This window comes from Streptomyces sp. NBC_01224, from assembly GCF_036002945.1.
Classification (GTDB): Bacteria; Actinomycetota; Actinomycetes; order Streptomycetales; family Streptomycetaceae; genus Streptomyces.
This window is the reverse complement of the sequence record NZ_CP108529.1, coordinates 2,877,751-2,991,479: the sequence shown is the minus strand read 5'-3', so window position 1 is coordinate 2,991,479 and position 113,729 is coordinate 2,877,751. Positions and strand designations below refer to the sequence as shown.

Below are 113,729 nucleotides of genomic sequence, written 5' to 3'. Positions count from 1 at the left end.
GATGTCGCCCCAGGAGTTGGAGACGATGTCCGCGAGCCGGTGGTCGACGACCTTGTTCAGCGAGTCCAGCAGATCGGCGTCGTAGCAGGAGGCGCCACCCACGTACACGATGTCGGCGGCGGGCGCGACCGCGTGCACGGCCTCGACGTCGAGGGTCTCCTCGCCGTACCAGCCGGAGGCCCCGCACTCCTCGGTCTTCGTGTAGTCGGCCGGCAGCACCTGGCTGAGCTGCCCGCGACGGTACGGGGCGTCGCCGTTGCGCTTGGCGTACTCGGCGGCGTCCTTCGCGATGGTCGGCGAGGCGTACGCGTCGGTGATCGCGACGGTGACGCCCTTGCCGGTCCAGTCGCCCGCACCGTATGCGGCACGCAGCTGCTTGCCGGTGTAGCCCTTGACCGCATACGGCACCTTGGACCCGTAGGCGCTCGGCAGCGTCGACGCGGTCTTCGAACCGTAGTACGAGGAGAAGGGGCCGGAGTTGCGGAACACCGCGTCCGGCGGTGGCAGCGTCTCGTCGTGGCTCGACTTGTGCGGCGCGTTGTCCAGGCCGGAGACGGCGAGAACGGCATCGCTCAGCCCGGCGGGCACGGAGGCGGTGGAGGCCGGGGCCCGGTAGGTCCGGCCGCCCTTGCGGTAGTTGCGCAGCTGGGTGCCGAACGCCTTCTCGGCGGCGGCCACATCACCGGTGGCCGAGACATAGTGCCGGTTGGCGCCGGTGACGGTCAGCCCGTTCGACTTCAGCCACTGGCCGACCTGGTCGATCTGCTGCTGAGTGGCCCCGAACCGGGCCTGTGCCTGCTCGGCGCTCAGGTACTTCCCGTACGAAGCGGACTGCGGGTCGGACACGGCAGCGGCGTAGGCGGCCAGCCCCTTGGCGTCCCGTCCGGCCAGATGGACCCGGACGCCGACCTTGTTGCTGTCGGGCGTGGCCCCCTGGTCGGCCTTGGCGGTCGCCCAGACAGGCTTGGTGCCCTGCAGCGCGTCCCGCCCGCTCGGCGCGGAGTCCGCGCTGGCGGTCGGTATCCCGAGGGCGAGCGCACCGGCAAGCAGCGGCAGTGTCGCTGCCATGCTCAGCGCGGCGCGACTTCTCGCGCGGCTGGTTCTCATGTAACCCCCTGCGATGTGGTTCTTCGCGTGTGGAGCATGTGCCGGATGATGTGCACATGTAATGCGCCACTCTGGCGAGGAACGCCTCATGCAGGGGGCATGTATTCACCAAGAATCGACCAAGTGGCCGTGGTGATGGGGTAGTTCACGGAGAATCTGCGGAAATGGGCCCTCAGGTGTTCGAAACCGAGTCCCTCGGGCCGGTGCCGAGCGAGGTCGAACTGGTCACATACGTGCAGCCGGTGTACCGATACCCGGGCTGGATCCTCGAACCGTCCGCATAGCTCGTGACACTCGTGCTGGACGAGCCCCCTCGGTGCTTGTACAGGAAGTGGTACTCACCCGCGGGCAGCCACAGCGTCGCATGCGGATAGCTCTTGCCTTTGGCCTTGCAGGCCGACAGGGACCCGCTCACCCAGGAGTACGACCTGCAACTGCCGCACCCCCCGATGCTGACCTTCCCTGTCACCGGCCCGGTGTAGAGGATCTCGACCCCGTCGGGGGCGTCATTGCTGATGACGAGTTGCATCCGGGCCCCGCCCGGCCGGCCCGAGGGCGGCAGGTGCTTGCCGGCCGCCGGCCGTGTGTCGGCGATCTCGGCGGCGACGGCGATGTCCCGGGCCCGCGCCCTGCGCTTGTCCTTCTTGTACGTGGCGGCGAACTCCGTCAGCGTCTGCCGCGCCTCGCCGAACCGCTTGTCCTTGAACTGCGCGAGTCCGCAGGCGTAGATGCCGTTCTCGATGGCGCCGTCGGCATTCCTGGCCAGCGCCGAGACCGACTTGTCCGGCAGTGCGAGAGCCGTCGCGCGGAGCCGGCGCAGTGTCTCCGTGGCCGCGCAGGGATTGCTCCCGCGTACGGCCCCGCTCTGCTCCGAGATCTTCCCGGAGACCGCCGGACCCACCTTCTCGGCCTGCGCCGAGCCGGGGAACGTACGCAGCAGTTCGTCCAGGTCACGGCTTTCCGTACCGGCTGCCGGGTTACCCAGCTTGGACACCCCGCACTCGTACAGCGAGGTGGCCAGCGGAACGTCGGGGTAGCCGACGAGATCGCCGAGCAGCTTCGGGTCGATCTCCTTGGGCACGGTCCGCAGATAGGTCAGCGGCTCGATGGCCTCGCAGTGCTTCTTCTGCCGGTACGGCGCCGAGACCGACCGGTAGTACGCGTCGAGCCGCTTCGGTACGAGCTCCCCGGCCCTGGACCCTGCGTGCTTCTCGCCGAGCTCGCGGTAGACGGCGAGCGCCGACCGGTAGTCGCCCCGGGCGGCGCCGAAGGTCTTGGCCGAAGCCGCTTCGACGGTCCTGTCACCCTTGTCGAGCCGGTCGAGCAGCATCTGCTCGACGGCCTCGTCCTGCGTGGAGCCGTAGAACACCACGCCCCCCGCAGGCACCGCCAGCAGCACCAGGCCGACCACGGCCGCCACCATCGGCCGCCACGACCCGCCGACAGTGCGACGCCGGGCGATCCGCGCCCCGTCCACGGCCGCCAGGACCAGCACGACGAGATACGCGACGACGAGCCCGCCGGCCACCCCGTCGGGATCGGCCGGCAGCGCGACGAGCAGCAGCGCACCGGTCGCCGCCCAGCACAGAACCGTCCTGAACCAGCACCGCATCAGCGCATAGCCGAGCCCGAACCCACTCAGATTGAGCAGCCCCACGGCCAAGGAGCGCAGAACACTCCCCGGCGGCGGCGGCCCGACCGTGGGCGGCCGGCCAGGAGGCGGGGGAGGTGGGGGATGCGGCGGGGAAGCGGGTGGCGGCGAAGGCGTATTCCCTGCCCCGAAACGAAGCTGATCGTCCCAACTCACGTCGGCCCCCCAACCGTTGAGCTATCGGGCCTGGAACCGCACCCGGTTGGATTACCATCCACGACGCCCCGAACAGTGTCAATCCGGACGCCTGTAGGTCCGTCCGCCGCCCGACGACTCGCGACTGGCACCGAACCGGTATCGAGGCGGCCCGGCCCCGCTGGTCGGCCACAACGGCCGCATGTCGTGCCTCCAGTGAGGCGAGGCGGCGGGACTTGTGGGACCACTCGCCCTTGGAGCGGTAGCCGCCTGCGGCCCGCTTCGTTCCTTGCTCACCGATGGGGAGGGACAGGCGGTGCCGAAGCGTCCTGATCCCGGCTTCCAGCGTCTGGATGTGCGCCGCAGGTGCTGCTACGCCGCCTCGCGCCCGACAGATCCGATGGCTCGTTCTTCGACGGTCTGAGCCGACGTTGAGGAGAGCGCTCCCGGATTCACTCGTTCTTGCGGCCGGAGGACGACAGAGGACAGGGCGGTGACGGCGATGAACAGCGCCAGGGGCCCGAGCGGCATCACGATGTCCGGCCTGTCACTGAGCTGATCGATGTAATGGCCGACGGTGACGAACCAGCCGATGGTGCCGACGGCCACGGTCAGATACACGCGACGCTCCCGCAACAGCCGCATCCCCGCCCACAGCACGGCGGGCATTACCAGCAGGGTGTTGACGATCGCCGCCGAGAACGCGGTGTCCCCGGAACCACCGAGATCACCACCCACATTCGTCGCCGCCTGCTGCCACTGGGACAGTGACAGGCCATCGGACAGTAAGAGATGGGACAGGGCGGCGGCGATCACGGTCACGACCAGCGCCTTACCGATCCGTCGAGCCGCAGATTGCATATGCATGGCGTCACGATAGGTCGCGTACGAATCCGGGCCGGAGCGGGGCCCAAGATGTCTGCCCCCAGGCCCCAGGCCCCCGGCTTCACCGGCCGGCCGAGCCGCCGAGGCCCGCCATCCGGCTCGCGAGCACGGACATCACGCCGCGGCTGACACCCTGGGCCTGCGCAGCGCCAGACAGAGGGCCAGAACCCAGCCCAGGAGAGTCGCGCCGAAGACAACATTGACGACCAGGACCAACCACCGGTCCCCGCTGCTCCGGTTGAAGGCGATCAGCGACGGCAGCAGGTAGAACACTGCGTCGATCACAACGACTATCACGGTCGACACTCAGTCCACGAGGGTCCTTTGGCCGAAGTGCCGGGGCCGGTCACCGTACATGGCCAAGATGCCCCGCAGTCGCGTCCCCCCTACTGGAGCACGCTCGGCCGCCCCTTGCGGTTCCCCGGTCCGACCCCGGACCGGCGGAGGCACGAAAGCGCGAAAGACCGACCGACCACAGGCCGCACGGCTCCCCGCCTATGCTCGCTGGATGGAGCAGAGTGAAGTGGTGAAGCGTGTCGTGGGAATCCTCACGGAGGCGGGCGAGATCCGCCGGCTCCTCGAAGAGAACGTGGACCGCGAAGATGTGGAAACCGATCCGAGCGTGGTGACCGCGCTCCTGAACGAGACGATGCCCCGGATCACGATCCCCGAGGACGCCTCGATCGAAGAGGTAGCGGTCCTTGTCGGCCGGGAGGTCGGCGGCGCGGTGGAGCAACTGGTCGGCGCGTTCACCCTGGCCTTCGCGATGCTGGCCCAGGTGCACGACTCCGGGCAGACGGACGTGACCTCCGCCGACGTACTGCAGGACCTGGCACTGCGAGCAGAACAGATCGGCTCCGGCGGTTCGGAGGACATGGACCCGTAGACCGCACGGCCCGAGCCGACCCGCAGCCGCTCGTCCGTCGCATCGGACCGAGGTATTCCGTCCTCCGTGCCCACAGGTGTTCGTGCGGCCGGCGGGGTCACAGGCCGTGCTGGTCGAGGAGCCGCATGAGATTCCGCTTGCGCCTCTGGGCGGCTCGCAGGGCAGCGGCGTACGACATGAACTCGTCCTCGGTGCCCAGGCGGCGGTGGCAGTCGCGGATGCTCAAGAGCAGGCTGGTCAGCTGCTCGTAGATCGTGTTGCCGGTCTGCTTCGTGAGAGGTTCGGTCAGGCGCAGGTAGACGCGGAGCGCGTCGGAGGGACGAGAGGCGCGTGCCTGGTCGGCGAGGGCGAGCCACTGCCGGTCGTGGGCGCCGGTCTCGGTCGCGGCCTGCCAGGCGGCGGCGATGTCTTCGTCGTCGAGCAGGGCGTCGATCAGGACAGGCCCGCCGTACCAGGACCGCTGCCGCTGTTGCGCATCGGCCCGCAGCAGCGCGAGAGCTCGCTCACGTTCTGCCTGCCAACGGTCAGCCGCCTGCGCCGCCGTACGCAGCTGCTGGTACGCGGTCAGGGAACGGCGGGCTGCGAGGGTGTCGCGGCGCAGGGCGACGACGTCGGAGAGCCGATCCGCGCGGGTGTACCGGTCGCAGAGGTAATCCACCAAGGCGATGTCGGGGGTAACGGGGCCAGACGCTTCCTCAACGCCGCGCTCCGCCCACCGGAGGGACTCGTCGGGACGGCCCGCGGTGTCCAGTTCGCGGGCGATGACCAGGTGGGTGCTGCCGTCGGGCGCCAGGTCTGCAGCGTGAACGGCGACCACGGTGTCCACATCATCGCCCGCCCTGGCCAGCCGCTCCATCAGATACTTCTCCGCCCACCCGGTACGGTTGCCGCGCCACGCCTCGACAGCCAGCTGCCGTACGGTGACCATGCCTTGCTCTCCGAGGACATCCGTGTAGTCGAGCGGGTCGACGCCGGTCAGGTCGTCCAGGTCACTGAGCACATGCCGGACCAGCCACCGCCCGGTCTCGTCCGGGTCCGGACGAGCCGTACGGCATGCGTTGAGATGGGCTTCGGAGAGAGCGGCCCCGACCTCGCCCAGCTGCCCGTCGGAGTCGTCGATGCCGTCCTGCCCCTCGCTCAGCAGCCGCATCGCCTCCCGCGACAGGTGGATCGCGTCCTCGGCCCGCCCGGTGGAGGTCAGCGCGGTGATCGAGGACACCGCCTGCGCGGCTTGTTCGCCATACGCGCGGGCATCGGCGTACTCGACGTATCCGTACCGGGCGAAGGGAGTGATATCGAGGAGTTCACGGATCCGGGTACGGACCTCGGCCAGGTCCCCGCGGGCGCTCGCCGCCCGCAGTTCCAGGCGGCGGCGTACCTGCCGGTCCTCGGCGATCTGTTCCCGGACAAGGGCGAGGAGTTCGTCCCTGGACAGTCCGGCCAGCCACACGTCCAGCTTCTGCGCACGACTCCGGGCTCGGCTGCGCTGCTGCGGCAGCGCAGCCGCCTCGGCGAGCGCGGTCAGGCCGAGTGCGACCAGGTGCTTGCAGAAGTTGCCTTCCATGCCGTAGGGGCAGTCGCACTCCCCACCCAGCCTGCCGGGTCCGCCGAGGGACAGCTCCACCGCGTACGCGTCCGTCCCATGAACCGTGGCCGTGATCCAGCTGTCGCCCACTTCCACGGCGGTCACCGCATCCACGTATCCCTGGCCCCGCTCGAAGGAGCGCGGACCGGCCAGCGCACGCAGGTCGTTCTCGTTGAATCCTGTCTTCCGTGACACAAGGTCATTCAACCGGAGGGGGGAGCATCGCTCTGCGGCATTCAGGAATCCCGCTGGTATTGCCGAGACGAAGAGTTGCTGCGTGAATACGAGTGGTCACGTGCATCCGACGTTGGCCCCCAGCCTGCATGGGCGGGGGGCTTCGTCGTGTTTCAGCCGCGCGTCATCGGCCGTTGGCTTTCCGTATGAGCTCACCGAGTGGGGAAGGTGAGCCGCAGAACGATCTCGCCGTCGTCGATCTCCCCGGTGGGCTCGAACCCGAACTTCTGATAGAAGGGCCACGGTTCGCCGTCGCCGGGCTCGTAGCTGGTCAGCAGCTCGGTGGCGCCGTCCGCGCGAACCAGGGCGGTGATCTGCGTGAGCGCCTCTCGGCCGATCCCTCGCCCCTGGTACCGCTTGTCGACGAGGAGGCGCCAGATGAAGTGCCGCCCTTGGTAAGGACCAGCCGGCGGTTTCCACGACAGCATCACGAAGCCGACCGGCTCGTCGTCGCGGTACAGGGCGCGGTACCAGGGATTGGCCTCTGGTTTCTTCGTCGCCTCCTTGAGCGACTTGGACACGGAGGCGACGAACTGCTTCTGGCCACGCCGGACGCGGAGGGCACGAACAGCATCCCGGTTGTCGTCGGTGATCTCCCGCAGCTGCACGCCTGGGGACCTCATGCCACACCCCTTCCTGCACTCGGCAGCCGCGCCATCCGGGCCGACGTGAAGAGCCGCCGCCGCGCGGTAGTCCGTTGTGTGTACGCAATATCAAGGACGTCAGGTTGGACGTCTTCGCAGCGTATTCGACGCAGCGGATCTGGAGCGGGACTGGCACGCCGGGCGGTGCCCGCGTCCGAGGCAGCTGCTTCGACCTGGGCAGACACTCCAAGATCCTGTCCACGAACAGCGCTGCACATGCCTGTGCATACGCCAAGACCCCGGCCTCAGCGTTTCCGCTGGTGACGGGGTCTTCGGGCACTTCGATCGAAGTGCCCCCGGCAGGATTCGAACCTGCGCACACGGCTCCGGAGGCCGATGCTCTATCCCCTGAGCTACGGGGGCGTATCGCTGCGTTACGCGGCGACGGGAGAAACACTACCAGCTTCCGCAGGGTGTCCGTGAACAGGTATTTCCGTGCTGTCGGAGGCGGCGGTACAGGCCGCGCAGAGGGGGAGTAGGGGCGGTCCTGGGTGTATCCGGCCACCCCCTGCGCCACTCGTCCGGGGTCGGAAATAGGCAAAACCCGGACGCAGCCCCTACACCCCGCCTACTCTCGGAGTGTGTCAGGGGCGTGTGGCCGCGTGCTTGTTGTCGACGACAACAAGGTCATCCGGCAGTTGATCAGGGTCAATCTTGAGCTTGAGGGCTTCGAGGTCGTGACCGCGGCCGATGGTGTCGAGTGTCTGGATCTGGTGCATCGGGTCTGTCCCGATGTGATCACGCTCGATGTCGTCATGCCCCGGCTGGACGGTCTGCAGACCGCCACCAGATTGCGCTCCGATCCGCGGACCAGACATCTGCCCGTGGCGGTCATCAGTGCGTGTACGCCTTACGAGGTGGACAGCGGGGTCGCCGCAGGCGTCGATGCGTTCCTGGCGAAGCCCTTCGAGCCGAGCGAGCTGGTGCGGCTCGTACGGCAGTTGATGGACAGGGAGGACCCGTCGTCGGTCGACGGCAGACACGGCGCCGGGAGGGCGGAGAGCGCCGCAGGGTGACCGCATGGCGAAACCGGGTCGCGGGGCGCCCCCCTTCCTCCCATACGCTTGTCCTGTGACCCCCGCCGATCTCTCCAGGACCGTGCTGCACGCCGTGCGCCGCGCGGTCGACGAGGACGCCTTGCGCGCGCCCGTGCCCGCGCGCGTGCGGGTGGAGCGGACACGACCGGGCGGGCGTGGGGACTACGCCACTGCCGTCGCCCTCCAGTTGGCCAAACCCGCCGCGCTGCCGGCCAGGGATGTGGCCGAGATTCTTCGGGAGCGGGTGCAGGGGGCGCCGGGGATCAGTGGTGTCGAGGTCACCGGGCCCGGGTTCCTGAACTTCACCCTGGACGGTGACGACGGCCTGGCCGCCCTTGTCGGCGCCATTGGGGCGAGCGGTACCGAGTACGGGCACGGGGACGCCCTCGCCGGTGTATCCGCCTCGTTCGTACTCGTCGAGGAGGTGCGCGCCCGTGTCGTCACCGAGACCGTCGAGCGGCTGCTCCGGTCTCAGGGGGCGGAAGTCGGGGCGCGGGCGGCCAGCGGGGAGACGCTGCATGTGGTGCCCGTGCCCGCCGCGGACCGCGATCTCTTCGCGCGGCTCGGGAGCGACGCCGCGCGCTGGGCACTGCTGCGGGCCGCCCCGCACGACCGGGCCCGGTGCACAGGGAGCGATGAGCTCCTCGTGCAGCAGGAAAGCAATCCGTTGTTCCGGGTGCGGTACGCGTACGCCCGGACCCGGGCCTTGAGCCGGAACGCTCAGCAGCTCGGGTTCTGTGGCGCCTACGAGGAGAGTGTGGACGCGCCCGTGCTCGGCGCACTCCTCGCCGACCATCCCGGTGTGCTCGCCGCCGCCGCCCGCCACCGTGAGCCCGACCGGCTCGCCCGGCAGCTGGAAGCGGTCGCGCAGGCCTTCTTCGACTTCCACGACGGCGCCGCCCCGCTCCCCGTCGGTGACGAGAAACCCTCGGCCGCCCACCGCTCCCGGCTCGCCCTCGCCGAAGCAGCCGGGACGGTGCTGGCAGGCGGCCTGTCCCTGCTCGGCATCAGCGCACCCGAAGTCCTCTGAGAGACCCGAGAGAGCAGAGCAACACGATGAGCCGATCCGCACACCCCGCCGGGCCCCGTCACGCCGATGTCATGACGGAGGGGCACTACACGGCCCCGCCCGCCGATCTCAACGTCCTGGACGAGAAGGTCTGGGCCCGTACCGTCGCCCGTGACGAGGACGGTGCGGTCACCGTCGGCGGGATCGAAGTGACGCGACTGGCCGAGGAGTTCGGCACCCCCGCGTACTTCCTCGACGAGAGCGACTTCCGGGCCCGCTGCCGGGCCTGGGCCGATGCCTTCGGGCGGGACGCCGATGTGTTCTACGCCGGGAAGGCGTTCCTGTCGCGGGCGATCGTGCGCTGGCTCAAGGAAGAGGGGCTCAACCTCGACGTCTGCTCCGGGGGAGAGCTGACCTGCGCACTGGACGCCGGGATGCCCGCCGAGCGCATCGCCTTCCACGGCAACAACAAGACCGTCGCGGAGATCGAGCGGGCGGTAACCGTCGGCGTCGGGCGGATCGTGCTCGACTCCTTCCAGGAGATCGCCCGGGTCGCGCACATCGCGCAGCGGCTCGGCAAGCGGCAGCGCGTACAGATCCGGGTGACGGTCGGCGTCGAGGCGCACACCCACGAATTCATCGCCACCGCCCACGAGGACCAGAAGTTCGGCATCGCGCTGGCCGGGGGACAGGCCGCCGAGGCGGTGCGCCGGGCGCTCGCCCTCGACGGGCTCGAGCTCATCGGCATCCACTCGCACATCGGCTCGCAGATCTTCGACATGGCCGGCTTCGAGGTCTCGGCCCGGCGTGTGGTGCAACTGCTTGCCGAGGTGCGCGACGAGCACGGCATCGAGCTGCCCGAGATCGACCTGGGCGGCGGGCTGGGCATCGCCTACACCTCCGAGGACGACCCGCGCGAGCCGCACGAGATCGCCAAGGCGCTCGGTGACATCGTCACCCGCGAGTGCGAGGCGGCCGGGCTCGCCACCCCGCGGATCTCCGTCGAGCCGGGGCGCGCCATCGTCGGCCCCACCGCGTTCACGCTGTACGAGGTCGGCACCATCAAGCCCCTGGAGGGGCTGCGTACGTACGTCAGCGTCGACGGCGGCATGTCGGACAACATCCGCACCGCGCTCTACGACGCCGAGTACAGCGTCGCGCTCGCCTCGCGCACCTCGGACGCCGAGCCGATGCTCGTGCGCGTCGTCGGCAAGCACTGCGAGAGCGGCGACATCGTGGTCAAGGACGCGTTCCTGCCGTCCGACCTGGCGCCCGGCGATCTGATCGCCGTGCCCGCCACCGGCGCGTACTGCCGCTCCATGGCGAGCAACTACAACCATGCCCTGCGCCCGCCGGTCGTCGCCGTGTGCGACGGGGAGGCGCGAGTGATCGTCCGGCGCGAGACGGAGGAAGATCTCCTGCGTCTCGATGTCGGCTGATGAAATAGATGTCTCAGGATCCGGACGAGTGACAGAAACTCCCGTCCGGTGAGTGAGACTGGTCCACACATCAGATGTAAAGGAAACGAGGTCGGATGATGCGTACGCGTCCGCTGAAGGTGGCGCTGCTGGGCTGTGGAGTGGTCGGCTCAGAGGTGGCGCGCATCATGACGACGCACGCCGACGACCTCGCCGCGCGCATCGGCGCGCCCATCGAGCTCGCCGGTGTCGCCGTGCGCCGGCCCTCCAGGGTGCGGGAGGGGATCGACCCCGCACTGATCACGACCGATGCGACAGCCCTGGTCAAACGGGGCGACATCGACGTCGTCATCGAGGTCATCGGCGGCATCGAGCCCGCCCGTACCCTCGTCACCACCGCCTTCGAGCACGGCGCGAGCGTCGTCTCCGCCAACAAGGCGCTGCTTGCCGAGGACGGCGCCGCGCTGCATGCCGCCGCCGAGCAGTACGGCCGGGACCTCTACTACGAGGCCGCCGTGGCCGGCGCCATCCCTCTCGTACGGCCGCTGCGCGAGTCTCTCGCCGGTGACAAGGTCAACCGGGTCCTCGGCATCGTGAACGGCACCACCAACTTCATCCTCGACCGGATGGACACGAGCGGGGCCGGATACTCCGAGGCGCTCGACGAGGCCACCGCCCTCGGATACGCCGAGGCCGACCCGACCGCCGACGTCGAGGGCTTCGACGCCGCCGCCAAGGCCGCGATCCTCGCCGGTATCGCCTTCCACACCCGGGTCAGGATCGGTGATGTGCACCGCGAGGGCATCACCGAGGTCACCGCCGCCGACATCGCCTCGGCCCGCCGCATGGGCTGCACCGTCAAGCTCCTCGCCATCTGCGAGCGTGCCGCCGACGGCCAGTCCGTCACCGCGCGTGTGCATCCGGCGATGATCCCGCTGAGCCACCCGCTGGCCTCTGTCCGTGAGGCGTACAACGCGGTCTTCGTCGAGGCCGAGGCGGCCGGACAGCTCATGTTCTACGGTCCCGGCGCCGGTGGCTCGCCGACCGCCTCCGCGGTCCTCGGCGACCTCGTCGCGGTCTGCCGCAACAAACTCAACGAGGCCACAGGTCCCGGCGAGTCCGCGTACACGCGCCTGCCGGTCAGCCCCATGGGCGACGTCGTCACGCGGTACCACATCAGCCTCGACGTGGCCGACAAGCCCGGCGTACTCGCCCAGGTCGCGACGGTCTTCGCCGAACAGGGCGTATCCATCGATACGGTACGCCAGCAAGGCCGGAATTCAGGCAGCGGTGACGAAGTCGCCATCGAGCAGGGTGGCGGCGGGCGACGGGCGGGCGGTGGTGGCGAGGCATCCCTCGTCGTCGTCACCCACCGCGCGCCCGACGCCGCCCTCTCGGCGACCGTCGAAGCGCTGCGCAAGCTCGACACCGTGCGCGGTGTCGCCAGCATCATGCGTGTTGAAGGGGAGTAAGGACCCATGACCAGCAAGGGCACCCACCAGTGGCGCGGCATCATCGAGGAGTACCGGGACCGCCTTCCGGTCACGAGCGCGACGCCGGTCGTCACGCTTCGTGAGGGCGGTACACCGCTCGTCCCCGCTCAGGTCCTCTCCGAGCGCACGGGCTGCGAGGTGCACCTCAAGGTCGAGGGCGCCAACCCCACCGGCTCCTTCAAGGACCGCGGTATGACGATGGCGATCACCCGGGCCAAGGAGGAGGGCGCACAGGCTGTCATCTGTGCCTCCACCGGCAATACCTCCGCCTCCGCCGCCGCGTACGCGGTGCGGGCCGGCATGGTCTGCGCCGTCCTCGTGCCGCAGGGCAAGATCGCGCTCGGCAAGATGGGCCAGGCGCTCGTGCACGGAGCCAAGATCCTCCAGGTCGACGGCAATTTCGACGACTGCCTGACGCTGGCCCGCTCGCTCTCGGACAACTACCCGGTGGCGCTGGTCAATTCGGTCAACCCGGTCCGTATCGAGGGTCAGAAGACCGCCGCGTTCGAGATTGTCGACGCACTCGGCGACGCCCCGGACATCCATGTCCTCCCGGTCGGCAATGCGGGCAACATCACCGCGTACTGGAAGGGCTACAAGGAGTACGCGGGCGACAGCATGTCCACGCACACCCCGCGCATGTGGGGCTTCCAGGCCTCCGGCTCCGCGCCGATCGTCCGCGGCGAGATCGTCAAGGACCCGTCGACCATCGCCACCGCGATCCGGATCGGCAACCCGGCCTCCTGGCAGTACGCGCTGGACGCCCGGGACGAATCGGGCGGTTTCATCGACGAGGTGACAGACCGCCAGATCCTGGCCGCCTACCGGCTGTTGGCCGCCCAGGAGGGTGTCTTCGTCGAGCCCGCCTCGGCCGCATCCGTCGCCGGTCTGCTGAAGGCCGCCGAAGAGGGCAAGGTCGACCCGGGTCAGAAGATCGTCTGCACGGTCACCGGCAACGGGCTCAAGGACCCCGACTGGGCCGTCGCGGGCGCTCCGCAGCCGGTCACGGTCCCGGTCGACGCGGCCACCGCCGCCGAGAAGCTGGGCCTCGCGTAGGCCCTGGGGCCGGTCGGCAGGAGCCGGGCTGGTCGGCTGTCGGTGAGAGTCCGGCACCCCTGTGCGGGAGCCCGGCCCGCCGTCGGCAGGAGCCCCGTTCACCTGTCGGTAAGAACCCAGCTCAACCGCCCCTTTCCGGGGCGGAGAGCGCATAGGAGGCGGGCGACACGCCTCGTGCGCCTCCTGTGCGCCCTATGTCGCGACAGAACCTTCCTTCGATAAGCTGTACCCAACCCGCCCCGCCGCATCTGCCGCGGTGCAAGGGCCGTTGTGGCCGTCGGGTTCCCCGGAATTCCACTCCCCGCCGCCACGACCTCCCGCCAGCATCGAGAAAACGCTTCACCACCCCCGCTGTCTCACAAGGAGAGTCGTCTAAGCGATGGCCGGTCCCGCCTTCCGAGCCGCCGCCGTCCGGGTGCGCGTCCCTGCGACCAGCGCCAACCTGGGCCCGGGTTTCGACGCCTTCGGCCTGTCGCTGGGGCTGTACGACGACGTCGTCGTCCGCGTGGCGGACTCCGGACTGCACATCGACATCGCGGGTGAGGGCGCGGACACGCTGCCCCGCGACGAGAGCCACCTCCTCGTACGCTCCATGCGCACGGCCTTCGACCTGCTCGGCGGACAGCCCCGCGGCCTGGAGATCGTCTGCGCCAACCGCATCCCGCACGGGCGCGGCCTCGGCTCCTCCTCCGCCGCCATCTGCGCCGGCATCGTCGCCGCGCGCGCCGTGACGACCGGCGGTGACGCCCGGCTCGACGACGCCGCACTGCTGGAACTCGCCACCGAGATCGAGGGCCACCCCGACAATGTCGCGGCCTGCCTGCTCGGTGGGTTCACACTTGCCTGGATGGACGGCGGATCGGCCCGCGCCATCAGGATGGATCCCGCAGATTCCATCGTTCCGGTGGTTTTCGTCCCGAGCAAGCCGGTCCTGACCGAGACCGCCCGCGGACTGCTGCCGCGCACGGTGCCGCATGTCGACGCCGCCTTCAACGCAGGCCGTTCCGCGCTCCTCGTCGAGGCCCTGACCCGACACCCCGAGCTGCTGCTCACCGCCACCGAGGACCGGCTGCACCAGGAGTACCGCGCCCCGGCGATGCCGCAGAGCGTGGAACTCGTGAACCGACTGCGCGCCGACGGCGTCCCCGCAGTCATCTCCGGTGCCGGGCCGACGGTGCTCGCACTGGCCGAGGACGGTGCGGCCGACAAGGTCGCACAGCTGGCGGGCGAGGGATGGGCGGCCGATCGGCTCACTCTCGACGCCCCGGGTGCGAGTGTGCTGCCGCTCGCCCCGTAGCCGAGAAGTGATTGCCGGTGAGTGAGAGGGGGAATGTTTGTTGGAGCCGGTAGTGTTAACCTCAAGTCTGCAACCGACGTCTATGTGGCGCGTTGCTTCGTGTCCCTTTCCGGGACCACCAATTCTTCCGGGAGCCTCCCCAACTGCCTGAGCAGCCTGCCTGAGCAGTTTCGTGCACGCTCCGGAACCGGCACGACACCCCTCGCTTGTCCAGGAGTGGGCCGAGCAGGGGGATGCTCGCGCCGGACCCTTGCACACCTTCATCTCTCCGCCGTACCCGGCGGACCACCGCCCCGGCACGGTCCGCGATCCGCAAGATCACAGACCGCAGTCGGACAGCACAACCGGTCGCCGAGCCAGAAGGCCGACGTCCGCTCCAGGGAAGGACCCTTCGTGAGCGACACCACCGATCTGATGGGCGTGACTGCCGACAAGAGCGTCGACAGCGCCGCGCCCGCCGAAGGTGCTGCCACTGGCACCACCGCACGGCGCCGCCGCTCCGGCACCGGCCTTGACGGCATGGTCCTGGCCGAGCTGCAGCAGGTCGCGTCCGGCCTCGGCATCAAGGGCACTGCGCGTATGCGCAAGGGCCAGCTGATCGAGGTCATCAAGGAGGCGCAGGCCGGTAGCTCCGCCGCGCCCAAGGCCGCCGCGCCCGCCGCGGATGCCGAGACGAAGCCGAAGCGCCGTGCCACCTCCAAGGCGCGCACCGGGGACGAGTCCGCGGCCGCCGCGCCCGCCGAGAAGGCTGCCGCGCAGCAGCAGATCGACATCCCCGGCCAGCCGGCCAGTGACGACCAGCCCACGGGTGAGCGTCGTCGGCGCCGTGCGACCGCTCAGGCGGGCAGCCCGGAGAGCAAGGCGGAGGGCAAGCCGGCCGCCGAGGTCAAGGCGGAGACACAGGCCGAGCCGAAGAGCGACGACCGCGCCGACGCCAAGGCCGAAGCCGCCGCCGACACGGCCGAGGGCCGTCGGGGCGACCGCCAGGACCGCGGCCAGCGGGGCGACCGTCAGGAGCGCGGGGAGCGCCGCGACCGTCAGCGTGATCGCCGCGGCAAGGGCGACGAGCAGGGCGGTGGCCAGGGCCAGCAGGGCGGCCAGCGCCAGCAGCGCCAGGGCCAGGGCCAGCAGGGCGGCGGCCCGCAGGACGACGGTTACGACGACGAGGCAGGCGGTCGTCGCGGTCGTCGCGGCCGCTACCGCGACCGCCGTGGCCGCCGTGGCCGCGAGGACTTCGCCAGCGAGGTCCCCGTCTCCGACGACGACGTCCTGATCCCCGTCGCGGGCATCCTGGACATCCTCGACAACTACGCGTTCATCCGGACCTCCGGCTACCTGCCGGGCCCGAACGACGTATACGTCTCGCTCGCCCAGGTCCGCAAGAACGGCCTGCGCAAGGGTGACCACGTCACCGGTGCGGTGCGCCAGCCCAAGGACGGCGAGCGCCGCGAGAAGTTCAACGCGCTGGTCCGCCTCGACTCGGTCAACGGCATGGCGCCCGAAACCGGTCGCGGACGCCCGGAGTTCCAGAAGCTGACCCCGCTCTACCCGCAGGACCGGCTCCGTCTGGAGACCGACTCCAACGTCCTGACGACGCGGATCATCGACCTGGTCGCACCGATCGGCAAGGGCCAGCGAGGCCTGATCGTGGCCCCGCCGAAGACCGGCAAGACCATGATCCTGCAGGCGATCGCCAACGCGATCACCGTCAACAGCCCCGAGTGCCACCTGATGGTCGTCCTGGTCGACGAGCGTCCGGAAGAGGTCACCGACATGCAGCGGTCGGTGAAGGGCGAGGTCATCTCCTCGACCTTCGACCGTCCCGCCGAGGACCACACCACCGTCGCCGAGCTGGCCATCGAGCGCGCCAAGCGTCTCGTCGAGCTGGGTCACGACGTGGTCGTCCTGCTGGACTCGATCACCCGCCTCGGCCGTGCGTACAACCTCGCCGCCCCGGCATCCGGCCGCATCCTGTCCGGTGGTGTCGACTCGACCGCGCTGTACCCGCCGAAGCGCTTCTTCGGTGCCGCGCGCAACATCGAGGACGGCGGTTCGCTGACCATCCTGGCCACCGCGCTCGTCGAGACCGGCTCGCGCATGGACGAGGTGATCTTCGAGGAGTTCAAGGGCACCGGCAACATGGAGCTCAAGCTCGACCGGAAGCTCTCGGACAAGCGCATCTTCCCGGCGGTGGACGTCGACGCGTCCAGCACCCGTAAGGAAGAAATCCTGCTCGGCAGCGACGAGTTGGCCATTGTCTGGAAGCTGCGCCGGGTGCTGCACGCGCTCGACCAGCAGCAGGCGATCGAGCTCCTCCTGGACCGGATGAAGAAGACCCAGTCCAACGCGGAGTTCCTGCTCCAGATCCAGAAGACGACGCCGGCTCCGGGCAACGGCAACGACTGACGTCGTACCCGGATCGGCTGAATCACAGGGCCGCCCTCGTCACTCCGGTGACGGGGGCGGCCCTGCGTCGTAGGGCCCGCGAATGTGACGCAGTCGATTCGACCCTTTCGACCGATCCGAGACCTTCGCCACACAACCGCCACGACGACAGAGGTCACCACGATGTCTGTACCTGGCAAGAAACCGCAGGTGAGCGCGGGATCACCAGCTGTTCATCAAGGTCACGCGTCCCTTTTGTCCTCACGTGGGCGTGACAGGTCGCTGTGCAACCCTTCTTCGTGCCGCGACGTCGTACGAAGTGGCGACAAGTCGCCAAAGCCGACAGAAGCAGTGCCCGAACACCGCTGCAGGGGCCAGGGCCTGTCCGGCGGATCGGGGCCGGACAGGCCCTGGCCGGGAGAAGCTGAGACAGAAGGAGACGGATGACCGAGCAGAGCGGGAGCGGCGGCCGAATACGCCCCACCGGCAAACGCCGGAAGAGGCCTTCCCGTCGCCGCAGGGCGACGTTGATCGCCGTCTGGACCCTGGCCGGTGCCGTGGTCGTCGGTGGCGGCGGGCTCGGATACGCCTACTTCAAGCTCAACGGCAATCTCAAGGCCGTCGACATCAACGCGGCGCTCGGAAAGAACCGCCCCGACAACATCGACAACGGCTCCGAGGACATCCTCGTACTCGGCTCGGACTCCCGCTCCGGCGCGAACTCGAAGTACGGCGCCGACGAGGGCACGGCCCGTTCCGACACCGCGATGGTCGTGCACATCAACAAGGGCCACAAGAGCGCCTCCGTCGTCTCCGTCCCGCGCGACACCCTCATCACCCGCCCCGACTGCACCAGTGACACCACGGGGCAGAGCGTCGCGGGCGAGCAGCGCGCGATGTTCAACACGGCGTACGAGGTCGGCGGACCGGCCTGCGCGGTCAAGACCGTCGAGTCCATGTCCGGCATCCGCATGGACCACTACCTCGAAGTCGACTTCACCGGCTTCAAGAAGCTCATAGACGAGCTGGGCGGCGTGAAGATCACCACCACCAAGGCGATCAACGACTCCAAGAGCCATCTGAATCTCGAACCCGGCACCCACACGCTCGACGGCGAGCAGTCGCTGGGCCTCGTCCGCACCCGCAAGAGCGTCGGCGACGGCAGCGACCTCGGCCGCATCCAGCTCCAGCAGGCGTTCATCAAGGCGCTGATGGAACAGGCCAAGAGCGTCGGGGTGTTCTCGAACCCGAAGACTCTCTTCGACCTCGCGGACACGGCGACAAAGGCCATCACCACCGACTCCGACCTGGGTTCGGTCACGCAGCTCACCGGCTTCGCGAACGGCCTCAAGGGGCTCGGCTCGAAGAACGTCCACATGGTCACCCTGCCCGTGCAGTACGACCCGGCCGACCCGAACCGCGTCGTACCGCTGGAGGAGTCCGCCCAGCAGGTGTGGACGGCGCTCAAGCACGACAAGGCCATCCCCGCCTCCGCCACCGAGAAGTCGGCGGGCGACAAGGGCGTCGCGGGCGGCATCGTCCAGTGACACGGCGGGCCGGGAATAGTTGCGGCCCGCCCCCGGTTTTGGGAGATACGGCCAGTCCTGGCAGACTGGTACGTCGGCCCCGGTTCACGGACGCGCAATCCGCGCGTACGACCCGGCGCCCTCCCGAACCTAGGAGAAACCCTTGAAGCGCGACATTCACCCCGAGTACGTCGAGACGCAGGTCAGCTGCACCTGTGGCGCGTCGTTCACGACCCGGAGCACCATCGACGGCGGCACCATCCGCGCCGACGTCTGCTCCGAGTGCCACCCGTTCTACACGGGCAAGCAGAAGATCCTCGACACCGGTGGCCGTGTGGCCCGCTTCGAGGCCCGCTTCGGCAAGGCTGCCGGCTCCGCCAGCAAGTAGCGAGCCACTGCGCCGGTTTTCGGCGCCCTCTTCCCGGGGGCGCCGAGACCGGCGTTTTTTTCCGGCCCGTGGTACGGGCCGTCCCCGTACCCGGGCCCGGACAGCATCACGCCGTCCAGCAGGCACGTTTGAGTGAAGAAACCAGGAGCCCGAAGATGTTCGAGGCGGTCGAGGAACTGATCGGTGAACAGGCCGATCTTGAGAAGAAGCTCGCGGACCCGGCGGTCCACGCCGACCAGGCCAACGCGCGCAGGCTCAACAAGCGCTACGCCGAGCTGACCCCGATCGTCGGCACGTACCGCTCCTGGAAGCAGACAGGGGACGACATCGGGACGGCGCGCGAGCTCGCCGCCGACGACCCCGACTTCGCGGCCGAGGTCAAGGACCTGGAGAAGCAGCGCGAAGAGCTCACCGAGAAGCTCCGCCTCCTCCTGGTCCCGCGCGACCCCAGCGACGACAAGGACGTGCTCCTGGAGATCAAGGCGGGCGCGGGCGGCGACGAGTCCGCCCTGTTCGCCGGCGATCTGCTGCGGATGTATCTGCGCTACGCCGAGCGCGTCGGCTGGAAGACCGAGATCATCGACTCCACCGAGTCCGAGCTCGGCGGCTACAAGGACGTCCAGGTCGCCGTGAAGACCAAGGGCGGCAACGGCGCCACCGAGCCCGGCCAGGGCGTGTGGGCCCGGCTGAAGTACGAGGGCGGGGTGCACCGCGTGCAGCGGGTGCCGTCCACCGAGTCCCAGGGCCGTATCCACACCTCGGCCGCCGGTGTGCTCGTCACACCCGAGGCCGAGGAGGTCGACGTCGAGATCCACGCCAACGATCTCCGTATCGACGTCTACCGCTCCTCGGGCCCCGGTGGCCAGTCCGTCAACACCACGGACTCGGCGGTCCGCATCACACACCTGCCGACCGGTGTCGTCGCCTCCTGCCAGAACGAGAAGAGCCAGCTCCAGAACAAGGAGCAGGCCATGCGTATCCTGCGTTCGCGACTGCTCGCGGCCGCCCAGGAAGCCGCCGAGCAGGAGGCTTCGGACGTACGACGCAGCCAGGTGCGTACGGTCGACCGTTCCGAGAAGATCCGTACGTACAACTTCCCGGAAAACCGGATCTCGGACCACCGCGTCGGCTTCAAGGCGTACAACTTGGACCAGGTGCTCGACGGCGACCTGGATTCCGTGATCCAGGCCTGTGTCGACGCCGACTCCGCCGCCAAGCTCGCCGCCGCATAAGACCGAGTCCGCCCCGCCCGTAACCCCGTACGGAGAACCGCGATGAACCTGCTGCTCGCCGAGGTGGCCCAGGCCACCCAGCGGCTGGCCGACGCCGGTGTCCCTTCACCGCGATTCGACGCGGAGGAGCTCGCCGCGTTCGTGCACGGCGTCAAGCGGGGCGAGCTGCACCATGTGCCGGACGCCGACTTCGACGCCCGCTACTGGGAGGCCATCGCCCGCCGCGAGGCCCGCGAACCGCTGCAGCACATCACCGGACGCGCCTTCTTCCGCTACCTGGAGCTCCAGGTCGGACCCGGTGTCTTCGTCCCCCGCCCGGAGACCGAATCGGTCGTCGGCTGGGCGATAGACGCCGTCCGCGCGATGGATGTCGTCGAGCCGCTCATCGTCGACCTCTGCAGCGGATCGGGCGCCATCGCCCTGGCCATGGCGCAGGAGGTTCCCCGCTCGCGCGTGCACGCCGTCGAGCTCTCCGACGACGCCGTGAAGTGGACCAGGAAGAACGCCGAGGGGTCGCGGGTCACCGTCCATCACGGAGACGCGCTCACGGCCCTTCCCGAACTCGACGGCCAGGTCGACCTGGTCATCTCCAACCCGCCGTACATCCCGCTCACCGAATGGGAGTACGTGGCGCCCGAGGCCCGTGACCACGACCCGGAGATGGCCCTCTTCTCCGGCGAGGACGGCCTCGACACCATCCGCGGCATCGAACGCACCGCACACCGCCTGCTGCGCCCCGGCGGCCTGGTCGTCATCGAGCACGCCGACACCCAGGGCGGCCAGGTGCCGTGGATCTTCACCGAGGAACGCGGCTGGGCCGATGCGGCCGACCATCCCGACCTGAACAACCGGCCGCGGTTCGCCACGGCCCGCAAGGCCATGCCGTGACCGGCGGCCACCACCCGCACGACCCGTACCCGCCATACCCGTACATGCTTGAGGAGGCCGGCTGATGGCACGGCGATACGACTGCAACGACGCGACCGACCGTACGACGGGTCTGCGTGAGGCCGCGTCGGCCGTCCGCCGCGGCGAACTGGTCGTGCTGCCCACCGACACCGTGTACGGGATCGGTGCGGACGCCTTCAGTTCCGAGGGCGTCGCCGACCTGCTGGACGCCAAGGGCCGCGGCCGCAACATGCCGACGCCCGTCCTGATCGGCTCCCCGAACACCCTGCACGGACTGGTCACCGACTTCTCCGAGCAGGCCTGGGAGCTCGTCGACGCCTTCTGGCCCGGCGCCCTCACGCTCGTCGCCAAGCACCAGCCGTCGCTGCAGTGGGACCTCGGGGACACCCGCGGCACCGTCGCGATCCGGATGCCGCTGCACCCGGTCGCCATCGAGCTGCTCACCGAGGTCGGCCCGATGGCCGTCTCCAGCGCCAACCTCACCGGACACCCGGCCCCCGAGGACTGCGACGCCGCCCAGGAGATGCTCGGCGACTCCGTCTCCGTCTACCTCGACGGCGGCGCGACGCCCGGCATCGTGCCCTCGTCGATCGTCGATGTGACCGGCAAGGTCCCCGTACTGCTGCGCGCCGGTGCGCTCTCCGTCGAGGAACTCCGCAAGGTGGTACCCGACCTCGAGGTGGCCAATTGACCGCCCCTGAGGGGCGTGGCATAGCGGGGCAGGCCGACACTTTCCGCATCCTCCACGTCAGCACCGGCAATGTCTGCCGCTCACCGATCACCGAGCGGCTGACCCGGCACGCCCTGGTGGACCGCCTCGGCGATCCACTCAGCGGCGGACTGATCGTGGAGAGTGCGGGCACCTGGGGCCACGAAGGCGCCCCCATGGAGGCCAACGCCGAGATCGTCCTCGCCGACTTCGGCGCCGACACCACCGGCTTCGTCGGCCGGGAACTGCTCGACGAGCACGTGATCCGTGCCGACCTGGTGCTCACCGCCACCCGCGACCACCGGGCACAAGTGATCTCGATGGGGCACTCGGCCGGCCTGCGGACCTTCACCCTCAAGGAATTCACCCGGCTGGTCCGGGCCATAGACCACGCCACGCTGCCCGACCCGCGCGACGAGGGTGTGGTCGAGCGCGCCCGCGCACTGGTCCGTGCCGCGGCCGCGCTGCGCGGCTGGCTGCTGGCCCCCACCGCCGAGGCCGACGAGGTGTACGACCCGTACGGCGCCCCGATCACGTTCTTCCGGTCCATCGGCGACGAGATCAACCAGGCCCTCGACCCGGTCGTCACCGCACTGACCGGCGTACCCGCCCCGCACTGAACCTCGCGCCGGCGCCACTCTGACGGCCGTACACACGGGCCGGGTACCAGGGGGCCCAACGGGTGTACGGTGTCGCCGCACAGCAGGCAGGGGGCCCGTCACGGGCCTACATTGGTGGTGAGTCAACGCACCCCTCCCCAGGCCCGGAGCCGTCAGATGCCGGTCACCACTCCTGCCGCACCCACCCTCGCCGCCCAGGCCGCCCTGCCGCAGGATTTCGGCGCCCTGCTCCGGGAGGACCCGGAGATCGCCGCCGTGCTGCTGGAGGAGCTGCACCGGCAGTCGAGCACCCTGCAGCTGATCGCCGCCGAGAACTTCACCTCGCCCGCGGTCCTCGCCGCCCTCGGCTCACCGCTCGCCAACAAGTACGCCGAGGGCTACCCCGGCGCCCGCTACCACGGCGGCTGCGAGCAGGCCGACGCCGCCGAACGCATCGCCTGCCGGCGGGCCACCTCGCTCTTCGGCGCCGAACACGCCAACGTCCAGGCGCACTCCGGCTCCTCCGCCGTCCTCGCCGCGTACGCGGCACTGCTGCGCCCCGGCGACACGGTGCTCGCGATGGGACTCCCGTACGGCGGGCATCTCACCCATGGCTCGCCCGCCAACTTCTCCGGCCGCTGGTTCGAGTTCGTCGGCTACGGGGTGGACTCCGAGAGCGGCCTGATCGACTACGAGCAGGTGCGCACCCTGGCCCGTGCGCACCGCCCCAAGGCGATCGTCAGCGGCTCGATCTCGTACCCCCGCCATCCCGACTACGAACTGTTCCGGGAGATCGCCGACGAGGTGGGCGCCTATCTCATCGCCGACGCCGCGCATCCGATGGGGCTGATCGCCGGGGGAGCGGCGCCGAGCCCCGTCCCGTACGCCGACGTGGTCTGCGCGACCACGCACAAGGTGCTGCGCGGTCCGCGCGGCGGGATGATCCTGTGCGGTGCGGAGCTGGCCGAGCGGATCGACCGGGCGGTCTTCCCGTTCACCCAGGGCGGCGCGCAGATGCATACGGTGGCCGCGAAGGCCGTCGCGTTCGGGGAGGCGGCCACTGAGGCGTTCGCCGCGTACACCCATCGGGTGGTGGCCCATGCCCGGGTGCTGGCCGCAGGTCTGGAGGCCGAGGGCTTCGAGGTCACCACGGGCGGCACGGACACCCACCTGATCGTCGCGGACCCGGCTCCGATGGGCGTCGACGGACCCACTGCCCGCACCCGGCTGGCAGGGGCGGGCCTGGTGCTGGACACCTGTGCGCTTCCGTACGGGGACGCCCGGGGCATCAGACTCGGAACCGCGGCCGTCACCACCCAGGGCATGGACGACGCCGACATGGCACGGCTGGCGGTGCTCGTCGGAGCGGCGGTACGTGAGGAGGGCGACATCCGCGCGGAGGTTCAGGAACTGGCCCGGAAATATCCGCCCTATCCGGGGTAGACGTGCTCCGTGCAACCATCGGCCCGGCCTCCGTGTCCTCGACCATGAGCCCGACGTAGTTAAAGTGTGGGCTGAGATGGCCGGCGAAATCTATGGGGCAGCCCGTGCGTGATTACCTGCTGACGCTCTGTGTCACGGCCGCGGTTACCTATCTGCTGACCGGCCCGGTGCGCAAGTTCGCCATCGCGGTCGGGGCGATGCCCGCGATCCGTGCGCGTGACGTCCACCGAGAACCGACACCGAGGCTCGGTGGCATCGCCATGTTCGGCGGACTGTGCGCCGGACTGATCGTCGCGGACCATCTGTACAACCTCGACAGCGTCTTCCAGCTCTCCAACGAACCGCAGGCGCTGCTCTCCGGGGCCGCGCTGATCTGGCTGATCGGTGTTCTGGACGACAAGTTCGAGATCGACGCACTGATCAAGCTCGGCGGGCAGATGATCGCCGCCGCGGTCATGGTCATCCAGGGCCTGACGATTCTGTGGCTGCCGATCCCCGGCGTCGGCACCGTCGCGCTCACCCAGTGGCAGGGAACGCTGCTCACGGTCGCCCTCGTCGTCATCACCATCAACGCGGTCAACTTCGTCGATGGCCTGGACGGTCTCGCGGCGGGCATGGTGTGCATCGCCTCCGCCGCGTTCTTCCTGTACACGTACCGGCTCTGGTACGGGCACATGATCGAGGCGGCAGCCCCCGCGACGCTCTTCACGGCGATTCTGATGGGCATGTGCCTGGGCTTTCTGCCGCACAACATGCATCCGGCCCGCATCTTCATGGGCGACTCGGGTTCTATGCTGATCGGCCTGGTGCTCGCGGCCGGTGCGATTTCGGTCACCGGACAGGTCGACCCGGACACGATGAAGCTCTTCGCCGGCAGTGAGCGCGAGGCCACCCACGCGATGCTGCCGGTCTTCATCCCGCTGCTGCTGCCGCTGACCATCATCGCGATCCCGGCCGCCGACCTGGTGCTGGCGATCGTGCGGCGCACGTGGAACGGCCAGTCGCCGTTCGCGGCGGACCGCGGCCATCTGCACCACCGGCTGCTGGAGATCGGCCATTCGCACAGCAGGTCCGTGCTGATCATGTACTTCTGGTCGGCCCTGATCGCCTTCGGCGCGGTCGGCTACTCCGTGCACTCGGCGTCCCTGTGGATCGTGCTGGTGATCATGGGGCTGAGCGCGCTGGGCCTCGTACTGCTGCTGATGCCCCGCTTCACCCCGCGGGCGCCGTACTGGGCGGAACGCTTCGTACCGCCCCGCTACCGCCGACGCCGCAGCGAGGGCGAGGTGCCCGAGGCGGAACCCTCATCTGCGCACGAGGCCCAACAGGGGCCGCTGGAAGCGCAGATGGGGCAGGAGGGGAGCGAGCTCCGGGAGCGGGCCCCGATCGTCGTGGGAGTCTCCGGCGTCAACGGGGCGACTGCCATCGGCCCCCGTTCGCGTTTTTCGGACAGAGATAAGGCCGATTCCCCGCACTGACGATTCGGTCATCGAGGGGCAATACCAGACAATTTTTCGAGTTGCCTTGCTCACACGCGCAGATTCACTCTCATGTGTGACAGCAAGCACACTTTCTTGGTAAAGACCTCATCAAATAGTTTGTGATACCGTTCACGAAGCCCGGTGACAGAGCCGAAGGACCTGAGTAGCACGGTCCGTCGGCCCGAGGCATCGACTCGGACCGGGCCTACGCTCGTCCATGACGACACACTGCCCACCCCCTGCAAGCGGAGCTGCCGCCATGCCGTCCAACGACGCCCGGAGTCTCCTCCAAACCGCCGTACCCACCGCCGTCGCCGGTGCTGTTGCCGCCGCGATCAGTGGTGGCGTGGCCGGCGGCAAGGGAGCCCTGGGTGCGGTCGTCGCGACGATCGTGGTGATTCTCTTCATGGGGGTCGGACTCGTGGTCCTGCAACGGACCGCCAAGTCCTTCCCGCAGCTGTTCCAGGCGATGGGGCTGATGCTCTACACGGCACAGCTCCTGTTGCTGTTCATCTTCGTCGCGGCCTTCAAGAACACCACGATGTTCAACCCGAAGGCCTTTGCGATCACGTTGGTCGCGACCACGCTCGTGTGGATCGCCGCACAGGCGCGCGCACACATGAAGGCCAAGATCCTTTACGTCGAACCCGAGGCCGACAAGGGTGAAAAGCCCAAGAACACGGGGTCGAAGTCGTGAAGGGTAGGGGCGGGATAAACGCGGGTTCACGACCCTGCTATCGTCCGGTTCCAACTGCGGCACTGCGGGCGCGGGCATGTGAGCTGACGCCTGCTCGATCGCGAGGCTCAATGCCTGACTGCCGCCCACACATCCGATACACCAGTCCAGTGCCGAACCGCGGCTGCGCGCCGCGCCGACACAACGAGGTTGCCGTACCTATGCGCCACGCTGAAGGAGCCCGCGGTGAGTGCTGACCCGACACAGGTGCTCGCCTTCGAGACCGATTGCCACATCTTCTCCGGTTGTGGTTTCCCGGCTCCCGGCCTGCACTCGTTCCTGTTCGAGCCCCTCTGGGGCAACGGGGACAGCAACTTGTACTTCAACAAGACGATGCTGCTGGCGCTGCTCGGCTCGATCATCATCGTCGGCTTCTTCTGGGCGGCTTTCGCCAAGCCGAAGCTGGTTCCGGGCAAGCTGCAGATGGTGGCCGAGGCCGGCTACGACTTCGTACGCAGAGGTGTCGTCTACGAGACGATCGGCAAGCGCGAGGGCGAGAAGTACGTCCCGCTTGTGGTCTCTCTGTTCTTCTTCGTCTGGATGATGAACCTCTGGTCCATCATTCCGGTCGCCCAGTTCCCCGTGACGGCGATCATTGCGTACCCGGCCGCGCTCGCCGCCATCGTGTACGTCCTGTGGGTCAGCCTGACCTTCAAGAAGCACGGTTTCGTCGGAGCCTTCAAGAACTTCACGGGCTACGACAAGAGCCTCGGCGCGGTCCTGCCGCTCTCGATGACCATCGAGCTCTTCTCGAACCTGCTCGTCAGGCCGTTCACGCACGCCGTCCGGCTCTTTGCCAACATGTTCGCGGGCCACACGCTGCTGCTGCTCTTCACGATCGCCAGCTGGTACCTGCTCAACGGCATCGGCTTCGCCTACGCGGGTGTCTCGTTCGTGATGGTCATCGTGATGACCGCCTTCGAGCTCTTCATCCAAGCTGTCCAGGCCTATGTGTTCGTCCTGCTGACCTGCAGCTACATCCAGGGCGCTCTCGCCAAGGGCCACTGAGCACCCCACCTCCTGAAGCACCCGGTGGCCAACCCCCACCGGACCAAGAAAGAGAAGGAAGAACCGGCATGTCTGCTCTCCAGACCCTCGCCGCCACCAGCGTCGAAATCAAGGGCAACCTCGGCTCCATCGGTTACGGCCTCGCCGCGATCGGCCCCGGCGTCGGCGTCGGCATCATCTTCGGTAACGGCACCCAGGCGCTCGCCCGTCAGCCCGAGGCTGCCGGTCTCATCCGCGCCAACCAGATTCTCGGCTTCGCCTTCTGTGAGGCGCTCGCCCTGATCGGTCTGGTCATGCCGTTCGTCTACCCGACCTCCTGACCGGTCGCGAACAGCCCATTCGACGGAAGGCACTGACGTGAACCCTCTGGTTCAGCTCGCGGCAGGGGAGCCGGAAAACCCGCTCTTCCCGCCGATCCCTGAGCTCGTCATTGGCTTCATCGCCTTTGTCATCGTCTTCGGCTTCCTCGCCAAGAAGCTCCTCCCGAACATCAACAAGGTTCTGGAAGAGCGCCGCGAGGCCATCGAAGGCGGTATCGAAAAGGCCGATGCGGCCCAGACCGAGGCCCAGAGCGTGCTTGAGCAGTACAAGGCTCAGCTCGCCGAGGCCCGCCACGAAGCCGCTCGTCTGCGCCAGGAGGCGCAGGAGCAGGGCGCCGTGATCCTGCAGGAGATGCGGGCGGAAGGCCAGCGGCAGCGCGAGGAGATCATCGCTGCCGGCCACGCCCAGATCGAGGCCGACCGCAAGGCCGCGGCTTCCGCGCTGCGCCAGGACGTGGGCAAGCTCGCCACCGACCTGGCCGGCAAGCTCGTCGGCGAGTCCCTCGAGGACCACGCCCGGCAGAGCGGCACCGTCGACCGTTTCCTCGACGAGCTCGAGGCGAAGGCCGAGGCTGTCCGATGAACGGCGCGAGCCGCGAGGCACTGGCTGCCGCACGTGAGCGTCTCGACGCGCTGACCGACAACACGTCGGTCGACGCGGCGAAGCTCGCCGAGGAGCTGGCCGCCGTAACGGCGCTGCTCCAGCGCGAGGTCTCACTGCGGCGGGTCCTGACCGACCCGTCGCAGGCCGGCGAGGCCAAGGCCGAGCTGGCCGGACGGCTGCTGCGCGGTCAGGTGGGCGGCGAGACCGTCGACCTGATCTCCGGCATGGTCCGCTCCCGCTGGTCGCAGTCGCGTGACCTGGTCGACTCGGTCGAGGAACTGGCGAACATCGCAGACCTCACCGCCGCCCAGCGCAGTGGAGACCTCGACGACGTCGAGGACGAGCTGTTCCGGTTCGGCCGGATCGTCGCCTCCGACAAGGAGCTGCGCGCCGCGCTCACCAACCGGTCCGCGTCCACCGTCGCCAAGAGCGAGCTGCTGCGCAGCCTGCTCGGCGGCAAGGCACGGCCCACCACCGAGCGCGTCGTCGTGCGGCTTGTCACCCAGCCGCGTGGACGTAGCCTGGAAGCGGGACTCGAGTCCCTCTCCAAGCTTGCCGCGGAGCGCCGGGACCGCATGGTCGCCGTGGTCACCTCGGCAGTGCCGCTGAGCGATCAGCAGAAGCAGCGTCTCGGCGCCGCACTGGCGAAGATCTACGGACGGCCGATGCACCTGAATCTCGATGTGGACCCCACGGTCCTCGGCGGGATCGCGGTGTGGGTCGGTGACGAGGTCATCAACGGCACCATCGCGGAGCGCCTCGACGAGGCGACCCGTCGCATGGCCGGCTGACGAGCGCAGCGCAGCAACAGAACAGAGCAAGACCAGCGGCCCGGTTGGGCCGTGCAGAAATTGCAGAAGATTCCTGGGGGTCGGCCCCCAGACCCCCTTAAGAAACTTCGGGCCCAACAAGGAGAGCAGGGAACCCAGATGGCGGAGCTCACGATCCGGCCGGAGGAGATCCGGGACGCGCTGGAGAACTTTGTCCAGTCGTACAAGCCGGACGCGGCCTCGCGCGAGGAGGTCGGTACGGTCAGCGTTGCCGGCGACGGCATCGCGAAGGTCGAGGGTCTTCCCTCGGCCATGGCGAACGAGCTGCTGAAGTTCGAGGACGGCACCCTCGGTCTCGCCCTCAACCTCGAGGAGCGCGAGATCGGTGCGATCGTCCTCGGCGAGTTCAGCGGCATCGAAGAGGGCCAGCCGGTGCAGCGCACCGGTGAGGTGCTCTCCGTCGGCGTCGGCGAGGGTTACCTCGGCCGCGTCGTCGACCCGCTCGGCAACCCGATCGACGGTCTCGGCGAGATCGCGACCGACAGCCGCCGCGCCCTCGAGCTGCAGGCCCCTGGCGTCATGGTCCGTAAGTCGGTGCACGAGCCGATGCAGACCGGCTACAAGGCCGTCGACGCCATGGTGCCGATCGGCCGCGGCCAGCGTCAGCTGATCATTGGTGACCGTCAGACGGGTAAGACCGCTCTGGCCGTCGACACGATCATCAACCAGCGCGACAACTGGCGCTCGGGCGACGTGAACAAGCAGGTGCGCTGCATCTACGTCGCCATCGGTCAGAAGGGTTCCACCATCGCCTCCGTGCGTGGTGCCCTGGAAGAGGCCGGCGCGCTCGAGTACACGACCATCGTCGCCGCACCGGCGTCCGACCCGGCCGGCTTCAAGTACCTGGCGCCGTACACCGGTTCGGCCATCGGTCAGCATTGGATGTACCAGGGCAAGCACGTCCTGATCATCTTTGACGACCTCTCGAAGCAGGCCGACGCCTACCGCGCCGTGTCGCTTCTGCTGCGCCGTCCGCCGGGCCGCGAGGCCTACCCGGGCGACGTCTTCTACCTGCACTCGCGTCTGCTGGAGCGCTGCGCGAAGCTCTCCGACGAGATGGGCGCCGGTTCGATGACGGGCCTCCCGATCGTCGAGACCAAGGCGAACGACGTGTCGGCGTTCATCCCGACCAACGTCATCTCCATCACCGACGGCCAGTGCTTCCTTGAGTCCGACCTGTTCAACGCCGGCCAGCGTCCGGCCCTGAACGTCGGTATCTCGGTCTCCCGTGTCGGTGGCTCCGCCCAGCACAAGGCCATGCGCCAGGTCTCCGGCCGACTCCGTGTCGACCTCGCCCAGTACCGCGAGCTGGAGGCGTTCGCCGCCTTCGGTTCCGACCTGGACGCGGCTTCGAAGGCGTCGCTGGAGCGCGGTAAGCGCATGGTCGAGCTGCTGAAGCAGCCGCAGTACCAGCCGTACCCGGTCGAGGAGCAGGTCGTCTCCATCTGGGCCGGCACCAACGGCAAGATGGATGACGTCCCGGTCGAGGACATCCGTCGCTTCGAGAGCGAGCTGCTGGAGTACCTGCGCCGTGAGCGCAAGGACCTCCTGACCAGCATCGCCGAGGGCGCCAAGATGTCCGACGACACGCTGCAGGCGATTGCCGACGCGGTCGCCGCCTTCAAGCAGCAGTTCGAGACCTCGGACGGCAAGCTGCTGGGCGAGGGCTGATCGATGGGCGCTCAGCTTCGCGTTTACAAGCGCCGCATTCGCTCCGTCACCGCCACGAAGAAGATCACCAAGGCGATGGAGATGATCGCCGCAGCGCGCATCGTCAAGGCGCAGCGCCAGGTGGCGGCGTCGACGCCGTACGCGACCGAGCTCACCCGCGCGGTGACCGCGGTGGCGACCGGCTCCACCACCAAGCACCCGCTGACCACCGAGGCAGACGCTCCGGCGCGGGCCGCGGTCCTGCTCGTCACGAGCGACCGCGGTCTGGCCGGCGGTTACTCCTCCAACGCCATCAAGGCCGCGGAGCGACTGACCGAGCGGCTCCGCGGTGAGGGCAAGGAGGTCGTCACGTATGTGATCGGCCGCAAGGGTGTCGCCTACTACGGATTCCGCGAGCGCAAGATCGAGGATTCGTGGACGGGCTTCACCGACAGCCCGACGTACGCGGATGCGAAGCGGGCCGCGGCCCCGCTGATCGAAGCGGTCACCAAGGAGACCGCCGAGGGCGGCGTGGACGAGCTGCACATCGTCTTCACGGAGTTCGTGTCGATGATGACGCAGAACCCGGTGGACAACCGGATGCTGCCGCTCAGCCTCGGCGCCGCGAAGGAGGAGGACGGCAAGGGCGAGATCCTGCCGCTCTTCGACTTCGAGCCGTCGGCGGAGGACGTCCTCGACGCCCTGCTTCCGCGGTACGTCGAGAGCCGGATCTACAACGCGCTGCTGCAGGCCGCTGCTTCCGAGCACGCTGCCCGCCGCCGCGCGATGAAGTCGGCCACCGACAACGCCGGTGAGCTCATCAAGAGCCTCTCCCGGCTTGCCAACGCGGCCCGCCAGGCCGAAATCACCCAGGAAATCAGCGAGATCGTCGGTGGTGCCAGTGCGCTGGCCGACGCGACCGCGGGGAGTGACAAGTAATGACGACCACAGTTGAGACGGCCGTTGCCACGGGCCGCGTCGCCCGGGTCATCGGCCCGGTCGTCGACGTGGAGTTCCCCGTCGACGCGATGCCGGAGATCTACAACGCGCTGACCGTCGAGGTGGCCGACCCGGCCGAGGACGGCAAGCTCAAGAAGCTGACGCTCGAGGTCGCCCAGCACCTCGGTGACGGTGTGATCCGCGCGATCTCGATGCAGCCCACCGACGGTCTGGTCCGCCAGGCCCCGGTGACCGACACGGGCGCCGGTATCACGGTTCCCGTCGGCGACATCACCAAGGGCAAGGTGTTCAACACCCTTGGCGAGATCCTGAACAAGCCCGAGGCCTCGGCCGAGGTCACCGAGCGCTGGCCGATCCACCGCAAGGCGCCCAGCTTCGACCAGCTCGAGTCCAAGACCGAGATGTTCGAGACCGGCGTCAAGGTCATCGACCTTCTCACCCCGTACGTCAAGGGTGGAAAGATCGGCCTGTTCGGTGGTGCCGGTGTCGGCAAGACCGTTCTGATCCAGGAAATGATCTACCGCGTCGCCAACAACCACGACGGTGTGTCGGTGTTCGCGGGCGTCGGTGAGCGTACCCGTGAGGGCAACGACCTCATCGAGGAAATGTCCGACTCGGGCGTCATCGACAAGACGGCGCTTGTCTTCGGTCAGATGGACGAGCCGCCGGGCACGCGTCTTCGTGTGGCGCTGGCCGGTCTGACCATGGCGGAGTACTTCCGTGATGTGCAGAAGCAGGACGTGCTCTTCTTCATCGACAACATCTTCCGGTACACCCAGGCCGGCTCCGAGGTGTCCACCCTGCTCGGCCGTATGCCGTCCGCGGTGGGTTACCAGCCGAACCTGGCCGACGAGATGGGTCTGCTGCAGGAGCGCATCACGTCGACCCGCGGTCACTCGATCACCTCGATGCAGGCGATCTACGTCCCCGCGGACGACCTGACCGACCCGGCCCCGGCCACCACCTTCGCCCACCTCGACGCGACGACGGTTCTCTCCCGTCCGATCTCCGAGAAGGGCATCTACCCGGCCGTGGACCCGCTGGACTCCACGTCCCGGATCCTGGACCCGCGTTACATCGCGCAGGACCACTACGACACCGCCATGCGGGTCAAGGGAATCCTGCAGAAGTACAAGGACCTCCAGGACATCATCGCCATTCTCGGTATGGACGAGCTCGGCGAGGAGGACAAGCTCACGGTCTTCCGCGCCCGTCGCATCGAGCGCTTCCTGTCCCAGAACACCCACGTCGCCAAGCAGTTCACGGGCGTGGACGGTTCGGACGTTCCGCTCGACGAGTCGATCGCCGCGTTCAACGCGATCGCCGACGGTGAGTACGACCACTTCCCGGAGCAGGCGTTCTTCATGTGCGGTGGCATCGAGGACCTCAAGGCCAACGCCAAGGAGCTCGGCGTCTCCTGAGCCCATGGCTCACCGAGGGGGGGCGGGTGCGTCCCGTCCCCCTCACCACGCCCCGTAGAATTGACCCAACACCCGGCATGAACGGCCGGGTGGTGACCCGAGGAGCCACCCTTGGCTGCTGAGCTGCACGTCGAGCTGGTCGCCGCGGACCGCAGTGTCTGGTCCGGCGAGGCCACCCTGGTCGTCGCGCGCACCACGTCCGGCGACATCGGCGTCATGCCCGGTCACCAGCCGCTTCTGGGTGTGCTGGAATCGGGCCCGGTGACGATCCGTACGAGCGACGGCGGGACCGTGGTCGCCGCTGTGCACGGCGGTTTCATCTCGTTCGCGGACGACAAGCTCTCGCTGCTCGCGGAGATCGCGGAGCTGGCGGACGAGATCGATGTCCAGCGCGCCGAGCGTGCGCTGGAGCGTGCGAAGTCGGACACAGACGCCGCCTCCGAGCGGCGCGCCGAAGTGCGACTGCGTGCGGTGGCGGTGCGCTAGCGCACCGCGACACGTAGCTTTACCCTCAGCCGCGGCCCGAGCTGGAGACCACTCCAGACCGTGCCGCGGCTGAGGCGATGCAGGTGCAGTTCTGGTGGTATCCGTTACTCGACGACGCGAGGAGGTCGGTGGAGATGTTCCTCGCGCTGTGGGTGGGCGGGCTGGTCGTCGCGCTGATCGCGGTTGGTCTCTTCGTCTTCGGTCTGCGCCGGCGGCTGATTCAGCGCTCCGGTGGGACCTTCGACTGCAGCCTGCGATGGAATGTGCCGGAGGAACCCGATCTCTCGGGCAAGGGCTGGGTGTACGGGGTCGCCCGGTACAGCGGCGACCGGATCGACTGGTTCCGGGTCTTCTCGTACGCTCCTCGCCCCCGCCGGGTCCTGGAGCGTTCCGCGATCGAGGTGGTCGCCCGTCGACTGCCCGAGGGCGAGGAGGAACTGGCGCTCCTGTCCGATGCCGTGGTGCTCGGCTGTCTCCATGGTGGGACCCGCCTGGAGCTGGCCATGAGCGAGGACGCGCTGACCGGATTCCTTGCCTGGCTGGAGGCGGCTCCGCCCGGCCAGAGGGTGAACGTGGCCTGAGCCCGAGGTCCGTACGACGTGGCCTCAGGCCCGTACGGCAGCCGACGAAAAACCGGGGAGACAGGGGGCGGACCTGTCTCCCCGGCGGCTTTCCGGGGTTGTGCGCGGTACTGAGTGGGGGTTACTTCAGACCGTTGTTGATCGCGCTCACGAGTTCACCGTTGGTGGTGTCACCACTGAACTCCCAGAAGAACGCGCCTCCCAGGCCCTGGCCCTTCGCCCAGGTCATCTTGGACGCGATGGTGGCCGGGGTGTCGTAGCTCCACCAGTTGGTGCCGCAGCGTGCGTACGCCGTACCGGCGATCGTGCCGGTGGCCGGGCAACTGGTCTTCAGGACCTTGTAGTCCTCGATGCCCGCTTCGTACGTACCGGGGGCCGCACCGGTGGCGGTGCCGCCGGGCGCGTCCTGGGTGACGCCGGTCCAGCCGCGGCCGTAGAAACCGATGCCGAGCAGCAGCTTCGAGGCCGGGACGCCCTGGGCCTTCAGCTTGGCGATGGCGTCGGCGGAGTTGAAGCCGGCCTGCGGGATGCCGCTGTAGGAGGTGAGCGGGGAGTGCGGGGCGGTCGGGCCCTTCGCGTCCCAGGCGCCGAAGAAGTCGTACGTCATCACGTTGTACCAGTCCAGGGACTGGGCGGCGCCCGCGTAGTCGGTGGCGTCGATCTTGCCACCGGTGGAGGCGTCGGCGGTGATGGCGGCCGTCACCAGGTTGTTGTTGCCGAACTTGGTGCGCAGCGCCGAGGTGATTCCCTTCAGGGCGGCCGGACCGCTGGTGTCGCAGGTCAGACCACAGGCGTTGGGATACTCCCAGTCGATGTCGATGCCGTCGAAGACATCGGCCCAGCGGGGGTCCTCGACCAGGTTGTAGCAGGACTGGGCGAACGCGGCCGGGTTCTTCGCGGCCTCACCGAAGCCGCCGGACCAGGTCCAGCCGCCGAAGGACCACAGGACCTTGATGTTCGGGTACTTCGCCTTGAGCTTGCGCAGCTGGTTGAAGCTGCCGCGCAGCGGCTGGTCCCAGGTGTCGGCGACGCCGTCGACGGACTTGTCGGCGGTGTACGCCATGTCGTAGTCGGCGTAGGCGTCACCGATTGCGCACTTGCCGCCGGTCACATTCCCGAAGGCGTAGTTGATGTGCGTGATCTTCGCGGCCGAACCCGAGGTGTCCAGGTTCTTGACGTGGTAATTCCGGCCGTAGACACCCCAGTCGGTGAAATAACCGAGGTTGACCTTGCCGCCGGTGCCGGGGTCGGGGTTGCCGCCGCCACCGGTGGTGTGGACCTTGACCGCGCCGCTGACCGGTCCGGTCTGGTCGGCGGTGTCACGGGCCTGCACGGTGTACGAGTAGTCGGTGCCCGCGGTGAGACCGGTGTTGGTGTACGTCGTACCGGTGACCGTGGCGATGACGGCGCCGTCGCGCAGGACGTCGTAGTTCTTGATGCCGTGGTCGTCGGTCGCGGCGGTCCAGCTCAGTTTGGCCGAGGTGTCGGTGATGGAGCTCGCGGTGGGGGTGCCCGGCGCCGAGGGGGCGTTGTCGCCGGGGACGCTGCCGCCGTCGCAGGAGGCGCCGTTCAGCTTGCAGCCGGTGGGGGCGCCGGAGCCGGTGCCGTTGAAGCCGAAGGAGACGCTGGCGCCCGGTGCGACCGAGCCGTTCCAGCCGACGTTCTTGGCGGTCCAGTGGGTTCCGGAGCTGGTGACGGTGGCGTCCCAGGCGGAACTGACCGTGGTGCCCGAGGGGAAGTCCCACTCGATGGTCCAGGAGGAGAGGGCGGTGGTGCCGGTGTTCTTCACCGTCCACTGGCCCTCGAAGCCGCTGCCCCAGTCGGACTTCTTGAGGTACGTGGCGGTTGCCGAGGTGGCGGCTTCGGCGGGGGAGGCCAGGCCGACCATCGCGGCGAGCGGGAGAAGCAGTGCGGTGAGGCCCGCGACCGCTCTGGATCTGGTGGCTCTTCCGTTCCCGAGTCTGAATCGGGCCCGGCGTAGGGGGGTTTCAGTGCTCAACGGTGCTCCTCGGGTGAGGTCCGGACAAACGGGGGTGGTCCGTGGACTGCAAACCCTGCGCCGCCCTGAGCACGCCTTGTCATGGCGCACTCACCGCAGTGTGCTCGGTGAGATTAGGAAGGTCTGGACCAATCGTCAAGAGGTCCAGACCAAAGTTCGCAGCTAAACCTCAGATGCCCAACTCCTGTGCCAGTACCGCCGCCTGGACGCGGCTGCGTAGCTGCAGTTTGCCCAGCACTCTGCTGACGTGCGTCTTCACGGTCGCCTCGGCCATCGAGAGGCGGACCGCGATCTCGGCATTCGACAGCCCCGCGCCGAGACACCCCAGCACCTCCCGCTCCCTCCGGGTGAGTGCATGGAGCACCGCAGGGTCGGGCGCGCTCGCAGGCCGTACGGGGATGGTTCCGGCGAACTCCGCGATCAGGCGGCGCGTCACGGCGGGGGCGATCATCCCCTCGCCGCGCGCCACCGTGCGCACCGCTTCGAGCAGATCGTGTGCATCGGCGTTCTTCAGCAGAAAGCCCGCCGCTCCCGCCCGCAGTGCCCCGAAGACGTATTCGTCCAGATCGAACGTCGTCAGCATCAGCACATCCGTGAGCTGCTCGGCCACCACCTGCCTGGTCGCCGACACCCCGTCGAGGCGCGGCATCTGAATGTCCATCAGCACCAGGTCCGGCCGTAGTTCGCGGGCCAGGCGCACCGCCTCCTCACCGTCCCCGGCCTCGCCGACGACTTCGATGTCCGGCGCACTGCGCAGAATGAGCACCAGCCCCGCACGGACGGCCGACTGGTCCTCGGCGACCACAACCCGGATCGTCATGCCCTCACGGTTCCTTCCTCCACGGGCAGTTCGGCCCGTACCCGCCAGATCTTCGTCCGGTCGCCGGTGCTCACCGGACCCGCCTCGATCTCTCCGCCCAGCAGCGCCACTCTCTCCCGCATCCCCACCAGGCCGGCCCCCGATCCGGGTGCGCGCGGTCCCGGACGGTGGCCGTACACACTGCTGACCTCGACCGTGAACAGCTGCCCGGCCCGCCCGATCCGTACCACGACCGGGCCGGGAGCGGCATGCTTGAGCGCGTTCGTCAGGGACTCCTGGACGATACGGTAGGTGGCCAGCTCGACCGGCGCGGGCAACGGGCCCTGATCGCCGCGGGTGTCCTCGAAGGTGCAGGTCAGTCCGCTCGACGCGGCGTTCGTGCGGGTCTGCTCGACCAGTGCGTCCAGCGAGGCGAGCGTCGGCGAGGCGCTCGGCTCCGGGGTGGCGCCGCCGGCGCGGAGCAGCCCGATCAGCCGGCGCATCTCGGCGAGACCGTCGACGCTGTTCTCCCGGATCACCCCCAGAGCCTCGCGCGAGGTGTCGGGGTCGTCGATGGAGAGGGCGGCGGTGGAGTGGATGGCGATTGCGGAGAGATGGTTCGCCACCATGTCGTGCAGCTCACGGGCCATCCGGGTGCGCTCGGCGGTCACCGCCTGGGTACGGTCCATCTCGGCCAGCAGCGCGGTCTGATCGGCGCGCAGCCTGGCGGTCTCCGCGGCGTCGCGGTGGTTGCGGACGCTGACCCCTGTGATCGCGGGCCCGAACGAGACCACCCCGGTGAGGACGCCGATGAGCAGCGCCTGGGGGTTGCGGAACCACGCCAGGAACCCGATGGTGACCGCGACCGTGATCAGGAAGGTGGTCACCGGGATGCGTCGGGCGGCGGCCGGTGTCCCGTACAGCACGGCCGCGTACATCAGATCCGTGAACATCATGACCGTCGCCAGATTCCCGACCGTGAACTGGTCGGCGACCAGCGCGAGTGTGCCGATGACCAGCGCCGTCTGTGGGGCGGTCCGACGGACCAGTTCGAGCACCGAGACGACGGCGAGCGGCAGCAGGGAGAGCCAGGGGGCGACGAAGGTCCGGTTGCCCTGCATGTGCAGCCCGAGCATCCACAGGAAAAGACCGCCGCAGAGACCGATGGCAGCGATGAGCACGTCGTGGCGGTGCGGGCGGGCGTAGGGGAGCACCCTCCTATCCAACACGGCGGCTTCCCCGCGGACCTCCGTACCGGGGGCGAGGTACGAGTACATCGAAGTATGCAGTCACGGTTCGTCACTGCCGACGACGATCCCGGGCACCTCGGCCGGGAGGCTGGAGGGAACGGGAAGGAGAAGTGCTGTGATCGTCACGCTGATCGTCCTCTGCGAAGTCGCCTTCTGGGTACTGCTGGCCGCGGGGCTCGCACTGCGGTACCCGGCGAAGAAGCCGCGGCTGGGTGCGGCCGTGCTGCTGTGCGAGCCGCTGCTGGAGGTCGTGCTGCTGGTGGTGACGGCCATCGACCTGAAGAACGGGGCCGAGCCCGACTGGAAGCACGGGCTCGCCGCGGTCTACATCGGCTTCACGGTGGGGCTCGGCCACTCCACGATCCGCTGGGTCGACGCCCGGTTCGCCCACCGCTTCGCGGGCGGGCCGCCGCCGGTGAAGCCGCCGAAGTACGGCATGGAGCGCGCGGCGCACGAGTGGAAGGTCGCGGCGCGGTGGACGGTCGCGGCCGTGACGGCGCTTGCGCTGCTGCAGGCGGCGATCTGGTACGTGGGCGGGGACGGGGATGTGACGTCGCTGCAGTCGTGGCAGCAGAAGATGCTGTTCGTGATCGGGATCAACGTGGTCGTCGCGGGGAGCTACACGGTGTTCCCGAAGCGGGAGGGGGCGGGGCGCTGAGAGGTCGGACGGGCTTGATCTTCAAGCCCGTCCGGCGCTTGATGACAACAACCGTTACCGCTCGCCGCCAGGTACCCACAGCACGTCGCCGACCTCCTTGTTCGCCGTCCTCGCGAGGATGAACAGCAGGTCGGAGAGGCGGTTGAGGTACGTCGCCGTCAGCGCGTTCATCACCTCACCGTGCACCTCCAGGGCCGCCCACGTGGACCGCTCCGCACGCCGGACCACCGTGCACGCCTGGTGCAGCAGCGCCGCCCCCGGCGTACCGCCCGGAAGGATGAAGCTGCGCAGCTTCTCCAGTTGCTCCAGGAAGTGGTCGCAGTCCGCCTCCAGCTTGTCGACGTAACTCTGCTCGACCCGCAGTGGTGGATACTTCGGGTCCTCGACGACCGGCGTCGACAGATCCGCGCCCACGTCGAACAGGTCGTTCTGCACGCGGACGAGGACCTTCACGACATCCTCGGAGAGCTGCCCGAGCGCGATCGCCGTACCGATGACGGCATTGGCCTCATTGGTGTCGGCGTACGCGGAGATCCGCAGATCGGTCTTGGCGGTCCGGCTCATGTCGCCCAGGGCGGTGGTGCCCTGATCGCCGGTGCGGGTGTAGATACGTGTCAGATTGACCATGTGGCCAGCCTAGGGTCTTTCGTTTGGATCAGGCCCCGCGAGCCCGGCGTGATCCAAACGAGAGGCCCTGGTTACGCACCGGCCCTGCGGAAGACACGTGTGCCCACCGTCACGGCGAGTGCCGCGAAGCCGAGGGCGACCAGGGCGCCGTACAGCATGGAGGCGGTGGCGTACTGACCGATGTACGCGTCCCGGATCGCGTCCACCGGATAGCGCAGCGGCATGAAATGGGAGAGGACGTCCAGCCAGCCGGGCGCGAGGGCCATCGGCAGCATCAGGCCCGACAGCAGCATCGACGGCATGGAGACCGAATTCACGATCGGGCCGAACTCCTGCGGCCGCTCGACCTTCAGCGCCACCGCGTACGACAGGGAGCCGAGGGAGACGGTCAGCAGGGCGACGAACGCGAACCCGACGAGCACCCCGGCAAGCGGCGCCCGCAGGCCCATGAGCAGCGCGGCGAGAATCAGCAGCACCGCCTGGAAGACGAACAGAGCGGCATCCCGCAGCACCCGGCCCAGCAGCAGCGCGAGACGGCTGACGGGCGAGACGCGCATCCGTTCCACGACCCCGTAGTTCTTCTCGACGATGATCGAGAATCCCGAGAACAGGCCGCCGAACAAGCTGAGTTGAAGCAGCAGCCCGGGCACGAGCACCTGCCAGGAACTGCCGCGCGACCCCAGGGGCAGGTTGGTCAGGAGCGGTCCGAACAGCAGGAGGTGGAGCAGCGGCATCAGCACGCCGAAGAGGATCTGGAATTTGGAGCGCAGGGTCTGGCGGGCGTAGCGCCCGAAGATCAGCGCGGTGTCCTGCAAGAGCATGTCTCTCGACGTCCTATACGGCTACAGGGGTGGAGTCGGCCGGCGCCGGACCGCGGCCGGTGATGGCGAGGAACGTGTCCTGGAGGGTCGCGTCGATCGAGCCGCCGTGCGCCAGCTTCAGCGCGCCCGGCGTGCCCTCGGCCACCACGACGCCCTTGTCGACGATAACGAGCCGGTCGGAGAGCGCGTCCGCCTCGTCGAGGTAGTGCGTGGTCAGGAAGACCGTGGTGCCGTGCTCGTCGCGCAGTCGGCGGACCAGGTCCCAGAGGTCCGCGCGGCTCGCCGGGTCCAGACCTGTCGTCGGCTCGTCGAGGAACAGGACCCTGGGGCGGTGCGTGAGCCCCATGGCGATGTCGAGGCGGCGCCGCTGGCCGCCGGAGAGCGCCGCGGTCCTGCGGTCCAGCAGGTCCACCAGATCCAGGTCGCGTGCCAACTCCTCGGCACGCTCGGTCGCTTGGGGCTTCGGCAGGCGGTAGAGCCGCCCTTGGGTGACCAGTTCCTCCCGCACGGTCACATTCGGATCGACGCCGCCGGACTGTGCCACGTAGCCGACGGCCCGGCGCACTCCGACAGGGTCGGCGGCCAGATCGCAGCCGGCCACGGTGGCCGCGCCGCCGGAGGGCGGCACAACTACGCCGTGCGCGGCGACGGGTGAGTCGTACGGGTCCGTGAGCGCTGCTGCCGGTGTGATGTCCGTCATGTGAGACGTGACGCGCATCTCTTCGTGGTCACAGGGCCCCTCACGGGTACTAATCTCCGCCGGAGAGCATGTGAACAACCGTTAGGACCGGCCGTGCAGGGACCAGCTGCAGAGGCGAACAGAAACCAAGGGGTGCAGACGTGGCCAGGAAGCTCGCCGTCATCGGAGCCGGACTCATGGGATCCGGCATTGCGCAGGTCTCCGCCCAGGCAGGCTGGGACGTCGTGCTGCGTGATGTCACCGACGAGGCCCTGACCCGTGGCCGTGACGGCATCAAGGCCTCGTACGACAGGTTCGTCTCCAAGGGGAAGCTGGAGGCGGCCGACGCCGATGCCGCGCTGGCCCGCATCACCACCACCACCGACCTCGACGCGGTCGCCGACGCGGATGTCGTCGTCGAGGCCGTCTTCGAGAAGCTCGAGGTCAAGCACGAGATCTTCCGGGCCCTCGACAAGATCGTCCGGGGCGACGCCGTCCTCGCCTCCAACACCTCCGCGATCCCGATCACCAAGATCGCGGCCGTGACGGAGCGCCCCGAGCGCGTCGTCGGTGTGCACTTCTTCTCGCCGGTTCCGATGATGCAGCTCTGCGAACTCGTACGCGGCTACAAGACCAGCGACGAAACCCTTGCCACTGCACGGGAGTTCGCCGAGTCCGTCGGCAAGACCTGCATCGTCGTCAACCGTGACGTGGCCGGCTTCGTCACCACCCGGCTGATCTCGGCGCTCGTCGTGGAGGCTGCCAAGCTCTACGAGTCGGGCGTCGCCACGGCAGAGGACATCGACATCGCCTGCAAGCTGGGCTTCGGCCACGCCATGGGCCCCCTGGCCACGGCGGACCTGACCGGGGTCGACATCCTGCTGCACGCCACGAGCAACATCTACACCGAGTCCCAGGACGAGAAGTTCGCCGCACCGGAGCTGATGCGCCGGATGGTGGATGCAGGTGACATCGGCCGCAAGAGCGGGCAGGGCTTCTACACGTACTGATCGTTTTCGGTCCTCCGGTTGCCTGATCTGTCGTCGGTCGGGCCCGGAGGTCCGGGGGGCGTCTGCCGGGATCGGTGGATCCGCGTGGGCCCTCGCCGGGCCTTAGTCACTCCGCGGGGTGAATTCGGTATCGGTTCGCTTACAGACGGCAACTTCCCTGTCGCTGTCGCAGTCAGTTGTGGCAGAGACAGAACAGACACACGAACCTTGCTACGGGGCAATTCCGGGGAGCGCATATGCACATCAGGGGCGACCACGCCGAGCTGGTCGTCGGGGGCCGCCTCGACGTCCGAAGCGCGGCGGACGCCCGTACGGCCCTGCACTCGGCCCTCGACAACGGAGTCGGCGACCTGGTGCTCGACCTGACCGAGCTGGATTCCTGGGACGCCACCGGGCTCGGCGTCATCATGGGCGCACACCGCCGAGCCGGTCGGGCCGGACGACGGCTGGTGCTCCGTGGCGTGCCGCCGCAGATGCAGCGCCTGCTGGTGGCGACCCGGCTGCACCGCATTCTCGCCATCGAGGGCGGAATCGCCGCAGACTCCCTGCCGCGCGTGTAGGGGCTGTCCGGCCCCGACCCGGTGGACGGGTCTTGACCGTGCGGCACGGCCGAAGGTGCACAATCCGCACGAGAAAGTGCGCTTCGGACGGCGCGGCCCCCCGACTGTGCGCGGACACTGTGCGACGGTCTAGGGTTCGGCCGTCCGCCGATTGACGAACCCACCAGGCGGACACCGGACCAGAAGCGACAGCGGGGCGTGCGAGGCCGGGAGGGGGCAATCGTGCGCGACGCGTCTGGGGGCTTTGGCGATGGACCCGACACACCGGGGGCCGGAAGAGTACGGCAGGGACAACGACAGCTTCGGTGAGGGAACCGGCCGGCGACGGCCGTCCAGCGATCCTTCCCCAAGCTCTCAGCTCCGTTCGAGCAGGGGAGACCCCATCCCGAGCTCTCAGCTCCGCTCGAGCAGGGGAGGCCCCATTACTCCGGAATTCGGCCAGCAAACGCCACAACAGGCACGCGTGGTCCGGCTCATATCGGGTGACTACCTCCTCACCATCAACCCGGTCGACGGCAGCGAGGTCGAGCTGTGCCCGCCGGGGGAGCAGCCCGATCCGCCGGTCCGGCGCACCGCGGCCGAGCGTGCCGACCGCGAACGCGCCACCGCACCGCCCGTGCCGCCGGGGCCGCCCGCCCCCCAGCTGCCCCTCCTGGAGCGTGCGCAAGAGCGCGAACGGCTGGCACGCCTGCTGGCCCGCGGCCACTCGGTGCGGCTCACCGGACCGGCCGGATCCGGCCGTACGGCACTGCTGAACGCCGTCGCCGCCGACTGCGCGGACCTCGCACCGGACGGAGTCGTACGGCTCTCCGGCTACAAGCGGACCGTCACCGACCTGCTGTACGGGCTCTTCGAGGCCGTCCATGACGCGCGGCTGCACCGGCCCGACCGCGCCGGTCTCCTCGAAAAGGTCCGGAGCATCGGTGCCGTCGTCGTACTCGACGACCTGGAATTCGGCGAGGCCGCGCTGGAGGAGCTGCTCGACGCCACTCCGGAGTGCGCCTTCCTGTTCGCGACGACTCCGGATGTCGCCGCACCCACCCCGGACTCGCACCTCGAAGAGGTCTTCCTCGCGGGCCTCGGCCGCAGCTCCTCGGTCGACCTGCTGGAGCGGGTCGTGGAGCGTCCGCTCACCGAGGAGGAGGCGAACTGGGCGGGAGACCTCTGGTTCGAGTCCGAGGGGCTGCCGCTGCGCTTCGTCCAGGCGGGCGCCCTGCTGCGCCAGCGCGACATGCTGCGCACCGACCCCGACGCGTACGGCGGCCTCGACGGCAGGTCCCTCGACGCACCCTTCGGGCACGACGTGGACGTCGACGGCGTCCACATACCGCTGCCCAGCCTCGGCGAGGGCGCGGCGCCCGCCGCACTGCTCGCCTCACGGCTGAGCGGGCCCGCCCGCGACACCCTGCGATTCGCGGTCGCGCTCGGCGGCGAGGTGCCGCACCAGGCGCATCTGCCGGCGCTCGTCGGGGACACCCATGCCGACGCCGCGCTCGGTGAACTGGCCGGCTGCGGACTGCTCTCCCCGGCCGGTCCCCGCTACCGGCTGGCCGCCGGAGTCCTCGCCCAGCTGGAGGCCGCCGGATACGGCGAGGACAGCATCGACCGGGCCCGGACGGCGGCCCAGCACTACGCATGGTGGGCCGGGCACCCCTCGGTCACCCCCGCACGGGCGACCGCCGAGGCCGACGCGGTCGTCGCGGCGATGGCGCAGCTCGTCCCCGGCGACGGGGCGGGGCAGACCAGCGTGGCCGTGCTGCTGGCCCGCAGCGCCTCCCCGGCCTTCGCGGCAGGACTGCACTGGGGCGCCTGGGAGAAGGCCCTGCGGATCGGCCAGGAGGCGGCCAGGATCGCCGGAGAGGTCGCCGAAGAGGCGTACTTCCACCATGAGTTGGGCGTCCTCGCACTCTGCACCGGCAATCCGGACCGGGCCAGGGCGGAGCTGGAGACCTCGATCAGCATGCGTGGGGCGCTCGCCGACAAGTCCGGCGCGGTGGCCGGACGACGCGCGCTCGCCCTGGTCGAGGACCGCTCCGGCGGGCCGCTGCCCGGCGGACCTGTCCCGGTGGGCGATGACGCGCCGGCCGCGCGGTACGAGGAGCCGGTGCCGCCGCCCGTCGGTCCGACGGCAGCTGTGACGCAGACGTTGTCACGGCCGTACGGGGACGCCACCGCGGTGATGTCCCGGCAGAGCGCCCCCGCAGCCGCCTCAGGCGCGCGGGGAGGCCGTTTCGGAGCGCTGGGCGGGGCCCGGCGCAATCTGGTCGGGGTGGGCGTGGGCGTCCTCCTGGCCGGTGTGCTCGGCACGGTGGTGGTGCTGGGGATGCCGTCAGGCGACGCCCAGGGGAATCCGGGTGTCACGACCGAGCGGTCGGCGGGCCAGGACGACAGCGGGGACGGAGGCCCGGCCGACAGACCGACGGACGGCTCGACCCCCGGAGACACGGCGTCCAGCGGCAGCGCGGTGAGGCCGGGTCCGTCGGGCAGCCAGGCCACGCCTGGCGTGAGCGGTACGCCGTCCACGGACTCGACGGGGCCGGGCGACACCCCGTCGTCGGAGACACCGTCCAGCGACAAGCCGTCGTCGGGCAAGCCGACCAAGTCGTCCAGCCCGACGAAGTCGTCCACGCCGACGAAGTCGAGCAGCCCGAGCCCGACTCCGACGGAGACCGACTCCCCGGACCCGACGGACTCGGCGACCGAGACCCCGCCGACGTCGCCGAACACCTCGGACTCGGCGAGCGGGCCTTCTTCTTCGTCGTCAGCGGCGGCCAGTGCGGACAGCAGTCCGACCGTGGCCTGAGCCGAGCTCTGCGGACGCCGGACGGGCCATGCACGTCCGGCGTCCGCGGAACGTCAGAACAGGCGCAGCTTGTCGTCCTCGATGCCGCGCAGCGCGTCGTAGTCGAGGACCACACAGTCGATGCCGCGGTCCGTCGCCAGCACTCGCGCCTGCGGCTTGATCTCCTGCGCCGCGAAAATGCCCTTCACGGGGGCGAGGTGGGGATCGCGGTTGAGCAGCTCCAGATAGCGGGTCAGCTGCTCCACGCCGTCGATGTCGCCGCGCCGCTTCAGCTCCACGGCCACGGTCCGGCCGTCGGCGTCCCGGCACAGGATGTCGACCGGTCCGATGGCGGTGAAGTACTCACGGCGGATCAGGGTGTAGCCCTCGCCGAGTGTCTCGATCCGGTCAGCGAGGAGTTCCTGCAGATGTGCTTCGACGCCGTCCTTGATGAGGCCCGGGTCGACACCCAGCTCATGGGACGAGTCATGGAGGATTTCCTCCATCGTGATGATCAGTTTCTCGCCCGCTTTGTTGACCACGGTCCAGACGCCCGCGGTGTCGTCGGCGCCCTCCTTGAGGGTGCAGGGCGGTGACATCCAGTTGAGGGGCTTGTACGCCCTGTCGTCGGCGTGGATCGATACGCTCCCGTCCGCCTTCACCAGGATCAGACGGGGAGCGGAGGGCAGGTGGGCCGTGAGCCGGCCGGCGTAGTCCACGGAGCAGCGGGCGATGACGAGACGCATGGTCGGCAACGCTACTCGACGACGGGGGCTCCACGCGATTCTCCCTCCGCCGCCCGCTCTGCGCCCCGGACCGGGGCCCCAGGGGCTTGCCCCTCTTTGCTCCCCTTCGTTATTGGCCGGTTGTGTTCCCAATCTCCTGGTGCGGCCAGGACTGCACCCTTACGGTGGAAGCAGGAGGTCGCCGTCTGTGCACGCTGCGTCGCCGTCCTCCTTCCCTGCCCGTAAGGCCCCGGCCCGGCGTCGGGGTCGCGAGAGGAGAACCCATGTCGCTCGACGTCTCACCGGCGCTGTTGGAACAGGCCGAGCGAGGCGAGGTCGACGAAGCCGACTTCGTCGACTGCGTCCGGACCTCCCTGCCCTTCGCATGGGAGATGATCAGCTCTCTGGTGGCTCAGCTGAAGGTCGACGGCGGAGAGTTCGCCGACAACCAGACGCCCCCGCCGGACGAGCAGGCACGTGGTCAGCTGCTGCGCGCGCTCGCGAGTGATGCGATACGTGGCGCTCTGCAGCGGCACTTCGGGGTGCGTCTGGCATTCCAGAACTGCCACCGCGTCGCGGTGTTCCCGCTGGACGCCTCGGTCGACGAGCGCCTGGCCCGCTTCACCTCGGTGAGGGGCCAGTTGCTCAATCAGTCGCCCGAACTACGGGACTGCTAAACGCTTCTGCTGCCGTTCCGGGCCGCGGGAGGTGCAACTGGCTCCGGGGCGGCAGCCCCCGTACCTCTTACGACTGTTTATGAGAGCAGCGGCAGTACTTCAGTGCCCAGCCGCGTTACGTTCTCCTCCGTGGCCGCCAGATCTCCCGAACCCTCCACCAGGAGCGCGAAGCGGGTGATGCCTGTCCGCTCGGCGGTGGCGGCGAGCCGGTCGGCCGCGAGCCGGGGCGGGCCCACCGGATGAAGGCCGCACAGCAGCTCCGTATAGGCGACCGGGTCGCGCATCACCCGGTGCCGGCCGTCGACCGTCACATGGGCGTCCAGGCCCTGTCGCAGCCAGCCCGGCATCGCCTTCACGAGCGTCTCCACGGCGTCCTCGGCACGGTCGGCGATCTGGGCCACCCCTGCGGACACATGTCCGGTCTCCCGGACGCTCTCGGGCGAGTGGCCGGCGGCGAGGGCGGCGGAGCGCCACAGGGCGACCATCTCGGCCTTCTCCTCATCGCCGCAGTGCATACCGAGCAGCATCGGCAGACCGTTCTGTGCGGCGAGCTTCACCGTCTTCGGCGAGGTGCACGCGACGATCACCTCGGGACCGCCGGGGCTCTCGCCGCCGGCCACGTCGAGCAGCTCGTCGGCCCGGGGGACCACCGCCACCTCGCGGAAGCCGTACCGCTCCCCGCTCCCCGCCACGCGAGGTTTGCCCAGCCAGTCGAGCAGCAGCTCCAGGGACTCCGGGAAGCCCTTCTCGTACGCCTCCAGGCCCCCTCCGAACACCTCCAGATCCACCCAGGGGCCGCCCCGGCCGACGCCGAGCGTGAATCTGCCGCCGCTGGTGAGATGGAGCAGCGCGGCCTGTTCGCCCAGCGCGACCGGGTGCTGGGTCGGCAGCACGCTCACAGCCGTACCCACCCGGATTCTCCGGGTGCGGCCGAGCAGCAGCGCGGCCAAGGTGACGGCGGACGGGCAGACCCCGTACGGCACGAAATGATGTTCTGCCAGCCAGACCGAGTCGAGCCCGGATTCCTCCGCGACCTCGGTGGACCGGATCGCGCGATGCAGCGCTTCCCCCGGCCCCTGTCCCGGAAACTGGGCTGCCAGTACGAACGTTCCCACACGCATCGCCAATTACCTCCTTGCGGCCGACGCGGCTCTCCCCTACTGGCAACAACGTCTGACACGTGCCAAAGGCACGGTCCGGGGGCAAGTTGTTGCGATTTTCCGGTAACTCACCCCGTCCGGGACGCCGTCCTGTGCGGTGCGGGACACCTCGCTCGGCCAAATGGCCCTACGCTTGACGGGAACTGCCCAGCCTGCCCCGTGAGGTGTCACGTGTCCCCGCGCCGCAACCGCCCCCGAGGCGGCGAGAGTCCCCACGACAGCGCAGCGGAGCCGGGGGCCCGCTACGGCGGCGGCGGGCGCACCGAACTGTGGCATGGCGAGGAGTGGTCGGTCCGCCCGGTGAGCGGCGCGAACGCGGCCGGCAAGCGGTACCGCTGCCCCGGCTGCGACCAGGAGATCCCGTCCGGCGTCCCACACATGGTGGCCTGGTCCGAGTACGGCGGGATCGACGACCGCAGGCACTGGCACAAGGCCTGCTGGAACGCGAAGGACCGCCGCACCACGCAGGTGCAGCGGTCCAGGAACGCGCCTCGCTACTGAGCTCCGGAGGCCGGCGAACGGCGGCCGGTGGCTGGTCAGACGTCGCGCTTCTCCAGCGACGCATAGGCACCGGCCAGGGCCACGGCCGTGACGCCGAGCATGATCCACAGCGGATCCCAGCCGGACGGCCCGGACCCGGTGACCGAGGTGTCGTAGAAAGCGCTGAGCTGGCTGGGGATGGAGTACTCGAAGAACGCCTGCCGCAGGCCGCTGAGCGACTCCGAGAACATGAACATGGCCAGCACGAGCGGCAGCAGCACCACCCCGATCATGATCGTGATCGCACCCGCGGAGTGCCGGATGAGAGCGCCGACTGCGAGCGAGAGCAGGCCCAGCGTCGCGATGTAGAGGCCGACGCCGACAGTGGCGCGCAGCCAGGCGCCACCGGTGGGTGCCTCGCCGTCGAGCATGGCCGTCTGCAACGCGCCGACCAGCGCGGTCGTCACGGTCGTGATGACGAAGGTGAGCAGGAAGAAGACGATCGCCTTCGCGGTCAGTACCCGCACACGGTCGGGGCAGGCCGTCAGCGTCGTACGGATCATGCCGGTGCCGTACTCGGAGGCGGTGGTCATCACGCCGAGCGTGATCACACAGATCGAACCGAGCAGCACTCCGAAGAAGCCGAAGCTGAGCACCGGGGTGTCGCCGATGTTGGCGTCGGAGGTATTGACCGCGATCGCGGCGAGCAGTCCGAGGCCGAGGAGCAACACGATCATGACGCCGAGCGTCCACATGGTGGAGCGCACCGAACGGATCTTGGTCCACTCGGAGGCGAGCGCGTCGCCGAGGGTGGCGCGGCGCACCGGGATCGGTGAGGCGTAGAGCCCGGCCGATGCGTCCTGCCAGTTCTGCTGGGGGACCGGGGCCTGCTGCTGGTACGGCGCCTGCGGGGTCGGCGGTGTGGTCATCGGGCGTCCTCGCTGGTCTCGCGCTTGGTCAGGTCTGCAGGGGCCGCGGCGGGCGCAGCCGGGGTTGCAGGGGCCGCGGCGGCGGGTGCCGCCGGAGCTCCCGCGTACGGGTTCTGTCCGGGCGGCGGCGGGGCGTACCAGCCCTGCTGCGGCATCTCCGGGACCGGCGGCTGCGGCGCCCCGGGCTGCTGTCCGTACCCGCCGTGCACCGGCTGCTGCAGCCCGGCCTTCTGGTCCACCGTCGAGCGGTAGTCCACGGCGCCCTGCGTCATCCGCATGTATGCCTCCTCGAGCGAGGCCTGGTGCGGCGAGAGCTCCCACAGCCGGACGTCCGACTCGTGTGCCAGATCGCTGATCCGCGGCAGCCGCAGACCGGTGATCCGCAGGGCCCCGTCCGGCTCCGACATGACCTGGCCGCCCGCCTCGGTGAGCGAGGCGGTCAGCTTCTCCCGCTGCTCCTGCGCACCGTCCGCGACCCGCACCCGGGCGAAGTCGGCCGAATTGGCGGAGATGAAGTCCTTGACGCTCATGTCGGCGAGCAGCTGCCCGCGACCGATCACGATCAGGTGGTCGGCGGTGAGTGCCATTTCGCTCATCAGATGGCTGGACACGAAGACCGTACGGCCCTCCGACGCCAGCATCTTCATCAGATTGCGGACCCAGAGGATGCCCTCGGGGTCGAGTCCGTTGACGGGCTCGTCGAAGAGCAGCACCTGCGGGTCGCCGAGCAGCGCCGCCGCGATGCCGAGCCGCTGGCCCATACCGAGCGAGAAGCCCCTGGACCGCTTCCGCGCGACGTCGTGGAGACCGACGACACCGAGCACCTCGTCGACCCGGGCGGCCGGGATGCCGGCGAGCTGGGCGAGCGAGAGGAGGTGGTTACGGGCGCTGCGCCCGCCGTGCACCGCCTTCGCGTCCAGCAGCGCACCCACCTGCCGCGGAGCGTTCGGCAGACTGCGGAAGGGGTGGCCGCCGATCGTGACATGGCCGGAAGTCGGTCGGTCCAGGCCCAGCATCATGCGCATGGTGGTGGACTTGCCCGACCCATTGGGACCGAGGAATCCGGTGACGGCCCCCGGCCGCACCTGGAAGGAAAGGTTGTAAACGGCCGTCTTCGCGCCATAGCGCTTGGTCAGGCCGACTGCCTCGATCATGCTCCAGCCCCATCGACTTCGTCTGTCGTCGGGGCCCAGGCCGTCAGGCCGCACGCCCCCGTAAGAGTTAGGAGGATATCCAGGCCTTGACGGTTCCGACCAAGTCGTTACGAGAGCGCATCGCCCCCCGGCAGAGCGGACGGAGTGCTTCCGGGCCGGTCAGGTCTTGCGTCCGCCCACCGGCCATGGGTCCCGCCCACCGGTCATGCGTCCCGCTTCTTCAGTACGAGATAGCCGCCTACCAGCGCGGCCGCCACCCAAGCGACCAGAATGCCGAGCCCGCCCCACGGTCCGTACGGAGCGGGGTTGCTGTTCATGGCGTCCGGAACAACCTGCATGATCTTGGATCCGGCCTGGTCGGGGAAGTAGCGGGCGACCTTCTTCGCGCCCGGGACCGCCGACAGGATCTGGGAGATCAGGAAGAAGAACGGCATCAGGATGCCGAGCGACAGCATGGAGCTGCGCAGCATCGTCGCCACACCCATGGAGAAGATCCCGATCAGGCCCATGTAGATGCCGCCGCCGACCACCGCGCGCAGGACATTGTCCGCACCGATGTCCGTGTGATGGTCGCCGAGGAGGGACTGCCCGAGGAAGAACGAGACGAAGCTGGTGGCGATACCGACCACCAGGGCCAGCACACCGGCCACCGCGACCTTGCTGAAGAGGAACGAACCGCGCTGGGGCACGGCCGCCAGCGAGGTGCGGATCATGCCCGAGCTGTACTCCGTACCGACCACCAGGACACCGAATACGACCATGGCCAGCTGGCCGAGGACCATGCCGGAGAAGCTGATGAGGGTCGGGTCGAAGGTGACCCTCTCCGCCGGGGGGAGGTCGTCGAACTGGGCGTTCATCAGGGCGCAGAGCGCCGCGCTCATCGCGACGGTGACGACGAACGCGGAGATCAGGGTCCAGACGGTCGACGAAACCGTACGGATCTTGGTCCACTCGGAGGTCAGGACCGCGGGTACCGATGCCATCGTCGTCACGCTCCCTTGCCGGTGCCGGAGGTGCCGGGTACGCCCGGCGTGCCGTTCCCGGCCGTGCCGACGGCGGTCTGCTGGTTCCACTCGTCACCCCAGTGCGGGCCCACGGGCAACGGTGCCTCACCGACCTCCGAGTGTGCGTGGTACTCCACGGAGTCCGCCGTCATCTGCATGAACGCTTCCTCCAGGGAGGCCCGCTGGGAGCTCAGTTCGTGCAGCACGATCTGATGCCGGGCGGCGAGCTCTCCCAGCGCCTCGGTGGTGGCGCCGTCGATCTCCAGCGTGCCGCTGCCCGTCTCGACCACGATCAGGCCCTCCTCGTGCAGCACATCGCGCAGCCGCTCCTGTTGCGGGGAGCGCAGACGTACATAACTGCGGGAGTTCTGGTGGATGAAGTCGGCCATCGAGGTGTCGGCGAGCAGCCGGCCCTGGCCGATCACGATCAGATGGTCCGCGGTGAGGGCCATTTCGCTCATCAGATGCGAGGAGACGAAGATCGTCCGGCCTTCCGCGGCGAGCGCCTTCATCAGATTGCGGATCCAGTGAATCCCCTCGGGGTCGAGACCGTTGACGGGCTCGTCGAAGAGCAGCACCTGCGGGTCGCCGAGCAGCGCCGCCGCGATGCCGAGCCGCTGGCTCATGCCGAGGGAGAAGCCCTTCGACTTCTTCCTCGCCACCGCGCTCAGACCGACGGTGTCCAGCACCTCCGGGACCCGGCTCTCCGGGATGCGATTGCTCTGCGCGAGACAGAGCAGATTGTTGTACGCGCTGCGCCCGCCGTGCATCGACTTCGCGTCGAGCAGCGCCCCGATGTACTTGAGGGGTTCTTCCAGGTCGCGATAGTGCTTGCCGTCGATGCGCACCGAACCGCTGGTCGGGTTGTCGAGATCCAGCATCATCCGCATCGTCGTGGACTTGCCCGCACCGTTGGGGCCCAGAAAGCCCGTCACCATTCCAGGTCTGACGCGGCACGAAAGCCGGTCGACGGCAACCTTGTTGCCGAAGCGCTTGGTGAGACCATCAAGCTCGATCATGCGTTCACGCTAGAACGGCCGCGCGCCCGGCGCCACCACAAGGGCGGAACCGGGCGCGCGAGGAGTACAGCTGGGGTACGGCGGGGTCAGCGGGTCTGCTGAGCCGGGACGCCGCGGGTGACCGGCTCGTCGTCGGCGGGGGAGCCGGCGGCGGCCACCGCGGCACCGGTCAGCGTCGCCAGCATCTCGCGGACGTTGGTCAGCTGAGCGTTGATCGAGTCGCGGCGGTTGGTGAGCGCCGCCAGCTCGCGCTCCGACTCGCTGCGGATCCGGTCGGCCTTGGCGTTCGCGTCGGCCACGATGTCCTCGGACTGGCGCTGCGCGGTCTCCACCGTCTGACGCGCCCGGCGCTCGGCGTCCGTACGGAGCTTCTCGGCCTCCAGGCGGAGCTGCTCGGCGCGGTGCTCGATCTCGGCGAGGCGCTTCTCGGCCTTGGCCTGACGGGACGCGAGGTCGCGCTCCGACTGGTCGCGGCGCTTGGCGAGGTTGGTCTCGAAGTCCGCGGCGGCCTGGGCGGCCTTGGCGCGGGTCTCCTCGAAGAGGGCGTCGGCCTCCTCGCGCTTCTGGGCCGCGTCCTTCTGGGCGTCGGTGCGCAGCGTGGTGGCCTCACCCTTGGCCTTGTCGACGATGCGGACGCCCTCGTCCTCGGCCTTCGCCTTGCGCTCGGCGGCGAACGACTCGGCGTCGTTGCGCACCTGCTGGGCGGCCGACTCGGCGAGCTCACGGTGCTGCTCGGCGGCGCGACGGGCCTCCTCGCGCAGGTCCTTCGCCTCCTCCTCGGCCAGGCGGAGAATCTTCTCCACGCGCGCGCCGAGACCGGCGTACGACGGCTCCGCGTCGTTCACCTGGGCCTGGGCGTTCTGCGTTTCGAGGTGGAGCTCCTCGATGCGCTTTTCCAGAGACGTGATGCGGGCGAGAGCACTATCACGGTCGGCGACGAGCTTGGTAATGCGGTCATCCACCTGACCGCGGTCGTATCCACGTCGCACGAGCTCGAAGCCGAAGGGGGAGGAAGGGTCGCTCATGAGGTTCCTGTCGAATGAGACCGGTGAGGTGTTAGAGGGAATCCTAGGGGCCCGAGCGGCGTGTCATCGAGTGGATGCCCGTTTGATCTGGAGAATGACACCCCTTTTGAGTGGCTAACCCCCGCAACTCTTGCCACTCGGAGGGTTGAACGTCCTTGACGAAGCACGGGAGATGACAGGGCGACTACCCCTCGGACGACTTGCCACTCGATCGAGTGCCCGCTGAGGCACCGGCTTTGACGCCACCGGCGGAGCCGCCACCCGCGCCCTTGCCGCCGCCCGCCGGCGTCTCGAACGACTCCAATGCCTCCAGCACGTCCTGGACACGGGAGATTTCGGTGTTGATGTCCTGGCGCCGACGCACCAGCAGATCGAGCTCGCGCTTGCCCTCGTCCACCGTACGCTTCGCCTCGACCTCGGCGTCGGCCCGCAGCTTCTCGGCCTCACGGACCAGCGTGGCCTTCTTCTGCTCGGCTTCCTTCAGCAGCGCCTCGGCCCGCTTCACCGCCGCGATCCGGACCTTGCTCGCCTCCGAATTGGCGTCCGCCAGCAGCTCCTTGGCCTTGGCCGCCGCGTCGTCGCGCTGCTCGGTCGCCGCCTTCATCAGGTTGTCGACGCGCTCGCCCGCCGTCTTCATCTGCTCGGAGGTCTCCCGCCGGGCCCGGTCGTGCAGTTCCTCGATCTCGCTCTCGATCCGGGCCCTGAGCTCCTCGGCACGCTCCCGGATGGCCGTGGCATCCCGGCGCGCGCCGACCAGCAGCTCGTCCGCGTCCGTACGGGCGCGCTCCACCAGGGAGTTGCCCTCGACGGTCGCCTCCGAGGTGATCCGCGCGGCCTCCTTACGGGCCACGCCGACCATCGTGTCGGCCTGCTCCTCGGCCTCGGTGGCGGCGCGCAACGCCTCCTCCTGGGCCTTGTTGATGAGCTGGTCCGCCTGTTCGGCGGCATCGGCACGGCGCTTCGCCGCGGCCTCCCGCGCCTCGTCGAGCAGCCGGTCGGCCTCCTGACGGGCCTCGGCACGCATCTGCTCGGCCGCCGCCTCCGCGTCGGCGCGTACCCGCTCCGACTCCTCGCGGGTGCGGGCCGCGTGCTCCTGCGCGGAGCCGACGGTGGCCGCCGCCTCCGCGCGCAGCCGCTCGGCCTCGTCCGCGGCCTCGTCCGCCACCCGGGCCGCCTGCTGTGTCGCCCCCTCGACGAGCTGGGTGGCCTGTTGCGTCGACTCCTCGACGAGCTGGGTGGCCTGTTGCGCCGACTCCGTACGGATCCGCTCGGCCTCGCTCGTCGCCTCGCCCACCAGCCGGTCGGCCTGGGTCGCGGCATCGGAACGCATCCGGTTGGCGTCCTCGCGGGCCTCGGCCCGGCTGCGGGCCGCGTCCTGCTCGGCCGAGGCCAGCGCGTCGGAGGCCTCGGTACGCATCCGCTGGCTGTACTCCGCGGTGTCCGCGCGCAGCCGCTCCGACTCGGTGATCGCGTCGGAGACGGTCCGCTCGGCCATCGCCTTCGCGGCCTCGGACTCCTCCTGCGCCTCCCGGCGGATCCGGGCCGCGTCCTCGCCGGCCCGCTCCCGCTCCGCGTGCGCATCGGCGCGGACCCGGTCCGCCTCCTCCTGCGCCTCGGACTTCGTCCGTTCCGCGACATGCTCGGCGGCGGAGCGCAGCCCGGCGATCTCCTCCTCGGCCTGCTCCTGCAGCCCGTTGACCGAATCCCGTACCTGCTGGGCTGTCTGCTCGGCCGTGGAGACCAGCTCGGTCGCCCGGCTGTCCGCCTCCTCGACCAGACGCTGCGCCTCGGCCTGCGCCTGCTCGACCCGCTTGCGGGCGGAGGCGAGAAGCTCCTCGCTCTGCTCGCGGGCCCGCTCGCGCTCCTGGTTCGCCTCGGCGCGCGCCGCGTCGAGGGTCTCCTCGGACTCCCGGCGGCGCCGGTTCGCCTCCTCCTGCGCGGCGGCCAGCGCCTCGGCGGCCTCCGTGCCCACCCGCTCCGCGGCGGCAGCTGCCTCGGACCGCACCCGGTCGGCGCTCTCCTGCGCCTCGGACTTGAGCCGCTCCGCCTCGGCGGCCGCCTCGCTGCGCAGCCGTACGGCTGCGGACTCGCCCTCCGCACGCGACCGCGACGCGTCCGCCGCGGCCTCGTCGCGCAGCCGCTCCGCCTCGGTCTCTGCCTGCTCCTGCAGCGCCCGCAGCCGCTCGGCGGCCTCCGCGCGCAGCCGCTCGGACTCCTCGTTCGTCTCACGCCGGATGCGCTCCGCCTCGGCACGCGCGTCCGTGAGCGCCTGCTCGGCGGTGGTGACCCTGGTCTCGGCCTCGGTGTGCAGCCGGGTCAGCTCGTCGGCCGCCTCCGCCTGCCGGGCCGCGACCGCACGCTCGGTCTCCTCGCGCAGCTCCGCCGCCGCCTGCTCGGCCGCGGTGGTGGTGGACCGGGCCTGCTCCTCGGACTCGGTACGCAGCTGCTCGGCCTCGGCGCGGGCGCGTTCCAGGGCCTCCTCGGCCTGCTTGCGCAGCGCGGTGGCGCGCTCGGCCGCTTCGGTACGGACCCGCTCGCTCTCCGTGCCCGCGGTGGTGCGCAGCTCCTCCGCGTCCGACTTCGCCTTGGACAGCAGCTCCTCGGCGGTCTTCGCGCCTTCCTCGATCTGCTGGACGGCCTCGCGGCGGGCCTCGCCACGGATCCGCTCGCCCTCGGCGACGGCCTCGGAGCGCAGCTGCTCGGCCTCGCCGCGCAGCCTGCGCGCCTCCTCCTGCAGCTCGACCGTCTTGGCCCGGTACTCCTTGGTGTCGTCCTTGGCCGCGCCCTTGAGCTGATCGGCCTGCTCGGCGGCCTCGCCGCGCAGCCGGTCCGCCTCGGCCTCCGCCTCGCGGCGGATCCGGTCGGCCTCCTCGCTCGCCGCCCTGGTGGTGGACTTCGCGTCCTCGGATGCCTTGGTCAGCACTTCCTCAGCGGCCCTGGCGGCCTTGGAGAGCTGGGCAGCGGCGTCCTCGGCGGCCGCCGTGCGGGCCTTCTCGGAGGCCTCGGACTTGAGCCGGTCCGCCTCGGCGCGGGCATCGGCGAGTGCCTGCTCGGCCTCGGCCTTGAGCGACTCGGCGTCCTTGGTGGCCTCGCCGACCAGTCGGGCGATCTCCGACTTGGCCGTACGGGTGCGCTGCTCGTTCTGCGACTCGGCGGCGGCCAGCCGCTTGACGGCGGCCTCCTTCGCCTCGCCGGTGACCTTCTCGGCCGCCAGGCGGGCCTCGCGCAGCTGGGTCTCGGCCTCCTGCATGCGCTGCTCGGCGGCCCGGTTCAGCTCGGCGGTCTGCTGCCGGGTCTGCTCGGTCTCGGCCGTCGTCGACGTACGCAGCTGCTCGGCGTGGCTGGTGGCCTCCTGCGCCTGGCTGGAGGCGGCGTTCAGCAGCCGCTCGGCGTCCTTGCGGGCGCGCAGCAGGATCGCCTCGGCCTCGGTACGGGCAGACTCCGCCTCGGAGCCGAGCCGCTGCCGGGTCTCGTCCGCCAGCCGGCCCGCCTCGACGCGCGCGGCCGCCAGGGAGTGCTCGGCCTCGGCCCTGGACTCCTCCAGCAGTCGGCGCGCCTGGGACTCGGTCCTGGCCCTGAGCTGCTCGGCCCAGGCGACGTTCTCGTTGACATGGGACTCGACGGTCTGACGGCGCTCGGCCAGCTCCTGGTCGAGCTGCTGGCGCCGCTGCACGGCCTCGTTGTGCAGCTCGGCCTGGAGCCGCGCCTGGTGCTCGGCATGCTCCTGCAGGATCCGCTGCGTCTGCGCACGGGCGTCACGGAGCTCCCGCTCGGCGTCGGTCCGCAGCTGCTCTGCCTGGATCTGGGCATTACGGAGCAGCTGCTCGGCCTGGTAGCCGATGTCCGCGCTGTCGTATGCGGGACGGGTCGCGAGATTGCGCCGAGCCTCGTGCAGCTTGGCGCGCAAGACCTCGACCTGGTAACCGAGGTCCTCGGCGTGCTGAACGGCCTTCTCCCGGTCGGTCTTCAGCCGGTCCATCTCGGCTTCGAACCGCGAGAGATGGTCGTCTTCAGCTCGGTGGCTCTCCTGGCGTTCGTAGCCCCGCACTGCGCGGTCCCATCCGTCCCCTGGTCGCAACTCTCCAACGAGTACCGTTCGCCGGTGAACGGTCCCCCGGGGAATGGTGACAGATCACGGCTGGGGACGCGGCACGGCCCCGACCCGGCCCCGGCCCGGAAGAGCCCACTCTACCGGGCCAGGTATCCGGAGGTCAGTGCTCCGCTGCGGACGTGACCAGTTCGGTGAGGACGCCGTGGCAGTCCTTGGGGTGCAGGAACGTGATCCGGGACCCCATCGAACCGGTCCTGGGCTCGTCGTACAGCACCCTGACCCCCTTCTCCCGGATGTCCGCCGCGTCGGCGTCGACGTCCGCGGTACCGAAGGCGATGTGGTGGACGCCCTCCCCGTTCTTCGCCAGCCACTTGCCCACGGCCGAGTCCTCCCGCGTCGGCTCCAGCAGCTGGAGGTAGGAAGCACCGCCGTCGGACGTATCGTTGATCTTGAGCATGGCCTCCCGGACGCCCTGCTCCTCGTTGATCTCGGAGTGGAACACCTCGAACCCGTAGGTCGAGCGGTAGAACTCGACGGTCTTGTCGAGGTCGAAACAGGCGATCCCGATGTGGTCGATTCGCGTCAGCATGAAACCAGTGCAGCGCGACACCGATGGTTACGCAACGTGCGCGCGATCACACCCGTTGCCGGATGACGGGCGAGGTACCGCTCAGTACATTCATGTAAACCCTCGTTCACTCCTAATCCCAAGGGGCTGCGCCTCATGTCAGGAACGACCGGTACCACCTCAGTGATCGTCGCGGGCGCGCGTACGCCCATGGGCCGTCTCCTCGGCTCGCTGAAGAGCTTCTCCGGGGCCGATCTCGGAGGCTTCGCCATCAAGGCCGCGCTGGACCGGGCCGGCATCGGCGGCGACCAGGTCGAGTACGTGATCATGGGCCAGGTCCTGCAGGCCGGTGCGGGCCAGATCCCGGCCCGCCAGGCCGCTGTCAAGGCGGGCATCCCGATGAACGTCCCCGCGCTCACCGTCAACAAGGTGTGTCTGTCCGGGCTCGACGCGATCGCGCTCGCCGACCAGTTGATCCGCGCCGGTGAGTTCGACGTCGTCGTCGCCGGTGGCCAGGAGTCCATGACGAACGCCCCGCACCTGCTCCCGAAGTCCCGCGAGGGCTACAAGTACGGCGCGATCGAGATGCTCGACTCGATGGCGTACGACGGTCTGACCGACGCCTACGAGAACATCCCGATGGGTGAATCCACCGAGAAGCACAACACCCGCCTCGGCCTGAACCGTGCCGACCAGGACGAGATCGGCGCCCTCTCCCACCAGCGCGCCGCCGCTGCCCAGAAGAACGGCATCTTCGAGGCCGAGATCACCCCGGTCGAGATCCCGCAGCGCAAGGGCGACCCGGTCCTCTTCTTCAAGGACGAGGGCATCCGCCCGGAGACGACCGCGGAGTCCCTCGGCAAGCTGCGCCCGGCCTTCACCAAGGACGGCACGATCACCGCGGGCACCTCCTCGCAGATCTCCGACGGCGCCGCCGCGGTCGTCGTCATGAGCAGGACCAAGGCCGAGGAACTGGGCCTGGACTGGATTGCCGAGATCGGCGCCCACGGCAATGTGGCGGGTCCGGACAACTCGCTCCAGTCGCAGCCGTCCAACGCCATCAAGCACGCCCTGAAGAAGGACGGCCTGGAGGTCGCGGACCTCGACCTCATCGAGATCAACGAGGCGTTCGCCGCGGTCGCCGTCCAGTCGATGAAGGACCTCGGCGTCACCCCGGAAAGGGTGAACGTCAACGGCGGCGCCATCGCGCTGGGTCACCCGATCGGCATGTCCGGCGCCCGGGTGGTGCTGCACCTGGCGCTGGAACTGAAGCGGCGCGGCGGCGGCACCGGTGCGGCGGCGCTGTGCGGCGGCGGCGGTCAGGGCGACGCGCTGATCATCCGCGTCCCCAAGTAGGAACGGCCCGGGCAGGCAGTACGTAGTACACGTAGAGCACTCAAGCGAGTGAACGGAGCGGTGATGGTGGACGTCCCCACCCTGGTCGAGCAGGCCCGTGCGGGCCGGCCGCGGGCCGTGGCCCGGCTCATCTCCCTGGTGGAGGGAGCGTCGCCGCAGCTGCGCGAGGTGATGGCGGCCCTGGCGCCGCTGACGGGCAACGCGTACGTCGTCGGCCTGACCGGCTCACCCGGTGTCGGCAAATCGACATCGACGTCGGCGCTGGTCTCGGCGTACCGGCGGGCAGGCAAGCGGGTCGGCGTCCTGGCCGTCGACCCGTCCTCGCCGTTCTCCGGCGGGGCGCTCCTCGGCGACCGGGTCCGGATGTCGGAGCACGCCTCCGACCCGGGCGTCTACATCCGCTCCATGGCCACCCGAGGACATCTGGGCGGTCTCGCCTGGTCGGCACCGCAGGCGATCCGGGTGCTGGACGCTGCGGGCTGCGAAGTGATCCTGGTGGAGACGGTCGGCGTCGGCCAGTCGGAGGTGGAGATCGCCTCCCAGGCCGACACCTCCGTCGTCCTGATGGCGCCCGGCATGGGCGACGGCATCCAGGCGGCGAAGGCCGGAATCCTGGAGATCGGCGATGTATACGTCGTCAACAAGGCCGACCGGGACGGCGCGGACGCCACCGCGCGCGAGCTCAACCACATGCTGGGCCTCGGCGAGTCCCGCGGTCCCGGCGACTGGCGGCCGCCGATCGTGAAGACGGTCGCCGCCCGGGGCGAGGGCATCGACGAGGTCGTCGAGGCGCTGGAGAAGCACCGGGCGTGGATGGAGGAGCACGGAGTGCTCGCCGAGCGGCGCATGGCCCGTGCGGCCCGCGAGGTCGAGACGATCGCCGTCACGCGGCTGCGTGAGCGCATCGGCGATCTGCACGGCGACCGCCACATCGGCGCGCTCGCCGAACGCATCGTGGCGGGGAGCCTCGACCCCTACGCGGCGGCGGACGAGCTCGTGGCAGGACTCACCGGGGCCTGATCCCGTCCGGACGGGTCCGGGAGCGGCGTGCGGGCCGTTTCCGGGACCGTCCGGAAACGTCTGTACGCCGCCACTGCGGAACCGTCGCGCCGCGCATACCCGTCCCTGACTGCTGAAGATGCGTCAGTCGTGGTCCGGGGGTGCGCTTTCGCGCTGACCGACGCTGCGACCGGTGACGTGTCCGTGGCAGGATTGCGGCCGGATACGTGAACTGAGTGTCCGGCGTTTCATGCGTGCCGACGGGGGGAGTGGCGCATGCTGGGTCCGCTGCGGGAGGACTCGCCCAGACGGATCGGTCCCTACGCGATACAGGCCCGGCTCGGCGCGGGCGGCATGGGAGAGGTCTTCCTCGGTACCCGGGACGGAGGCGGTGAACCGGTCGCCGTCAAGACGGTCCGCCGCGACGTGGCCCAGGACCCCGGCTTCCTGGGCCGCTTCCGACGGGAGATCACCGTCGCCCGGTCCGTCGTCGGCCCCCATCTCGCCCCGCTGCTCGACGGGGACGCCGACGCCGAAGTGCCCTGGCTCGCCACCGGATACGTGGCCGGCCCGACTCTGTCCGCCGCCGTCCGCAGGGCGGGCGCGATGGACGAGGCCGAGACACGGATGCTCGGTGCCGGACTGGCCCGCGCCCTGGCGGCCGTCCACGCGGCAGGGATCGTCCACCGCGATGTGAAACCCGGCAATGTGATGCTCGCGTCGGACGGTCCGCGGCTCATCGACTTCGGCATCGCCCGGGATGCCGGCGCGACCCCGCTCACCACCACCAGCCGCATGGTCGGCAGCCCCGCCTTCATGTCCCCGGAGCATGTGGCGGGCAGCGGACGCGTCGTATCCGCCTCCGACGTGTTCTGCCTTGCCTCCGTGCTCTGTTACGCGGCCACCGGACGCGATCCCTTCGGGGACGGACCGGTCGCCGCCGTGCTCTACCGGGTCAAGTACGTCGAGGCCGATCTCGGCGATGTGCCCGAAGCGCTGCGTGCCGTCCTGGAGGACTGCCTGGTCGCCGATCCCGCCTCCCGCCCCACCGCTACCGAACTCGCACAGCGGCTCGCCCCCGACGCGGCCGCACGGTGGCCGGAGCCGGTGGAGCAGCACATCACCGAGTACGAGCGTGAACTGGCCCGGGTCATGGCGCTGGGCGGCCCGCTTCTGCCCGGGTACACACCGACCGAGGCGGCCGCCGGAATCCCTGCCGCGCCCCACCAACTGCCCACCCAGGGGACCGACTTCACCCCGGGCCTGCACATCGCACCCACCCAGGGCCCCGGCCTCGCGCAGCCGCCGCGCCGCTCCCGCCGCGCCCTGGGCGCGGTCCTTGCCGCGCTGATCGTGCTGGGCGCGGCCACCGGGGGCATCCTGGCCTGGCGCAACAACCGCACCACGCCCAACGAGGCATCCCCCGGGGGCGGTTCACCCGCAGCCGCCAGGATCGTGGCCGGTGTGGACGAGAACGGCGGCCCGGACGGCTCGGGCACGGTCCCCTACGGCCGTGACGTCCGTCCGGCGGGGTGGACGAAGTCCTGGCAGGGCAAGTTCTCCAAGTCTCCGATCGGTTGTGCCGCAGGCCGTGATGTCGTGGTCTGCCGACTGGTCGACGGTACGTACGAGGCGGTGTCGGCGGCCGACGGTCGCCGGATGTGGACGTTCGACACCGGACAGAGTTCGAACAGGGCGGGCTGGGGGCCCCGCGGCCAGTTCTTCATGCCGGCCGATGCCACCCGGCCCACTGTGTACGACGACACCGTGTTGCTTGCCGCGGGCGAACGCCTGCGGTCGCTGGACGCGAAGACCGGTACGGTCCGTTGGGAGACCCCGTCCGGCGGCGCGCACGACCTGGACAGCGCGCCGGTCGTCGTCGACGGCCTGGTCTTCGCCGCGACCACCTCGACGCCTGAGGACGCGGCGCTCGCCGCGTACGACCTGAGGACCGGCGCCCGCAAGTGGCAGAAGCCGCTGGCCCCGCAGGACATCTCCAACGCCCAGAAGGGCAACTTCTGGCCGGTCGCCACCGATGGCACGGTGGTGTACGCGGTCGGCGAGGACGCACCGAAGGCCTTCCGGCCGAAGGACGGCTCGTTGCTGGGCACGGCCGGAGGCGAGGCTGTGCAAGCTTCCGGGGACAGGACGAATTCGGGGTGCGGGTCGCTCCGGGTGCGCGGCCGCTACGCCTTCTGCGACGCCTACATCTCCAACGACGACCCTTCCGGTTTCGGGGACGACGTGACCGTGCTGCGGTTCGCAGCCGGGACGCTCCAGACGCAGGGGCGGGTGCCGGTGGACTCCTCGCTCGTCGCCGGCGCGGCGCTGACGGCACTCGGCGACCGGGTCATCACGTTGCGGCGGAGCAGTGAGCACGAGTCGGACGTGCCGGACGAGATCGTCGTCGTGGGCCGCGACGGCGGCCGGGCGCTCGGCCGGTTCCCGCTCGGCGGAAAGGTGGCGCAGGGGATGAGCAACCCGGTCTCCGACCCGCTGATCGTCGCGGACACGGTGGTGTGGGCGGACAGCACGACGCTGTACACGGTCCCGATCCGCCCCGACGGCACCCTGGGTTCACTCACCACGACCCGGATTCCGGGCGCTCCGGGCCCGACCAGGACACCGACGTACGACTCCGTCACCAATGGCGTCGATCTGGAGCAGGAACTGCTCGACCCGCAGGTGCTGCCGGTCGGCGGTGTCGTGCATGTCGTGTACGACGACGGCACCGCGGTTTCGGTGCCGCTGCCCAAGTGAACCGTCGGACGATGAGGGGGGCCGCGCAGTGATCGAGCCGCTTCCGGCAGGCCGGGCCCGGCTGATCGGCCCGTACCAGCTGCTCGGACTGCTGGGCGCGGGTGGTATGGGCGAGGTGTACCTGGCCCGGCCGGCAGGTGCGCGCGACACCCTCGCCGGGCTGGTCGCGCTGAAGACCATGCGCCCGGATCTCGACCTCGACGACGGCTTCCGGATCCGCTTCCGCAGGGAGATCGACGCGGCGGGTGCCGTGCGCAGTCCGTACACCGCGGCCCTCGTCGGCGGTGACCCGAGCGGCCGGCTGCCCTGGCTGGCGACCGAGTACGTCCCCGGCCCCTCGCTCGCCGAGGCGGTGACCCGAGGCGGGCCGATGCCCGAGCAGGTCGTACGGGAGATGGGCGCCGACCTCGCCCGCGCGCTCGCCGACATGCACGCCGTACGCGTACTCCACCGCGACCTCAAGCCCGGCAATGTGCTGCTCGGCGCCGACGGGCCGAAGGTGATCGACTTCGGCATCGCGCAGGCCTTCGACGCCACCCAACTGACGCGGACCGGTGTCGTGGTGGGCAGCCCCGGCTACATCTCGCCCGAGCACGTCAACGGCTCACGCTCCCTCGTACCGGCGTCCGATGTGTTCTGTCTCGGCGCGGTGCTTGCCTACGCGGCGACCGGGAGGGGGCCGTTCGACGACTCCGACATGGCGGCCGTGATCTTCCGGATCGCCCAGGGCGAGGCCGAACTGTCGGGCGTACCACCGCAGTTGCGTGAGGTGATCGAGGCGTGTCTGCGTGGTGAGGCAGGATCCCGGCCGACTCCGCAGCAGCTCGTCGACATGCTGTTGACCGGAGCGCGAGCGGCCGTGGCGGCGCCCGGGCCGTTTCCCTGGACGGAATCGATACGCGGACTGCTCGCCGCGCACGCGGCCGGGGCGCGCGCCGCCGCGGAGGCGGCTGTGCCGTCGGTTGCCGCACCACCGGTCCCGTTCCATGCCCCGGACCACGGTGGGCTCGCGCTCGCCCCGACACCCGTTGTGCCGGTGGCCGTACCGGGGGACCGGCAGGGGAACAGGGGACTGTGGATCGGGTTGGCGGCGGCGGCCGTGGTGGTGTGCGCGGTGCTGGGGACGGTATTGCTGCCGGGGCTCTTCAACGGGGACGGTGGCAACGACAACGCGGGAGGCGCCGGCGCCGGCGGCGCGGCGCATCCGACCGCTTCCGCCTCGGACGCGTCGCGGACCAAGGCGGGGCCCGCGGTCATACCCGGCGCGGACGCGGGGCACACCGGCGACTTCGGAGCGGCCGCCGCGGATCTCGCCACCAGACCGGCGGGCTGGAAGGCATGGACGACCAGCATCGAGGACGGTCCGGCGGAGTGCGTACTCGCGGACACGTCACTGGTCTGCGGCGGCCCACGCGGCATCACCTTGCTGGACGCGGCGAACGGAAAGCGGCGCTGGCAGACCCCACCGGGAAGGACGGGGACCGGCCCGGCCTCGGTGGCCGCAGTCATCGGCACAACCGTGTACGCCTTCCAGGACGGTGCCCTGCTGGCACGTGGCCTCGCCGACGGGGCCGAGCAGTGGCGGGAACCGCTGCCCGGCGACGCCCGGGTGACCGATTCCGTCCAGTCCGGTGGAGTTCTCTACTACGCGACGAAGGTTATCGGCACGGGCGGCGCCCAGATCCTCGCCCGTGAGCTCACCGGCAAGCACGCACTCAAGTGGCACAAGACGTGGGACGACCCGGCCGCCGACGCCGCACTGGCCTTCGCCGACGGCCGGCTCGTCGCGGCAGGCGACGGAGTCACCGTCCTGAAGGGTGCGGACGGCACGCGGCTGAGTGGCATCGCAGCCGGTGACGTCTTGTGCCGTATGCCGGTCCTGAAGGGAAAGGAACTCCTCTGCTCCGGCTCGAACGGCCTGACGGTCGTCGACGTGACGGCCCCGCAGAGCCGCCGGTCGATCGCCGCGGGCGTGGACATCGCCTACCGGCCCGCACTCTCACATGACGGCAAGGTCGTGGTGAGCAGCCGGACGAGGACGTACGCGTTCGGCCTGTCCGACGGGCGGCAGTACTGGGCGACGTACGAAGGCGGCCAGGGCATGGACACCGTCGGCAGGCCGTCCGTGGCCGGCGACAGGGCCCTCGTCGTGGGCGGGCGCAAGGTGGAGGTCATCGACATGGCCGCCGAAGGGGATCCGGGCTGGACCGGCAACCCGCCGACCGGCTGGCCCGAGGGCAAGTCGGTCGATCCGGCGTACGTCTCGCTCGTCGCGCGGGGGAACGTCGCCTTCCTGGCCTTCAGGGACGGGACGGTCCTGTCCTACGCGCCCTGACGGTCCGGCGGACCCGGGCGTCAGTCGTCGTCGTGGTCGTCCCGGTCGTCCCCGTGGTCGTCGTCATGACGGTCATGGCCGTCGTCCGACCGGTCCGCCGTGACCTTGGCCGTCCTGGCGTCGACGTTCAGCTCGTGCCGCTTGCCGTCCTTGCCCCGGACGTCGACCTCCCAGTGCAGCGCCCCGCCGCTCCGGCCGTCGCTGTCGTCCAGTTCGATCGACGTCACGGTCCCGGGCGTCGCCTTGAGCGCGGCGTCGACCGCCGCGTCCAGCGAGACGCCGGCCGACCTGGGCGCATGCCGGTCGCGATCGTCGTCGTTGTCGTCGGAGACGTGCTTGCCGAGCACCTTGCCGCTGCCCGCGTCCACCGTCACGTCGTGCCAGACCTTGTCGGAGCCGTACACATCGATCTCCCAGACCGGCCCGCCGCCCTCGTCGTCCAGCTCGGCCTCGGTGACCGTGCCCGGAACGGCCCCGACGGCGGCCGCGGTCGCGTCCGCGACGCCGACGCGGGCGGTGCTGCCGCCCGCCGCGCCGCTCCTGGTGCCGCGGTCCTGGCTGTCGTCGTCCGTGAAGGCGACGGCCGTGGCGGCTGTGCCGCCGACGAGCACGGCCGCGGTGACGGCGGCGATGACGATCTTGCGCTTCATGAGGTTCCTCCCTGATCGGGTGGCCGGTTTCGACACGGTCCACACTGCCGGGGTGATGCTGAACGCAGCCTGAAGCCACCTGAAGCCGTCTTCAGGTTCCATTTGGGACCCTGTGCCCATGCGCCTGTTGATCGTGGAGGACGAGAAGCGGCTGGCGATGTCCCTGGCCGGGGGACTCACCGCCGAGGGCTTCGCCGTGGATGTCGTGCACGACGGTCTCGAAGGGCTGCACCGGGCGGCCGAGGGCGTGTACGACCTCGTCGTCCTCGACATCATGCTGCCCGGGATGAACGGCTACCGGGTCTGTGCCGCCCTGCGCGCCGCCGGCCATGAGATGCCGATCCTGATGCTGACGGCGAAGGACGGGGAGTACGACGAGGCGGAGGGCCTCGACACCGGGGCCGACGACTACCTGACCAAGCCCTTCTCGTACGTCGTGCTGGTGGCCAGGATCCGGGCGCTGCTGCGGCGCCGGGGCGGCGGCTCCGGCTCGCCGGTGGTCACCGTCGGCTCCCTGCGCATGGACACCGCCGCTCGTCGGGTGCATCTCGGTCCGGCCGAAATCACCCTCACCACCAAGGAGTTCGCGGTGCTGGAACAACTTGCGCTGAGGCCCGGGCAGGTGGTGAGCAAGGCGGACATCCTGGAACACGTCTGGGACTTCGCCTACGACGGCGATCCGAACATCGTCGAGGTGTACGTCAGCGCGCTGCGGCGCAAGCTCGGCGCGGCCGCCATCCGTACGGTGCGTGGCGCCGGATACCGGCTGGAGGCGCTGTGAGATCGGTACGGGCCAGGGCCGCACTCGGTGCCACGGTCGTGGTCGCCGTCGCACTGGTCGGGGCCGGGCTCGCCGTACTCCTCGTCCTGCGCGCCAACCTCACCGATCAGGCGGGGCTGCAGGCCGAGGTGGCGGCCCGCGAGGTGGCCGGCCAGCTGGCCCTCGATGTGCCGTACGACCGGCTGGAGATGCGCGAGGAGGAGGACCATCCGGTCCAGGTGACCGACGAGGACGGGCGCGTGGTGGCCGTCTCCAAGGACCTGGAGGCGATCTCCGGCACCGGAACGGACCAGGTCGAGCCGGCCTCGTCACCGGCCGCGGGAAGTTCTTCCGGTTCCGACGACGACGGACGCGATGACGACGACGGCGACGACAACGGCGGTCACGGCATCCCAGGCCGCGGTGAAGTCGACTCCGGGGACCCGGACTTCAGCAACGGCACCGCCACCGTCGACGGAGACACGGCCGACTACCGCTTCGCGTCGGTCCGGGCGACCACCTCGGCCGGGGTGACCCTGACCGTCCACGCGGGCGCCCCGCTGGCCGCCGAGCAGGAGGCCGTGGGCACTGTGCGCGGGGCGATGCTGATCGGGCTGCCGGTGCTGCTGCTCGTCGTTGCCGGGGTCACCTGGCTGGTGACCCGGCGGGCGCTGCGCCCGGTCGAGGGAATCCGGCGCGAGATGGCCGCGATCACCGCGTCCGAGGATCTGAGACGGCGGGTGCCTGAGCCCGGTTCGCGCGACGAGATCGCCCGGCTGGCCCGTACCACGAACGAGACCCTGACGGCCCTTGAGGCATCGGTGGACCGACAGCGGCGCTTCGTGGCGGACGCCTCGCACGAACTGCGAAGCCCGATCGCCTCCCTGCGCACCCAGCTGGAGGTGGGCGCCGCGCATCCGGAACTGCTGGACGTGCCGGGCGCCGTCGCCGACACCGTACGACTGCAGGCGCTGGCGGCCGATCTGCTGCTGCTGGCCCGGTTGGACGCGGGTGAGCGGCCGGGCCGTACGACGCTGGACCTGGGCGCGCTGGTCCACGAGGAGGTCTCGCAGCGCACCGGCGACCGGATTCCGGTGGCGGTGTCCGTGCCGGACTCCGGTGCGTTCGAAGTGGCCGGTTCGCGTGGGCAGTTGGCGCGGGTGATCGGCAATCTGCTGGACAACGCCGAGCGTCATGCGGAGCGCACGGTGGCGGTCTCGCTGCGTGCGGAGCGGGGCGGGGTGGTCGTCGAGGTCACCGACGACGGGGCGGGGGTGCCACCGGGCGAGCGCGAGCGGATCTTCGAACGTTTCGTACGCCTCGACGACGCCCGTACGCGGGACGAGGGCGGCGCCGGTCTCGGCCTGGCCATCGCCCGTGACGTCGCGGCCCGGCACGGCGGCCGGCTGACGGTGGACGGTGCGCCGGAGGGCGGCGCGCGGTTCGGGCTGTGGCTGCCGAGCGCCGGTTGAACACCGCCCCGCAGGTCACGCCTTGCCGCGGCGCCCCCGCAGATGATCCGCGACCGGTGTCAGCGCCGCGTGCAGGTCCGCCAGTGCCTCCGGCGTCAACAGGTCCATGAAGTGCTTGCGCACCGACGCCACGTGGTGCGGCGCCACCTTCCGCATCATCTCCGCACCCTCATCGGTGAGGACCGCGAACAGTCCGCGCCGGTCCGACTCGCAGTTCTCCCTGCGAACCAGTCCCGCGCTCTCCATGCGGGTGATCTGGTGCGAGAGCCTGCTCTTGGACTGCAGCGTCGCGGCGGCGAGGTCGCTCATCCGCATGCGCTGGTCGTCCGACTCCGAGAGGTTGACCAGGATCTCGTAGTCGTTGTTGGTCAGGCCGAACGGCTGGAGGTCCTTCTCCAGCTGGTGCATCAGCAGCCTGCTGACGTCCAGGTGGGTGCGCCAGGCGCACTGCTCCGCGTCGTTCAGCCAGCGAGTGGCCGTCTCGGTCTCCATGTATGGATTCTACCTAAGAAGTTGAAAGCCGGACGAAGGTGGGGGATTGTGACGCCCGGCACTCGCCCGGAGACGGGCTCGGGTACGGGGTGCAGACGTTCGACGTCACACTCCGCAGACTACCGTTCACAAACCGAAGCGGCGCTGGAGGTCCCCGAGCTGACCGGGCAGACGGGGTGCGGAGCCGGGTTGACCCGCACCACCCGGCACCCCGGCCTGCGCCGGCGTCGCCCCCGTCGGCTGCTCCGGCATCAGGATCTCGGTCGACTGGAGCAGCACGGTGCCCGCCCCGACGAACTCGAACTGGTGCTCCTCGCCCGATGTCCCGCCGATCCCGGTCAGCGACCTGAGCCCGCCCATCACGCCCGTCATATAGCCATGGTCGTAGTGGTGGCACGGCGAGGGGCAGTCCGCCCAGCCCACCAGCGCCTGCGGATCGACCCGCAGGGGCGGCTCCATGAAGACCACCGGACCGTTGGACGCGGCCACGAACTTTCCCGTACCGATCAGTGTCAGGAAGCCCGGCACGATGGACTGCTTGAGTGCCAGGGTCGGCTGGTACGCGAGGAGGTTGCCGGACCGGATCGTCAGATTCCCGTCCTCCAGGTCGTACGAGTTCACGTCGAAGGCGCGGTCGGCGAGGAGCATCTTGCCGCTGCCTTCAGCCACCACCCAGTCGCTCGCGTGCAGCGGCGAGTGGAAGCTCGTACGGATCAGCCGCTCGAAGCGGCCGTGGCCGATGCCGTTGAACTCGATCCGTCCGTAATAGGCGATCATCTTGCCCTTCTGCAGGAACCACTGGCTCCCCTTGAGCTCCACGCAGAAGGTGTACGAGTTGACGTTGTCGTCCGACGGCAGCGTCATCGGGTCGAAGACCACGGGCGTGCTCACAGCTTCTCCTCCGAGGCCTGGACGTACACCGCGCCACTGCCGCTCAGCTCCAGCTGGAACGCCTCGCCGGAGCCGCGCCCCACCATGTCGCGCCAGCCGAGCGCGGTGGAGAGCTTGTTGCGTACGTCGCCGTGGTGGGCGACGTACGCCTGCGGGTCCACATGCACCTCGCGGCCCGGCGTGATCGGCAGCTCGATCACCCCGCCGTGGGCCATCACCGCGACCGCGCCATGCCCCTTGAGGGTGGTGGTGAACAGGCCCTGCCCGGTCACCTGGCCGCGCACCATGCCCATCACTCCGCCCTGCGCACCCATGAACATCGTGCCCTGCTGCAGCGTCCCGTCGAAGGCGAGCAGCCGGTCGGCCTCCACGTACAGGGTGTCGCCGGACAGGTTGATCACCTGGATGTGATGGCCCCCGTGACCGAACATCACCGTGCCGCTGCCTTCGACCGTCATCAGCGGCGTCGCCTCATTGGCCACCCGGCGGCCGATCATCGACATGACGCCCCCCTGGCCGCCCTGGATGTTCGGCGTGAACGACACCTCGCCGCGGTAGGCGAGCATCGCGCCGCGCTGGCTGTACATCTTCTGGCCGGGGAGCACCGTCGCCTCGACCATCTTCGAGTTGATCTCACGGAACGGCATCAGACATCGCCCCCGATGGTGTTCCGCTCGCTCGGCTGCACGTAGACGAGTCCCTCGCCCTCGAACCGGATCTGGAAGGACTCGCCCGAGCCCTCGCCCATCAGCGTCCGGAAGTTCACCCCGGACTGGAAGTGCTGTTGCAGATTGCCCTGATGCGCGATGTAGGCGCCGGGGTCGACGAACAGCGGGTACTGGGCCGAGACCCGCAGCGCCACGGCCGAACCGTCCGACATGATCGCCACCTGCCCGGTGCCCTCGACGGTGGTGGTGAACAGGCCGTTGCCCGTCGCCCCGCCACGCAGGCCGGTGAAGGTGGTTCCGGTGCGCAGCCCGGCGTCGGTACAGAGCAGATTGCTCGCCTCGACATAGAGCTTGTCGCCGTGCAGCGAGACGAGGCTGATCTCGCTCGCCCGGTCGGCGAAGTAACAGGTGCCCTGCCCGGTCACCTCCATCACGGTCATCTGCTCGCCGGTCAGCCGGCGGGTCACCATGCCGCGCAGGCCGTCACCGCCGCCGGTCATCTTCTTGAACGTCATCCGGCCGTCGTACGCGACCATCGAGCCGTTCTTCGCCTTGACGGCGTCGCCGGCCAGGTCGACGGCGAGCGTTCTGCTGCCTTGGAGTCGGAACATTGCCACGGAACGACGGTATCGGCAGGACCCCGGCCGGGACAGGGCCCTGGGGAGGAACCGGCACCCTGAACCGCCCCTGATACGCGTCCGGTACGGGACCCGTACGCAATCGGGACGTATCCCGTACGGGGCGAGGACGGAACGGACCGGGCCCGGCGGCGGCACGTGACCGGACACATACGGCCCCGGCACCGAGCGCCGCCCGTGCCGATGTCACAATGGGTTGCGCTTGTGCCTGTATTCACAAGCTGTCACGATCCTCCCACCGAAGGTGCCCTCGTGGACATCAAGACCGCTACCGCCCTGCACCGGCTGCGCCTCATCTCGATTCCCGAGGCGCTCTCCTTCCCTGCGCTGATCATCTTTGGCTCGATTCTCAGCCGGGTCTCCGACATCGACTTCCTGATGATGCCGCTCGGCATCATCCACGGTGTGCTCTTCGTGATCTACGCCGTGCTGCTGCTCGACGTCTGGTCCAAGACCAAGTGGCCGCTGAAGCGCGTCGCGTTCTTCTTCCTGCTCGCGCTGCTGCCGTTCGGCGGGCTGTACGGCGACAAGGTGCTCAAGCGCTACGAGGCCGACGGCGTCATCGCCGCCCGCGCCCGCCGGGAAGGCGTGGTCAGCGCATGATCGTCGCGTTCTCGGTCAGTCCGCTGGGCGTCGGTGAGGACGTCGGCGAGTACGTCGCCGACGCGGTGCGGGTCGTCCGCGAGTCCGGGCTGCCCAACCGCACGGACGCCATGTTCACCTCCATCGAGGGTGAGTGGGACGAGGTCATGGACGTCGTCAAGCGGGCCGTCGCCGCCGTCGAGGCCCGCGCCGGACGCGTCTCCCTCGTGCTGAAGGCCGACATCCGACCCGGTGTCACCGACGGCCTGACCTCCAAGGTCGAGACGGTCGAGCGGTACCTCGCCGAGACGGACTGACGCTCCGTCCGACTACGTGACCCGACGAGCCCCCGGCCCCGGCCGGGGGCTCGTCCCGCTTCTGTCACTCCCGCGGGCGGTGCTCCGGTACCGCCAGGGCGATCCCGAGCGGCGTCCGCTCGTACAGCACCTGGTGTCCGTACCGGCGCGAGGTGAGCAGACCCGCCGCGCGCAGCACCGACAGGTGCTCCGACACGGACGAGAGCGCGAGGCCCAGCCGGTGCGCGAGCGCGCTCGTGCCGGCCGGTTCGTCGAGCGCGCACAGGACATCGGCCCGCGCTCGCCCGAGCAGCCGCGCGAGCGACTGTGGCGTACGGTCCGCGGGCTGCGTCCACAGACCGCCGATTCCGCGCGCCGGATAGATCACCGCGGGCTGCCAGGGCGGCTCGTACCCGCTCACCACGTCCGGCCAGGCGAAGACGCTCGGCATCAGGACGAGGCCCTGCCCGCCGAGCACCCGGGAGTGCCGCCCCCTCATCCCGACCAGCGAGAGCGTCGAGTCGGTCCAGCTCAGCTGGGGGCTCAGCTCGCCCAGCAGCCGTGCGAAGCCGACCTCGGCGAGCCGGCGCGAGTGGTACGCGATATCCGCCTCCAGCAGCGCGCGCAGCCGCGGCCAGTCCGGCTCGACCAGCACCTGCCAGGCCTGCTCCATCAGTGCGGCCAGCTCCCGCAGTGTCCGCGCGGGATCGGCGAGCATCGCCCGCCCGGCGGGGGAGTCCAGCGCCCCCGGCTGGTCGGTGAGGGCCAGAGCCAGGTCCTCACGGATGAGCAGCGGATCGATGGCGCGCACACCGGCGATCTCCTCCTCGAACGAGGTATAGGGCCCGACCGGCGGCGGGCAGAGAAAGTCCGGGTTGTGCCCGCTCTGCGGCATCAGTAACCGGAGCGGTGCGAGATCGAGGCCCGCGGCGGCGCTCCGGATGCGCGTCAGCCAGGGCTGGTGGTAGCCGTGCTGCCCGGGGCGCAGAAGGGTGCGCACCGCGGCCTGCGTCTCCCAGAGCGGGGAGAGGGCGAACCGGCAGCGGAGCAGATCGCTCTCCTCGAAATGCAGATGGAACGGCATCGGCGGCCCCCGCGAAGATTCGGCGTGAGCCGAAAGTCTACGGAGCGGCGGGTCCGGTCCTCCAAGCTGCGGCCATGCCGAGCTACAGCCCCACCCCGGCGGGTGGCCCCCGCGACGAGGTGGCTCCTTCGCCCCACGACCCGTCAGCCGCGCGCCGCGCCGCGCACGCCGGTCCGGCCGGACCGGTGCCGGCCTCGGCTCCGCCCACGGAGCGCGCCGACGCCATCGACCCGAACCCGTCGCCCGCGCTCCGGGCCGCGGCTCCCGCTGCTGACGCGACTCCGGACGGCCCCGTCCCGGGCACGCGCCGCGGCTACCGCGCCGTCTTCGCCGTCCGGGAGTTCCGGGCCGTCTTTGCCGCGCATCTGCTCTCCCTCCTCGGCGTAGTCGTCAGCGAGCTCGCCCTCACCGTCCTCGTCTACGACCTCACCGGCTCACCCCTGCTCAGCGCCCTCACCTTCGCGCTCGGCTTCCTGCCGTACCTTGTCGGCGGCACGCTCTTCGCCGGGGTCGCCGACCGCTACCCGGCCCGCCGGGTCCTCGTCACCTGCGATCTGATCTGTGCGGGCTGCGTCGCCGTCATGGTGCTGCCCGGCACCCCGGTCGGCGGCCTCCTCGCGCTGCGCTGTCTCGTCGCCTCCGTGTCGCCCGTCTTCACCGGGACGCGGATGGCCGCGCTCACCGACATCCTCGGCGAGGGCGACCTCTACGTACTGGGCCGCTCGCTGCTGCGGATCGTCTCGCAGAGCGCGCTGCTGACCGGCTTCGGTGTCGGCGGTGTGCTGCTTGCCGCGCTGTCCGCGCGCGGAGCGATCACCATTACCGTCGGGACGTTCCTCTGCTCGGCGGCCCTGCTCCGCTTCGGTACCCGCGACCGGCCCGCCAGGACCGGCGGTGACCGCGGCGGCGCACTGTTCAAGGAATCACTGGCCGGGGCCCGCATCGTGCTCGCCGACCGCAGAATCCGCGCGCTGATGCTGCTGTTCTGGGTACCCGCCCTGTTCGTCGTCGCACCGGAGGCGCTCGCCGCCCCGTACGCGGACGAGATCGGTCTCGGCCCGGCCGCCCTCGGGCTGCTGATGTGCGCGATGCCGGTCGGGCACATCGCCGCCGAGTTGTACGCGGGCGCTGTGCTGGCCCCGCGCACCCGCTCCCGGATCGTACTGCCGGTCGCCGCCGCCGGGCTGCTGCCGTTCCTGCTGTACGGGATCCGCCCCGGCATGGTCCCGACCCTGGTGGCGCTTGCGCTGGCCGGGGTGGGGGCGGCGTACATCATCGGCCTCGACCAGTGGTTCGTCGATGCCGTCCCGGAGGAGCTGCGGGGCCGGGCCATGACCCTGCTCACCGCCGGGCTGATGACGGTCCAGGGCATCGGCATGGCGCTGGCGGGGCTGGCCGCCGAATTCGTCCCCGTGCATCTGGTGGTCGCGGGGTCCGGGGCGATCGGTACGGTGTGCACGCTCCTGCTGGTCCGCGAGGTCAGGGCGACAGCGACCGCGCGCGGTCCTCGGACCGAAGTTCGAGACGGGGCTGACCAGCATATGACCAGTGGGTAAGGTCGACGGCGTGCCGAAGCCGCTCAGTCTCCCCTTCGATCCCATCGCCCGCGCCGACGAGCTCTGGCAGCAGCGCTGGGGCCCGGTGCCCTCGATGGGGGCGATCACCTCGATCATGCGCGCGCAGCAGATCCTGCTCGCCGAGGTCGACGCGGTCGTCAAACCGTACGGCCTGACCTTCGCGCGGTACGAGGCGCTGGTGCTGCTCACCTTCTCCAAGGCCGGTGAGCTGCCGATGTCCAAGATCGGTGAGCGGCTCATGGTCCACCCCACCTCCGTCACGAACACGGTGGACCGGCTGGTGCGCTCCGGCCTGGTCGCCAAGCGCCCCAACCCGAACGACGGCCGCGGAACCCTCGCCTCCATCACCGATAAGGGCCGCGAGGTCGTCGAGGCGGCAACCAAGGACCTCGTCGACATGGAGTTCGGGCTAGGGGTGTACGACGCCGAGGAGTGCGCGGAGATCTTCGCCATGCTGCGGCCGTTGCGGATCGCGGCCCACGACTTCGAGGAGTCGTAGGAACAGGCGCAGGACGACATTCCGAGGGCCCGGCCCGCTGCAAGATCGCCCCGGGCGTCCGGTTACGCTCGATGCCATGAAACGCAGTGTGCTGACCCGGTACCGGGTGATGGCCTACGTCACCGCAGTCATGTTGCTGGTGCTCTGCACCTGCATGGTCTTCAAGTACGGCTTCGAGATGGGCAAGGACCTGACGCTCGTCGTCTCCCAGATCCATGGCGTGCTCTACATCATCTACCTCATCTTCGCCTTCGACCTGGGCTCCAAGGCGAAGTGGCCGGTGGGCAAGCTGCTCTGGGTGCTGATCTCCGGCACCATCCCGACGGCCGCGTTCTTCGTCGAGCGCAAGGTCGTCCGCGAGGTCGAGCCGCTGGTCGCCGACGGCTCTCCCGTCGCAGTCAAGGTCTGAGCCGCCGGGCGAGCCCGGCCCGCCCCGCACCACCCGAACCGCCCCGTGCAAAGCACCGGGCGGTTTGCCATCGACATTTACTAGGACGTCCTAGTAAATTCGATGGTATGGACGCTGACGCGATCGAGGAAGGCCGCCGCCGCTGGCAGGCCCGTTACGACAAGGCCCGCAAGCGTGACGCGGACTTCACCACACTCTCCGGGGATCCCGTGGAACCCGCGTACGGCCCCCGCCCCGGGGACACGTACGAGGGATTCGAGCGGATCGGCTGGCCCGGCGAGTACCCCTTCACCCGGGGGCTCTACCCCACCGGCTACCGCGGCCGGACCTGGACCATCCGCCAGTTCGCCGGCTTCGGCAACGCCGAGCAGACCAACGAGCGCTACAAGATGATCCTCGCCGCGGGCGGCGGCGGGCTCAGCGTCGCCTTCGACATGCCGACACTGATGGGTCGCGACTCCGACGACCCCCGCTCGCTCGGCGAGGTCGGGCACTGCGGCGTGGCCATCGACTCCGCCGCCGACATGGAGATCCTCTTCAAGGACATCCCGCTCGGCGACGTCACGACGTCCATGACGATCAGCGGACCCGCCGTCCCCGTCTTCTGCATGTACCTGGTCGCCGCCGAGCGCCAGGGCGTCGACCCGGGCGTGCTCAACGGCACGCTCCAGACCGACATCTTCAAGGAGTACATCGCGCAGAAGGAGTGGCTCTTCCAGCCCGAGCCCCATCTGCGCCTCATCGGCGACCTGATGGAGCACTGCGCCCGCGACATCCCCGCCTACAAGCCGCTCTCCGTCTCCGGCTACCACATCCGCGAGGCCGGGGCGACGGCCGCGCAGGAGCTCGCGTACACCCTCGCCGACGGCTTCGGTTACGTGGAGCTCGGCCTCTCCCGCGGGCTGGACGTCGACACCTTCGCGCCCGGTCTCTCCTTCTTCTTCGACGCGCACCTCGACTTCTTCGAGGAGATCGCCAAGTTCCGCGCGGCCCGCCGCATCTGGGCCCGCTGGATGAAGGAGACATACGGCGCCAGGACCGACAAGGCGCAGTGGCTCCGCTTCCACACCCAGACCGCCGGTGTCTCGCTCACCGCCCAGCAGCCGTACAACAACGTCGTACGGACGGCGGTCGAGGCGCTCTCCGCCGTCCTCGGCGGCACCAACTCGCTGCACACCAACGCCCTCGACGAAACCCTCGCACTCCCCTCCGCGCAGGCTGCCGAGATCGCGCTGCGCACCCAGCAGGTGCTGATGGAGGAGACCGGCGTCGCCAATGTGGCCGACCCGCTGGGCGGTTCCTGGTACGTCGAGCAGCTCACCGACCGGATCGAGGCCGACGCCGAGAAGATCTTCGACCAGATCAAGGAACGCGGCACCCGGGCCCACCCGGAGGGTCAGCACCCCATCGGGCCCATCACCTCCGGCATCCTGCGCGGCATCGAGGACGGCTGGTTCACCGGCGAGATCGCCGAGTCCGCCTTCCGGTACCAGCAGTCGCTGGAGAAGGGCGACAAGCGCGTCGTCGGTGTCAACGTCCACCACGGCTCGGTCACCGGTGACCTGGAGATCCTGCGGGTGAGCCACGAGGTCGAGCGCGAGCAGGTCCGGGTGCTCGGCAGCCGCAAGGACGCCCGCGACGACGCCCGGGTCAAGTCGGCGCTGGACGCGATGCTGGCCGCCGCCCGCGACGGCTCCAACATGATCGGACCGATGCTCGACGCGGTACGGGCCGAGGCGACGCTCGGCGAGATCTGCGGAGTTCTGCGCGACGAGTGGGGCACCTACACGGAGCCGCCCGGCTTCTGACGGGCAGTCGGCAGTCATGCTCGACAGCTGCGCCGGCGGCAGCAGCACCCCGCTACGTGGAGGCCGCCGCCCCCAGCCCCGCGAGCAGCAGCACGGTGAAGCGCCGGGCCCAGTCCTCGTCGACGGGCTCGGCGCTCACCAGGGCCCGGTGCACGACCGCGCCGGCGATCACATCGAAGATCAGATCGGCAGTCGTCGCCGCCACGGCCTCGTCCTGCTCGACGGGCAACTCCCCGCGCTCCTGGGCCCGTTGGCGTCCCTGGAGCACCAGCCGCTTCTGCCGGTCCACGATCGAGTCGCGGATCCGGGTCCGCAGCGCCTCGTCGCGGGTCGACTCCGCGACCACCGCCATCAGCGCCGTCTGGGTCTCCGGCCGCTCCAGCAGCGCGGCGAACTGCAGCACCATCGCCTGCATGTCGGCCGACAGACTGCCCAGATCGGGCAGTTCCAGCTCGTCGAAGAGGACCGCGACGGCGTCCACGACCAGCTCGTTCTTGCCCGCCCACCGCCGGTACAGGGTCGTCTTGGCGACCCCGGCCCGCGTCGCCACGTCGCCCATCGTCAGCTTCGACCAGCCGAGGTCGACCAGAGAGGCTCTGGTCGCCTCCAGGATCGCTTCATCGGCCGCGGCGCTGCGCGGACGTCCCGTTCGAAGGGGTTTGGGGCGGCTGTGGCTCAGCATGCCGCGACCATACCGGTCAGTAAGTAGAACCGGCCGGTCGCGTTCACCGTGAGACAGATCACCGAACGCACTTGTGCGCGAGGGGTGCCGGGAAGTTACGCTACGGGTCGTAGCGTAAGGACGATGGTCATGCCGTCGTGACGCCACGACCGAACGACAGCCACAGGCACCGGGTGGGGACCCGGCGCCGAAACGGGTCTTTCAGGGGCCCTCGGGCCGTGTCTGTCCGTGCACCCCGCACACCGGCGGGGACCACGGCCGGGTGCGGTTTCCGTCTCGCTTTCCGTATCGGCGCGCCAAGGGGGGAGGATGTACGTATGCAGCCTAGGAACATGTCCATGAGCGGCGTCGTCGACCTCGCCGCGGTGAAGGCGGCCGGCGAGGCCAAGGTGAAGGCGGAGCAGGCCCGTGCCGAGGCCGCCCGGCAGGGTGGTGGCGGTGCCGTGCCACCGTCCGCCCTGGTGATCGATGTCGATGAGGCGGGCTTCGAGAACGACGTCCTCCAGCGCTCCGCCGAGGTCCCGGTCGTCATCGACTTCTGGGCCGAGTGGTGCGAGCCGTGCAAGCAGTTGGGGCCGCTCCTGGAGCGCCTGGCCCATGAGTACAACGGCCGCTTCGTGCTGGCCAAGGTCGATGTCGACGCCAATCAGATGCTGATGCAGCAGTTCGGCATCCAGGGCATCCCGGCGGTCTTCGCCGTCGTCGCCGGGCAGGCCCTCCCGCTCTTCCAGGGCGCGGCTCCCGAGGCCCAGATCCGGCAGACGCTCGACCAGCTGATCCAGGTCGGCGAGGAACGGTTCGGGCTCACCGGAATCGTGGTCGACCAGGACGCGGCCGCCGCCGAGGGGGCCGGCGAGGCTCCGGTCGAGGAACCCGCCGGGCCGTACGACGCCCTGCTCGAAGCGGCCGTACTGGCCCTGGACGCCAGCGACTTCGCCGGTGCCGTCCGGGCGTACAGGAACGTCCTGTCCGACGACCCGGCCAACACGGAGGCCAAGCTCGGTCTCGCCCAGGCCGAACTGCTGGCCCGCGTCAAGGACATGGACCCGCAGCAGGTCCGCAAGGACGCGGCGGAGAACCCGGCCGATGTCACGGCGCAGCTCACGGCCGCCGATCTGGATCTGGTCGGCGGTCATGTCGAGGACGCCTTCGGGCGACTCGTCGAGACGGTACGCCGTACTTTCGGCGACGACCGGGACACGGCGCGGCTGCGGCTGCTGGAGCTGTTCGAGGTGATCGGCCCCGACGATCCGCGGGTCGGCGCCGCGCGTACGGCGCTGGCGCGGGTCTTGTTCTGATGTGACAACGCGGCCGTGGCACCCCCGGGGTGTCGCGGCCGTTTTCGCGATCGGGCGATAAGAGACGGCCCCGCTTTACCAAATCTTGACAAAGGTACGGCCTGTTACTCGCAGTAAATCGCCCCCCAGGATCTGTCCGTATAAAGGCCCAGATTTTCCCTTTCGTCCTTCCGTTCGACGCCACCCTGTGTGGCCGGGTGGTGCCACCCGGTCGTGCATCGGTTATCGGGCCGTTACTAGCGAGTAACGAACCCCCTTGTGCCGCGGGCGGGAATGCACCACGATCGGCCGGGCTCGGTCCAATAACGCCAGCCCGGCTGCCAGTCGGCGCGGCGGCCCTGTTGGGTCCCCACCGAGTGGGTCGGCGGCAGTGGCGCCGACTCCGGACAGGGGGGTTCCTGCCGTCCGGCAGGGCCTGTCCGAACAGGTTGCGCGAATGCGTGGCCAGTGGTTGTCGCTCGGGGGTGATCGCCGGTGATTCGGACGCGGTTCCTGCCTCCGTACGCGGGCGCTCTCCTTTCCGAGGACGTAGCACTTCTCCCATCCCAGCACGGGCCCTCGCCCGTACCGGAGATGTACGTCCGAGAAGGAGGAAAATTTATGAGTTCCCAGGTTCGTGGTGGCACCAGATGGAAGCGTTTCGCTCTGGTCATGGTGCCGAGCGTCGTCGCGACCGCCGCAGTGGGTGTCGGTCTCGCGCAGGGCGCCCTCGCGGCGTCGTTCAGCGTGTCCGGCCAGAGTTTCAAGGTGCACGCGGACAAGCTCGTCGGTCACAACTTCGTCCAGTACGGCTCCGTTGCCACCGGTATGGACCCCAAGGGCGAGAACGGGGCTCACGCCGTTGCCGTGTCCGGCTTCAGCGATGCCACGATCACCAACATGTGCCAGTCGGTGGTCACTCCGAACCTTCCGTTCGGTCTCGGCACCGTCACGCTGCAGCTGAACGCGGGTACGAACCCGAAGAAGCCGGTCAGGGCGACCAATCTGTACCTGGACGTCGCCGAGCTCGACGCCGACGCGTACTTCGAGAACATCGACATCGGTGTCGCCGCGGGAGACATGGGCAAGCCCGGCATCCAGGCCGGTACCAAGGGGCCCGTCAACCCGAACGGCTTCGCGCAGCGCGCCGAGACGGCCGTGCTGAAGGACGTGAAGCAGAGGGCGTGGGCGACCACCGCGGGCACCTTCAGGCTCAGCAACCTGAGCCTGCGGCTGCACAGCGGCGTCAAGGAGTGCTACTAGCACTCGCCCGGGTGGCCGGAGCACCCCCAAGGGTCTCCGGCCGCCCATCTTTTCACTTCTCACAGCAGTACCGGTTGCAGGGAGCTGTTTTCCATGAGCCCCGAGTCCACAGGGCAGAACGAGCACTACCTCCGCGTCTTCTGGCGAGGATTCCGCACCTGGCGGGGTAACCGGCCGTTCTGGGCGGGCCTGTTCACCATGGTGGGTGGTCTACCCATCGCGTACTTCCCGTACGCCAACATGCACCTCGGCAACATCACGCTGGCGATGTCCACGACCGCCGGTGCGGGATCGCTGATCATCGGGGTCCTGCTGATCACGCTGGGCCTCACGATGTGGTTCCACCACATCGTGAGAGTGTTCGCCGGAGTTGCCGCGATCCTGCTGGCGTTGATCTCCATACCGGTGGCCAACATCGGCGGATTCCTGATCGGCTTCCTGTTCTCCCTGCTCGGTGGAGCGCTCTCCATCTCCTGGGCCCCGGGCGAGCCGAAGCCCGACGCCGTGGATGCGGGTGCTCTGGACCAGACATACAAGGACGCCGGTCCTGGTACGCAGGAGCCCGAACCCGAGTTCCAGAGCGCGGCAGCGGTGCCCCAGCAGCAGCCGGAGCAGTACGACACGACAGTTGAGGTCGACGGCGGGAGGCATCGTGCGGGGTGACGAGACGCAGCTGAACTCGACCGGGGAGGATCTCCGGACGAGAAGCGGACCGCGCCACGCGGCCCCCAGGAAGTCGTTGCTGACGAAGCTGCACATACCCGCGGGCAAGGCCTTCGCGCTCGCCGCGATGCCGACGGCCGTCTTCGTGGGCATGGGGCTCACGCCCAAGCTCGCGCTGGCCGACGACAGCACGGACATACCCTTCGCGCCCGGCCCCTGCGTGACCCGCTCCGACGAGCCGAGCGAGTCGCCGTCCCCGTCCGCATCGGAGACCAAGTCCCCGTCCCCGTCCCCGTCCGCCACCGATTCCGGTGACAAGGGCGACACATCGAGGTCGAAGCCCTCGGCGACTCCGTCCGCGAGCGACGCCGCGAAGCCGGAGACGAAGGCAGCCGACGCGCCCGCTGCTGCCGCGCCGAGCTCCTCGCCCACACCCACGAAGTCGACGAACCCGCTCGACCCGCTGGGCGTCGGCGACGCACTCAAGGACCTCTTCAACGGACCGGACAAGGAGACAGCGAGCGCGAGCACCGCGTCCCCGAAGCCGTCGCAGAGCGTCACCGCCGAGCCCGTGGAGAAGCCCGCGGAGAAGGCCACGGACGCGGTGAAGGAGACGTCCGACAAGATGGCCGCCGCCATCCGCGACGCAGCGGACAAGGCCGGCAAGTCGGTCAAGGAGCTCGACGAGGGCGCCAAGGGGCTCGACGCCAAGAAGGACGAGGACATCCCGGACGGCGCCAAGGAGCGCTTCCCGTGTCCGACCGCCGACCCCGAGGCGCTGGCCGCAGCCGATCTGGACACGGGCATCCCGCTCCTCCCGACCGACCCGTGGATCCTGGAGAGCTCGAAGCTCACCCTCAAAGGGCTCGACTACAAGGGCATCGTCGAGGTGAAGACATACGACGGCACCGTCAAGAAGGTGCTGAAGTTCACCGCGAGCTCCATCGACATCGACAACCTCCACCAGACGACGGTCGGTCCGGCCGGTACCACGGCCCATGTCGAGGCGCGGAAGGGCTCCGAGTCCACCATCCGCAACGGCACGGTGACGATGTACACGGAGGAGCTGAAGGGCAATCTCTTCGGTCTCATCCCGGTCACGTTCAGCCCGCAGACACCGCCCCCGCTGAACGTACCCTTCGCCATCTTCACCAAGGTCAAGGTGACCCAGGCCGGCCAGTTCGGCGGCACGCTCACGGTGCCGGGGTTGCACAACTACTTCACCGGCGGCAACAGCTAGCCGACACCGACCTGTTCGGGAGCCGCACAACGGCTGTGGCCCGCACCCTGTTGTTCAGGGGTGCGGGCCACAGTCATGTCCTCACTTCTCCGTGGCGCGTTCTTCGCACTCGTGGAAGACAGCCACAGCGGCCACTTCTCCGTTCCCGACGATCCGTTCCGGGCAGCCGGCGGAGAGGCCGGACTGATCGGCAGAGAGGCGTTCGAGTCGAGTGGGGGTGAGGTTCGGGTGAGTGGTCTGTTCGATGACCTCGACCGGCTGGACCTGGGCGCGCACGTGCGCCGTTGGTCCGCTTCGGAGATTCGGGCGGCCGAAGGCGATGTCAGCCAGTGGATGGCGGCTGCCCAGCAATTCGCCGCGCGGCTGCAGGCGGACGGCGTGGGGATGTCGGACGAGCAGTGGCGGGTGACCTCGCGGGCATGGGCGGCGCTGCTCGCGGCAGCCGAGCGCTCGACGGGCGCGCAGAGCAACGAGTGGCTGATGCGAGACCTGTGGCTGAGGGCCTCCCTGCTGAATTCGGTGGGCCCGCGGCTGGATGTGCCGCTGCTCGATGAGGGGCCCGTGCTCGAACGGGCGCTGAACGCGATGCCCATGACCTCGGAGGCTGCCGCCGAGCTCGCCCCGGGCTGGAGAGATCTGGAGCGTGAGCAGATCCTTGAGCTGCGCACGACCCGGCGGCTGCTCGCCCCGGCCAGGCTGGTCGAGTCGCTGTTCGTGGACCATTCGCGCCGCGGTGAGTACGAGGCGTGGCGGGAGTTGGCCGAACGGCTGCCCTGACACATGACAGTGCTCCGTCTTCCGTGAGAGGACGGAGCACTGTCATGTCCGGGTGAAGGCCACGAACGCGTCAGTCGCGCGCCCCGCCACCCACATGGTGGACCCGCACCATGTTCGTCGTGCCCGGGATGCCGGGGGGCGAGCCGGCCGTGATGACCATCGTGTCGCCGGCGTTGTAGCGGCTCAGCTTCAGCAGCTCCGCGTCGACCAGGTCCACCATGGCGTCGGTGTTGTCCACGTGCGGTACGACGTGGGCCTCGACGCCCCAGCTCAGGGCGAGCTGGTTGCGGGTGGACTCGTCCGTGGTGAAGGCGAGGATGGGCTGCGCCGCACGGTAGCGGGAGAGGCGGCGGGCCGTGTCACCGGACTTGGTGAAGGCGACCAGTGCCTTGCCGTTCAGGAAGTCCGCGATCTCGCAGGCCGCGCGGGCCACCGAACCGCCCTGGGTGCGGGGCTTCTTGCCCGGCACCAGCGGCTGCAGGCCCTTGGAGAGCAGCTCCTGCTCGGCGGCGACGACGATCTTCGACATCGTCTTGACCGTCTCGATCGGGTACGCGCCCACGCTGGACTCGGCCGACAGCATGACCGCGTCCGCACCGTCCAGGATCGCGTTGGCGACGTCGGACGCCTCGGCGCGGGTCGGCCGCGAGTTGGTGATCATCGACTCCATCATCTGGGTCGCCACGATCACCGGCTTGGCGTTCCGACGGCAGAGCTCCACCAGGCGCTTCTGCACCATCGGGACCTTCTCCAGGGGGTACTCGACGGCCAGGTCGCCACGGGCGACCATCACACCGTCGAACGCCATGACGACGCCCTCCATGTGCTCGACGGCCTGCGGCTTCTCGACCTTGGCGATGACGGGGACCCGGCGGCCCTCCTCGTCCATCACCTTGTGGACGTCCTTGATGTCATCGGCGTCCCGTACGAAGGAGAGCGCCACCAGGTCGCAGCCCATCCGCAGGGCGAACCGCAGGTCCTCGACGTCCTTCCCGGACAGGGCCGGGACGTTGACCGCCGCGCCGGGCAGGTTGATGCCCTTGTGGTCGGAGATGACACCGCCCTCGATGACGATGGTCTTGACCCGGGGGCCCTCGATCGCGACGACCTTCAGCTCGACGTTGCCGTCGTTGATCAGGATCGGGTCGCCCTTGGCGACGTCGCCGGGCAGGCCCTTGTAGGTCGTGCCGCAGATCGACTTGTCGCCCGGGACGTCCTCCGCGGTGATCGTGAACTCGTCCCCGCGGACCAGCTCGACGGGGCCCTCGGCGAACTTCGCCAGGCGGATCTTCGGGCCCTGGAGGTCGGCGAGCACGCCGACCGCACGGCCGGTCTCGGCGGCGGCCTTGCGGACCCGGTCGTAACGACCCTGGTGCTCCTCGTGACTGCCGTGACTGAAGTTGAAGCGGGCCACGCTCATGCCGGCCTCGATCAGAGCGACGAGCTGCTCATGGGAGTCGACGGCGGGACCGAGTGTGCAGACGATTTTGGAACGGCGCATGAGGCGGATCCTATCGGTTTGTTTCGCTGCGGAATATTCCGTCTGGTGGAAGGTACAAAGGGGCGCGGGGGTGCTCAGTTGTGGGCCTGTCCGACGAGTGCGAAGGTCTGGACGGCGATCTCCAGTTCCTCGTCCGTAGGCACCACGGCGACCGCGACCCGTGCGTGGTCCGGCGAGATCAGCCGCGGTGCGCCGGACCGTACGGCGTTCAGATCCGCGTCCACCACCAGGCCGAATCCCTCAAGACCGGCGATCGCAGCCTCCCGTACGGGCGCCGAGTTCTCCCCGACCCCCGCCGTGAACACCACGGCATCCACCCGCCCGAGGACCGCCGAATAGGCGCCGATGTACTTCTTCAGCCGGTGGACATAGATGTCGAACGCCAGTGCCGCACGCTCGTCGCCCTCTTCGATCCGGCGCCGGATCTCCCGCATGTCGTTGTCGCCGCAGAGCCCGACCAGACCGCTCTTCTTGTTGAGCAGTGCGTCGATCTCGTCCACAGACATCCCCGCCACCCGCTTGAGGTGGAAGGTGACCGCCGGATCGATGTCGCCGGAACGCGTACCCATCACCAGCCCCTCCAGCGGGGTCAGCCCCATCGAGGTCTCCACGCACCGGCCGCCCGCCACCGCCGACGCCGAGGCGCCGTTGCCCAGGTGCAGCACGATGACATTGACCTCCTCGGGGGTGCGTCCCAGCAGTTCGGCGGCCTTGCGGGAGACGTACGCGTGTGAGGTGCCGTGGAAGCCGTAGCGCCGGATGCGGTGAGCGTCGGCGGTCTCCACATCGATCGCGTACCGCGCCGCGTACTCCGGCATCGTCGTGTGGAACGCCGTGTCGAAGACCGCCACCTGCGGAAGGTCCGGACGCAGGGCCTGGGCGGTACGGATGCCGACGATGTTCGCCGGATTGTGCAGCGGGGCCACCGGGACCAGGCGCTCGATCTCCTTCAGCACCTCGTCGTCGATCACCACCGGCTCGGTGAACCGCAGCCCTCCGTGCACCACCCGGTGGCCGATCGCCGCCAGTGCGGGGGAGTCCAGGCCGAGACCGTCGGCCGCCAGTTCCTCGGCCGCCGCCTTCAGCGCGGCCTCGTGGTCGGCGATCGGGCCGATGCGCTCACGCGGCTCGGCGCCACTGCCGGCCGGCGGGGTGTGCACCAGCCGGGAGGTCTCCTCGCCGATCCGCTCGACCAGTCCGGCCGCCAGCCGGGAGTGGTCGCTCATGTCCAGGAGCTGGTACTTCACCGACGAGGAGCCGGAGTTGAGAACGAGTACGCGATTCGCGGCCACGGTGGAAGAGCCTTCTGCGGTCGGGGTGGTCATGCGGTTCGCTCCTCGCCCTGCGCCTGGATCGCCGTGATGGCCACGGTATTGACGATGTCCTGGACGAGCGCGCCCCGGGACAGGTCGTTGACGGGCTTCCGCAGCCCCTGGAGCACCGGTCCGACGGCCACGGCACCCGCCGAGCGCTGCACGGCCTTGTAGGTGTTGTTGCCGGTGTTCAGGTCTGGGAAGATCAGCACCGTCGCCTGACCCGCCACCTCGGAGCCGGGCAGCTTCGTCGCGGCGACGCTCGGCTCCACCGCGGCGTCGTACTGGATCGGACCCTCGATCCTGAGATCAGGCCGGCTCTCGCGGACCCGGTCCGTTGCCTCGCGCACCTTGTCGACATCGGCGCCCGAACCCGAGGTGCCCGTCGAGTACGACAGCATCGCGATCCGCGGCTCCACGCCGAAGCGGGCGGCGGTCGCGGCCGACTGCACCGCGATGTCCGCGAGCTGCTCCGAGTCCGGGTCCGGGTTGACCGCGCAGTCGCCGTACACCAGGACCTTGTCGGCGAGGCACATGAAGAAGACGGAGGAGACGATCGAGGCCTCCGGCTTCGTCTTGATGATCTCGAACGCGGGGCGGATCGTCGCCGCGGTGGAGTGCACGGCCCCGGAGACCATGCCGTCCGCGAGCCCCTCCTGGACCATCAGGGTGCCGAAGTAGTTGACGTCCGCGACGACGTCGTACGCCAGCTCCACCGTGACCCCGCGGTGCGCGCGCACCTGTGCGTACCGCTCGGCGAACGCCTGGCGCAGCTCCGAGCTCTGCGGGTCGATGAGCTGCGTACCGGCGAGATCGATGCCGAGGTCGGCGGCCTTCTTGCGGATGACGTCCACTTCGCCGAGGAGCGTGAGGTCGCAGACATCGCGGCGCAGCAGTACGTCCGCGGCGCGCAGCACCCGTTCCTCGGTGCCCTCCGGCAGGACGACCCGGCGCCGGTCGGCTCGGGCCTGCTCCAGCAGCTCGTGCTCGAACATCATCGGGGTGACGCGGCCGCTGCGGGCCACCGAGATCCGGTCCAGCAGGGCGCCGGTGTCCACATGGCGCTCGAAGAGGCCCAGTGCGGTCTCCGCCTTGCGGGGCGTCGCCGCGTTCAACTTGCCTTCCAGTGCGAAGAGTTCACCAGCAGTGGGGAAGGAGCCGCTGGCCACGGAGACGACCGGGGTACCCGGCGCGAGTCTCGCGGCCAGCCTGAGTATCTCCTCGCCGGGGCGTTCGTTCAAGGTCAGCAGCACACCCGCGATGGGCGGGGTCCCGGCGCTGTGCGCGGCCAGCGAGCCGACCACCAGATCCGCCCGGTCCCCGGGCGTGACCACCAGAGCGCCCGGCGTCAGCGCCTTCAGCATGTTCGGCAGCATCGCACCGCCGAAGACGAAGTCCAGCGCGTCCCTGGCCAGCCCGGAGTCGTCGCCGAGCAGCACCGTGCCACCGAGCGCCGCGGTGATCTGGGCGACGGTCGGCGCGGAGAGCGCCGCATCGTCCGGCAGGACGGAACAGGGGACGGGCAGCCGGGCCGCCAGCCGTTCCGCGATGACATCGCGGTCCTCGGCCGCCACCCGGTTCACGATCATCGCGAGGACATCGCAGCCCAGGCCGGCGTACGCGCGGTAGGCATTGTGGGTCTCGGCCCGTACGGAATCCGCCGGCTGGCCCTTCCCGCCGACCACCGCGATGACCGAGGCGCCGAACTCATTGGCGAGGCGGGCGTTGAGCGCCAGCTCGTCGGGGAGCTGGGTGGCGGCGAAGTCGGTGCCGAGGACCAGTACCACCTCGTACTTCTGGGCCACCTGATGGAAGCGTTCCACGAGCCGGGAGACCAGTTCGTCCGTGCCCTGCTCCGCCTGGAGCGCGGACGCCTCGTGATAGTCCAGGCCGTAGACCGACGCGGGATCCTGGGGGAGCCGGTAGCGGGCCCGCAGCAGTTCGAAGAGCCGGTCGGGTCCGTCGTGGACGAGCGGCCGGAACACCCCGACCCGGTCCACCTGACGCGTCAGGAGCTCCATGACACCCAGATCGACGACCTGTCGGCCGTCTCCCCGGTCGATCCCGGTCACGTACACGCTGCGCGTCACGCGTGCTCTCCCGTCCATTTTTGCGGTTTGGGATGGTATTGCCATGTTGACGATACCTGCGGGGGACAAGGCGCCGCCCGCCGGGCGAAAGACCCTCTGCGAAGGGCCTTGGGACCCCCGCCCGTCCGGCCGGACCGCCGCCCTATTCACGGCTGCATCCGGCGGAACACCCGCGGGGGAATCCCCGGAGCGGCCGAGAGCGCGAGGTCCAGACCTGACGTGGGACAATCGTTGTGGCTCACGGTACGGGGGATTCTGTAGTCGCCCCCGAAATGCACGGCACTAGCGAGCAGGAGATACAGCACGATGCGCATCGGAGTTCTCACCGCAGGCGGCGATTGTCCAGGCCTGAACGCAGTGATCCGCTCGGTCGTGCACCGTGCCGTGGTGGGTCACGGCGATGAAGTCATCGGCTTCGAGGACGGGTTCAAGGGACTCCTCGACGGTCACTTCCGCCCCCTCGATCTCAACGCGGTCAGCGGCATCCTCGCCCGTGGCGGCACCATTCTCGGCTCGGCCCGGCTCGAGCGCGACCGGCTGCGCGAGGCCGCCGAGAACTGTGCCGAACTGAGCCGCCGTTACGGCATGGACGCCCTCATCCCGATCGGCGGCGAAGGCACCCTCACCGCCGCGCGGATGCTGTCGGACGCCGGAATGCCCGTCGTCGGCGTTCCCAAGACCATCGACAACGACATCTCCGCCACCGACCGCACCTTCGGCTTCGACACCGCGGTGGGCGTCGCCACCGAGGCCATAGACCGCCTCAAGACCACCGCCGAATCGCACCAGCGGGTCATGGTCGTCGAGGTGATGGGCCGCCACGCCGGCTGGATCGCGCTGGAGTCCGGAATGGCGGGCGGCGCGCACGGCATCTGCCTTCCCGAGCGCCACTTCCAGGTCGAGGACCTGGTCAAGATGGTCGAAGAGCGCTTCGCACGGGGCAAGAAATTCGCGGTCATCTGTGTCGCCGAGGGTGCGCACCCGGCCGAGGGCTCCATGCCGTACGCCAAGGGCGAGATCGATCAGTACGGCCACGAGCGTTTCCAGGGCATCGGCAACCGGCTGGCCATCGAGCTGGAGAGCCGGCTCGGCAAGGAGGCCCGGCCGGTCATTCTCGGCCACGTGCAGCGCGGCGGCACGCCGACCGCATACGACCGGGTGCTCGCCACCCGCTTCGGCTGGCACGCGGTGGAGGCCGCGCACCGGGGTGACTTCGGCCGGATGACGGCGCTGCGTGGCAACGACATCAAGATGGTTCCGCTCGCCGACGCCATCACCCAGCTCAAGACGGTGCCGGCGGACCGGATGGACGAGGCCGAGTCGGTCTTCTGACCCCGGACGCGCGCGGCTGCGTCGCAAGCAGAGGCCGGCGGGCCTGACTGTCCCCCCGTGGACGGTCAGGGCCGCTTGCCGTTCCTCCCAGCCCTCGGGGCCGTTCCGGAAGGTCAGGGCCGGACGGGCCGTGGTGCCGGAATCCACTCTTGAGTCGGCGGCCCGGATCAACAAGGCTTATCCCTGTCCCGGACATGTCCCAACTCTGTCCGGGCACGGATCCCAGGGGAGGGACACAGCACATGGTCGTCGAGGGCAGGGCTCCGGATCCTCGGGAGGCGCGGAGCGCGGCCGAGTTCATCGCCCTGTTACGGGTGCTCAAGGACGCGTCCGGTCTGACGTTCCGCGAGCTGACGCTGCGGGCTGACGCGGTCGGGGACATCCTGCCGCGCTCCACGATCGCCAACATGCTCGGGCGTACGTCGGTCCCGCGCGAAGAGCTCCTCGCCGCTTTCGTGCGGGCCTGCGGCTGCGGGCCCACGGAGATCGAGGACTGGCTCGGCGTACGCAAGGAACTCGCCGTGCACGGGCAGCGGGCCGGCGCGGGTGATGCCGGCGAGGAGGAGGCCGGTACGGAGGAGGAGGCCGGGGAGGCCCCGGGTGCGCCGGCCCTGCGGTCACCCGAGCCGGCCGCAGGGCCGCCCGCCGGACCGCACCCTGCCCGTGGGCGGTTCCGGACCTTCCTGGTGGCGGCCGTCTCCCTCCTGGTGCTTGCCGCCGCCGCGGTGACCGTCGCCCTCCTCGTACGCGACGAACAGCCGGGACCCTCCTCTGTTGCCGGACCCGTGGCGGGGCGGACGGTGCAGATCCGGTCCGTCCACTCCGGGCTCTGCCTCTCCGAGAAGCGGGGAACCGACAGCGGCCGGATCTACCAGGTGCCGTGCGACGAGGAGACGATCCCGGCCTTCTCCCTGAGACCCCTGGGCGACGACGTCTGGCGGATTGTGACCGACCACCCGGACTTCGGCCTCGGCTGCACAGGTATCTGGGACGGGATGCGGGAGGCCGGAGCCTTGATGCAGGACCAGGAGTGCGGCAAGCGCGGCTCCGCGGAGGCGTTCTGGATCGAGCCGCAAGGCCATCCCGTCAAGGGCTACCGGATCCGCCCCGCCCACACCCACCTGTGCGTCGGCGCCAAGGCGGGCAGCAGCAAGCGCGACGCCGAGATGGTGCAGATGGGCTGCGACGGGGTGGACCGGGGAAGCCTGTTCTCCTTCGACCCGGTGGCCTCGGACGCGGCCGGCGGCTGAGAACAGCACGGCCACCGGAGGTCCGGTGGCTCAGACGCTCGTCCCCTGCACCCCCGCCGTCTGCCAGAACCGTTCCACGATCTGCGCCAGGAACTCCCGCCCCGCATCGCCCGTCGACCCGGCCCGCTCCGTACCCGTACTGTTCCAGCTCAGTGTCGACACCATCAACGCCTGGTAGTCGGCGTGCAGCTGTTCCAGTACGTCCTGCAGGAACCCGCGCTCCAGCGGCACCAGCTTCGCCACCGGCCGGACATGGGCCTGCCAGCGCGTCGTCACCGCGCTGCGCAACAGCTCCGCCAGCTCCTCGTCCCGGCCCGACACCGTCACGACCCCGGCGGCCGTCAGCCCCAGTACCTCACTGAGCACCGCGGACTGGCGTTCGTTGCCGCGCCAGCGCCCCGCCTCCTCCATCCGCAGATACGCGGAGGCGGTCAGTCCCAGCAGACGCGCCAGCTCATCGACGGCCAGCTCCCGGGCCACCCGGTGCTCCCGCAGGGTGCGCGCGGCGGTCAGAAGTTCGCCCGGCGAGCACCACAACACCCCGGCCAGCGCCGTGAGTTCGTACTCGCTCGGGACAGCGAGCCCGCGCTCCCAGGCGGCCACCGTCTCGGCGCTGACACGGAGCCCGTACTGGGCTCCGAGACCATAGGCGACATGGCCCGGAAGCATCCCCAGGGCCTCGCGGAGTCGACGCGCGGCGGGGGCGTTGAAGGGCGGGGAGGGGTGCACGGCCCCACCGTAGAAGTCGACACGCGGTCTGACTACGGTGTGTTCCGCCGATATCACGGCTCGTAGGAACGTCCTAGTGCCGTACGGGGTCAGCGCCCCTGGGACACCCACCGGTAGTGCAGCTCCGGGCGCCCGATCTGACCGTACTGCGGGCTGCGTACCGCGCGCCCCACCGTCACCAGATGTTCCAGATAGCGGCGCGCGGTGATCCGCGAGATGCCCAGCTCCACCCCGGTCGCGCCCGCCGTCACTCCGTCCGGGGCGGCCCGCAGGGCGCGGGTGACGGCCTCCAGCGTCGGGCCGCTCAGCCCTTTCGGCAGCCGGGTCGGCTGTGGCGCGCGCAGTGCGCCCAGCGCCCGGTCCACCTCGTCCTGACCGCTCGCCTCACCGGCTGCCGCGCGGAACTCGGCGTAGCGGACGAGCCGGTCGCGCAGGGTGGCGAAGGTGAACGGCTTCAGCACGTACTGGACGACACCGAGCGACACCCCTTCCCGGACCACCGCCAGATCACGCGCCGACGTCACAGCGATGACATCCGCCGAGTGCCCGGCCGCACGCAGCGATCGCAGCAGCTGCAGACCGTGCCCGTCGGGCAGATACAGATCCAGGAGCAGCAGATCGACCGGCGTACGGTCCAGCGCCCGCACCGCCTCCGCGCGCGAGTGCGCGACCGCGGCCACGGTGAATCCGGGGACGCGGCCCACGTACAGCTGATGGGCGTCCGCGGCGACGGGATCGTCCTCGACGACCAGCACCTGGATCATGCGGTGGCCTCCTTCGTGGTGTGCGTCGTGCGGTTGCCGCCGGCCAGCGGCAGCCGCACCGTGAACCGGGCACCGCCGTCCGGGCCGCGGTCCAGCGCCACCGTGCCGGCGTTGCGATGCACCGCCTGCTGTACGAGGGCCAGCCCGATCCCCCGGCCCGCGCCGTGCGTCGACCAGCCCCGGTCGAACACCTCGGCGGCGTCGTCCGGATCGATCCCGGGCCCGGTGTCGGCGACCCGCAGCAGCAGCTCGCCCTCCCCGGCGAGCGCGGTGACGGTGACCCGGGCGCGGGCGGCCCTCCCCGGCACCGCTTGCCGCCGGCCGGGCACGGCTCCGGGGCCCGGCGTATCGGTCACCGCCTCCGACGCCGCGTCCACCGCGTTGTCGATCAGATTGCCGAGGATCGTCACCAGGTCCCGGGGCGGCAGGGTCGCGGGCAGGGCGCCGTCGTCGATCAGGCTGTCGTCCGCGAGCACCAGCTCCACCCCCCGTTCGTTCGCCTGCGCCGCCTTGCCGAGCAGCAGCGCCGCCAGCACCGGTTCGGCGACGGCGCCCACCACCCGGTCGGTCAGGGCCTGGGCCAGCTCCAGTTCCGCTGTTGCGAAACCCACCGCCTCCTCGGCCCGGCCGAGCTCGATCAGCGAGACGACCGTGTGCAGCCGGTTCGCCGCCTCGTGCGCCTGCGAACGCAACGCCTGGGTGAACCCCCGTTCCGAGTCCAACTCACCGGACAGCGCCTGAAGTTCCGTGTGGTCGCGCAGCGTCACGACCGTACCGCGCTGCTCCCCGCCCACCACCGGGCGCGTGTTGACCACGATCACCCGGTCCGCCGTCAGATGCAGCTCGTCGACCCGCTCCTCGGAGGCGAGCAGCGCACCGGTCAGCGGCGCCGGCAGATCGAGGTCGGCGACCCTGCGCCCGACCGCACCCGGTTCCAGCCCGAGCAGCTCCCGGCCCGCGTCGTTGATCAGCGCGATCCTGCGCCGCCCGTCGAGCATCAGCAGCCCCTCGCGCACTGCGTGCAGCGTGGCCTGGTGGTAGTCGTGCATTCGGCTCAGCTCGGCGGCGTTCATGCCGTGCGTGTGCCGCCGGAGCCGGGCGTTGATCACATACGTGCCGATGCCGCCGAGCGCCAGCGCCCCGCCCGCCGCCAGCCCCAGCGCCCCGAGCTGCGCCCGCACCTGCGAGGAGACCCGCTCGACCGTGATGCCCGCGCTGACCAGACCGGTGATCCTGCCGCCGTCCCGGATCGGGGTGACGACCCGGATAGAAGGGCCGAGCGTGCCGGTGTACGTCTCCGCGAATGTCTCGCCGCGCAGCGCCCGTGCGGTGTGGCCGAGGAAGGGCTCCCCGATCTGGTCCGCGTCGGGGTGCGTCCAGCGGATCCGGTCCGGGCTCATGATCGTGACGAAGGCGATCCCGGTGTCCTTGCGGACCTTCTCCGCGTACGGCTGGAGCGCGGCGGACGGGTCCGGGGTACGGATCGCCTCCCGTACGGACGGCGAGTCGGCGATCGCCAGCGCCGCCGTCCTGACCTGCCGGGTCGCGGTCTCCTTCGCCTGTGCGCTGCCGGAGGCGTAGGCGAAGAACGCACACCCCGCCACCACGGCCGCCACCAGCACCACCTGCATGGCGAAGAGCTGGCCGGCCAGGCTGCGAGGGCGGGTACGGGGGCGGGGGAGACGCATGGCCCCAGTCTGCCTGGCCGAAAACATATGAACGAAATGCACGTAACAGTGACCACCGTCACAGGGGGGCGGGATAGTCACCAAGCCCCCCAGGGACGGGGGAGCGACCCGGACGAGCCGAGGAGAACCCCCGTGGGAGTGGTAGCCGCCAAGCGGGACCGTACGCATTACCTGTATCTCGCCGTGATCGCGGCCGTGGGCCTCGGCATCCTCGTGGGCTTCGCGGCCCCGGACTTCGCCGTCGAGCTCAAGCCGATCGGTACCGGCTTCGTCAACCTCATCAAGATGATGATCTCGCCCATCATCTTCTGCACGATCGTGCTGGGCGTCGGATCGGTGCGCAAGGCCGCCAAGGTCGGCAAGGTAGGCGGTCTGGCGCTCGGCTACTTCATGGTCATGTCGGTGGTCGCACTGGCGATCGGCCTGATCGTCGGCAACGTGCTGCACCCCGGCGACGGCATGCACCTCACGCAGTCGGTGAAGGATGTCGGCCACACGGCGGCGGACGGCGCCGCCGAAGGGCCGGTCGACTTCCTGCTCGGCATCATCCCGACCACCTTCGTGTCGGCCTTCACCGGTGGCTCGGTGCTCCAGACCCTGCTGGTCGCGCTGCTCGCCGGCTTCGCGCTGCAGGCCATGGGCACGGCCGGTGAGCCGGTGCTGCGCGGGGTCGAGCACATCCAGAAGCTGGTCTTCCGCGTCCTGTCCATGATCATGTGGGCGGCCCCGGTGGGCGCGTTCGGCGCGATGGCCGCCGTCATCGGCGAGACCGGCGTGGAGGCGCTCAAGGCGCTCGCCACGATCATGCTGGGCTTCTACATCACCTGCATCCTGTTCGTGGTCCTGGTGCTCGGCACACTGCTGCGCCTGGTGACCGGGGTGAACCTCTTCCAGCTCCTCAAGTACCTGGGCCGCGAGTTCCTGCTGATCCTCTCCACGTCCTCCTCCGAGTCGGCGCTGCCGCGCCTCATCGCGAAGATGGAGCACCTGGGTGTCAGCCGCCCGGTCGTCGGCATCACCGTGCCCACCGGGTACTCGTTCAACCTCGACGGCACGATGATCTACCTGACCATGGCGTCGCTGTTCATCGCCGACTCGATGGGCCAGCCGCTGGCGCTGGGCGAGCAGATCTCGCTCCTCCTCTTCATGATGATCGCCTCCAAGGGTGCGGCCGGTGTCTCCGGTTCCGGTATCGCCGTGCTGGCGAGCGGGCTCCAGTCGCACAAGCCCGCTCTGGTCGACGGCGTCGGCCTGATCATCGGCATCGACCGCTTCATGAGCGAGGCTCGCGCCCTCACCAACTTTGCGGGCAACGCCGTCGCCACGCTGCTCATCGGCACCTGGACCAAGGAGATCGACAGGGAACGGGTCGACCGGGTACTGGCCGGCTCCATCCCGTTCGACGAGAAGACGCTCACCCAGGACGCGGAGCACGGCGACGGCGCGGACAACGTTCCGGAGCCGCGGGACGGCGACCAGGAGCACGCCGTGGCCAAGGCCTAGCCAGGTGTTGCCGGCAGCGGCCGGTCGAGTCGCATTGGCTAAGGGTGCGTTCGGCCGGTCGCGCCGGCAATGTGCTGCTGGAAGCGACCGTCAGCGTCGGGTGTGTTCGATGTTTCCGTCGCTGCGGCGTGGTGTCGTTGCCCAGGATGGGAGCCAGGTTGTCTCGGGGAGCGGTGCCAGGCTTCCGAAGTGGTTGATGATTGCCCGCAGTCCTGGGTGCGGATTCGCTCGGGGGAAGATGAGCGAGAGCGGGTATGCGAGCGTCGGATTCGCGATCGGGATGCGGCGTAGGTCGTAGTTCGGCGGCCAGATGTACCGGTCGCGCGAGCCGACGAGGGTTGCCACGTCCGCGGAGTCCGCGAGGATGTCGAGGAGTACCTCGTTGCCGAAGTTCGGGCCCGCGGCGTCAATGCGGAGATCGAAGTCGGTGGCGAGCTGATCGTAGAACTCTGCCCATTCGCTTCGCGGCGCGATACCCGGCACCCAGATCCGGTGCCGGCGCAGCTGGGATGGTGTCAGTGTTCGTGCGGAGGCGAGCGGGTGCCTCGGGCCGACGACGAGTTCCAGCGGGGAGTGGAACGCGTGGATCATTTGCACGTCGCGCGGCAGTGTGGCCGGGTCGGTGACCGAGCGGAACGAGGCGTCGATATCGCCTGCTTGGACGGCGGCGACCGCCACGCGCGGGTCGTTGACCCTGAGGGTCACCACGTCGAGGTCGGTTTCGGGATGAGACCGCCAATAGTCGTGCAGGATGACGGCCTGTGCGGATCGCAGGCCGAGAACGTCGATCCGAAGGGACCGCGAGCCCGGTCTGATCGCGGTGATGGCGCGATCGACACCCGTGATGATGTTCCGGGCGTGCGGGAGGAAAGCTTGGCCGTCGAGTGTCAGCTCGACCCCTCGGGCGGTGCGGGTGAACAACCGGACGTCGAGTTCGCGTTCGAGGGTTGCGATCCGCTTCGACACGGCCTGTTGCGTTACGCCGAGCTCGTCGGCAGCGTGTTGCAGCTGTCCGAGCTCGGCCGCGCGGACGAACGATCGCACCACCTCGGTATCCATTGATCCAGCATAGTTGTGCACAACTGATGGTTGTGGCTCGCTCGGGAGTCGGTTGTTTGATCCCGCGACGGTGCGGCCGGTGTGATTCGGAGCCCCGAACATCGGTTGTCGCGAGGGGGTCGGATGCGCGTGCGGTTGGGGCGCAGTTTCGGTTGGCTGTGGTCGGCCTACGCCGTCAGCACGGACAGGGCCGTCGCGGGAGCTCCCGCGACGGCCCTTCGTGCTTGCCTTGACGTCCGCGTAAAGGTTTACGGTCGAAGACATGCGAATCGGGGAGCTGGCCGAACGGGCCGGGACGACCACGCGGACTCTGCGGTACTACGAGTCACGCGGACTGCTGCCTGCGCGGCGGGCCGGAAACGGGTACCGGGCGTACGACGAGGACGATCTGCGTCTGGTCCAGCAGATCAGGACCCTCCAGGACTTCGGCTTCGAACTGGAGGAGACCCGGCCGTTCGTCGAGTGCCTGCGCGCCGGCCACCCGGCCGGTGACGCCTGCCCCGCCTCGCTCGCCGTCTACCGGCGCAAGCTCGGCGAGCTCGACTCGCTCATCGAGCAGCTCCAGGCGGTACGCGTCCAGGTGGGCGCACAGCTCGCGAGGGCCGAGGTGGAGGCCGCGGCAGAGCTTCCCGGTGGCCCGGAACCACGTTGTGAACTGGGAGGATGACAGATGATTCATGCAGCAGAGGGCGTGGCCGAGGTCACGGACACCACCTTCGACGCGGAGGTGCTGGCGGCCGACCTTCCCGTACTGGTCGAGTTCACCGCCGACTGGTGCGGCCCGTGCCGCCAGCTCGCCCCCGTGCTCAGCGCCGTTGCCGCCGAGGAGGCCGAGCGCATCAAGATCGTCCAGCTCGACGTCGACACCAGCCCGGGGATCGCGAGCCGGTACGCGGTGCTGTCGACGCCGACCCTGATGGTGTTCCGCTCCGGCGAACCGGTGAAGTCGATGGTGGGGGCCCGGCCCAAGCGCAGGCTGCTCCAGGAACTGGAGGACGTGTTCGAGACGGTGTGAGGCGGGGCGTCGAGGGCGTGCATGCCCTCCACGCCGAACAACTCATCGGTCCGGCTCACCGAGGCTCATCTACGCGAGCAAAAAAATTCGGACGTCGATTTCGCACGGCGATGTCGAGAACCTGTGGCCGGCTCCGTCCTCGCAGTGGACGCGACGAGAATGGGTCGCATCAGCATCGAGGAGAAACACGATGGCCAAGTACTTGCTGCTCAAGCACTACCGCGGCGCCCCGGCTCCGGTGAACGACGTGTGTATGGACCAGTGGACGCCGGAGGAGATCTCGGCGCACGTGCAGTACATGAACGACTTCGCGGCCCGGCTGGAGAAGACAGGCGAGTTCGTCGACGGTCAGGCGCTCGCCCCCGAGGGAGCGTGGGTCCGGTACGACGGCGAGGGGCGCCCGCCGGTCACCGACGGTCCGTTCGCCGAGACCAAGGACCTCATCGCCGGCTGGATGGTGATCGACGTCGACAGCTACGAGCGCGCCATCGAACTGGCCGGGGAACTGTCGGCCGCCCCCGGGGCGGGCGGGAAGCCGATCCACGAGTGGCTGGAGGTGCGCCCGTTCCTGGCCGCGCCGCCCACCATCACGGAGTGACCTCCCAGATGAACGAGGCCCTGCTCAGGAGCCTCACGCCGAGCGTGCTCACTGTCCTCGTCCGCCGCGGAGCCGACTTCGCGGCGGCCGAGGACGCCGTGCAGGACGCGCTCGTCAAGGCCGTACGCGTCTGGCCGGCCGGCCAGCCGCGGGACCCGAAGGGCTGGCTGGTCACCGTGGCCTGGCGCCGGTTCCTCGACGCCACCCGACGACAGGCGCTGGAGGCACCCGCCCCGGAGAACCTTGGCACGCTCATCGTGCAGGCGTGGGCACCCCGTCCAGCCCAGAAGGAGTTCCTGCACATCTGCGCTGAACAACGCATCGCGTTCGTGCCGTTCAACGAGATGTCGTGAGATGGCTCGCTGAATCCTGGGTTGCGCCACCAGGATCAATTTTGCTGGATGCCGGCGAGCAAGATGTCCGCGAGTTTGTCGGCGTAGTCGTCAGGGTCGATGTGGGGGTGCTTGGTTCCGAGGTATCCGATCATCACGCCGATCGCCCCTTGGTAGGTGATGGCCATCACGCGGGTGTCGAAGTCGCGCAGGGTTCCCTCGGCTTGGCCGCGTCGGAACAGCGATTCCTGTGCTTGGTAGGTCTCTTCGTAGGCGTCAGACGTCAGGCGCGGCGTGCCATCGGGGTGACGCAGGTTGTGAACGATGTGGTTGAGCGCGGTGAGTTCTCCCTGGTGGGTGGCGGTCAAGGCCGCAGCTCGGCGTAGGGCTGCGCGCATGATGTCCGGGACGGGCTCGGTCAGGTCGAGCGAGTCCGCGATGCGGTCGCGGATGGTAGTCATCGTCGCCCTGGCAGTGGACTCCATCAGGTCGTCCTTGTCGGCGAAGTAGTGCCAGATGAGGCCCTTGGATACGCCGGCCCGCTCGGCAACGCGAGTCAACGACAGGCCGTCGTAGCCGCAGTCGGCGAGCTCCTCCACGGCTGCGGTCATGATTTGTGCCCGGCGTTGATTCTCGTCGAGCCGCTGCCGACGTGCACCCGGCCTTGTGGTGTGTGAGGACGAAGTGGTCATGCCGTCACTGTGGATCATTGGCCCGGTCATCGGCGACTGGCCGGCTGCTCCGGCGAACCCGGATTGACAGGATCGCAAGGGTCAGCATCATCGCGGCGATGACGAGCATCTCTCCGCGCATCCACGCAGGGAAGACGCCAGGCAGCGCGGCCTCGACGAGATTCACCACCAGCAGGACACACCCGATGACGGTGAGTGCACGAAGGCCGGAGGGACTCCCTTTGAGTGCGGCGTGCGTTCGCACGGGCAGCACGATCGCGAACACGGCGACGATCACGGCGTGCCCCCATGCCTCGTCGGTCGCCAGATGCGGTGCCGCCACCGCCAGGACGGCCAGGGCCACCAGCGTGCCCAAGGCCACTAACACGTAGGCGGTTACCAGTCGCTTCACCCTCGCGAGCGATGCCGACCCGAGCTCATCTCTTGCAACGCTATTGACCATGCGGTCAATGTATCTCAGTTGACCAGGCGGTCAATAGAAGTGGGTGGGGTGCCTGACCGGTGAGCTTGCCGGGGGAGCAGTGGTGCACCGGTAGTCGAGGTGTGGTTGTGCGCTACGAGCGACCCCCGGCTGCACTCGATACACGCCCTGGCCAGGAGCCGGTGTCGTGCCCATCATGGTGATCGTGGGGTCGAGTGCGGCGGCTCGGTCGGCTGGTGTTGGGTCCGGGTGGGCATGGAGACAGGGCCTCTGGTGCGGCTCGGGGTTGTCGAAGACCGTCGAGCGCGCCAGGAGGCCCTGATGTTGCAATTGCGCGCCCTGGTCGGAGGCCCTTTGCTCCCGGAGGGTGACGGGGCCAGGGCGCCAGGCGCCAGGCGCCTGGTGTCCTTGGTCGGCCGGGCCCCGCCCCAGGGCCGTGCTGCACGGTCGACGGCCGGAGCTTCTCGGGGTCGCGCACCGCCCGGATGCGCGTGGTCCGGTCGTCTGCGAGGCCGTCGTGTCAGGGGTGTTTGAGCATGCCCCGGAGTTCGGCGACGAGGCTGCCGACGTTGCGTTCGGCGTTGGCTCCGGTGGCCTGCTCGCTTGCGGGGTCCGGGTCGGGTTTGCGGCAGGGGCGGCAGAGGCCGTCGGGGAGTGCTTCGGATGGGCCGGGTGTGCCGCATTCGGTGCATTCCACCATCAGGCGCCGGACGGGAGTACCCGGCATGGCCGGTGTCCGGGTGGTGGGCAGGTCGGGTGGGATCTTGTCGTTGAGGCGGCGGCGTACGAAGCCGATGGGGGAGTCGACCCGGGTGGGGAGGCCGGAGGTGAGGGCGTGGGTGAGGTAGTTGGCGTCCACGCCCCGGGCGAACCACTGGGTGGCCAGTGGTTCCAGGATGGCGCAGTCGGCGGCCGAGAGGGCCAGGCGCGGTTCGAGCCGGCCAAGTCGGGCCAGGGCGAGGTACGCGGGCGAGGGCTGCCCCAGGGCCGGTTCGGGGGTTCGCTGCTGCGGTACGACGGGTACGGGACCGGTCGAGGCGGGCTGCGCTGCGGGCTCGGCCGGTGTCACGGGGGCCGGGGTCGGCGGTTGTGCCCCGGCTTGGGGAGCGGGTGCTTCCGCGGGGACCCGGAGCGGCGGCGGGGGAGCGGTGGTTGCGGCTGCTTCCTGGGGGGCCCGGTCGTTCTCGGCGTCCAGGAAGGCGCCCCACCATTCATTGTCCCTGGCAGTGCGGGACCAGAAGGTGCGGGTGACCCAGCGGACCTGGCCGCGCTGCTCGACCCGGCACTGAGCGTGCCGCAGGTGACCGGCCACTCCCAGGGCCCTGAGGGCGCTGCCGACGGCCATCTGCCCGTACAGGGGGATGCTCTTGGCCAGCGACTTGATGTCCATGGCCGCACCTTCGGGCAGATGGTCGACGTACCCGGCGATGTACCGCTCCCGCTCGGGCAGCAGCATGAAGTCGTCGGCGCGCGCGGGGCGTTGGTCGGGTGCGGACCGCTTGCCATAGCCGCGGCTGGCTTTCGCGTACGGGTGTGAGGATGCGGGCGTATGCAGGGCAGGGCTAAGGTTCTCGGTAGCCACAGGATCGCTCTCGTTCGATCTTGGGGTGAGACCCCGGCCTGGTGCTTCCAACACCGCGTCGGGGTCGTTCGTTGGGGGCACCGTAAGCAGCCGCACCAGCGCGCCGCAAGCTGGTCAAGATTAGTCGTACTTGCTGGCCGTGGCGGGTCAGGGAGGACGGGGAGGTTTGCCCAACCCCCTTCTTTCGCCTACCGGTTGACCAAGAGCGCTCGAATCCCGGGGCCCGGATTCCGACGCCCGGATCCCGAAGCTCAAGCGTCGGACCCAGCCCTCTCCTCGTATCCACGAAAGAGTGAACCAGCCGATCCCGGAGCTCGAACCCCGACCCTCGAAGCCCGGAACTCGGATTCCGAGCCGCGGGGCAGCGCTGTTCGACCGGCGGAGCCAGACGTGGCCACCGCCCGGTCGTGGTATTTCGCAACCTTGCGACCAGTAGGCCGCATTGTGTTGGCCAGACTGATTTCGTTCTCAGCGACACGTGCCCACCCCCGATGGCGATCAACGTTTCGGCTCATTGTGTCTGCTCGTGCGATGTCGGATTCGCGAGATGTGAGGAAACCCAAGCCGTAACGGGGGACGGCCGTATGAGTTCTTCGAGTGTGACCAAGAAGTGGGCCCGCGCGGCCTTGTCCCATGCCGCCTTCACCGGCATCTTCCGCGCACATCTCGGCGCTTTGATCGAGGAGTTGGCCGTTCGCGACGCCGGGCGCTGAGCAGACCGGACAGGACTCGAAGGGTGGAACTGGACAGATCGAGCCCTGGTGGGTAGACAAGCACGCGATGCTCCGGGCGGACAGGTTGATCTGGGTCGACAACCCATCTACCAGGCGCTTCGTCCCTTCCCGCGCTCGGCTCGGCGTCAACTCGGTTCGCTGGCAATCAGGTCGGAAACAGCTCACTGCACCGACCCCTTGAGAAAGGGCTCCGATGAAGGCCGCGTGTACCGCGATGCTCACCTCCACCGTGATCAACGCCGTTGGCCCAACGGTCGGAATGGCCGGCTCTTGAGCGCCCGCCGGCAGATCATTGCCGCCTGGGCGGGGCTGTGCCTGGTCGGCATCGCCGCCACCTCCGCCCTCAACGCCGAGCCGTACACGGACAAGCCGGTGTCCCCCGCCGAGGAGCCGACGCCGACAGACACGTACGCCGTCGACTGCCAGGAGATCGCCGACGCCATCGAACAAGCCCGCGCCGAGGCCAAGCACGAGCAGCAGGAAGCGCTCAACCCGTCCGCGAACCCTGCGTACCAGAGCACAGTCACGGACGTGGCGGTGCCGGAGGAGTGCGCGGACGAACTCGAAGACCGCGGCCTGAAGACACGCTGAGGATGGCGCATGCCACGACCGTGCGCCCCGGCGTCTCCTTCGCGAACTACGGTGCAGCACCAACTGGATCACAGACCTGGTCAGTGCCGTACTCGCCCTCCATCTCGCCAGGTCGGCGTGAGGTTGGAATTGGCTCACTGAATTGCTGCGCCGTTCCTTGAACGGCGCCCCGTCGGCATGGCCCGCGGACTGTCGTCTCCGCCATCTGCCTGAAGTACGGCTTCTCACCCACCGACGACCAATTGACGGACGTCGTCCTCTCGCCGATCCCAACGGGCTTACGCTGAAAGGGAGGTGATCCCATGCCGCTGTCCGAGAACATTCGTAACTTCCGGCGTCGCGCCGGCCTGAGCCAGGAACAGCTCGCCGAGCAGGCGGGTCTTTCTCTGGGGGTCGTTCGAAAAGCCGAGCAAGGTGGAAGTGTGCGGGTCGAGACACTTCACATACTCGCCAGGGCACTTGGCACCACCACATCCAGCCTCTTCGAGACCGCAGCTCCCGAGCCTGTCCGTGGGGACGAAGGTGACAGCGTCCGCCTCATGGAACTACGCCGCGCGCTCATGCCGCCGGTCGGTCTCTCCGAGGTTCTCGTAGAACCTGAAGGGGCAGTCGGCCTCGCTTCCATCCGGCGGGACATCGACGACTCGCACGCCCTGTACCAAGCCGACCGTTACGACTCCGTCGCAAAGCGCCTGCCGGGCATCCTTCGCGCCGCCGAGGCCGCCGTCGTGCTCAGCGACGCGGGGGAGCCGCGACAGAGAGCCATCATGGTCAGGGCCAGTGCCTTCCTCCTGACGGGCAAGTACCTCACCCAGGTTCGGCGCTACGACATGGCCTACCACGCCCTGTCACACGGCATCAGGGACGCGAGGGAGACCGGCCGGACTCTCCTTGCGGCCACCGGGGTCGTCGGTATGGGCTGGCTCCTTCTGCGGCAGGACAGGTTCGACGAAGTCGAACACCTCGCCACCGTCACGGCCGCCGAGGTGGAGCCGCGTATGTCCAACGCCTTGCCGGGCCAGCTCGCCGTCTGGGGGGAGCTGTGTCAGCGCGTAGCCGCTGCGGCGATGCGGAACAACCGTCCTGAGGTTGCCAAGGAAGCCCGGCGCATGACCGCGACCGCAGCCTCGGCCCTGGACGTCGAGCACATCGACTTCCAGGAGCACTGGACCACCTTCGGGCCCGTCACGGCCGAGATGAAGGCGATCGAGGATCTCTCCCTCATCGGTGACGCCCGCGGAGTGCTTAGCCGGGCCGATGAGGGAACTCTGAGCCGCAAGGCGCTGAAGAAGTTCGGGCGGCCGAGCGCGAACAACTGGGACCGGCACCGTCTCGACGTCGCCAGGGCCCACGCGATGCTCGGCTCCCACCAGGATGCCATGGACGAGCTGAACACCATCAGGAGGGCTTCTCCCGAGTGGCTCAGGCACCAGCAGATGGCCCGCTACATCATGGGCGACATTCTGGCCGGACGGAAGCGTACCCTCACAGCAGATATGCGTGACATGGCAGTTCACCTGGGCATCGCCGGGTAGTTACTACGGAGCGTGGTGCATCCTTCTCGGCGGCCGGGAGAATGCCACAGACCGTGTCTGGTTCGGCACATTGTGCCCGCATAGCGTCTTCGGCATGGCGAACAACCAGCAGGCCGGGCCCCGGATCGGGGCGGTAGTCAAGGACACGAAGACCGATCGCTTCGGCGTCGTGATGGGCACCATCGGCGGGCTCATCCAGCTCCGCCCGATCAGCGGCGGACTGTCGTGGGAGGCCGAGCCGGACGGCATCGAGATGCTCTCCTCGCGCCAGGAGCTGACCGTTCGCCTCGCTGCTCTCAATGCCGAATCCAGGCGCGGAGCATGAGCGGGCCCCGGGCCATCGTGAGGCATGTCCAGTGGACCCTCGCGCCGAACCAGGAACCGGATGCCGAACCGCAGACGTACGCCATGCTGTGCGTCGTCTGCGGAGAGACCTCGGCTACAGCGGAGGACTGGGGCGCCCCGCAGGGATGGGCTCTCTCGCACTCGGGGCGCAATCCCTCCCACCATACGTACCGTGAGCTGATCACCAGGCCTTGGCGAACGTGGATGGACCCGTGATGAGGTCCCTGGGTCGTCTGTCAGCCTTCTCGCCCGTGCCGTCGGGCGGCAAGTCCACGGCGATTTGCGTCGAAGAATTTCACGGCCATGTCTTGGCATTCGGGGCAGTCGTCCAAGCCCAGCCCCTGGCCTAAGGGCTGTCCCGTAAATGACCTTCCACCGGGTGTGGCGTGGTCGGTGGTCACTCCGGCCGCTCGTCTATCCGGCGAGGCTGAGGTTGTGCATGCGCGCAATACCGAGCACGGCGTGGTGGACTCCGTCGCCTTTGAGGCGGCAGTCGCGGAGGGTCTTCCAGGTCTTCATGCGGGTGAAAACGTGCTCGATGCGGGCGCGGACCTGTTTGTGGGACGTGTTGTGGGCTTGTTTCCACTCGGGCAGGTCTTCGTCTCTGCGGCGTCGGTGGGGCATAACGAGACCGGTGCCCGGGTAGCCGCCGTCGGCGATCGTCATGGTCCTGCCGACGGCGGCCTTGGCACCGGATTCTTCCCACGCCTTGCAGTCGTTGCGGTTCCCGGCGAGAGGCCGGCCGACCACGACGACCAGGCGGGTGTCGGCGTCGATGACGACCTGGTGGTTGGTTGAGTATCGGTAGTTCTTCGACTGTGCGGCGATGGTGTGATCCCTGGTGGGGACCAGAGTGCCGTCCACGATGAGCACGGTGTCCTTGGCGAAACGCTTGCGGGGCTGGAGCGCGAGCATCGGCCCGATGTCGTCGATGATCCGGTCCGCCGCAGACTTGGACACCCCGAACAGCGGGTCGAGCTGGCGCATGGTCAGGTTCGTGCGCCAGTAGGTGGCGACCAGCAGGGCCCGGTCCTCCAGCGGCAGGCTCCATGGCCGGCCCTTGCGGACCGCGTCCGCACCCTTGCGCCGCAGAACCGTCACCAGCTTTCCGAAGGCGCGCGGGCTCAGCCCGGTGAACGGGGCTATCCAGGACGGCTCCGACGCCGTGATCACACCAGCCACACCGAGATCATCTCAGTTGCCGACGCTGCCCCATCTCCTCGATTCTGGGTGCTCGGCAAGCAGGGAGGGCACATGGGGCTGGTTCTTTTCCCGCGCGACGGAGACACCAGCAGCCCGGATGTCTCCTGGTCCTACGGCAGCTTTGCCGCGTTCCGGCGGCGTCTGGCCGAGACCGAGGGGTTCGTCCTCTCCGAGATGTGGGGCTTCGGCGGCGAGCGCTCGTGGAGCGAGGTGTCTACCGCTCTGGAGCCACTCCTCGATCATCCGGACGACGGCGGCGACGACCTCTCGCCTGCCGAGTGCGCGTCGATTCTGGTCCGGTTGGAGGCGATCACCGATCAGTGGGCACAGGAGGACGGCGATCAACTCCTCCAGCGGCACGTCGAGGACGCCCGCCAACTGGTGGGCGTCCTGCGACTCTGCATCGAGAAGGACGTTCCGCTGGTCTTCCTCTGAACCCCACCGACCACGGAACCCACTTACGGGACAGCCCTTAGGACGCGACGTCGAGCGGCCGCAGGAAGCGGCGCTCGTACCGCTTGATACAGCGGGTGTTACGAGCCAGTTCGAAGGCATCCTGGCACTCCGGGTCGGACATGCTGTCCGTGCGGTACTGCTCGTACGCGGCGAGACTGGGAAAGGAGAAGAGGGCGTACGCGATGTCGCTGTCGCCCTCACTCGGCAGGAAGTAGCCGTGGTGCGTCCCGCCGAAACGGTTGACGAGCCCGACCCAGCGGCGGCCGTATTCCTCGAAGTCCTCAAGCTTGTCGGCGTCGATCTCGTATTTCAGATGAATGGTGATCACGCCCACATAATGCTGCATGCCGGTTCAGGATCGAAGGCGGCCTGTGTGCCCCGAGTCCCGGCTGGCCTGGATGCTTTCCTTTTGGTGGGTATCTGAGAAATAAGTGGGTTCTTGGCGGGTGCATCCACCGCGATGACCATGCTGTGTATGACCACGCATACGAACAGCCCGTCCGCACCTGTCGACGTCACCGTCACCGTCACCGTCATCGGCCTCGGCGCCATGGGCCAGGCACTCGCCGGCGCCCTCCTGGACGCCGGCCATCGCACCACCATCTGGAACCGCTCTCCGGGCAAGGGTGAAAAGCTCGTCGCCCGGGGGGCTGTCCGGGCCGGATCGGCCGAAGAGGCCGTACGGGCAAGTGAGTTGGTGATCACCTGTGTTGTCGACCACGAGGCCTCGCGGCAGATCCTGGATCCGCTGACGGACGCGCTCGCCGGACGCGTCCTTGTCGACCTCACCTCGGACACCCCGGACCGCGCCCGCACCTCCGCGGCCTGGGCGGACACCCATGCGCTCGACTATCTGGCGGGCGCGATCATGGTGCCGGTCGAGGTGATCGGCGGGCCGGAGGCGCTGATCTTCTACGCCGGGTCGCAGTCCGCGTACGACAGGTACGAGGCGGTGCTCAAGGCGCTCGGCGCGGGCGCCCCGTTCCTGGGGCCGGATCACGCCCTCGCGGCCGCGTACGACATGGCGATGCTGGACTTCTTCTACGGCAGCATGGCGGGGCTGGTCCACGCCTTCGCCCTGGCCGGGGCCGAGAGCATCCCCGCCGCAGCCATCGCCCCGTATCTGCAGACCATCGTGAACATCCTGCCGCCCATCGTGGCCGGGACGGCGGCCGACATCGACGCGAAGGAGTACAACGGCGCGGGTGCCAACCTCGCCATGATGACCGCCGGTGTCGATCACCTGCTGCACGCGTCCCGCAGCAGGGGGCTGGACACATCTCAGCTGGAGGCGATCAAGGCCGTCTCCGACCGTGCGATCGCCAAGGGGCACGGCGCCGATTCATGGGCGAGCACGGTCGAGGCGCTCGCCGGCTGAGCGGGCATGGTGGTGGACCCGCAGCCCGGAGCCGGCCGCGGGCCCCACGGGTGGACTCAGACCGGCTTCAGCCAGACCGTCGCCAGCGGCGGCAGCGTCAGCAGGATGCTGCCGGGCCGGCCGTGCGCGGCCACCGAATCGGGCTTCAGTGGCCCGGGATGGTGTACGTCGCTGCCGCCGTACCGCGCGGCGTCCGTGTTGAGGACCTCCGCCCACGCCGCCTGATCACCGAGGACGTCCGGGACGCCGATGCGGTAGTCGTGCCGCACCACAGGGGAGAAATTGCTGACGGCGAGAAGCGGCGAGCCGTGCGCGTCGTAGCGCAGGAAGGCGAAGGCGTTGTCCTCGGCCGCACCGCCGTCCACCCAGTCGAAGCCCGCCGGGACGGTGTCGCGCTGCCAGAGCGCGGGGGTGGCGCGGTACACCGCGTTCAGGTCGCCGACCAAGGTGCGTACGCCCCGGTGGTCGCTCTCCGCCTCGTACGAAGGGTCGAGCAGCCACCAATCCGGACCGTGCCCCTCCGACCACTCCGAGCCCTGGGCGAACTCCTGCCCCATGAAGAGGAGTTGCTTGCCGGGATGGGCCCACATGAAGCCGAGGTACGCCCGGTGGTTGGCGCGCCGCTGCCACCAGTCGCCGGGCATCTTGCTGACCAGTGCCTGCTTTCCGTGCACCACCTCGTCGTGCGAGATCGGCAGGACGTAGTTCTCGCTGTACGCGTACACCATCGAGAAGGTCATCTCGTCGTGGTGGTACTTGCGGTGCACCGGCTCCTTCGACACGTACTGCAAGGAGTCGTGCATCCAGCCCATGTTCCACTTCAGCCCGAAGCCGAGCCCGCCGAAGCCGTCGGGGCCGACGTGGTGGGTGGCGCGGGTGACACCGTTCCAGGCGGTGGACTCCTCGGCGATGGTGACGACGCCCGGATTGCGCCGGTAGACGGTTGCGTTCATTTCCTGGAGGAAGGCGACGGCATCCAGGTTCTCCCGGCCGCCGCGCTCGTTCGGGGACCATTCCCCGTCCTCGCGCGAGTAGTCGAGATAGAGCATCGAGGCGACGGCGTCGACCCGCAGCCCATCGATGTGGAACTCCTCGCACCAGTAAGTGGCATTGGCGACAAGGAAGTTGCGCACCTCCTTGCGCCCGTAGTCGAACTCCAGCGTGCCCCAGTCCGGATGCGCCGCCCGTGACGGGTCCGAGTGCTCGTACAGCGGGCGGCCGTCGAACTCCGCGAGCGCCCAGTCGTCGCGCGGGAAGTGCGCGGGAACCCAGTCGACGATGACGCCGATACCGGCCCGGTGCAGCGCATCGACGAGGAGACGGAAGTCGTCCGGTGTGCCCATGCGTGACGTCGGCGCGTAGAAACCGGTGACCTGATAGCCCCAGGAACCGCCGAAGGGATGCTCGGAGACCGGCATCAGCTCCACATGCGTGAACCCCAGATCCCTTACATACGTGGGGAGTTGGGAAGCAAGCTGGCGGTACGTGAGTCCCGGCCGCCAGGACGGAAGATGCACCTCGTACACGGAGAACGGCGCCTCGTGCACCGGTAGGTCCCCACGGTGCGCCATCCACTCCTGGTCCTGCCACTCATGGTGCGAGGCCGTCACGATCGAGGCAGTGGAGGGCGGTACTTCGGTACGGCGGGCCATCGGGTCGGCGCGTGTGGTGTGCGAACCGTCCGGGCGGCAGATGTCGAACTTGTAGAGCGCGCCCTCCCCGATCGCGGGCAGGAACAGTTCCCACACCCCGCTGGAGCCGAGCGAACGCATCGGGAAGCCGGTGCCGTCCCAGTAGTTGAAGTCCCCGACGACCCGCACGCCGCGGGCGTCGGGGGCCCAGACGGTGAACCGGGTCCCCGCGACCCCCTGGTGTTCCATGGGCTGAGCGCCGAGGGCGGTCCACAGCTCCTCGTGGCGTCCCTCGCCGATCAGATGCAGATCGAGATCGCCGAGCGCGGGCAGGAAACGGTACGGATCCTGCACCTCGATCTCGTTGTCCTCGTAGCCGACCAGGAGCTGGTACTCGGGGAGTGAGGGCATCGGCAGCAGCCCGGAGAAGAGGCCGTCGCCGTCGTCGTGCAGTTGCGCCCGCAGCCCCTTGGCGAGCACGGTCACGGACCGCGCGTACGGGCGCAGCACCCGGAAGGTCACACCGCCGCGGACCATGTGGGCGCCGAGCAGGTCGTGCGGGGCATGGTGCTCACCGGCGAGCAGCCGGCCCCGGTCGCCGTCGGCGAGGGGGCGCGCCTGCCGCACTCCCTGGCCGCCGGTGCCCCCGCGGGGACGTGGCGGAGCGGCACCGTCACCGGTTCCGGTGGCTCGCCGGCCCGTCGGCTTCATCCTCTTGGCCGGGGCGGCCGGTTGCGGGGAGGGCGGGGTGGCCACCTCCGCCGGGGGCGCGGGAGGTGCCGTCTCGGCCGGTGTGAGCAGAGGGACTTGGGGGACCTCGGTGGCGGCGGGCGTTTTGCGGGCGGTCACGGGGACAGCCTCCTCGGAGGGTGTTGTCGGGGCGGAACAGGGCGGAACAGGACCGAACAGGGCGGAACAGCGGGGACGGACGAGGCAGGGCGGGACGGGGACGGGCGGTGGTGCGGTGCGACGACGGCGGGTCCGCTGACGGGCGACAGCACCCGGGCCGTCAGTCGGCGACGGCGGCCAGCCGCTGGATCGCCGCCATCGGAACCGGAAGCCAGTCGGGCCGGTGCCGTGCCTCGTACAGCACCTCGTACACCGCCTTGTCGGTCTCGTGGGCGCGCAAGAGCTCCGGTTCGCTGCGCGGGTCGACGCCCGAGGCCTTGGCATACCCCTCGCAGTAGGCGGTCCGGCAGCGTGCCGCCCACTCGGCGTTCCACGGGCGGTGCGAGCGGGCCGCGTAGTCGAAGGAGCGGAGCATGCCGGCGATGTCGCGTACCGGCGGCTGCGGACGGCGGCGCTCGGGCAGTGGTCTGGCCGGTTCGCCCTCGAAGTCGATCAGTGACCAGAAACCGTCGGCCGCGCGCAGCGTCTGGCCGAGATGGAGATCGCCGTGGACCCGCTGGGCCGCCCAGTTGTGACCCCGGTGACCCAGCGCGGCGACAGCGTCGAAGGCGGTACGCAGCCCGGGGACGTACGGCACGAGCGCCGGTACCGCCTGCGCGGCGGCTTCCAGCCGCTGCACCATCGCGGCGGCGAGATGCTCGGTCTGGGAGCGGCGCAGGGCGGGCGTAGGCAGGGCGGCGGCGAGCGCGGTGTGCACCTCGGCGGTGGCCCTGCCGAGCGCGTGGGCCTCGACGGTGAAGTCGTGGCCCGAGGCGAGGGCGCGCAGGGCGAGCTGCCAGCCGTCCTGCGCGCCGCGCAGGAACGGCTGCAGGACGCCGAGGGTGAGCGGCCCCGGGGCGGTGGCCTCGAACCAGGCGACGGGGGCAGGCACCCGTCCACAGCCCTCGCGCGCGAGCGCGAGCGGCAGTTCCAGATCGGGGTTGGTGCCCGGGAAGATCCGGCGGAAGATCTTGAGGATGTAGGCGTTGCCGTAGACGAGCGAGGTGTTGGACTGCTCGGTGTCGAGTACACGCGGCGCCAGCCCCGCGGCGATGGGGGCGCCGCCCCGGTCGAAGCGCAGGGCGCCGAGGGTGCCGGGAGTACGGAACCGTTCCAGCAGGAGTTCGGCCAGGCGCGGGTCGTGCAGTCCCTCGTAGACGGTGCGGCCGGCGAGCGGTCCTTTGGCCACATGACCGATGAGCGCGGACGCCAGCCGTGGCGGCAGCGCGGACCTTACGCCGAGCAGCAGTTGGTAGCAGTCGTCCGGCGACTGCGCGGGCATGGAGGGCTGGTGGACCCGGACCAGCAGATGGAGCAGTCCGGTCCCGGCGCGGCCGCCGACGGAATCGGTGCCCACCGGCAGTATCTCGGTCGCCGACACCAGCGAGAACGCGGTGATCGGCCGGCCCTTGCCGGCGAACCACCGCTGCCGGGGCAGCCATTCGTGCAGCAGTGGGGCGAGAGACGGGAGTAGAGCTGTGCTGTCAGTCAGGGCGACCCGAGTGGATGCAGCCTCCGACATGGCATCGCGTCCTTTCCCCGGGCACACCACAGGATGCGAAGAGTGTCCCGGATTGCGGCAATAGCTGTCCGGCTGTGCGGGACGTGTCGGGTCAGGATGGTCCGTACGGACTCGACTCGAAGGGATCGAAACGCCAGATGGGACCCGGAAGGGACCGGAAGTGCTCGTTGTGGGGGAGAGTGCGCCGTGCGGGGCGGCGGAAACCGCCCCGCGGTTGGAGGTGGGTGACGCCGGATCAGCTCGGTGATACGTCCTTCCGCAGCCGGAACCAGTAGAACCCGTGTCCCGCGAGAGTCAGCAGGTAGGGCCACTGACCGATGGCGGGGAAGCGCACCCCACCGATCAGCTCCACCGGATGACGCCCGTTGAACGAACTCAGATCCAGCTCCGTCGGCTGCGCGAACCGCGAGAAGTTGTGCACGCACAGCACGAGATCGTCCCCGTGCTCCCGGGTGAAGGCGAGCACTGCCGGGTTCGACGACGGCAGTTCGTTGAACGAGCCGAGACCGAAGGCGTGGTTCTGCTTACGGATCTCGATCATCCGTCGCGTCCAGTGCAGCAGCGACGACGGGGAGGCCATCGCCGCCTCGACATTGGTGACTTGGTAGCCGTAGACCGGATCCATGATCGTGGGGAGGTAGAGGCGCCCGGGATCACTGGAGGAGAACCCGGCGTTCCGGTCCGGCGTCCACTGCATCGGAGTGCGTACGGCATCCCGGTCGCCCAGCCAGATGTTGTCGCCCATCCCGATCTCGTCACCGTAGTAGAGGATCGGGGAGCCGGGCAGGGACAGCAACAGCGCCGTGAACAGCTCGATCTGGTTGCGGTCGTTGTCCAGCAGGGGTGCCAGCCGCCGACGGATACCGATGTTGGCCCGCATCCGTGGATCCTTGGCGTACTCCGCGTACATGTAGTCGCGTTCTTCGTCCGTGACCATTTCGAGGGTGAGCTCGTCATGGTTGCGCAGGAAGATTCCCCACTGGCAGTTCTTCGGGATCGCCGGTGTCTTCGCCAGGATTTCGGAGACCGGGTAGCGGCTCTCGCGCCGGACGGCCATGAAGATCCGTGGCATCACAGGGAAGTGGAACGCCATGTGGCACTCGTCGCCGCCGGCCTGGAACTCGCCGAAGTAGTCGACGACGTCCTCCGGCCACTGATTGGCCTCGGCGAGCAGCACCGTGTCCGGATAGTTCGCGTCGATCTCCTTGCGGACCCGCTTCAGGAAGTCATGCGTCTCCGGGAGGTTCTCGCAGTTGGTGCCCTCCCGTTGGTAGAGATACGGCACGGCGTCCACACGGAATCCGTCGATGCCGAGGTCCAGCCAGAAGCGCAGCGCGGAGATGATCTCCTCCTGCACCGCCGGGTTCTCGTAGTTGAGATCGGGCTGGTGGGAGAAGAACCGGTGCCAGTAGTACTGCTTGCGCACCGGGTCGAAGGTCCAGTTGGACGTCTCCGTGTCGACGAAGATGATCCGGGCGTCCGGGAACTGCTTGTCGTCGTCGGCCCAGACGTAGTAGTCGCCGTACGGGCCGTCCGGGTCGGTGCGGGACTGCTGGAACCAGTCGTGCTGATCGCTCGTGTGGTTCATGACGAAGTCGATGATCACGCGCATCCCGCGCTGGTGCGCGGCGTCGACGAACTCCACGAAGTCGGCCAGATCGCCGAACTCCGGCAGCACGGCGGTGTAGTCGGACACGTCGTAGCCGCCGTCGCGCAGCGGCGACTTGAAGAACGGCGGCAGCCAGAGGCAGTCGACGCCCAGCCACTGCAGATAGTCCAGCTTGGCGGTGATGCCCTTGAGGTCGCCGATGCCGTCGCCGTTGGAGTCCTGGAAGGACCTGACGAGGACCTCGTAGAAAACAGCACGCTTGAACCAGTCGGGATCGCGGTCCTTGGCCGGGGTGTCCTCGAACAGGTCGTGGACGGGCTCATTGACGATCATGGTGTGGGTGACCCTCCGGTCGGCGGGGACGGTCGCAGGACGACGATGTGCGCGGGCGTGACGCCCGGCTCCAGACGCACATAGAAGGTCCTGCCCCAGTGATAGGTATCGCCGGTGAGCTCGTCGCGCACCGGCACGCTCTCGTGCCAGTCGAGGCCGAGTTGCGGCATGTCCAACGAGACCGTGGCCTCCTGGGTGTGGTGCGGGTCGAGGTTGACGACCACCAGAACGGTGTTCGAACCCGAACGCTTGCTGTACGCGATCAACGCGTCGTTGTCCGCGGAGTGGAAGTGCACATCGCGCAGTTGCTGCAACGCCGGGTGGCGGCGCCTGATGCGATTGAGCGAGGTGATGAGCGGAGCCAGTGAACGGCCCTCGCGCTCCGCCGACTCCCAGTCCCTGGGCCGGATTTCGTACTTCTCCGAGTTGATGTACTCCTCGCTGCCGGGCCGGATCGGGGTGTTCTCGCACAGTTCGTACCCCGCGTACACGCCCCAGGCCGGGGAGAGCGTCGCGGCGAGAACGGCCCGCGCCTCGAAGGCCGGACGGCCCCCGTCCTGGAGGTATCCCGGCAGGATGTCCGGGGTGTTCACGAAGAAGTTGGGCCGCATGCAGGAGGCGGATTCGCCCGACAGCTCCGTGACGTACTCGGTGATTTCCTGCCTGGTGTTGCGCCAGGTGAAATACGTGTACGACTGCTGGAAGCCGATGGCGGCGAGCGTCTTCATCATTGCGGGCCGGGTGAATGCCTCGGCCAGGAAGATCACATCCGGGT

105 protein-coding genes, 1 tRNA gene and 3 pseudogenes (2 of these 109 only partly in view) are annotated in these 113,729 nt (G+C 69.4%); 64 read left to right on the top strand and 45 right to left on the bottom strand.

Annotation, left to right across the window (positions count from 1 at the left end; genetic code table 11):
- The 4 genes from OG609_RS12770 to OG609_RS12750 all read right to left on the bottom strand — a co-directional run.
- On the bottom strand, positions 1-1,107 hold the 5' portion of the coding sequence (locus tag OG609_RS12770) for a S53 family peptidase (protein ID WP_327272913.1). The gene continues 843 nt to the left of window position 1, outside the view; only the first 1,107 of its 1,950 coding nucleotides appear in the window; its start codon is at positions 1,105-1,107; its stop codon lies beyond the left edge, outside the window.
- A gap of 172 nt (positions 1,108-1,279) precedes the next feature.
- Positions 1,280-2,764, bottom strand: a complete 1,485-nt coding sequence (locus tag OG609_RS12765; RefSeq protein WP_327272912.1) for a hypothetical protein — start codon at positions 2,762-2,764, stop codon at positions 1,280-1,282.
- A 501-nt stretch (positions 2,765-3,265) separates the two neighbouring features.
- Positions 3,266-3,715 carry a hypothetical protein gene (locus OG609_RS12755; protein WP_327272911.1) on the bottom strand — a complete coding sequence of 150 codons (450 nt, stop codon included), beginning with the start codon at positions 3,713-3,715 and terminating at the stop codon, positions 3,266-3,268.
- Positions 3,716-3,892: 177 nt separating this feature from the next.
- The gene (locus OG609_RS12750; protein ID WP_327272910.1) at positions 3,893-4,063 is read right to left on the bottom strand and encodes a superinfection immunity protein; all 171 of its coding nucleotides are present in this window, start codon (positions 4,061-4,063) and stop codon (positions 3,893-3,895) included.
- A gap of 223 nt (positions 4,064-4,286) precedes the next feature.
- Between OG609_RS12750 and OG609_RS12745 the strand changes: the two genes are divergently transcribed.
- On the top strand, positions 4,287-4,664 hold the full coding sequence (locus OG609_RS12745; RefSeq protein WP_327272909.1) for a hypothetical protein: 378 nt from the start codon (positions 4,287-4,289) through the stop codon (positions 4,662-4,664).
- A gap of 97 nt (positions 4,665-4,761) precedes the next feature.
- Here the strand turns inward: OG609_RS12745 and OG609_RS12740 are convergent, their stop codons facing one another.
- The 3 genes from OG609_RS12740 to OG609_RS12730 all read right to left on the bottom strand — a co-directional run bounded on the left by OG609_RS12740 (position 4,762) and on the right by OG609_RS12730 (position 7,490).
- Positions 4,762-6,444, bottom strand: a complete 1,683-nt coding sequence (locus OG609_RS12740) for an SWIM zinc finger family protein (protein ID WP_327272908.1) — start codon at positions 6,442-6,444, stop codon at positions 4,762-4,764.
- Between the two features lie 191 nt (positions 6,445-6,635).
- The gene (locus OG609_RS12735) at positions 6,636-7,106 is read right to left on the bottom strand and encodes a GNAT family N-acetyltransferase (RefSeq protein WP_327272907.1); all 471 of its coding nucleotides are present in this window, start codon (positions 7,104-7,106) and stop codon (positions 6,636-6,638) included.
- A gap of 312 nt (positions 7,107-7,418) precedes the next feature.
- Positions 7,419-7,490, bottom strand: a tRNA-Arg gene (locus OG609_RS12730).
- A gap of 218 nt (positions 7,491-7,708) precedes the next feature.
- On the opposite strand from OG609_RS12730, the gene OG609_RS12725 reads away from it, so the two are divergent.
- From OG609_RS12725 to OG609_RS12605, 25 genes are all read left to right on the top strand, one after another.
- Positions 7,709-8,143, top strand: a complete 435-nt coding sequence (locus tag OG609_RS12725) for a response regulator (RefSeq protein ID WP_327272906.1) — start codon at positions 7,709-7,711, stop codon at positions 8,141-8,143.
- Positions 8,144-8,198: 55 nt separating this feature from the next.
- A complete protein-coding gene (gene nrtL / locus OG609_RS12720) occupies positions 8,199-9,194 on the top strand; it encodes an ArgS-related anticodon-binding protein NrtL (RefSeq protein ID WP_327272905.1) in 996 nt (331 codons plus the stop codon).
- 26 nt (positions 9,195-9,220) lie between these two features.
- Complete coding sequence (gene lysA, locus OG609_RS12715) at positions 9,221-10,612, top strand: diaminopimelate decarboxylase (RefSeq protein ID WP_327272904.1); 1,392 nt, start codon at positions 9,221-9,223, stop codon at positions 10,610-10,612.
- 95 nt (positions 10,613-10,707) lie between these two features.
- Complete coding sequence (locus tag OG609_RS12710) at positions 10,708-12,063, top strand: homoserine dehydrogenase (RefSeq protein WP_327272903.1); 1,356 nt, start codon at positions 10,708-10,710, stop codon at positions 12,061-12,063.
- A 6-nt stretch (positions 12,064-12,069) separates the two neighbouring features.
- Complete coding sequence (gene thrC, locus OG609_RS12705) at positions 12,070-13,140, top strand: threonine synthase (RefSeq protein ID WP_327272902.1); 1,071 nt, start codon at positions 12,070-12,072, stop codon at positions 13,138-13,140.
- Positions 13,141-13,519: 379 nt separating this feature from the next.
- Positions 13,520-14,437: a homoserine kinase gene (gene thrB / locus OG609_RS12700; RefSeq protein ID WP_327272901.1), complete on the top strand. Its 918-nt coding sequence runs from the start codon at positions 13,520-13,522 to the stop codon at positions 14,435-14,437.
- A 393-nt stretch (positions 14,438-14,830) separates the two neighbouring features.
- A complete protein-coding gene (gene rho / locus OG609_RS12695) occupies positions 14,831-16,843 on the top strand; it encodes a transcription termination factor Rho (protein ID WP_327272900.1) in 2,013 nt (670 codons plus the stop codon).
- Between the two features lie 422 nt (positions 16,844-17,265).
- Positions 17,266-18,369: an LCP family protein gene (locus OG609_RS12690; RefSeq protein ID WP_327272899.1), complete on the top strand. Its 1,104-nt coding sequence runs from the start codon at positions 17,266-17,268 to the stop codon at positions 18,367-18,369.
- 142 nt (positions 18,370-18,511) lie between these two features.
- Positions 18,512-18,736 carry a 50S ribosomal protein L31 gene (rpmE, locus tag OG609_RS12685; RefSeq protein WP_019764351.1) on the top strand — a complete coding sequence of 75 codons (225 nt, stop codon included), beginning with the start codon at positions 18,512-18,514 and terminating at the stop codon, positions 18,734-18,736.
- 155 nt (positions 18,737-18,891) lie between these two features.
- Entirely contained in the window at positions 18,892-19,968 is a 1,077-nt protein-coding gene (gene prfA, locus OG609_RS12680; protein WP_327272898.1) for a peptide chain release factor 1, read from the top strand.
- A gap of 42 nt (positions 19,969-20,010) precedes the next feature.
- On the top strand, positions 20,011-20,856 hold the full coding sequence (prmC, locus tag OG609_RS12675) for a peptide chain release factor N(5)-glutamine methyltransferase (protein ID WP_327272897.1): 846 nt from the start codon (positions 20,011-20,013) through the stop codon (positions 20,854-20,856).
- A 64-nt stretch (positions 20,857-20,920) separates the two neighbouring features.
- Entirely contained in the window at positions 20,921-21,568 is a 648-nt protein-coding gene (locus OG609_RS12670; RefSeq protein ID WP_266357932.1) for an L-threonylcarbamoyladenylate synthase, read from the top strand.
- Complete coding sequence (locus OG609_RS12665) at positions 21,565-22,206, top strand: arsenate reductase/protein-tyrosine-phosphatase family protein (protein WP_327272896.1); 642 nt, start codon at positions 21,565-21,567, stop codon at positions 22,204-22,206. Before OG609_RS12670 ends, OG609_RS12665 begins: the two co-directional genes overlap by 4 nt.
- Before the next feature lie 156 nt (positions 22,207-22,362).
- Positions 22,363-23,628: a serine hydroxymethyltransferase gene (gene glyA, locus OG609_RS12660; RefSeq protein WP_327272895.1), complete on the top strand. Its 1,266-nt coding sequence runs from the start codon at positions 22,363-22,365 to the stop codon at positions 23,626-23,628.
- A gap of 92 nt (positions 23,629-23,720) precedes the next feature.
- Positions 23,721-25,106, top strand: a complete 1,386-nt coding sequence (locus OG609_RS12655; RefSeq protein WP_327272894.1) for an MraY family glycosyltransferase — start codon at positions 23,721-23,723, stop codon at positions 25,104-25,106.
- A gap of 262 nt (positions 25,107-25,368) precedes the next feature.
- A complete protein-coding gene (locus OG609_RS12650) occupies positions 25,369-25,806 on the top strand; it encodes a hypothetical protein (protein ID WP_327272893.1) in 438 nt (145 codons plus the stop codon).
- A 225-nt stretch (positions 25,807-26,031) separates the two neighbouring features.
- Positions 26,032-26,853: a F0F1 ATP synthase subunit A gene (gene atpB, locus OG609_RS12645; protein ID WP_327272892.1), complete on the top strand. Its 822-nt coding sequence runs from the start codon at positions 26,032-26,034 to the stop codon at positions 26,851-26,853.
- A 68-nt stretch (positions 26,854-26,921) separates the two neighbouring features.
- Positions 26,922-27,173, top strand: a complete 252-nt coding sequence (locus tag OG609_RS12640; protein ID WP_037689279.1) for an ATP synthase subunit C — start codon at positions 26,922-26,924, stop codon at positions 27,171-27,173.
- A 37-nt stretch (positions 27,174-27,210) separates the two neighbouring features.
- Positions 27,211-27,756, top strand: a complete 546-nt coding sequence (locus tag OG609_RS12635) for a F0F1 ATP synthase subunit B (RefSeq protein WP_327272891.1) — start codon at positions 27,211-27,213, stop codon at positions 27,754-27,756.
- Positions 27,753-28,568: a F0F1 ATP synthase subunit delta gene (locus OG609_RS12630; protein ID WP_327272890.1), complete on the top strand. Its 816-nt coding sequence runs from the start codon at positions 27,753-27,755 to the stop codon at positions 28,566-28,568. Before OG609_RS12635 ends, OG609_RS12630 begins: the two co-directional genes overlap by 4 nt.
- A 138-nt stretch (positions 28,569-28,706) precedes the next feature.
- A complete protein-coding gene (gene atpA / locus OG609_RS12625) occupies positions 28,707-30,278 on the top strand; it encodes a F0F1 ATP synthase subunit alpha (RefSeq protein WP_093894471.1) in 1,572 nt (523 codons plus the stop codon).
- A gap of 3 nt (positions 30,279-30,281) precedes the next feature.
- Entirely contained in the window at positions 30,282-31,196 is a 915-nt protein-coding gene (locus OG609_RS12620) for a F0F1 ATP synthase subunit gamma (RefSeq protein WP_327272889.1), read from the top strand.
- On the top strand, positions 31,196-32,638 hold the full coding sequence (gene atpD, locus OG609_RS12615; protein ID WP_327272888.1) for a F0F1 ATP synthase subunit beta: 1,443 nt from the start codon (positions 31,196-31,198) through the stop codon (positions 32,636-32,638). Before OG609_RS12620 ends, atpD begins: the two co-directional genes overlap by 1 nt.
- Before the next feature lie 111 nt (positions 32,639-32,749).
- Complete coding sequence (locus OG609_RS12610; RefSeq protein ID WP_093898532.1) at positions 32,750-33,124, top strand: F0F1 ATP synthase subunit epsilon; 375 nt, start codon at positions 32,750-32,752, stop codon at positions 33,122-33,124.
- 134 nt (positions 33,125-33,258) lie between these two features.
- The gene (locus OG609_RS12605; protein WP_327278028.1) at positions 33,259-33,705 is read left to right on the top strand and encodes a DUF2550 domain-containing protein; all 447 of its coding nucleotides are present in this window, start codon (positions 33,259-33,261) and stop codon (positions 33,703-33,705) included.
- Between the two features lie 121 nt (positions 33,706-33,826).
- Here the strand turns inward: OG609_RS12605 and OG609_RS12600 are convergent, their stop codons facing one another.
- The 3 genes from OG609_RS12600 to OG609_RS12590 form a co-directional block, all read right to left on the bottom strand.
- Positions 33,827-35,704, bottom strand: coding sequence for a glycoside hydrolase family 18 chitinase (locus OG609_RS12600; protein WP_327272887.1), 1,878 nt, complete (start codon positions 35,702-35,704; stop codon positions 33,827-33,829).
- A 169-nt stretch (positions 35,705-35,873) separates the two neighbouring features.
- Entirely contained in the window at positions 35,874-36,524 is a 651-nt protein-coding gene (locus tag OG609_RS12595) for a response regulator transcription factor (RefSeq protein WP_327272886.1), read from the bottom strand.
- Entirely contained in the window at positions 36,521-37,717 is a 1,197-nt protein-coding gene (locus OG609_RS12590; protein WP_327278027.1) for a sensor histidine kinase, read from the bottom strand. Before OG609_RS12590 ends, OG609_RS12595 begins: the two co-directional genes overlap by 4 nt.
- A gap of 151 nt (positions 37,718-37,868) precedes the next feature.
- Here OG609_RS12590 and OG609_RS12585 point away from each other — a divergent pair, with 151 nt between their 5' ends.
- Positions 37,869-38,411: a hypothetical protein gene (locus tag OG609_RS12585; protein ID WP_327272885.1), complete on the top strand. Its 543-nt coding sequence runs from the start codon at positions 37,869-37,871 to the stop codon at positions 38,409-38,411.
- A 54-nt stretch (positions 38,412-38,465) separates the two neighbouring features.
- Here OG609_RS12585 and OG609_RS12580 read toward each other — a convergent pair whose 3' ends face one another.
- The 3 genes and pseudogenes from OG609_RS12580 to OG609_RS12570 all read right to left on the bottom strand — a co-directional run.
- Entirely contained in the window at positions 38,466-39,038 is a 573-nt protein-coding gene (locus tag OG609_RS12580; RefSeq protein ID WP_114246685.1) for a cob(I)yrinic acid a,c-diamide adenosyltransferase, read from the bottom strand.
- A 71-nt stretch (positions 39,039-39,109) separates the two neighbouring features.
- Positions 39,110-39,859 carry an ABC transporter permease gene (locus OG609_RS12575; RefSeq protein WP_327272884.1) on the bottom strand — a complete coding sequence of 250 codons (750 nt, stop codon included), beginning with the start codon at positions 39,857-39,859 and terminating at the stop codon, positions 39,110-39,112.
- A 13-nt stretch (positions 39,860-39,872) separates the two neighbouring features.
- A pseudogene (locus OG609_RS12570) lies at positions 39,873-40,490 on the bottom strand (ABC transporter ATP-binding protein); the annotation flags it as partial.
- Between the two features lie 209 nt (positions 40,491-40,699).
- Between OG609_RS12570 and OG609_RS12565 the strand changes: the two are divergent.
- From OG609_RS12565 to OG609_RS12555, 3 genes are all read left to right on the top strand, one after another.
- A complete protein-coding gene (locus OG609_RS12565) occupies positions 40,700-41,548 on the top strand; it encodes a 3-hydroxyacyl-CoA dehydrogenase family protein (RefSeq protein ID WP_327272883.1) in 849 nt (282 codons plus the stop codon).
- 236 nt (positions 41,549-41,784) lie between these two features.
- On the top strand, positions 41,785-42,108 hold the full coding sequence (locus OG609_RS12560; protein ID WP_266357903.1) for an STAS domain-containing protein: 324 nt from the start codon (positions 41,785-41,787) through the stop codon (positions 42,106-42,108).
- Between the two features lie 250 nt (positions 42,109-42,358).
- The gene (locus OG609_RS12555) at positions 42,359-44,911 is read left to right on the top strand and encodes an ATP-binding protein (RefSeq protein ID WP_327272882.1); all 2,553 of its coding nucleotides are present in this window, start codon (positions 42,359-42,361) and stop codon (positions 44,909-44,911) included.
- A 53-nt stretch (positions 44,912-44,964) separates the two neighbouring features.
- Here the strand turns inward: OG609_RS12555 and nucS are convergent, their stop codons facing one another.
- Positions 44,965-45,636, bottom strand: a complete 672-nt coding sequence (gene nucS, locus OG609_RS12550) for an endonuclease NucS (protein WP_327272881.1) — start codon at positions 45,634-45,636, stop codon at positions 44,965-44,967.
- A gap of 263 nt (positions 45,637-45,899) precedes the next feature.
- Here nucS and OG609_RS12545 point away from each other — a divergent pair, with 263 nt between their 5' ends.
- On the top strand, positions 45,900-46,292 hold the full coding sequence (locus tag OG609_RS12545; protein ID WP_030916014.1) for an SCO5389 family protein: 393 nt from the start codon (positions 45,900-45,902) through the stop codon (positions 46,290-46,292).
- Positions 46,293-46,369: 77 nt separating this feature from the next.
- Here the strand turns inward: OG609_RS12545 and OG609_RS12540 are convergent, their stop codons facing one another.
- Entirely contained in the window at positions 46,370-47,413 is a 1,044-nt protein-coding gene (locus OG609_RS12540) for an LLM class flavin-dependent oxidoreductase (RefSeq protein ID WP_327272880.1), read from the bottom strand.
- 210 nt (positions 47,414-47,623) lie between these two features.
- Here OG609_RS12540 and OG609_RS12535 point away from each other — a divergent pair, with 210 nt between their 5' ends.
- On the top strand, positions 47,624-47,953 hold the full coding sequence (locus tag OG609_RS12535; protein ID WP_327272879.1) for an ATP/GTP-binding protein: 330 nt from the start codon (positions 47,624-47,626) through the stop codon (positions 47,951-47,953).
- A gap of 35 nt (positions 47,954-47,988) precedes the next feature.
- Here OG609_RS12535 and OG609_RS12530 read toward each other — a convergent pair whose 3' ends face one another.
- The 7 genes from OG609_RS12530 to mce all read right to left on the bottom strand — a co-directional run bounded on the left by OG609_RS12530 (position 47,989) and on the right by mce (position 57,703).
- Positions 47,989-48,669, bottom strand: a complete 681-nt coding sequence (locus OG609_RS12530; RefSeq protein WP_442818073.1) for an ABC transporter permease subunit — start codon at positions 48,667-48,669, stop codon at positions 47,989-47,991.
- Between the two features lie 188 nt (positions 48,670-48,857).
- Positions 48,858-50,015, bottom strand: a complete 1,158-nt coding sequence (locus OG609_RS12525; RefSeq protein ID WP_327272877.1) for an ATP-binding cassette domain-containing protein — start codon at positions 50,013-50,015, stop codon at positions 48,858-48,860.
- Between the two features lie 203 nt (positions 50,016-50,218).
- Positions 50,219-50,998: an ABC transporter permease gene (locus OG609_RS12520; RefSeq protein ID WP_327272876.1), complete on the bottom strand. Its 780-nt coding sequence runs from the start codon at positions 50,996-50,998 to the stop codon at positions 50,219-50,221.
- 5 nt (positions 50,999-51,003) lie between these two features.
- Positions 51,004-52,038, bottom strand: coding sequence for an ATP-binding cassette domain-containing protein (locus OG609_RS12515; protein WP_327272875.1), 1,035 nt, complete (start codon positions 52,036-52,038; stop codon positions 51,004-51,006).
- Between the two features lie 86 nt (positions 52,039-52,124).
- Entirely contained in the window at positions 52,125-53,063 is a 939-nt protein-coding gene (locus OG609_RS12510; RefSeq protein WP_327272874.1) for a cellulose-binding protein, read from the bottom strand.
- 184 nt (positions 53,064-53,247) lie between these two features.
- Positions 53,248-57,111, bottom strand: a complete 3,864-nt coding sequence (scy, locus tag OG609_RS12505) for a polarized growth protein Scy (RefSeq protein WP_327272873.1) — start codon at positions 57,109-57,111, stop codon at positions 53,248-53,250.
- 163 nt (positions 57,112-57,274) lie between these two features.
- The gene (gene mce / locus OG609_RS12500; protein ID WP_114246697.1) at positions 57,275-57,703 is read right to left on the bottom strand and encodes a methylmalonyl-CoA epimerase; all 429 of its coding nucleotides are present in this window, start codon (positions 57,701-57,703) and stop codon (positions 57,275-57,277) included.
- A 135-nt stretch (positions 57,704-57,838) separates the two neighbouring features.
- On the opposite strand from mce, the gene OG609_RS12495 reads away from it, so the two are divergent.
- The 4 genes from OG609_RS12495 (at position 57,839) to OG609_RS12480 (ending at position 65,132) form a co-directional block, all read left to right on the top strand.
- Positions 57,839-59,038, top strand: coding sequence for an acetyl-CoA C-acetyltransferase (locus OG609_RS12495; RefSeq protein WP_327272872.1), 1,200 nt, complete (start codon positions 57,839-57,841; stop codon positions 59,036-59,038).
- Between the two features lie 63 nt (positions 59,039-59,101).
- The gene (gene meaB, locus OG609_RS12490) at positions 59,102-60,058 is read left to right on the top strand and encodes a methylmalonyl Co-A mutase-associated GTPase MeaB (RefSeq protein ID WP_176740366.1); all 957 of its coding nucleotides are present in this window, start codon (positions 59,102-59,104) and stop codon (positions 60,056-60,058) included.
- Positions 60,059-60,313: 255 nt separating this feature from the next.
- Positions 60,314-62,797 carry a protein kinase domain-containing protein gene (locus OG609_RS12485; RefSeq protein ID WP_327272871.1) on the top strand — a complete coding sequence of 828 codons (2,484 nt, stop codon included), beginning with the start codon at positions 60,314-60,316 and terminating at the stop codon, positions 62,795-62,797.
- 28 nt (positions 62,798-62,825) lie between these two features.
- Complete coding sequence (locus OG609_RS12480; protein WP_327272870.1) at positions 62,826-65,132, top strand: serine/threonine-protein kinase; 2,307 nt, start codon at positions 62,826-62,828, stop codon at positions 65,130-65,132.
- 20 nt (positions 65,133-65,152) lie between these two features.
- On the opposite strand, the gene OG609_RS12475 is transcribed toward OG609_RS12480, so the two are convergent.
- A complete protein-coding gene (locus OG609_RS12475; RefSeq protein ID WP_327272869.1) occupies positions 65,153-65,782 on the bottom strand; it encodes a PepSY domain-containing protein in 630 nt (209 codons plus the stop codon).
- A gap of 118 nt (positions 65,783-65,900) precedes the next feature.
- On the opposite strand from OG609_RS12475, the gene OG609_RS12470 reads away from it, so the two are divergent.
- On the top strand, positions 65,901-66,563 hold the full coding sequence (locus tag OG609_RS12470) for a response regulator transcription factor (RefSeq protein ID WP_327272868.1): 663 nt from the start codon (positions 65,901-65,903) through the stop codon (positions 66,561-66,563).
- Entirely contained in the window at positions 66,560-68,014 is a 1,455-nt protein-coding gene (locus OG609_RS12465; protein WP_327272867.1) for a sensor histidine kinase, read from the top strand. The genes OG609_RS12470 and OG609_RS12465 overlap by 4 nt, the downstream gene beginning before the upstream one ends.
- 15 nt (positions 68,015-68,029) lie before the next feature.
- Here the strand turns inward: OG609_RS12465 and OG609_RS12460 are convergent, their stop codons facing one another.
- From OG609_RS12460 to OG609_RS12445, 4 genes are all read right to left on the bottom strand, one after another.
- Entirely contained in the window at positions 68,030-68,506 is a 477-nt protein-coding gene (locus OG609_RS12460; RefSeq protein ID WP_327272866.1) for a MarR family winged helix-turn-helix transcriptional regulator, read from the bottom strand.
- 126 nt (positions 68,507-68,632) lie between these two features.
- Positions 68,633-69,397 (bottom strand): AIM24 family protein, encoded by a 765-nt coding sequence (locus tag OG609_RS12455; protein ID WP_093898561.1) that lies wholly within the window; start codon positions 69,395-69,397, stop codon positions 68,633-68,635.
- On the bottom strand, positions 69,394-70,044 hold the full coding sequence (locus OG609_RS12450; protein WP_327272865.1) for an AIM24 family protein: 651 nt from the start codon (positions 70,042-70,044) through the stop codon (positions 69,394-69,396). The genes OG609_RS12455 and OG609_RS12450 overlap by 4 nt, the downstream gene beginning before the upstream one ends.
- Positions 70,044-70,676: an AIM24 family protein gene (locus OG609_RS12445; protein WP_327278026.1), complete on the bottom strand. Its 633-nt coding sequence runs from the start codon at positions 70,674-70,676 to the stop codon at positions 70,044-70,046. The genes OG609_RS12450 and OG609_RS12445 overlap by 1 nt, the downstream gene beginning before the upstream one ends.
- 279 nt (positions 70,677-70,955) lie before the next feature.
- Between OG609_RS12445 and OG609_RS12440 the strand changes: the two genes are divergently transcribed.
- Together OG609_RS12440 and OG609_RS12435 are read left to right on the top strand one after the other, a co-directional pair.
- Positions 70,956-71,306 carry a DUF3817 domain-containing protein gene (locus OG609_RS12440; RefSeq protein ID WP_093898564.1) on the top strand — a complete coding sequence of 117 codons (351 nt, stop codon included), beginning with the start codon at positions 70,956-70,958 and terminating at the stop codon, positions 71,304-71,306.
- Positions 71,303-71,602 (top strand): MTH1187 family thiamine-binding protein, encoded by a 300-nt coding sequence (locus OG609_RS12435; RefSeq protein ID WP_093898565.1) that lies wholly within the window; start codon positions 71,303-71,305, stop codon positions 71,600-71,602. Before OG609_RS12440 ends, OG609_RS12435 begins: the two co-directional genes overlap by 4 nt.
- A gap of 64 nt (positions 71,603-71,666) precedes the next feature.
- Here OG609_RS12435 and OG609_RS12430 read toward each other — a convergent pair whose 3' ends face one another.
- A complete protein-coding gene (locus OG609_RS12430; RefSeq protein WP_327272864.1) occupies positions 71,667-72,665 on the bottom strand; it encodes an ArsR/SmtB family transcription factor in 999 nt (332 codons plus the stop codon).
- A gap of 74 nt (positions 72,666-72,739) precedes the next feature.
- Here OG609_RS12430 and OG609_RS12425 point away from each other — a divergent pair, with 74 nt between their 5' ends.
- The 4 genes from OG609_RS12425 (at position 72,740) to OG609_RS12410 (ending at position 76,958) form a co-directional block, all read left to right on the top strand.
- Positions 72,740-74,221 (top strand): MFS transporter, encoded by a 1,482-nt coding sequence (locus tag OG609_RS12425; RefSeq protein WP_327272863.1) that lies wholly within the window; start codon positions 72,740-72,742, stop codon positions 74,219-74,221.
- 10 nt (positions 74,222-74,231) lie between these two features.
- The gene (locus tag OG609_RS12420; RefSeq protein WP_327278025.1) at positions 74,232-74,741 is read left to right on the top strand and encodes a MarR family winged helix-turn-helix transcriptional regulator; all 510 of its coding nucleotides are present in this window, start codon (positions 74,232-74,234) and stop codon (positions 74,739-74,741) included.
- A 76-nt stretch (positions 74,742-74,817) separates the two neighbouring features.
- Positions 74,818-75,150: a DUF3817 domain-containing protein gene (locus tag OG609_RS12415; protein WP_266357869.1), complete on the top strand. Its 333-nt coding sequence runs from the start codon at positions 74,818-74,820 to the stop codon at positions 75,148-75,150.
- Positions 75,151-75,257: 107 nt separating this feature from the next.
- Positions 75,258-76,958, top strand: a complete 1,701-nt coding sequence (locus OG609_RS12410; protein WP_327272862.1) for an acyl-CoA mutase large subunit family protein — start codon at positions 75,258-75,260, stop codon at positions 76,956-76,958.
- 52 nt (positions 76,959-77,010) lie between these two features.
- Here OG609_RS12410 and OG609_RS12405 read toward each other — a convergent pair whose 3' ends face one another.
- Positions 77,011-77,640: a TetR/AcrR family transcriptional regulator gene (locus OG609_RS12405; RefSeq protein ID WP_327272861.1), complete on the bottom strand. Its 630-nt coding sequence runs from the start codon at positions 77,638-77,640 to the stop codon at positions 77,011-77,013.
- A 317-nt stretch (positions 77,641-77,957) separates the two neighbouring features.
- Between OG609_RS12405 and OG609_RS12400 the strand changes: the two genes are divergently transcribed.
- The 5 genes from OG609_RS12400 (at position 77,958) to OG609_RS12380 (ending at position 82,860) form a co-directional block, all read left to right on the top strand.
- Entirely contained in the window at positions 77,958-78,938 is a 981-nt protein-coding gene (locus tag OG609_RS12400; RefSeq protein ID WP_327272860.1) for a tetratricopeptide repeat protein, read from the top strand.
- 600 nt (positions 78,939-79,538) lie between these two features.
- Positions 79,539-80,180, top strand: coding sequence for a DUF6230 family protein (locus OG609_RS12395; protein WP_327272859.1), 642 nt, complete (start codon positions 79,539-79,541; stop codon positions 80,178-80,180).
- Positions 80,181-80,273: 93 nt separating this feature from the next.
- The gene (locus OG609_RS12390; protein ID WP_327272858.1) at positions 80,274-80,843 is read left to right on the top strand and encodes a DUF6114 domain-containing protein; all 570 of its coding nucleotides are present in this window, start codon (positions 80,274-80,276) and stop codon (positions 80,841-80,843) included.
- On the top strand, positions 80,833-82,083 hold the full coding sequence (locus OG609_RS12385) for a hypothetical protein (protein ID WP_327272857.1): 1,251 nt from the start codon (positions 80,833-80,835) through the stop codon (positions 82,081-82,083). Before OG609_RS12390 ends, OG609_RS12385 begins: the two co-directional genes overlap by 11 nt.
- Before the next feature lie 75 nt (positions 82,084-82,158).
- Positions 82,159-82,860: a hypothetical protein gene (locus tag OG609_RS12380; RefSeq protein WP_327272856.1), complete on the top strand. Its 702-nt coding sequence runs from the start codon at positions 82,159-82,161 to the stop codon at positions 82,858-82,860.
- Between the two features lie 70 nt (positions 82,861-82,930).
- Here OG609_RS12380 and pyk read toward each other — a convergent pair whose 3' ends face one another.
- The 3 genes from pyk to pta form a co-directional block, all read right to left on the bottom strand.
- Entirely contained in the window at positions 82,931-84,361 is a 1,431-nt protein-coding gene (gene pyk, locus OG609_RS12375; RefSeq protein WP_327272855.1) for a pyruvate kinase, read from the bottom strand.
- Positions 84,362-84,435: 74 nt separating this feature from the next.
- Complete coding sequence (locus OG609_RS12370; RefSeq protein WP_327272854.1) at positions 84,436-85,686, bottom strand: acetate kinase; 1,251 nt, start codon at positions 85,684-85,686, stop codon at positions 84,436-84,438.
- Positions 85,683-87,764 carry a phosphate acetyltransferase gene (gene pta, locus OG609_RS12365; protein WP_327272853.1) on the bottom strand — a complete coding sequence of 694 codons (2,082 nt, stop codon included), beginning with the start codon at positions 87,762-87,764 and terminating at the stop codon, positions 85,683-85,685. Before pta ends, OG609_RS12370 begins: the two co-directional genes overlap by 4 nt.
- A 306-nt stretch (positions 87,765-88,070) precedes the next feature.
- Between pta and OG609_RS12360 the strand changes: the two genes are divergently transcribed.
- Positions 88,071-89,096 (top strand): ATP-dependent 6-phosphofructokinase, encoded by a 1,026-nt coding sequence (locus tag OG609_RS12360; protein ID WP_327272852.1) that lies wholly within the window; start codon positions 88,071-88,073, stop codon positions 89,094-89,096.
- Positions 89,097-89,338: 242 nt separating this feature from the next.
- Entirely contained in the window at positions 89,339-90,346 is a 1,008-nt protein-coding gene (locus tag OG609_RS12355) for a helix-turn-helix domain-containing protein (RefSeq protein WP_327272851.1), read from the top strand.
- Between the two features lie 30 nt (positions 90,347-90,376).
- Here the strand turns inward: OG609_RS12355 and OG609_RS12350 are convergent, their stop codons facing one another.
- The 3 genes from OG609_RS12350 to OG609_RS12340 all read right to left on the bottom strand — a co-directional run bounded on the left by OG609_RS12350 (position 90,377) and on the right by OG609_RS12340 (position 93,527).
- Positions 90,377-91,015 (bottom strand): XRE family transcriptional regulator, encoded by a 639-nt coding sequence (locus OG609_RS12350; protein WP_327278024.1) that lies wholly within the window; start codon positions 91,013-91,015, stop codon positions 90,377-90,379.
- A gap of 149 nt (positions 91,016-91,164) precedes the next feature.
- On the bottom strand, positions 91,165-91,839 hold the full coding sequence (locus OG609_RS12345; protein ID WP_327272850.1) for a response regulator: 675 nt from the start codon (positions 91,837-91,839) through the stop codon (positions 91,165-91,167).
- Positions 91,836-93,527 carry a sensor histidine kinase gene (locus OG609_RS12340; RefSeq protein WP_327272849.1) on the bottom strand — a complete coding sequence of 564 codons (1,692 nt, stop codon included), beginning with the start codon at positions 93,525-93,527 and terminating at the stop codon, positions 91,836-91,838. Before OG609_RS12340 ends, OG609_RS12345 begins: the two co-directional genes overlap by 4 nt.
- 36 nt (positions 93,528-93,563) lie before the next feature.
- On the opposite strand from OG609_RS12340, the gene OG609_RS12335 reads away from it, so the two are divergent.
- Positions 93,564-95,030 carry a cation:dicarboxylate symporter family transporter gene (locus OG609_RS12335; RefSeq protein ID WP_382897209.1) on the top strand — a complete coding sequence of 489 codons (1,467 nt, stop codon included), beginning with the start codon at positions 93,564-93,566 and terminating at the stop codon, positions 95,028-95,030.
- 90 nt (positions 95,031-95,120) lie between these two features.
- On the opposite strand, the gene OG609_RS12330 is transcribed toward OG609_RS12335, so the two are convergent.
- Positions 95,121-96,089 carry a LysR family transcriptional regulator gene (locus tag OG609_RS12330; protein ID WP_327272847.1) on the bottom strand — a complete coding sequence of 323 codons (969 nt, stop codon included), beginning with the start codon at positions 96,087-96,089 and terminating at the stop codon, positions 95,121-95,123.
- A 262-nt stretch (positions 96,090-96,351) separates the two neighbouring features.
- Here OG609_RS12330 and OG609_RS12325 point away from each other — a divergent pair, with 262 nt between their 5' ends.
- The 4 genes and pseudogenes from OG609_RS12325 to OG609_RS12310 all read left to right on the top strand — a co-directional run.
- Positions 96,352-96,756 carry a MerR family transcriptional regulator gene (locus OG609_RS12325; RefSeq protein ID WP_327272846.1) on the top strand — a complete coding sequence of 135 codons (405 nt, stop codon included), beginning with the start codon at positions 96,352-96,354 and terminating at the stop codon, positions 96,754-96,756.
- A 3-nt stretch (positions 96,757-96,759) separates the two neighbouring features.
- Entirely contained in the window at positions 96,760-97,104 is a 345-nt protein-coding gene (gene trxA, locus OG609_RS12320; RefSeq protein ID WP_327272845.1) for a thioredoxin, read from the top strand.
- A 190-nt stretch (positions 97,105-97,294) separates the two neighbouring features.
- Positions 97,295-97,702: a YciI family protein gene (locus tag OG609_RS12315; protein ID WP_327270928.1), complete on the top strand. Its 408-nt coding sequence runs from the start codon at positions 97,295-97,297 to the stop codon at positions 97,700-97,702.
- A gap of 8 nt (positions 97,703-97,710) precedes the next feature.
- Positions 97,711-97,920 (top strand): annotated as a pseudogene (locus tag OG609_RS12310) (sigma factor); the annotation flags it as partial.
- Between the two features lie 170 nt (positions 97,921-98,090).
- Here the strand turns inward: OG609_RS12310 and OG609_RS12305 are convergent.
- The 3 genes from OG609_RS12305 to OG609_RS12295 form a co-directional block, all read right to left on the bottom strand.
- The gene (locus OG609_RS12305; protein WP_327272844.1) at positions 98,091-98,726 is read right to left on the bottom strand and encodes a TetR/AcrR family transcriptional regulator; all 636 of its coding nucleotides are present in this window, start codon (positions 98,724-98,726) and stop codon (positions 98,091-98,093) included.
- A 4-nt stretch (positions 98,727-98,730) separates the two neighbouring features.
- Positions 98,731-99,168 carry a hypothetical protein gene (locus OG609_RS12300; protein ID WP_327272843.1) on the bottom strand — a complete coding sequence of 146 codons (438 nt, stop codon included), beginning with the start codon at positions 99,166-99,168 and terminating at the stop codon, positions 98,731-98,733.
- A gap of 499 nt (positions 99,169-99,667) precedes the next feature.
- Complete coding sequence (locus tag OG609_RS12295) at positions 99,668-100,729, bottom strand: MarR family transcriptional regulator (protein WP_327272841.1); 1,062 nt, start codon at positions 100,727-100,729, stop codon at positions 99,668-99,670.
- A gap of 584 nt (positions 100,730-101,313) precedes the next feature.
- Here OG609_RS12295 and OG609_RS12290 point away from each other — a divergent pair.
- The 6 genes and pseudogenes from OG609_RS12290 (at position 101,314) to OG609_RS12260 (ending at position 104,150) form a co-directional block, all read left to right on the top strand.
- A complete protein-coding gene (locus OG609_RS12290; protein WP_327278410.1) occupies positions 101,314-101,442 on the top strand; it encodes a hypothetical protein in 129 nt (42 codons plus the stop codon).
- A 291-nt stretch (positions 101,443-101,733) separates the two neighbouring features.
- Positions 101,734-102,054, top strand: a complete 321-nt coding sequence (locus tag OG609_RS12280; protein WP_327272840.1) for a hypothetical protein — start codon at positions 101,734-101,736, stop codon at positions 102,052-102,054.
- 31 nt (positions 102,055-102,085) lie between these two features.
- Positions 102,086-102,175 (top strand): annotated as a pseudogene (locus tag OG609_RS12275) (IS5/IS1182 family transposase); the annotation flags it as partial.
- Positions 102,176-102,356: 181 nt separating this feature from the next.
- Positions 102,357-103,589, top strand: coding sequence for a helix-turn-helix domain-containing protein (locus OG609_RS12270; RefSeq protein ID WP_327272839.1), 1,233 nt, complete (start codon positions 102,357-102,359; stop codon positions 103,587-103,589).
- A gap of 94 nt (positions 103,590-103,683) precedes the next feature.
- Entirely contained in the window at positions 103,684-103,914 is a 231-nt protein-coding gene (locus OG609_RS12265) for a hypothetical protein (RefSeq protein WP_327272838.1), read from the top strand.
- On the top strand, positions 103,911-104,150 hold the full coding sequence (locus tag OG609_RS12260) for a DUF7848 domain-containing protein (RefSeq protein ID WP_327272837.1): 240 nt from the start codon (positions 103,911-103,913) through the stop codon (positions 104,148-104,150). Before OG609_RS12265 ends, OG609_RS12260 begins: the two co-directional genes overlap by 4 nt.
- A gap of 198 nt (positions 104,151-104,348) precedes the next feature.
- On the opposite strand, the gene OG609_RS12255 is transcribed toward OG609_RS12260, so the two are convergent.
- The gene (locus OG609_RS12255; protein WP_327272836.1) at positions 104,349-105,116 is read right to left on the bottom strand and encodes a transposase; all 768 of its coding nucleotides are present in this window, start codon (positions 105,114-105,116) and stop codon (positions 104,349-104,351) included.
- A gap of 72 nt (positions 105,117-105,188) precedes the next feature.
- Between OG609_RS12255 and OG609_RS12250 the strand changes: the two genes are divergently transcribed.
- Positions 105,189-105,572 (top strand): hypothetical protein, encoded by a 384-nt coding sequence (locus OG609_RS12250; protein ID WP_327272835.1) that lies wholly within the window; start codon positions 105,189-105,191, stop codon positions 105,570-105,572.
- Positions 105,573-105,609: 37 nt separating this feature from the next.
- Here OG609_RS12250 and OG609_RS12245 read toward each other — a convergent pair whose 3' ends face one another.
- Positions 105,610-105,921, bottom strand: coding sequence for an NIPSNAP family protein (locus tag OG609_RS12245; protein WP_327278023.1), 312 nt, complete (start codon positions 105,919-105,921; stop codon positions 105,610-105,612).
- Positions 105,922-106,068: 147 nt separating this feature from the next.
- On the opposite strand from OG609_RS12245, the gene OG609_RS12240 reads away from it, so the two are divergent.
- Positions 106,069-106,971, top strand: coding sequence for an NAD(P)-dependent oxidoreductase (locus OG609_RS12240; protein WP_327272834.1), 903 nt, complete (start codon positions 106,069-106,071; stop codon positions 106,969-106,971).
- A 56-nt stretch (positions 106,972-107,027) separates the two neighbouring features.
- On the opposite strand, the gene glgB is transcribed toward OG609_RS12240, so the two are convergent.
- The 4 genes from glgB to OG609_RS12220 form a co-directional block, all read right to left on the bottom strand.
- Positions 107,028-109,451 carry a 1,4-alpha-glucan branching enzyme gene (gene glgB, locus OG609_RS12235; protein WP_327272833.1) on the bottom strand — a complete coding sequence of 808 codons (2,424 nt, stop codon included), beginning with the start codon at positions 109,449-109,451 and terminating at the stop codon, positions 107,028-107,030.
- A 160-nt stretch (positions 109,452-109,611) separates the two neighbouring features.
- Entirely contained in the window at positions 109,612-111,012 is a 1,401-nt protein-coding gene (locus OG609_RS12230; RefSeq protein WP_327272832.1) for a maltokinase N-terminal cap-like domain-containing protein, read from the bottom strand.
- Between the two features lie 235 nt (positions 111,013-111,247).
- Positions 111,248-112,954, bottom strand: a complete 1,707-nt coding sequence (gene treS / locus OG609_RS12225) for a maltose alpha-D-glucosyltransferase (RefSeq protein ID WP_327272831.1) — start codon at positions 112,952-112,954, stop codon at positions 111,248-111,250.
- Positions 112,951-113,729, bottom strand: partial view of an alpha-1,4-glucan--maltose-1-phosphate maltosyltransferase gene (locus OG609_RS12220; RefSeq protein ID WP_327272830.1) — the 3' end only. 1,273 nt of this gene lie beyond the right edge of the window; the window shows 779 of its 2,052 coding nt (coding positions 1,274-2,052); the start codon falls outside the window, past its right edge; it ends in the stop codon at positions 112,951-112,953. Before OG609_RS12220 ends, treS begins: the two co-directional genes overlap by 4 nt.

Excerpts from the sequence above, each read along its gene's own strand:
- OG609_RS12745 (WP_327272909.1), top strand. The coding sequence starts at position 4,287 with ATGGAGCAGAGTGAAGTGGTGAAGCGTGTCGTGGGAATCCTCACGGAG.
- OG609_RS12735 (WP_327272907.1), bottom strand. The coding sequence starts at position 7,106 with ATGAGGTCCCCAGGCGTGCAGCTGCGGGAGATCACCGACGACAACCGG.
- lysA (WP_327272904.1), top strand. The coding sequence starts at position 9,221 with ATGAGCCGATCCGCACACCCCGCCGGGCCCCGTCACGCCGATGTCATG.
- OG609_RS12710 (WP_327272903.1), top strand. The coding sequence starts at position 10,708 with ATGATGCGTACGCGTCCGCTGAAGGTGGCGCTGCTGGGCTGTGGAGTG.
- thrC (WP_327272902.1), top strand. The coding sequence starts at position 12,070 with ATGACCAGCAAGGGCACCCACCAGTGGCGCGGCATCATCGAGGAGTAC.
- thrB (WP_327272901.1), top strand. The coding sequence starts at position 13,520 with ATGGCCGGTCCCGCCTTCCGAGCCGCCGCCGTCCGGGTGCGCGTCCCT.
- OG609_RS12690 (WP_327272899.1), top strand. The coding sequence starts at position 17,266 with ATGACCGAGCAGAGCGGGAGCGGCGGCCGAATACGCCCCACCGGCAAA.
- prfA (WP_327272898.1), top strand. The coding sequence starts at position 18,892 with ATGTTCGAGGCGGTCGAGGAACTGATCGGTGAACAGGCCGATCTTGAG.
- prmC (WP_327272897.1), top strand. The coding sequence starts at position 20,011 with ATGAACCTGCTGCTCGCCGAGGTGGCCCAGGCCACCCAGCGGCTGGCC.
- OG609_RS12670 (WP_266357932.1), top strand. The coding sequence starts at position 20,921 with ATGGCACGGCGATACGACTGCAACGACGCGACCGACCGTACGACGGGT.
- glyA (WP_327272895.1), top strand. The coding sequence starts at position 22,363 with ATGCCGGTCACCACTCCTGCCGCACCCACCCTCGCCGCCCAGGCCGCC.
- OG609_RS12655 (WP_327272894.1), top strand. The coding sequence starts at position 23,721 with ATGGGGCAGCCCGTGCGTGATTACCTGCTGACGCTCTGTGTCACGGCC.
- OG609_RS12650 (WP_327272893.1), top strand. The coding sequence starts at position 25,369 with ATGCCGTCCAACGACGCCCGGAGTCTCCTCCAAACCGCCGTACCCACC.
- OG609_RS12640 (WP_037689279.1), top strand. The coding sequence starts at position 26,922 with ATGTCTGCTCTCCAGACCCTCGCCGCCACCAGCGTCGAAATCAAGGGC.
- OG609_RS12630 (WP_327272890.1), top strand. The coding sequence starts at position 27,753 with ATGAACGGCGCGAGCCGCGAGGCACTGGCTGCCGCACGTGAGCGTCTC.
- atpA (WP_093894471.1), top strand. The coding sequence starts at position 28,707 with ATGGCGGAGCTCACGATCCGGCCGGAGGAGATCCGGGACGCGCTGGAG.
- OG609_RS12620 (WP_327272889.1), top strand. The coding sequence starts at position 30,282 with ATGGGCGCTCAGCTTCGCGTTTACAAGCGCCGCATTCGCTCCGTCACC.
- atpD (WP_327272888.1), top strand. The coding sequence starts at position 31,196 with ATGACGACCACAGTTGAGACGGCCGTTGCCACGGGCCGCGTCGCCCGG.
- OG609_RS12605 (WP_327278028.1), top strand. The coding sequence starts at position 33,259 with ATGTTCCTCGCGCTGTGGGTGGGCGGGCTGGTCGTCGCGCTGATCGCG.
- OG609_RS12595 (WP_327272886.1), bottom strand. The coding sequence starts at position 36,524 with ATGACGATCCGGGTTGTGGTCGCCGAGGACCAGTCGGCCGTCCGTGCG.
- OG609_RS12580 (WP_114246685.1), bottom strand. The coding sequence starts at position 39,038 with ATGGTCAATCTGACACGTATCTACACCCGCACCGGCGATCAGGGCACC.
- OG609_RS12575 (WP_327272884.1), bottom strand. The coding sequence starts at position 39,859 with ATGCTCTTGCAGGACACCGCGCTGATCTTCGGGCGCTACGCCCGCCAG.
- OG609_RS12560 (WP_266357903.1), top strand. The coding sequence starts at position 41,785 with ATGCACATCAGGGGCGACCACGCCGAGCTGGTCGTCGGGGGCCGCCTC.
- OG609_RS12555 (WP_327272882.1), top strand. The coding sequence starts at position 42,359 with ATGGACCCGACACACCGGGGGCCGGAAGAGTACGGCAGGGACAACGAC.
- nucS (WP_327272881.1), bottom strand. The coding sequence starts at position 45,636 with ATGCGTCTCGTCATCGCCCGCTGCTCCGTGGACTACGCCGGCCGGCTC.
- OG609_RS12545 (WP_030916014.1), top strand. The coding sequence starts at position 45,900 with ATGTCGCTCGACGTCTCACCGGCGCTGTTGGAACAGGCCGAGCGAGGC.
- OG609_RS12540 (WP_327272880.1), bottom strand. The coding sequence starts at position 47,413 with ATGCGTGTGGGAACGTTCGTACTGGCAGCCCAGTTTCCGGGACAGGGG.
- OG609_RS12530 (WP_442818073.1), bottom strand. The coding sequence starts at position 48,669 with ATGATCGTGTTGCTCCTCGGCCTCGGACTGCTCGCCGCGATCGCGGTC.
- OG609_RS12525 (WP_327272877.1), bottom strand. The coding sequence starts at position 50,015 with ATGATCGAGGCAGTCGGCCTGACCAAGCGCTATGGCGCGAAGACGGCC.
- OG609_RS12520 (WP_327272876.1), bottom strand. The coding sequence starts at position 50,998 with ATGGCATCGGTACCCGCGGTCCTGACCTCCGAGTGGACCAAGATCCGT.
- OG609_RS12515 (WP_327272875.1), bottom strand. The coding sequence starts at position 52,038 with ATGATCGAGCTTGATGGTCTCACCAAGCGCTTCGGCAACAAGGTTGCC.
- OG609_RS12510 (WP_327272874.1), bottom strand. The coding sequence starts at position 53,063 with ATGAGCGACCCTTCCTCCCCCTTCGGCTTCGAGCTCGTGCGACGTGGA.
- mce (WP_114246697.1), bottom strand. The coding sequence starts at position 57,703 with ATGCTGACGCGAATCGACCACATCGGGATCGCCTGTTTCGACCTCGAC.
- OG609_RS12495 (WP_327272872.1), top strand. The coding sequence starts at position 57,839 with ATGTCAGGAACGACCGGTACCACCTCAGTGATCGTCGCGGGCGCGCGT.
- meaB (WP_176740366.1), top strand. The coding sequence starts at position 59,102 with ATGGTGGACGTCCCCACCCTGGTCGAGCAGGCCCGTGCGGGCCGGCCG.
- OG609_RS12485 (WP_327272871.1), top strand. The coding sequence starts at position 60,314 with ATGCTGGGTCCGCTGCGGGAGGACTCGCCCAGACGGATCGGTCCCTAC.
- OG609_RS12475 (WP_327272869.1), bottom strand. The coding sequence starts at position 65,782 with ATGAAGCGCAAGATCGTCATCGCCGCCGTCACCGCGGCCGTGCTCGTC.
- OG609_RS12470 (WP_327272868.1), top strand. The coding sequence starts at position 65,901 with ATGCGCCTGTTGATCGTGGAGGACGAGAAGCGGCTGGCGATGTCCCTG.
- OG609_RS12460 (WP_327272866.1), bottom strand. The coding sequence starts at position 68,506 with ATGGAGACCGAGACGGCCACTCGCTGGCTGAACGACGCGGAGCAGTGC.
- OG609_RS12450 (WP_327272865.1), bottom strand. The coding sequence starts at position 70,044 with ATGCCGTTCCGTGAGATCAACTCGAAGATGGTCGAGGCGACGGTGCTC.
- OG609_RS12445 (WP_327278026.1), bottom strand. The coding sequence starts at position 70,676 with ATGTTCCGACTCCAAGGCAGCAGAACGCTCGCCGTCGACCTGGCCGGC.
- OG609_RS12435 (WP_093898565.1), top strand. The coding sequence starts at position 71,303 with ATGATCGTCGCGTTCTCGGTCAGTCCGCTGGGCGTCGGTGAGGACGTC.
- OG609_RS12430 (WP_327272864.1), bottom strand. The coding sequence starts at position 72,665 with ATGCCGTTCCATCTGCATTTCGAGGAGAGCGATCTGCTCCGCTGCCGG.
- OG609_RS12425 (WP_327272863.1), top strand. The coding sequence starts at position 72,740 with ATGCCGAGCTACAGCCCCACCCCGGCGGGTGGCCCCCGCGACGAGGTG.
- OG609_RS12415 (WP_266357869.1), top strand. The coding sequence starts at position 74,818 with ATGAAACGCAGTGTGCTGACCCGGTACCGGGTGATGGCCTACGTCACC.
- OG609_RS12410 (WP_327272862.1), top strand. The coding sequence starts at position 75,258 with ATGGACGCTGACGCGATCGAGGAAGGCCGCCGCCGCTGGCAGGCCCGT.
- OG609_RS12405 (WP_327272861.1), bottom strand. The coding sequence starts at position 77,640 with ATGCTGAGCCACAGCCGCCCCAAACCCCTTCGAACGGGACGTCCGCGC.
- OG609_RS12400 (WP_327272860.1), top strand. The coding sequence starts at position 77,958 with ATGCAGCCTAGGAACATGTCCATGAGCGGCGTCGTCGACCTCGCCGCG.
- OG609_RS12395 (WP_327272859.1), top strand. The coding sequence starts at position 79,539 with ATGAGTTCCCAGGTTCGTGGTGGCACCAGATGGAAGCGTTTCGCTCTG.
- OG609_RS12390 (WP_327272858.1), top strand. The coding sequence starts at position 80,274 with ATGAGCCCCGAGTCCACAGGGCAGAACGAGCACTACCTCCGCGTCTTC.
- OG609_RS12380 (WP_327272856.1), top strand. The coding sequence starts at position 82,159 with ATGTCCTCACTTCTCCGTGGCGCGTTCTTCGCACTCGTGGAAGACAGC.
- pyk (WP_327272855.1), bottom strand. The coding sequence starts at position 84,361 with ATGCGCCGTTCCAAAATCGTCTGCACACTCGGTCCCGCCGTCGACTCC.
- OG609_RS12370 (WP_327272854.1), bottom strand. The coding sequence starts at position 85,686 with ATGACCACCCCGACCGCAGAAGGCTCTTCCACCGTGGCCGCGAATCGC.
- OG609_RS12360 (WP_327272852.1), top strand. The coding sequence starts at position 88,071 with ATGCGCATCGGAGTTCTCACCGCAGGCGGCGATTGTCCAGGCCTGAAC.
- OG609_RS12355 (WP_327272851.1), top strand. The coding sequence starts at position 89,339 with ATGGTCGTCGAGGGCAGGGCTCCGGATCCTCGGGAGGCGCGGAGCGCG.
- OG609_RS12350 (WP_327278024.1), bottom strand. The coding sequence starts at position 91,015 with ATGCTTCCGGGCCATGTCGCCTATGGTCTCGGAGCCCAGTACGGGCTC.
- OG609_RS12345 (WP_327272850.1), bottom strand. The coding sequence starts at position 91,839 with ATGATCCAGGTGCTGGTCGTCGAGGACGATCCCGTCGCCGCGGACGCC.
- OG609_RS12340 (WP_327272849.1), bottom strand. The coding sequence starts at position 93,527 with ATGCGTCTCCCCCGCCCCCGTACCCGCCCTCGCAGCCTGGCCGGCCAG.
- OG609_RS12335 (WP_382897209.1), top strand. The coding sequence starts at position 93,564 with ATGCACGTAACAGTGACCACCGTCACAGGGGGGCGGGATAGTCACCAA.
- OG609_RS12330 (WP_327272847.1), bottom strand. The coding sequence starts at position 96,089 with ATGGATACCGAGGTGGTGCGATCGTTCGTCCGCGCGGCCGAGCTCGGA.
- OG609_RS12325 (WP_327272846.1), top strand. The coding sequence starts at position 96,352 with ATGCGAATCGGGGAGCTGGCCGAACGGGCCGGGACGACCACGCGGACT.
- trxA (WP_327272845.1), top strand. The coding sequence starts at position 96,760 with ATGATTCATGCAGCAGAGGGCGTGGCCGAGGTCACGGACACCACCTTC.
- OG609_RS12315 (WP_327270928.1), top strand. The coding sequence starts at position 97,295 with ATGGCCAAGTACTTGCTGCTCAAGCACTACCGCGGCGCCCCGGCTCCG.
- OG609_RS12305 (WP_327272844.1), bottom strand. The coding sequence starts at position 98,726 with ATGACCACTTCGTCCTCACACACCACAAGGCCGGGTGCACGTCGGCAG.
- OG609_RS12300 (WP_327272843.1), bottom strand. The coding sequence starts at position 99,168 with ATGGTCAATAGCGTTGCAAGAGATGAGCTCGGGTCGGCATCGCTCGCG.
- OG609_RS12290 (WP_327278410.1), top strand. The coding sequence starts at position 101,314 with ATGAGTTCTTCGAGTGTGACCAAGAAGTGGGCCCGCGCGGCCTTGTCC.
- OG609_RS12270 (WP_327272839.1), top strand. The coding sequence starts at position 102,357 with ATGCCGCTGTCCGAGAACATTCGTAACTTCCGGCGTCGCGCCGGCCTG.
- OG609_RS12265 (WP_327272838.1), top strand. The coding sequence starts at position 103,684 with ATGGCGAACAACCAGCAGGCCGGGCCCCGGATCGGGGCGGTAGTCAAG.
- OG609_RS12260 (WP_327272837.1), top strand. The coding sequence starts at position 103,911 with ATGAGCGGGCCCCGGGCCATCGTGAGGCATGTCCAGTGGACCCTCGCG.
- OG609_RS12250 (WP_327272835.1), top strand. The coding sequence starts at position 105,189 with ATGGGGCTGGTTCTTTTCCCGCGCGACGGAGACACCAGCAGCCCGGAT.
- OG609_RS12240 (WP_327272834.1), top strand. The coding sequence starts at position 106,069 with ATGACCACGCATACGAACAGCCCGTCCGCACCTGTCGACGTCACCGTC.
- OG609_RS12230 (WP_327272832.1), bottom strand. The coding sequence starts at position 111,012 with ATGTCGGAGGCTGCATCCACTCGGGTCGCCCTGACTGACAGCACAGCT.
- treS (WP_327272831.1), bottom strand. The coding sequence starts at position 112,954 with ATGATCGTCAATGAGCCCGTCCACGACCTGTTCGAGGACACCCCGGCC.